Annotated in this window: 108 protein-coding genes (2 of these 108 cut by a window edge); 63 read left to right on the top strand and 45 right to left on the bottom strand. The window is 70.0% G+C overall.

Annotated features, from left to right (window positions below):
* Window positions 1-484, bottom strand: partial view of a diguanylate cyclase domain-containing protein gene (locus ACQPZX_RS38985; protein WP_433367093.1) — the 5' end (the start) only. The gene continues 1,001 nt to the left of window position 1, outside the view; 484 of the gene's 1,485 nt are visible here — the first part of the coding sequence; its start codon is at window positions 482-484; its stop codon lies beyond the left edge, outside the window.
* A 114-nt stretch (window positions 485-598) separates the two neighbouring features.
* On the opposite strand from ACQPZX_RS38985, the gene ACQPZX_RS38980 reads away from it, so the two are divergent.
* A complete protein-coding gene (locus ACQPZX_RS38980) occupies window positions 599-1,423 on the top strand; it encodes a methyltransferase domain-containing protein (protein WP_433367090.1) in 825 nt (274 codons plus the stop codon).
* Window positions 1,424-1,441: 18 nt separating this feature from the next.
* On the opposite strand, the gene ACQPZX_RS38975 is transcribed toward ACQPZX_RS38980, so the two are convergent.
* Window positions 1,442-2,104, bottom strand: a complete 663-nt coding sequence (locus ACQPZX_RS38975; protein ID WP_433367087.1) for a YqeB family protein — start codon at window positions 2,102-2,104, stop codon at window positions 1,442-1,444.
* 108 nt (window positions 2,105-2,212) lie between these two features.
* On the opposite strand from ACQPZX_RS38975, the gene ACQPZX_RS38970 reads away from it, so the two are divergent.
* Window positions 2,213-3,667: a sensor histidine kinase gene (locus tag ACQPZX_RS38970; protein ID WP_433367084.1), complete on the top strand. Its 1,455-nt coding sequence runs from the start codon at window positions 2,213-2,215 to the stop codon at window positions 3,665-3,667.
* Window positions 3,655-4,320 carry a response regulator transcription factor gene (locus ACQPZX_RS38965; protein ID WP_433385704.1) on the top strand — a complete coding sequence of 222 codons (666 nt, stop codon included), beginning with the start codon at window positions 3,655-3,657 and terminating at the stop codon, window positions 4,318-4,320. Before ACQPZX_RS38970 ends, ACQPZX_RS38965 begins: the two co-directional genes overlap by 13 nt.
* A 350-nt stretch (window positions 4,321-4,670) precedes the next feature.
* Here the strand turns inward: ACQPZX_RS38965 and ACQPZX_RS38960 are convergent, their stop codons facing one another.
* The 4 genes from ACQPZX_RS38960 to ACQPZX_RS38945 all read right to left on the bottom strand — a co-directional run bounded on the left by ACQPZX_RS38960 (window position 4,671) and on the right by ACQPZX_RS38945 (window position 9,491).
* Entirely contained in the window at window positions 4,671-6,149 is a 1,479-nt protein-coding gene (locus ACQPZX_RS38960) for a glycoside hydrolase family 130 protein (protein WP_433367081.1), read from the bottom strand.
* A gap of 8 nt (window positions 6,150-6,157) precedes the next feature.
* Entirely contained in the window at window positions 6,158-7,240 is a 1,083-nt protein-coding gene (locus ACQPZX_RS38955; RefSeq protein ID WP_433367078.1) for a glycosyltransferase, read from the bottom strand.
* Window positions 7,237-8,388: a glycosyltransferase gene (locus ACQPZX_RS38950; protein ID WP_433367075.1), complete on the bottom strand. Its 1,152-nt coding sequence runs from the start codon at window positions 8,386-8,388 to the stop codon at window positions 7,237-7,239. The genes ACQPZX_RS38955 and ACQPZX_RS38950 overlap by 4 nt, the downstream gene beginning before the upstream one ends.
* 101 nt (window positions 8,389-8,489) lie before the next feature.
* Window positions 8,490-9,491 carry a glycosyltransferase family 4 protein gene (locus ACQPZX_RS38945; RefSeq protein WP_433367072.1) on the bottom strand — a complete coding sequence of 334 codons (1,002 nt, stop codon included), beginning with the start codon at window positions 9,489-9,491 and terminating at the stop codon, window positions 8,490-8,492.
* A 46-nt stretch (window positions 9,492-9,537) separates the two neighbouring features.
* On the opposite strand from ACQPZX_RS38945, the gene ACQPZX_RS38940 reads away from it, so the two are divergent.
* Window positions 9,538-11,232, top strand: coding sequence for a glycoside hydrolase family 13 protein (locus ACQPZX_RS38940; protein ID WP_433367069.1), 1,695 nt, complete (start codon window positions 9,538-9,540; stop codon window positions 11,230-11,232).
* Here the strand turns inward: ACQPZX_RS38940 and ACQPZX_RS38935 are convergent.
* A complete protein-coding gene (locus tag ACQPZX_RS38935; protein ID WP_433367066.1) occupies window positions 11,214-12,095 on the bottom strand; it encodes a TetR/AcrR family transcriptional regulator C-terminal domain-containing protein in 882 nt (293 codons plus the stop codon). The two genes, ACQPZX_RS38940 and ACQPZX_RS38935, sit on opposite strands and share 19 nt — an antisense overlap.
* A gap of 113 nt (window positions 12,096-12,208) precedes the next feature.
* Between ACQPZX_RS38935 and ACQPZX_RS38930 the strand changes: the two genes are divergently transcribed.
* Entirely contained in the window at window positions 12,209-13,417 is a 1,209-nt protein-coding gene (locus ACQPZX_RS38930) for an FAD-dependent monooxygenase (protein ID WP_433367063.1), read from the top strand.
* Between the two features lie 371 nt (window positions 13,418-13,788).
* On the opposite strand, the gene ACQPZX_RS38925 is transcribed toward ACQPZX_RS38930, so the two are convergent.
* Window positions 13,789-14,154 carry a VOC family protein gene (locus tag ACQPZX_RS38925; RefSeq protein ID WP_433367060.1) on the bottom strand — a complete coding sequence of 122 codons (366 nt, stop codon included), beginning with the start codon at window positions 14,152-14,154 and terminating at the stop codon, window positions 13,789-13,791.
* Between the two features lie 43 nt (window positions 14,155-14,197).
* Complete coding sequence (locus ACQPZX_RS38920) at window positions 14,198-16,156, bottom strand: N-acetylmuramoyl-L-alanine amidase (protein WP_433367058.1); 1,959 nt, start codon at window positions 16,154-16,156, stop codon at window positions 14,198-14,200.
* Between the two features lie 177 nt (window positions 16,157-16,333).
* Here ACQPZX_RS38920 and ACQPZX_RS38915 point away from each other — a divergent pair, with 177 nt between their 5' ends.
* The 5 genes from ACQPZX_RS38915 to ACQPZX_RS38895 are packed head-to-tail and all read left to right on the top strand — an operon-like array spanning window position 16,334 to window position 21,323.
* Window positions 16,334-18,604: a putative bifunctional diguanylate cyclase/phosphodiesterase gene (locus ACQPZX_RS38915; RefSeq protein ID WP_433367055.1), complete on the top strand. Its 2,271-nt coding sequence runs from the start codon at window positions 16,334-16,336 to the stop codon at window positions 18,602-18,604.
* A gap of 22 nt (window positions 18,605-18,626) precedes the next feature.
* Entirely contained in the window at window positions 18,627-19,217 is a 591-nt protein-coding gene (locus ACQPZX_RS38910; protein ID WP_433367052.1) for a DinB family protein, read from the top strand.
* A 4-nt stretch (window positions 19,218-19,221) separates the two neighbouring features.
* Window positions 19,222-19,896: a VanZ family protein gene (locus ACQPZX_RS38905; RefSeq protein ID WP_433367050.1), complete on the top strand. Its 675-nt coding sequence runs from the start codon at window positions 19,222-19,224 to the stop codon at window positions 19,894-19,896.
* 4 nt (window positions 19,897-19,900) lie between these two features.
* Entirely contained in the window at window positions 19,901-20,422 is a 522-nt protein-coding gene (locus tag ACQPZX_RS38900; RefSeq protein ID WP_433367047.1) for a hypothetical protein, read from the top strand.
* A complete protein-coding gene (locus ACQPZX_RS38895) occupies window positions 20,415-21,323 on the top strand; it encodes an NAD-dependent epimerase/dehydratase family protein (protein ID WP_433367045.1) in 909 nt (302 codons plus the stop codon). Before ACQPZX_RS38900 ends, ACQPZX_RS38895 begins: the two co-directional genes overlap by 8 nt.
* Here the strand turns inward: ACQPZX_RS38895 and ACQPZX_RS38890 are convergent.
* The 3 genes from ACQPZX_RS38890 to ACQPZX_RS38880 all read right to left on the bottom strand — a co-directional run bounded on the left by ACQPZX_RS38890 (window position 21,266) and on the right by ACQPZX_RS38880 (window position 24,143).
* Window positions 21,266-22,108, bottom strand: a complete 843-nt coding sequence (locus tag ACQPZX_RS38890) for a maleylpyruvate isomerase N-terminal domain-containing protein (protein ID WP_433367042.1) — start codon at window positions 22,106-22,108, stop codon at window positions 21,266-21,268. The genes ACQPZX_RS38895 and ACQPZX_RS38890 overlap by 58 nt on opposite strands.
* A 35-nt stretch (window positions 22,109-22,143) precedes the next feature.
* Window positions 22,144-23,409: a hypothetical protein gene (locus ACQPZX_RS38885; protein ID WP_433367039.1), complete on the bottom strand. Its 1,266-nt coding sequence runs from the start codon at window positions 23,407-23,409 to the stop codon at window positions 22,144-22,146.
* 98 nt (window positions 23,410-23,507) lie between these two features.
* Window positions 23,508-24,143 (bottom strand): TetR/AcrR family transcriptional regulator, encoded by a 636-nt coding sequence (locus ACQPZX_RS38880; RefSeq protein ID WP_433367036.1) that lies wholly within the window; start codon window positions 24,141-24,143, stop codon window positions 23,508-23,510.
* Window positions 24,144-24,196: 53 nt separating this feature from the next.
* Here ACQPZX_RS38880 and ACQPZX_RS38875 point away from each other — a divergent pair, with 53 nt between their 5' ends.
* On the top strand, window positions 24,197-25,768 hold the full coding sequence (locus tag ACQPZX_RS38875; RefSeq protein WP_433367034.1) for a CocE/NonD family hydrolase: 1,572 nt from the start codon (window positions 24,197-24,199) through the stop codon (window positions 25,766-25,768).
* Here the strand turns inward: ACQPZX_RS38875 and ACQPZX_RS38870 are convergent.
* On the bottom strand, window positions 25,739-26,359 hold the full coding sequence (locus ACQPZX_RS38870; protein ID WP_433367031.1) for a GNAT family N-acetyltransferase: 621 nt from the start codon (window positions 26,357-26,359) through the stop codon (window positions 25,739-25,741). The genes ACQPZX_RS38875 and ACQPZX_RS38870 overlap by 30 nt on opposite strands.
* Before the next feature lie 95 nt (window positions 26,360-26,454).
* On the opposite strand from ACQPZX_RS38870, the gene ACQPZX_RS38865 reads away from it, so the two are divergent.
* Window positions 26,455-26,808, top strand: a complete 354-nt coding sequence (locus ACQPZX_RS38865; protein WP_433367028.1) for a YciI family protein — start codon at window positions 26,455-26,457, stop codon at window positions 26,806-26,808.
* A 1-nt stretch (window position 26,809) separates the two neighbouring features.
* Here ACQPZX_RS38865 and ACQPZX_RS38860 read toward each other — a convergent pair whose 3' ends face one another.
* Window positions 26,810-27,214 (bottom strand): VOC family protein, encoded by a 405-nt coding sequence (locus ACQPZX_RS38860; RefSeq protein WP_433367025.1) that lies wholly within the window; start codon window positions 27,212-27,214, stop codon window positions 26,810-26,812.
* Window positions 27,215-27,299: 85 nt separating this feature from the next.
* On the opposite strand from ACQPZX_RS38860, the gene ACQPZX_RS38855 reads away from it, so the two are divergent.
* Window positions 27,300-27,446 (top strand): hypothetical protein, encoded by a 147-nt coding sequence (locus tag ACQPZX_RS38855; RefSeq protein WP_433367023.1) that lies wholly within the window; start codon window positions 27,300-27,302, stop codon window positions 27,444-27,446.
* Here the strand turns inward: ACQPZX_RS38855 and ACQPZX_RS38850 are convergent.
* Window positions 27,443-28,357, bottom strand: a complete 915-nt coding sequence (locus ACQPZX_RS38850; protein WP_433367020.1) for an NADP-dependent oxidoreductase — start codon at window positions 28,355-28,357, stop codon at window positions 27,443-27,445. The two genes, ACQPZX_RS38855 and ACQPZX_RS38850, sit on opposite strands and share 4 nt — an antisense overlap.
* Window positions 28,358-28,439: 82 nt before the next feature.
* On the opposite strand from ACQPZX_RS38850, the gene ACQPZX_RS38845 reads away from it, so the two are divergent.
* Together ACQPZX_RS38845 and ACQPZX_RS38840 are read left to right on the top strand one after the other, a co-directional pair.
* Window positions 28,440-29,471 carry a class I SAM-dependent methyltransferase gene (locus tag ACQPZX_RS38845; RefSeq protein ID WP_433367017.1) on the top strand — a complete coding sequence of 344 codons (1,032 nt, stop codon included), beginning with the start codon at window positions 28,440-28,442 and terminating at the stop codon, window positions 29,469-29,471.
* A 52-nt stretch (window positions 29,472-29,523) separates the two neighbouring features.
* On the top strand, window positions 29,524-32,262 hold the full coding sequence (locus ACQPZX_RS38840; protein WP_433367014.1) for a winged helix-turn-helix domain-containing protein: 2,739 nt from the start codon (window positions 29,524-29,526) through the stop codon (window positions 32,260-32,262).
* Window positions 32,263-32,287: 25 nt separating this feature from the next.
* Here ACQPZX_RS38840 and ACQPZX_RS38835 read toward each other — a convergent pair whose 3' ends face one another.
* Window positions 32,288-32,929 (bottom strand): response regulator, encoded by a 642-nt coding sequence (locus ACQPZX_RS38835; RefSeq protein ID WP_433367011.1) that lies wholly within the window; start codon window positions 32,927-32,929, stop codon window positions 32,288-32,290.
* Complete coding sequence (locus ACQPZX_RS38830; protein ID WP_433367009.1) at window positions 32,926-34,947, bottom strand: sensor histidine kinase; 2,022 nt, start codon at window positions 34,945-34,947, stop codon at window positions 32,926-32,928. The genes ACQPZX_RS38835 and ACQPZX_RS38830 overlap by 4 nt, the downstream gene beginning before the upstream one ends.
* 163 nt (window positions 34,948-35,110) lie before the next feature.
* On the opposite strand from ACQPZX_RS38830, the gene ACQPZX_RS38825 reads away from it, so the two are divergent.
* From ACQPZX_RS38825 to ACQPZX_RS38815, 3 genes are read left to right on the top strand one after another with little or no spacing between them, the layout of a single operon-like run.
* Entirely contained in the window at window positions 35,111-35,731 is a 621-nt protein-coding gene (locus tag ACQPZX_RS38825) for a hypothetical protein (RefSeq protein ID WP_433367006.1), read from the top strand.
* 29 nt (window positions 35,732-35,760) lie between these two features.
* Complete coding sequence (locus tag ACQPZX_RS38820) at window positions 35,761-36,126, top strand: hypothetical protein (RefSeq protein WP_433367003.1); 366 nt, start codon at window positions 35,761-35,763, stop codon at window positions 36,124-36,126.
* Window positions 36,127-36,145: 19 nt separating this feature from the next.
* A complete protein-coding gene (locus ACQPZX_RS38815; RefSeq protein ID WP_433367000.1) occupies window positions 36,146-37,159 on the top strand; it encodes a molybdopterin-dependent oxidoreductase in 1,014 nt (337 codons plus the stop codon).
* Here ACQPZX_RS38815 and ACQPZX_RS38810 read toward each other — a convergent pair.
* Both ACQPZX_RS38810 and ACQPZX_RS38805 read right to left on the bottom strand, forming a co-directional pair.
* Window positions 37,135-37,758: a sigma-70 family RNA polymerase sigma factor gene (locus ACQPZX_RS38810; protein WP_433366998.1), complete on the bottom strand. Its 624-nt coding sequence runs from the start codon at window positions 37,756-37,758 to the stop codon at window positions 37,135-37,137. The genes ACQPZX_RS38815 and ACQPZX_RS38810 overlap by 25 nt on opposite strands.
* Entirely contained in the window at window positions 37,755-38,426 is a 672-nt protein-coding gene (locus ACQPZX_RS38805) for an alpha/beta fold hydrolase (protein WP_433366996.1), read from the bottom strand. Before ACQPZX_RS38805 ends, ACQPZX_RS38810 begins: the two co-directional genes overlap by 4 nt.
* Before the next feature lie 86 nt (window positions 38,427-38,512).
* Between ACQPZX_RS38805 and ACQPZX_RS38800 the strand changes: the two genes are divergently transcribed.
* From ACQPZX_RS38800 to ACQPZX_RS38790, 3 genes are all read left to right on the top strand, one after another.
* Window positions 38,513-41,278, top strand: a complete 2,766-nt coding sequence (locus ACQPZX_RS38800) for a helix-turn-helix transcriptional regulator (RefSeq protein WP_433366993.1) — start codon at window positions 38,513-38,515, stop codon at window positions 41,276-41,278.
* Between the two features lie 76 nt (window positions 41,279-41,354).
* Complete coding sequence (locus ACQPZX_RS38795) at window positions 41,355-43,199, top strand: ricin-type beta-trefoil lectin domain protein (RefSeq protein WP_433366990.1); 1,845 nt, start codon at window positions 41,355-41,357, stop codon at window positions 43,197-43,199.
* Window positions 43,200-43,235: 36 nt separating this feature from the next.
* Complete coding sequence (locus ACQPZX_RS38790) at window positions 43,236-44,354, top strand: NTP transferase domain-containing protein (protein WP_433366987.1); 1,119 nt, start codon at window positions 43,236-43,238, stop codon at window positions 44,352-44,354.
* Here the strand turns inward: ACQPZX_RS38790 and ACQPZX_RS38785 are convergent.
* Window positions 44,351-46,375 carry a glycerophosphodiester phosphodiesterase family protein gene (locus ACQPZX_RS38785; RefSeq protein WP_433366984.1) on the bottom strand — a complete coding sequence of 675 codons (2,025 nt, stop codon included), beginning with the start codon at window positions 46,373-46,375 and terminating at the stop codon, window positions 44,351-44,353. The two genes, ACQPZX_RS38790 and ACQPZX_RS38785, sit on opposite strands and share 4 nt — an antisense overlap.
* Window positions 46,376-46,444: 69 nt before the next feature.
* Window positions 46,445-48,085, bottom strand: a complete 1,641-nt coding sequence (locus tag ACQPZX_RS38780; protein ID WP_433366982.1) for an FAD-dependent oxidoreductase — start codon at window positions 48,083-48,085, stop codon at window positions 46,445-46,447.
* 88 nt (window positions 48,086-48,173) lie between these two features.
* Between ACQPZX_RS38780 and ACQPZX_RS38775 the strand changes: the two genes are divergently transcribed.
* Together ACQPZX_RS38775 and ACQPZX_RS38770 are read left to right on the top strand one after the other, a co-directional pair.
* Entirely contained in the window at window positions 48,174-48,695 is a 522-nt protein-coding gene (locus ACQPZX_RS38775; RefSeq protein WP_433366979.1) for a SigE family RNA polymerase sigma factor, read from the top strand.
* Window positions 48,692-49,852, top strand: a complete 1,161-nt coding sequence (locus tag ACQPZX_RS38770) for a hypothetical protein (protein WP_433366976.1) — start codon at window positions 48,692-48,694, stop codon at window positions 49,850-49,852. The genes ACQPZX_RS38775 and ACQPZX_RS38770 overlap by 4 nt, the downstream gene beginning before the upstream one ends.
* 40 nt (window positions 49,853-49,892) lie before the next feature.
* On the opposite strand, the gene ACQPZX_RS38765 is transcribed toward ACQPZX_RS38770, so the two are convergent.
* Entirely contained in the window at window positions 49,893-50,267 is a 375-nt protein-coding gene (locus ACQPZX_RS38765; RefSeq protein ID WP_433366973.1) for a cyclic-phosphate processing receiver domain-containing protein, read from the bottom strand.
* 62 nt (window positions 50,268-50,329) lie between these two features.
* Window positions 50,330-51,043, bottom strand: coding sequence for a VOC family protein (locus ACQPZX_RS38760; protein WP_433366970.1), 714 nt, complete (start codon window positions 51,041-51,043; stop codon window positions 50,330-50,332).
* A gap of 128 nt (window positions 51,044-51,171) precedes the next feature.
* Between ACQPZX_RS38760 and ACQPZX_RS38755 the strand changes: the two genes are divergently transcribed.
* The 3 genes from ACQPZX_RS38755 (at window position 51,172) to ACQPZX_RS38745 (ending at window position 54,840) form a co-directional block, all read left to right on the top strand.
* On the top strand, window positions 51,172-52,236 hold the full coding sequence (locus ACQPZX_RS38755; protein WP_433366967.1) for an epoxide hydrolase family protein: 1,065 nt from the start codon (window positions 51,172-51,174) through the stop codon (window positions 52,234-52,236).
* Between the two features lie 71 nt (window positions 52,237-52,307).
* Window positions 52,308-53,450, top strand: coding sequence for a TerB family tellurite resistance protein (locus ACQPZX_RS38750; RefSeq protein WP_433366964.1), 1,143 nt, complete (start codon window positions 52,308-52,310; stop codon window positions 53,448-53,450).
* Complete coding sequence (locus tag ACQPZX_RS38745) at window positions 53,440-54,840, top strand: hypothetical protein (protein WP_433366961.1); 1,401 nt, start codon at window positions 53,440-53,442, stop codon at window positions 54,838-54,840. Before ACQPZX_RS38750 ends, ACQPZX_RS38745 begins: the two co-directional genes overlap by 11 nt.
* Here ACQPZX_RS38745 and ACQPZX_RS38740 read toward each other — a convergent pair.
* Window positions 54,818-55,486: a cytidylate kinase family protein gene (locus ACQPZX_RS38740; protein ID WP_433366959.1), complete on the bottom strand. Its 669-nt coding sequence runs from the start codon at window positions 55,484-55,486 to the stop codon at window positions 54,818-54,820. The two genes, ACQPZX_RS38745 and ACQPZX_RS38740, sit on opposite strands and share 23 nt — an antisense overlap.
* 1 nt (window position 55,487) lies before the next feature.
* A complete protein-coding gene (locus ACQPZX_RS38735; protein WP_433366956.1) occupies window positions 55,488-55,850 on the bottom strand; it encodes a VOC family protein in 363 nt (120 codons plus the stop codon).
* Between the two features lie 295 nt (window positions 55,851-56,145).
* Here ACQPZX_RS38735 and ACQPZX_RS38730 point away from each other — a divergent pair, with 295 nt between their 5' ends.
* Together ACQPZX_RS38730 and ACQPZX_RS38725 are read left to right on the top strand one after the other, a co-directional pair.
* The gene (locus ACQPZX_RS38730; protein WP_433366953.1) at window positions 56,146-56,541 is read left to right on the top strand and encodes a DUF6082 family protein; all 396 of its coding nucleotides are present in this window, start codon (window positions 56,146-56,148) and stop codon (window positions 56,539-56,541) included.
* 479 nt (window positions 56,542-57,020) lie between these two features.
* Window positions 57,021-58,460 (top strand): FAD-dependent monooxygenase, encoded by a 1,440-nt coding sequence (locus ACQPZX_RS38725; RefSeq protein WP_433366950.1) that lies wholly within the window; start codon window positions 57,021-57,023, stop codon window positions 58,458-58,460.
* On the opposite strand, the gene ACQPZX_RS38720 is transcribed toward ACQPZX_RS38725, so the two are convergent.
* Window positions 58,403-59,062 carry a methyltransferase domain-containing protein gene (locus tag ACQPZX_RS38720; protein ID WP_433385701.1) on the bottom strand — a complete coding sequence of 220 codons (660 nt, stop codon included), beginning with the start codon at window positions 59,060-59,062 and terminating at the stop codon, window positions 58,403-58,405. The two genes, ACQPZX_RS38725 and ACQPZX_RS38720, sit on opposite strands and share 58 nt — an antisense overlap.
* Before the next feature lie 91 nt (window positions 59,063-59,153).
* Here ACQPZX_RS38720 and ACQPZX_RS38715 point away from each other — a divergent pair, with 91 nt between their 5' ends.
* The gene (locus ACQPZX_RS38715) at window positions 59,154-59,594 is read left to right on the top strand and encodes a hypothetical protein (RefSeq protein ID WP_433366947.1); all 441 of its coding nucleotides are present in this window, start codon (window positions 59,154-59,156) and stop codon (window positions 59,592-59,594) included.
* Here ACQPZX_RS38715 and ACQPZX_RS38710 read toward each other — a convergent pair.
* Window positions 59,583-60,464 carry a GlxA family transcriptional regulator gene (locus ACQPZX_RS38710; RefSeq protein WP_433366944.1) on the bottom strand — a complete coding sequence of 294 codons (882 nt, stop codon included), beginning with the start codon at window positions 60,462-60,464 and terminating at the stop codon, window positions 59,583-59,585. The two genes, ACQPZX_RS38715 and ACQPZX_RS38710, sit on opposite strands and share 12 nt — an antisense overlap.
* A gap of 7 nt (window positions 60,465-60,471) precedes the next feature.
* Window positions 60,472-61,056 carry an isochorismatase family protein gene (locus tag ACQPZX_RS38705; RefSeq protein WP_433366941.1) on the bottom strand — a complete coding sequence of 195 codons (585 nt, stop codon included), beginning with the start codon at window positions 61,054-61,056 and terminating at the stop codon, window positions 60,472-60,474.
* 154 nt (window positions 61,057-61,210) lie between these two features.
* Between ACQPZX_RS38705 and ACQPZX_RS38700 the strand changes: the two genes are divergently transcribed.
* On the top strand, window positions 61,211-62,557 hold the full coding sequence (locus tag ACQPZX_RS38700) for an alpha/beta hydrolase (protein ID WP_433366938.1): 1,347 nt from the start codon (window positions 61,211-61,213) through the stop codon (window positions 62,555-62,557).
* Here ACQPZX_RS38700 and ACQPZX_RS38695 read toward each other — a convergent pair.
* The 6 genes from ACQPZX_RS38695 to ACQPZX_RS38670 all read right to left on the bottom strand — a co-directional run bounded on the left by ACQPZX_RS38695 (window position 62,547) and on the right by ACQPZX_RS38670 (window position 66,081).
* On the bottom strand, window positions 62,547-63,476 hold the full coding sequence (locus ACQPZX_RS38695) for a sugar kinase (RefSeq protein ID WP_433366935.1): 930 nt from the start codon (window positions 63,474-63,476) through the stop codon (window positions 62,547-62,549). The two genes, ACQPZX_RS38700 and ACQPZX_RS38695, sit on opposite strands and share 11 nt — an antisense overlap.
* Window positions 63,473-64,105, bottom strand: coding sequence for a bifunctional 4-hydroxy-2-oxoglutarate aldolase/2-dehydro-3-deoxy-phosphogluconate aldolase (locus ACQPZX_RS38690; RefSeq protein WP_433366932.1), 633 nt, complete (start codon window positions 64,103-64,105; stop codon window positions 63,473-63,475). The genes ACQPZX_RS38695 and ACQPZX_RS38690 overlap by 4 nt, the downstream gene beginning before the upstream one ends.
* A complete protein-coding gene (locus ACQPZX_RS38685) occupies window positions 64,095-64,667 on the bottom strand; it encodes a hypothetical protein (RefSeq protein WP_433366929.1) in 573 nt (190 codons plus the stop codon). The genes ACQPZX_RS38690 and ACQPZX_RS38685 overlap by 11 nt, the downstream gene beginning before the upstream one ends.
* A 33-nt stretch (window positions 64,668-64,700) precedes the next feature.
* Window positions 64,701-65,006 (bottom strand): NIPSNAP family protein, encoded by a 306-nt coding sequence (locus tag ACQPZX_RS38680; RefSeq protein ID WP_433366926.1) that lies wholly within the window; start codon window positions 65,004-65,006, stop codon window positions 64,701-64,703.
* A 57-nt stretch (window positions 65,007-65,063) separates the two neighbouring features.
* The gene (locus tag ACQPZX_RS38675) at window positions 65,064-65,237 is read right to left on the bottom strand and encodes a CsbD family protein (RefSeq protein ID WP_433366923.1); all 174 of its coding nucleotides are present in this window, start codon (window positions 65,235-65,237) and stop codon (window positions 65,064-65,066) included.
* A gap of 70 nt (window positions 65,238-65,307) precedes the next feature.
* On the bottom strand, window positions 65,308-66,081 hold the full coding sequence (locus ACQPZX_RS38670; RefSeq protein ID WP_433366921.1) for a hypothetical protein: 774 nt from the start codon (window positions 66,079-66,081) through the stop codon (window positions 65,308-65,310).
* A gap of 196 nt (window positions 66,082-66,277) precedes the next feature.
* On the opposite strand from ACQPZX_RS38670, the gene ACQPZX_RS38665 reads away from it, so the two are divergent.
* On the top strand, window positions 66,278-67,687 hold the full coding sequence (locus ACQPZX_RS38665; protein WP_433366918.1) for a non-reducing end alpha-L-arabinofuranosidase family hydrolase: 1,410 nt from the start codon (window positions 66,278-66,280) through the stop codon (window positions 67,685-67,687).
* 12 nt (window positions 67,688-67,699) lie between these two features.
* Here the strand turns inward: ACQPZX_RS38665 and ACQPZX_RS38660 are convergent, their stop codons facing one another.
* Both ACQPZX_RS38660 and ACQPZX_RS38655 read right to left on the bottom strand, forming a co-directional pair.
* Window positions 67,700-70,072 carry a hypothetical protein gene (locus ACQPZX_RS38660; protein ID WP_433366916.1) on the bottom strand — a complete coding sequence of 791 codons (2,373 nt, stop codon included), beginning with the start codon at window positions 70,070-70,072 and terminating at the stop codon, window positions 67,700-67,702.
* 121 nt (window positions 70,073-70,193) lie between these two features.
* The gene (locus ACQPZX_RS38655) at window positions 70,194-70,466 is read right to left on the bottom strand and encodes a hypothetical protein (protein ID WP_433366913.1); all 273 of its coding nucleotides are present in this window, start codon (window positions 70,464-70,466) and stop codon (window positions 70,194-70,196) included.
* 46 nt (window positions 70,467-70,512) lie between these two features.
* Here ACQPZX_RS38655 and ACQPZX_RS38650 point away from each other — a divergent pair, with 46 nt between their 5' ends.
* The 9 genes from ACQPZX_RS38650 (at window position 70,513) to ACQPZX_RS38610 (ending at window position 79,926) form a co-directional block, all read left to right on the top strand.
* Window positions 70,513-70,887, top strand: a complete 375-nt coding sequence (locus tag ACQPZX_RS38650) for a VOC family protein (protein ID WP_433366910.1) — start codon at window positions 70,513-70,515, stop codon at window positions 70,885-70,887.
* 83 nt (window positions 70,888-70,970) lie between these two features.
* Entirely contained in the window at window positions 70,971-71,903 is a 933-nt protein-coding gene (locus ACQPZX_RS38645) for a hypothetical protein (protein WP_433366908.1), read from the top strand.
* Window positions 71,900-72,310: an ABA4-like family protein gene (locus ACQPZX_RS38640; RefSeq protein ID WP_433366905.1), complete on the top strand. Its 411-nt coding sequence runs from the start codon at window positions 71,900-71,902 to the stop codon at window positions 72,308-72,310. The genes ACQPZX_RS38645 and ACQPZX_RS38640 overlap by 4 nt, the downstream gene beginning before the upstream one ends.
* Before the next feature lie 5 nt (window positions 72,311-72,315).
* Window positions 72,316-72,930: a histidine kinase dimerization/phosphoacceptor domain-containing protein gene (locus ACQPZX_RS38635; protein ID WP_433366902.1), complete on the top strand. Its 615-nt coding sequence runs from the start codon at window positions 72,316-72,318 to the stop codon at window positions 72,928-72,930.
* A gap of 21 nt (window positions 72,931-72,951) precedes the next feature.
* Window positions 72,952-74,499 carry a recombinase family protein gene (locus ACQPZX_RS38630; protein WP_433366899.1) on the top strand — a complete coding sequence of 516 codons (1,548 nt, stop codon included), beginning with the start codon at window positions 72,952-72,954 and terminating at the stop codon, window positions 74,497-74,499.
* Between the two features lie 793 nt (window positions 74,500-75,292).
* Window positions 75,293-75,700, top strand: coding sequence for a hypothetical protein (locus tag ACQPZX_RS38625; RefSeq protein ID WP_433366897.1), 408 nt, complete (start codon window positions 75,293-75,295; stop codon window positions 75,698-75,700).
* Window positions 75,701-76,047: 347 nt separating this feature from the next.
* A complete protein-coding gene (locus ACQPZX_RS38620) occupies window positions 76,048-77,697 on the top strand; it encodes an AAA family ATPase (RefSeq protein ID WP_433366894.1) in 1,650 nt (549 codons plus the stop codon).
* Between the two features lie 988 nt (window positions 77,698-78,685).
* The gene (locus ACQPZX_RS38615; protein ID WP_433366891.1) at window positions 78,686-79,462 is read left to right on the top strand and encodes a hypothetical protein; all 777 of its coding nucleotides are present in this window, start codon (window positions 78,686-78,688) and stop codon (window positions 79,460-79,462) included.
* Between the two features lie 14 nt (window positions 79,463-79,476).
* A complete protein-coding gene (locus ACQPZX_RS38610; RefSeq protein ID WP_433366888.1) occupies window positions 79,477-79,926 on the top strand; it encodes a hypothetical protein in 450 nt (149 codons plus the stop codon).
* A 250-nt stretch (window positions 79,927-80,176) separates the two neighbouring features.
* Here the strand turns inward: ACQPZX_RS38610 and ACQPZX_RS38605 are convergent, their stop codons facing one another.
* Both ACQPZX_RS38605 and ACQPZX_RS38600 read right to left on the bottom strand, forming a co-directional pair.
* The gene (locus ACQPZX_RS38605) at window positions 80,177-80,671 is read right to left on the bottom strand and encodes a hypothetical protein (RefSeq protein ID WP_433366885.1); all 495 of its coding nucleotides are present in this window, start codon (window positions 80,669-80,671) and stop codon (window positions 80,177-80,179) included.
* A gap of 90 nt (window positions 80,672-80,761) precedes the next feature.
* Window positions 80,762-80,950, bottom strand: a complete 189-nt coding sequence (locus ACQPZX_RS38600) for a hypothetical protein (RefSeq protein WP_433366882.1) — start codon at window positions 80,948-80,950, stop codon at window positions 80,762-80,764.
* A gap of 137 nt (window positions 80,951-81,087) precedes the next feature.
* On the opposite strand from ACQPZX_RS38600, the gene ACQPZX_RS38595 reads away from it, so the two are divergent.
* Window positions 81,088-81,294 carry a helix-turn-helix transcriptional regulator gene (locus ACQPZX_RS38595; RefSeq protein WP_433366880.1) on the top strand — a complete coding sequence of 69 codons (207 nt, stop codon included), beginning with the start codon at window positions 81,088-81,090 and terminating at the stop codon, window positions 81,292-81,294.
* A 54-nt stretch (window positions 81,295-81,348) separates the two neighbouring features.
* Here the strand turns inward: ACQPZX_RS38595 and ACQPZX_RS38590 are convergent, their stop codons facing one another.
* The gene (locus ACQPZX_RS38590; protein ID WP_433366877.1) at window positions 81,349-81,615 is read right to left on the bottom strand and encodes a hypothetical protein; all 267 of its coding nucleotides are present in this window, start codon (window positions 81,613-81,615) and stop codon (window positions 81,349-81,351) included.
* 528 nt (window positions 81,616-82,143) lie between these two features.
* Between ACQPZX_RS38590 and ACQPZX_RS38585 the strand changes: the two genes are divergently transcribed.
* A complete protein-coding gene (locus ACQPZX_RS38585; protein WP_433366875.1) occupies window positions 82,144-82,767 on the top strand; it encodes a sensor histidine kinase in 624 nt (207 codons plus the stop codon).
* Entirely contained in the window at window positions 82,764-83,390 is a 627-nt protein-coding gene (locus ACQPZX_RS38580) for a response regulator (RefSeq protein ID WP_433366872.1), read from the top strand. Before ACQPZX_RS38585 ends, ACQPZX_RS38580 begins: the two co-directional genes overlap by 4 nt.
* Before the next feature lie 103 nt (window positions 83,391-83,493).
* On the opposite strand, the gene ACQPZX_RS38575 is transcribed toward ACQPZX_RS38580, so the two are convergent.
* The gene (locus tag ACQPZX_RS38575; RefSeq protein ID WP_433366870.1) at window positions 83,494-83,616 is read right to left on the bottom strand and encodes a ribosomal protein bL36; all 123 of its coding nucleotides are present in this window, start codon (window positions 83,614-83,616) and stop codon (window positions 83,494-83,496) included.
* Between the two features lie 112 nt (window positions 83,617-83,728).
* On the opposite strand from ACQPZX_RS38575, the gene ACQPZX_RS38570 reads away from it, so the two are divergent.
* Together ACQPZX_RS38570 and ACQPZX_RS38565 are read left to right on the top strand one after the other, a co-directional pair.
* Window positions 83,729-84,781 carry an epoxide hydrolase family protein gene (locus ACQPZX_RS38570; protein ID WP_433366867.1) on the top strand — a complete coding sequence of 351 codons (1,053 nt, stop codon included), beginning with the start codon at window positions 83,729-83,731 and terminating at the stop codon, window positions 84,779-84,781.
* A gap of 27 nt (window positions 84,782-84,808) precedes the next feature.
* Window positions 84,809-86,185 (top strand): S8 family serine peptidase, encoded by a 1,377-nt coding sequence (locus ACQPZX_RS38565; RefSeq protein ID WP_433366865.1) that lies wholly within the window; start codon window positions 84,809-84,811, stop codon window positions 86,183-86,185.
* An 83-nt stretch (window positions 86,186-86,268) separates the two neighbouring features.
* Here the strand turns inward: ACQPZX_RS38565 and ACQPZX_RS38560 are convergent, their stop codons facing one another.
* Genes ACQPZX_RS38560 through ACQPZX_RS38545 form a run of 4 tightly spaced genes read right to left on the bottom strand, consistent with a single transcriptional unit; the run spans window position 86,269 to window position 89,407 of the window.
* On the bottom strand, window positions 86,269-86,736 hold the full coding sequence (locus tag ACQPZX_RS38560) for an NADPH-dependent FMN reductase (RefSeq protein WP_433366863.1): 468 nt from the start codon (window positions 86,734-86,736) through the stop codon (window positions 86,269-86,271).
* On the bottom strand, window positions 86,733-87,800 hold the full coding sequence (locus tag ACQPZX_RS38555; RefSeq protein ID WP_433366860.1) for an LLM class flavin-dependent oxidoreductase: 1,068 nt from the start codon (window positions 87,798-87,800) through the stop codon (window positions 86,733-86,735). The genes ACQPZX_RS38560 and ACQPZX_RS38555 overlap by 4 nt, the downstream gene beginning before the upstream one ends.
* Complete coding sequence (locus ACQPZX_RS38550) at window positions 87,800-88,300, bottom strand: flavin reductase family protein (protein WP_433366858.1); 501 nt, start codon at window positions 88,298-88,300, stop codon at window positions 87,800-87,802. Before ACQPZX_RS38550 ends, ACQPZX_RS38555 begins: the two co-directional genes overlap by 1 nt.
* 9 nt (window positions 88,301-88,309) lie before the next feature.
* Window positions 88,310-89,407: an LLM class flavin-dependent oxidoreductase gene (locus ACQPZX_RS38545; protein WP_433366855.1), complete on the bottom strand. Its 1,098-nt coding sequence runs from the start codon at window positions 89,405-89,407 to the stop codon at window positions 88,310-88,312.
* 143 nt (window positions 89,408-89,550) lie between these two features.
* Between ACQPZX_RS38545 and ACQPZX_RS38540 the strand changes: the two genes are divergently transcribed.
* The 13 genes from ACQPZX_RS38540 (at window position 89,551) to ACQPZX_RS38480 (ending at window position 100,680) form a co-directional block, all read left to right on the top strand.
* A complete protein-coding gene (locus tag ACQPZX_RS38540; protein WP_433366852.1) occupies window positions 89,551-90,387 on the top strand; it encodes an ABC transporter permease subunit in 837 nt (278 codons plus the stop codon).
* Complete coding sequence (locus ACQPZX_RS38535) at window positions 90,384-91,343, top strand: aliphatic sulfonate ABC transporter substrate-binding protein (protein WP_433366849.1); 960 nt, start codon at window positions 90,384-90,386, stop codon at window positions 91,341-91,343. The genes ACQPZX_RS38540 and ACQPZX_RS38535 overlap by 4 nt, the downstream gene beginning before the upstream one ends.
* The gene (locus tag ACQPZX_RS38530; protein WP_433366846.1) at window positions 91,340-92,044 is read left to right on the top strand and encodes an ABC transporter ATP-binding protein; all 705 of its coding nucleotides are present in this window, start codon (window positions 91,340-91,342) and stop codon (window positions 92,042-92,044) included. Before ACQPZX_RS38535 ends, ACQPZX_RS38530 begins: the two co-directional genes overlap by 4 nt.
* The gene (locus ACQPZX_RS38525; RefSeq protein WP_433366844.1) at window positions 92,041-92,454 is read left to right on the top strand and encodes a cupin domain-containing protein; all 414 of its coding nucleotides are present in this window, start codon (window positions 92,041-92,043) and stop codon (window positions 92,452-92,454) included. The genes ACQPZX_RS38530 and ACQPZX_RS38525 overlap by 4 nt, the downstream gene beginning before the upstream one ends.
* 148 nt (window positions 92,455-92,602) lie before the next feature.
* Window positions 92,603-93,004 carry a winged helix-turn-helix domain-containing protein gene (locus ACQPZX_RS38520; RefSeq protein ID WP_433385698.1) on the top strand — a complete coding sequence of 134 codons (402 nt, stop codon included), beginning with the start codon at window positions 92,603-92,605 and terminating at the stop codon, window positions 93,002-93,004.
* Complete coding sequence (locus ACQPZX_RS38515; protein WP_433366841.1) at window positions 93,004-94,263, top strand: FAD/NAD(P)-binding protein; 1,260 nt, start codon at window positions 93,004-93,006, stop codon at window positions 94,261-94,263. Before ACQPZX_RS38520 ends, ACQPZX_RS38515 begins: the two co-directional genes overlap by 1 nt.
* A 176-nt stretch (window positions 94,264-94,439) precedes the next feature.
* The gene (locus ACQPZX_RS38510; protein ID WP_433366838.1) at window positions 94,440-95,474 is read left to right on the top strand and encodes a S1 family peptidase; all 1,035 of its coding nucleotides are present in this window, start codon (window positions 94,440-94,442) and stop codon (window positions 95,472-95,474) included.
* Window positions 95,475-95,562: 88 nt separating this feature from the next.
* The gene (locus ACQPZX_RS38505; RefSeq protein ID WP_433366835.1) at window positions 95,563-96,219 is read left to right on the top strand and encodes a response regulator transcription factor; all 657 of its coding nucleotides are present in this window, start codon (window positions 95,563-95,565) and stop codon (window positions 96,217-96,219) included.
* On the top strand, window positions 96,219-97,304 hold the full coding sequence (locus tag ACQPZX_RS38500; protein ID WP_433366832.1) for a sensor histidine kinase: 1,086 nt from the start codon (window positions 96,219-96,221) through the stop codon (window positions 97,302-97,304). The genes ACQPZX_RS38505 and ACQPZX_RS38500 overlap by 1 nt, the downstream gene beginning before the upstream one ends.
* Window positions 97,305-97,329: 25 nt before the next feature.
* The gene (locus ACQPZX_RS38495; protein ID WP_433366829.1) at window positions 97,330-97,821 is read left to right on the top strand and encodes a hypothetical protein; all 492 of its coding nucleotides are present in this window, start codon (window positions 97,330-97,332) and stop codon (window positions 97,819-97,821) included.
* Window positions 97,818-98,825 carry a peptidoglycan-binding domain-containing protein gene (locus ACQPZX_RS38490; RefSeq protein ID WP_433366826.1) on the top strand — a complete coding sequence of 336 codons (1,008 nt, stop codon included), beginning with the start codon at window positions 97,818-97,820 and terminating at the stop codon, window positions 98,823-98,825. Before ACQPZX_RS38495 ends, ACQPZX_RS38490 begins: the two co-directional genes overlap by 4 nt.
* 5 nt (window positions 98,826-98,830) lie before the next feature.
* On the top strand, window positions 98,831-99,493 hold the full coding sequence (locus tag ACQPZX_RS38485; RefSeq protein WP_433385695.1) for an ABC transporter ATP-binding protein: 663 nt from the start codon (window positions 98,831-98,833) through the stop codon (window positions 99,491-99,493).
* On the top strand, window positions 99,490-100,680 hold the full coding sequence (locus tag ACQPZX_RS38480) for an ABC transporter permease (RefSeq protein WP_433366823.1): 1,191 nt from the start codon (window positions 99,490-99,492) through the stop codon (window positions 100,678-100,680). Before ACQPZX_RS38485 ends, ACQPZX_RS38480 begins: the two co-directional genes overlap by 4 nt.
* Before the next feature lie 34 nt (window positions 100,681-100,714).
* Here the strand turns inward: ACQPZX_RS38480 and ACQPZX_RS38475 are convergent, their stop codons facing one another.
* Window positions 100,715-101,290, bottom strand: a complete 576-nt coding sequence (locus ACQPZX_RS38475; RefSeq protein WP_433366820.1) for an LmbU family transcriptional regulator — start codon at window positions 101,288-101,290, stop codon at window positions 100,715-100,717.
* Between the two features lie 153 nt (window positions 101,291-101,443).
* Here ACQPZX_RS38475 and ACQPZX_RS38470 point away from each other — a divergent pair, with 153 nt between their 5' ends.
* The 5 genes from ACQPZX_RS38470 to ACQPZX_RS38450 form a co-directional block, all read left to right on the top strand.
* The gene (locus tag ACQPZX_RS38470) at window positions 101,444-105,352 is read left to right on the top strand and encodes a LamG-like jellyroll fold domain-containing protein (RefSeq protein ID WP_433366818.1); all 3,909 of its coding nucleotides are present in this window, start codon (window positions 101,444-101,446) and stop codon (window positions 105,350-105,352) included.
* Window positions 105,353-105,377: 25 nt separating this feature from the next.
* The gene (locus tag ACQPZX_RS38465) at window positions 105,378-112,235 is read left to right on the top strand and encodes a polymorphic toxin-type HINT domain-containing protein (protein ID WP_433366815.1); all 6,858 of its coding nucleotides are present in this window, start codon (window positions 105,378-105,380) and stop codon (window positions 112,233-112,235) included.
* Window positions 112,210-112,524, top strand: a complete 315-nt coding sequence (locus tag ACQPZX_RS38460; RefSeq protein ID WP_433366812.1) for an Imm53 family immunity protein — start codon at window positions 112,210-112,212, stop codon at window positions 112,522-112,524. The genes ACQPZX_RS38465 and ACQPZX_RS38460 overlap by 26 nt, the downstream gene beginning before the upstream one ends.
* A 258-nt stretch (window positions 112,525-112,782) precedes the next feature.
* Window positions 112,783-112,905: a hypothetical protein gene (locus tag ACQPZX_RS38455; protein ID WP_433366809.1), complete on the top strand. Its 123-nt coding sequence runs from the start codon at window positions 112,783-112,785 to the stop codon at window positions 112,903-112,905.
* A gap of 11 nt (window positions 112,906-112,916) precedes the next feature.
* Window positions 112,917-113,469, top strand: the 5' portion of a protein-coding gene (locus tag ACQPZX_RS38450; RefSeq protein ID WP_433366806.1) for a cytochrome P450. Its footprint extends 650 nt past the window's final position; the window shows 553 of its 1,203 coding nt (coding positions 1-553); its start codon is at window positions 112,917-112,919; its stop codon lies off the right edge, out of view.

Raw genomic sequence — 113,469 nt, 5'->3', positions numbered from 1 at the left:
CGCGGGTCAGCACCGACATCAGCAGGATCTGCGGCAGCACGCCGATCACGGTGGGCGAGTTCCAGGGCATGTACCGGTCGCCCGACATCGGGGAGATGGCGTTCGCGACGGGGACGGCGATCAGCGCCCCCAACAGCCGGGCCACCCACAGCTTCGTCGAGCCGTACAGCGAAAGCACAATCGTGGCGGCCAGCGCCAGCGCCGTGCTGGCGACGGGGTCCTTGAGGCCGGCGCCGCCGATGGCGATCAGCACGGGCACCGGGACGACGGTCCACCAGCTCGACCGGCGGCGCAGATGGGTGTGGATCAGCACCAGCAGAAGCGTGAGGATCGAGAGCCCGGCCAGCCGGACGTACTGCGCCGAGCGCTCGATGTTGCCGAGCTGGGGAAGCTCGGTGAGCAGGGCGAGGCCGCCGATGGCGACGGCCACCAGCCGGGTCCGGTTGAGGCTGCCGTCCGGGAGCGGGAAGCGCCATCTGCTCACCGAGGTTTGTTCGGTCGGGCGGCCGCCGACTTGAGTGAGCGGGCAGTGATCCTTCCTGTCAGATGAGTGACCGGCGCCGCTGAAAAGGGGTGCCGGTGAGTCAACATTTGCCGCATGAAGCCCGCGCAGATGGAACGCACCCCCTTCGCTGACCTCGACAGTCAGCCCAGTGAGATGACCGCCATGCTGCTAGCGGCGCTCGAGGCGATGGGCCATCACCCCGAGATCAGGCGCGTTCGCCGTACGGCCATGCAGGCCCTACGCCCCGAGGCGGGCGCCCGCCTGCTCGACGCGGGCTCCGGCGCCGGCGACGTGGCGCGCTGGCTGGCCACCAAAGTAGGTCCGGCCGGCGAGGTCATCGCCCTGGACAATTCCGCCGCGACCATCGCGGCGGCCCTGCAACGCCACGACGGCAGCAATGTCCGATACATGACCGGCGACGTCTCGGCGATGACCCTCCCGCAAGACAGCGTCGACGGCGTCTGGTGCGAGCGCGTACTCCAGCACGTAGACGACGCCGACGTGGTGATCGGCGAGCTGATCCGCGTGACCCGCTCCGGCGGCCGCATCTGCCTGATCGACACCGACTGGGGTTCGCTGGCCTTCGACGGCGTCCCGTCCCGCCTGGCCACGACGGTGGTGGCCAACATGCACGGCCGCCTGACCCCACGCCAGGCCGACATGGGCCGCACCCTGCGCCGCCGCCTGATAGCCGCAAACCTGACCAACGTGACCGCCACCCCCGTGACATGCGTCTTCGGCGACCCGGCCTCAGCAGCGGTAGTGCTACCCATGGTCAACCCCATGGTCCCCGAGGAGGCCTGGACAACACCCCCCGGCGTACGCGACGAGTGGTTCTCCTACGTAGCGGCCGCCGGCGACCGAGGCGACTTCCTGGCAATCCTGACCATCTGGGTAGTAACCGGCACAGTCGGCTAGCGCCAAACCATCCGCCTGCTAGCCATCCGCATGCCGCCAGTACTGACGCTTACGCTCGTCCCGCAAGACGTACCCCAACCGCCCCAACTCCCCCCGCAGCTCCCGCTTGTCAGCGTCGTCACCGGCATCGAGGGCCTTCTGCCGCGCCGCCAGCAGCGCATGCGCCGTGGCCGGCAGATCGGGAAGGTCGGGCACCCACCGGCGGTAGGACGACAGGTACGGATCCTGATCCGCCCAAGCGATGCCATTGGCGGCGAAGGCCGCCCGCAACCGCCCCGCGGACAAATGGCAGGGCTCTCGCGCCAGCTCGCGCCCAGTGCGTCCGAGCAACACCAGTTGGTCGCGGTCAGGAAACGCGACGGTCACCTCGGGCCGTGGCACCGTGGCGGTCGTGCCCGGGCGGGTCAGCACCACCTCCTCCAAGGTGATCCGGACCGTCAGCGACTCGCGGTCGACCAGACCGGCCAGGATGAGGCCCAGGAGCGCGCCCAGCGCCGCCGCGGTGATCGAGGCGGCCGGCTCGGGCAGCTCACGCGCCAGGTTGAACGGGCCCGGCAACGGCAGCCACACGGCCACCCTCATCACCAGGTAGAGAAGCGCGGCGCCGATCGCGGGGAGGCAGAGCCACACGAGCACCCTGGCCCACCACGGTGTCGGCACGTTCGTCGTCTGCTGGAGCACGGGTCCGAGTCTTCGCCGCGGGGGCGCTGTCCCGATACCGACTGAAGGCGATATCCGATCGACTAAAGTCGACTGCCCGCCGGGAGCCCGCGCCGGTAGCGTCGAGGCATGGCACGGCGAAGCGCACGCGGTTGGCTGCTCGAGGTCTCCCTCGCAGTCCTCGCCTTGCTGCTCGGGCTCTTCTTCGTGTCGCAGTCGGTGAGCGAGGGCAACGGCGCTCCGCTGCAGCTCGAGGTGGGCGGGGGCGCGCTGTCCTTCGTCGGCCTGGTGCTCTTCCGGCGCAGCCACCCGGTCGCCCTCACGCTCGCGCTCATCCCGTTCGGCATCCTGCTCGGCATGCCGATGGGCGCCACGCCGATCGCGCTGTTCTCGGTGGCGCTGCACCGCCCGGCCCGCGTCACGATCGCCGTCGCGGGCCTGCACGCCGTCGCGGTGGCGACCGTCTACGGCCTGGTGCTGGGCCTGACCCGGGAGTATTACGAGTCCGTCGCCTTCGTCGTGCTGCTGCACGTCAGCTTGGTCGCGGTGGCCATGGTGATCCGCGCGCACCGCCAGCTCGTCGCCTCGTGGGCCGAGCGGGCCCGCCAGGCCGAGGAGGGCCAGCGGCTGCGCATCGAGCAGGCCCGCCTTGCCGAGCGCGAGCGGATCGCGCGCGAGATGCACGACGTCCTCGCCCATCGGGTGTCGCTGCTGGCGCTGCACGCCGGCGCGCTGGAGGTGCGGCGCGACGCCTCGCCCGACGAGAAGCAGGCGGCCGGCGTGATCCGGCGGTCGGCATACGAGGCTCTGGAAGACCTGCGCATGCTGCTCGGCATGCTGCGCGCGCCGGCCGAGGACCGCCCGCAGCCCACCCTCGACGACGTGCCGGCCCTGGTCGAGCGTTCCCGCCTGGCCGGCGCCGACATCGTCTTCGCCATGCGTCGCGCCGAGCCGGGGGACGCTCTATGGGGCGAGGCCGAGCGCGACGATGAGGAGCGGGACGGTGCGGGGTGGGGCGCGCCTGGTTGGGGCGCGGCCGGGTGGGGCGACGCCGAGCGCGACGAGGACGAGCGGGACGGTGCGGGGTGGGGCGCGGCTGGGCGGGGCGCGGCTGGGTGGGGCGCGGCTGGGCGGGACGAGGACGAGCGGGACGAGGACGACGTTCCCGCTCAGACCGGGCGGCACGCCTATCGGATCATCCAGGAGGCGCTGACCAACGCGCTCAAGCACGCGCCCGGCGCCCCGGTCCGGGTCAACGTCGACATCTGCTGGCCGCGCGGGCTGGAGCTGAGCGTCGAGAACGACCTTCTGTGGGAGCACAACGACGGTCTGGGTAACGGGCATGGCAACCACGCCGAGCCGGGAGCTGCGTTCGGGGCGCTGCGGCCGGGCGGCGCGGGTGCCGAGGCGCCGGAGGCGGATGCGGGTGCGCTGGTCTCAAGCGCGGGCGGGCCGATTCCGGGCGCCGGGGCGGGGCTGGCGGGTCTTCGGGAGCGGGTCCGGCTGGCCGGTGGGCGGCTGGAACACGGGCCGACGCCGGACGGCGAGTTCAACCTGCGCGCGTGGCTTCCATGGCAAACGTGATGCCCGATCCCGTGCGGGTGCTGATCGTCGACGACGACGCGCTGGTGCGGGCGGGGTTGTCGATGATGCTGGGGGCGTTCGACGAGATCGAGGTCGTCGGCGCGGTCGCGGACGGCACCGAGGTGGCCGGGGCCGTCAACACGCATCGGCCGCATGTGGTGCTCATGGACATCCGGATGCCGGGGATGGACGGCCTCACGGCGACGGCCGACCTGCGGAAGCGGCGGGATCCGCCCGAGGTCATCGTGCTGACGACCTTCGACACCGACGAGCATGTGCGGCGGGCGATGCGGGTGGGCGCGAGCGGGTTCCTGCTCAAGCACGAGCCGCCCGGCGACATCGCGCGGGCGGTGTGCCGGGCTGCGTCGGGCGAGCCGATGTTCACGCCGTCGGTGCTGCGGCAGGTGATGGGGATGGCGGCTGCGCACGGGGAGGATCCCGACCGTGACAGGGCCAGGCTGGCGCTCAAGCGGCTCAGCCCGAGCGAGGGAGATGTGGCGCGGCTGATCGCGGGCGGGCGCACCAACCAGGAGATCGGCGCCGAGCTCAACATGAGCACGGCGACGGTGAAGGCCTACATGACACGCATCTTCACGAAGCTCGAGCTGAGCAACCGCACGCAGGTCGCCATCCTGGTCCACGACGCCCGCTGACGACCCGCCCGCGCAGGCCGCCCGGCTGCGCCCCGCCGGCTGCGACCGGCCCGCCGCCGGCCCGCTGGCTGCGGCTGGCCGTGCCGCCGGGCCGCTGGCTGCGGCCGGTCCGCCGCCGGCCCGCTGGCTGCGGCCGGTCCGCCGCCGGCCCGCTGGCTGCGACCGGCCCGCTGGCTGCGGCCGGTCCGCCGCTGCTGTGGCGGGCCCCGCCGCTGGCTGCGGCTGGTCCGTCGCTGGAGCGCGGCGGGCCGGGCGCGCGTCGATGGCACGTCGGGGCGCCTGCTCGGGGCACCTTGCTGGGGCTGCCTCGCTGAGGGCGCGGCGGGCCCGGCGCTGGGGCGCGGCGGGCGTCAGTAGCCGGTAGGGACCATGCGGCTCAGGAGTTGGTCCAGGGCGATGCTGGCGAAACCTACCCGGACGTCGCTGGCGCCGTAGGGGAGCCAGAAACGGCCGTCGTGGATTAGGCCTCCGCAGGAGTAGAGGACGTTTGGGACGTAACCCTCGCGTTCCACGTCGTCGGGGTGGATCAGGCCCTCGGGGAGGTCGGCGATGACGCGCTCGGGGTTCTCCAGGTCCAGGAGCATGGCGCCGATCGCGTAGCGGCGCATGGGTCCGACGCCGTGGGTGAGGACCAGCCAGCCCTGTTCCGTTTCTACCGGTGAGCCGCAGTTGCCGACCTGGATGAGGTCCCAGCCTCGGTGGGGGACCAGCAGCGGGACAGCCTGCTGCCAGCGGTGCTGGTCGTCGCGGACGCTGAGGCCCAGGGTCTCGCCGTCGGAGCGGCACAGGGCCAGCTTGCGGCCGCCCACGTAGCGCGGGAACAGGGCCATTCCCTTGTTCCGAGCCGCGGGGCCATGAAGTTGCGTGACCTCGAAATGCCGCATGTCGCGGGAGAAGATGACGCGGCCGGAGATGTGGCGGCCGTCGTAGGCGGTGTATGTGGCCTGGTAGGCGAGGCGGCCGTCGGGGTCGAGGACCTGGACGAAGCGGGCGTCCTCCATGCCGTTGCTCTCAGCGCGGGTGGCGGGCCACATGACGCGCTGGTGCATGGGGGTGGCGCAGGGGAACGAGACCGCGTAGTCCTCGGCGACGATGTGGCGGATCTTGTCGAGGGTCTCCTGCGTCATGGGGCGGGTGTGCAACTCGGCGGGGATGTGCGTCATCACATCCTCGAACTCCTCGTCGCTGTAGCGCTCGGGGAGCGCCGAAACGACGTACGCGGAAGCCTCGTTGTCTATCTCCTCGTCGATCAGCGCGGCCGACAGCTGGAAGCGCATGTGCATGGCGCCGACGCGCTGGCCGATCATGAGGGGGCCGCCGCGTTCCTCGAGCCGGATGGTGTCGCCGGGGCCGAGGATCGCCGAGCAGAAACCGATCGAGGAGATGTGGCCCTCGCCGATCTGGCGCAAGCTGATCGCCACCCGCAGCTCGCCGGGTTCGAGGCCGGCCTGGTCGGGGTGCGGCACCATCGACGGGTTGCACAGCGCCGCGGCCTCGACCGAGAACTCGTGGCTGAAGTACGCGCCGATCAGCGTGCGAGCCGTCGGGGACAGCTCGATCTCCGGCGGCACGCGGTGCTGGACCAGCTCGTAGTGGTGCTGGAACGTCGACAGCAGGTCGTGATGCCGGCCGGCGAAGTTGTTCAGCACCTCGTCGAGCAGCCGGGACGTCTCCGCCTCGTCGAGCTGCAGGATGCGCTCGATCAGGCTGGAGGCCCGGTTCTGCACCATCTGGGCGTCCTCGCCGGGCACGAACAGCTTGATCACCACGCGCCGGTCGTCCGGCTCCATGATGATGTCGTGCCGGGTCATAAAGGTCTGTGAGTTCATGGTTGCGGTCACGCTAGGCCGCCTGACGGTCGGGTCGCGCTCCGGGTCGCCAGCGTGCGGGCATGCTGCAGCGTCGACACGAGCGCGAGGGTGGATTCGGCTCCTTGGTTCACATTAGGACCGTCTGCCGTTAATCCGTCATAACATCCGCCGGTTAGTGGGTCGTACATGACGGTCTGAGTGTCGTTGTCGCCCAAAAACCATGCTATTGACCGAAATAGTGGTTCATCCCAGCGGTCGTCGCCGGTGATCGCGGCGGCGGTGGCGCACGCGTCAGCGGTGGCGGCGGCCTCGATCGGCTGCTGGTCGAAGCGGTGCTTCGGGTCGCCGTGGCGCCAGCCGCCGACCGGAACCGTGGAGAGATGGCCGTCGTTGTCCTGCTCGCGGCACAGCCAGGCGAGCATCCGCAGGCCGGCCCGCAGCAGCGGCTCGTCGCCGAGCAGATCGCCGGCCGCGATCACCACCTCGGCCATGGTCGGGTTGGCGTAGGTGAGCAGGGGCTCCGGCCAGACCCAGGACGGGTCGTGCCCGGGCTGCCCGACCGCAGCCGCGGCATCGCGCAGAAGCGCCGCCGCGTCCTGGTCACGCGGATCGGAGCGCAAGATCTCGGCGGCGCCCAGTCCGGCGTACGCCATCGCACGTGGCCACGAGGAGCGTTGCCGCGTCCCCAAGCGGAAGGCCACGCGAGCCTCGCGCCTGATCCACGGCGCCGTGGACCGCGCCGCGGCCGTGCCCAGCCCCCAGAGCGCGCGCCCCCACCAGTCGCCCAGCCCGGGCTCGTCGGTCCAGCGCCGGTCGAAGCCCATGCGGTTGCGGAAGGCGCCGGACGGAGCCTGCGCGTGGGTGAGGAAGGCCAGATAGCGTTCGGCCAGCGCGACCACCTGCGGCGCGGGCCGGGGCTCGCGCGAGGCGACCAGCAGGCCGCGGCCGACGTCGTCGACGCAGTAGCCGTGCTCGCGTCGCACGACCGCGTTGCGCGCGTGCTCGAGCAGGCCAGTGTCGTCGGAGAGCCGGGCGATGTGGCTGAAGCTGGGCGGTGGGACGTCGGACAGGCGAATGGGCGGCGGAACGAGCCGCAAGCCGACACTCACGCCGGCACGGACGCGGCGACGGGGGCGGCCGCGGCGGACAGCAGGCGGCCGGCCAGCGCCTGATAGCGGGCGGCCACCGCGGGCCACCGCAGCGTCGGCCCGCCCGCGATTCCGGTCAGCCGGTCGGCGAGTCCCGGCGAGGCGAGCAGATGCCGGATCGCCGCGGCCATCGCCTCCGGATCCTGGTGCGGCACCAGCAGACCGGGCCCGTCGGCGAGCAGCTCGACCGCGTGCGGGAACTCGGTCGCCACCACCGGCACCCCGGCGCCGACCGCCTCGATCAGCACCCCCGAGGTGACCTGCTCGGTGGAGTCGTAGGGCAGCACCACCACGTCGGCCGAGCGGATCAGCCGGGACAGGTCGGCCTGGTCCAGGTATTCGTCGCGCCAGGTCACGGCGTCGGTCACCCCGAGCGCGCCGGCGAGGGCTTGCAAGGAGTCCCGGTACGCGTCCCCGAACTGTTCCAGCACCTTCGGGTGGGTGCGCCCGGCCACCGTGTACACCGGCGCCGGCGACAGGTCGCGCAGCAGCGCGAGCGCCCGCAGCGCCCACTCGATGCCCTTGCCCGGCCCGAGCAGACCCCAGGTCAGCAGGTGCGGCCGGTCGTGGTCCTCGCGCGGCGCGCTCTCGTGGCTCGCGGTCCCGTGCGGGATCACCGAGATCTTGCGCGGGTCGACGGCGTAGCCCGCGGTGAGCCGCTGCCGCGCGGTGTCGGTCATGGTGACCAGCGCGTCGGCGGTCGTCCCGATGCGCTCGAGGACCTGCCGCTGGAGGGGATCGGGATGGCTGAGCACGGTGTGCAGCACGACGATCGAGGGGATCTTGAGGGCGCGCAGCAGCGGCAGCACCTCGGCGCCGGCGTCGCCCGGGTAGATCCCGTACTCGTGCTGGATGATCGCCACGTCGAAGCGGTTGAGCGCGTTGGCGGCCGCGACCCAGCCTCCCGGGTTGTCGGTGTGCCAGGTGTGCACCACTCGGGGCGCGCCGCGGTCGAGGTCGATGCCGCCACTCACGTTGTCGCTGGCCAGCAGCCGGACGACGCCGGCGCCGCCGGTCGTATTGAGCTGGGCGGCCAGTGCGGCATTGAATGTGGCCAAACCGCATTGGGTGGGCGGATAGGTGCTCAGAAAGCCGTACGTGGCGGGCATGACAGGCCTTTCTCGGTTCGCGGCTGCCTCCCCGCAGCACGACGGGAAATTGCCCCGATTAACGCGCAATTCACATTGCGACGTTAACAAGTTCCGCCTATTCAGCTGACGATTTTGCGGTAAATCGCCAGGTAGTCCTCGACCATGCGGTCGGCGGAGAACCGTTCCCGGGCCCGAGCCGCGCACGTTGCCCGGTCAATGGCGTCGATGCTTGCCACCGCGGCGACCGCCTCGCCGACATCGCTGACGAGGCGTCCGGTCACGCCCTCGTCGACCACTTCCGGCATAGAGCCTTTCCGGTACGCGATGACCGGCGTCCCGCATGCCATCGATTCGACGACGGAAAGGCCGAACGGCTCGGCGAAGCGGATCGGGTGCAGCAATGCCGCCGCCGAACCCAGAATCCGGCCCCGGTCGGCCGGCCCGACCGACCCGAGGTAGACGACCCTTTCGCCGTCGATCCGGGGCGCGATGAGCGACTCGTAAAACTGATGATCTTGAACGATCCCGCAGATTATGAGCCGGCGTCCGGCGCGAGCGGCAATCTCGATGGCCAAGTCGGTGCCTTTGTCCGGATGAATCCGGCCAAACACTACTAAATCGGCACTAGGCGCGTGCGACACCGGCAACGCGGACAGATCGATCCCATGGTGGACGGTTCCGATGTAGGGCAACTGCGGAGACCGGTCGCTGTCGGAGATGGAGACGAAGTGAGACTGCGCGCGGGCGTACGCGGGAAGGATGTTCGATCCTGAAAAGCCGTGGATCGTGGTCAGCATCGGCGCCGCGCAATGCTGCGAGAACGCCAGCGGCAGCCAGTCCAGATGGTTGTGCACAAGGTCGAACTCCGCCGATCGGGAGAGCGCGTGGCTGACGTGCAGCGCCTCCCACACCCGCCCGTCGATCTCGTCGCTCTCCTCGTACCCGGTAGGGCTGACCCCGTCGAGCGCCGCCTTGGTGACCGAGTCGAGCGTCGCGAACAGCGTCACGTCGACGTCGCGCGCGGCCAGACCTTCGGCGAGCAGGCTGGTGATCAGTTCCCAGGGTCCGTAATGCAGCGGCGGTGTGCGCCAGGCGATCGGCCCGAGCAGCGCGACCCTCACGACAAAGGCCGCTTTTTGGTCATTAACACCTCCTTAGTATGGGTGCATGACGGATCTCTGGTGGAAAAAGGCTGTCGTGTACCAGATCTACCCCCGCAGCTTCGCGGATGCCGATGGTGACGGCATGGGCGATCTGCGCGGGATCATCGACCACCTCGACCACCTGGCCGAGCTCGGCGTCGACGTGCTCTGGCTCTCGCCGATCTACAAGTCGCCGCAGGACGACAACGGCTACGACATCAGCGACTACCAGGACATCGATCCGCTCTTCGGCGACCTCGCCACCTTCGACGAGCTGCTCGCCGGCGTCCACTCCCGGGGCATGAAGCTGATCATGGATCTGGTGGTGAACCACAGCTCCGACGAGCACCCGTGGTTCCAGGAGAGCCGTTCGAGCCGCGACAACCCCAAGCGCGACTGGTACTGGTGGCGCCCGGCGCGCGAGGGCATGGAGCCCGGCACGCCCGGCGCCGAGCCGACCAACTGGGGCTCGGCGTTCGGCGGCCCGGCCTGGGAGTACGACGAGAAGACCGGCGAGTACTTCATGCATCTGTTCTCGCCGAAGCAGCCCGACCTCAACTGGGAGAACCCCGAGGTCCGCGAGGCCGTGTACGCGATGATGCGCTGGTGGCTCGACCGGGGCGTCGACGGCTTCCGGATGGACGTCATCAACATGATCTCCAAGGTGCTGCCGCTTGCCGACGGCCGCCTGACGACCGGCGCGGCGTACGGGGACGGCTCCGCCTCGTACATCAATGGCCCCCGCAACCACGAATTCCTGCGTGAGATGAACGACCGGGTCTTCGCCGGCCGGGAGGGCATGCTCACCGTAGGTGAGATGCCCGGCGTCACCGTGGACGAGGCCATCAAGTTCACCGACCAGCAGCGGCTCGAGGTCGACATGGTCTTCCAGTTCGACCACGTGTGGGCCGACCGTGGCGGCGACCCGTGGAAGCTCATCCCGCTGCGGCTCACCACGCTCAAGGGGATCTTCGGCCGCTGGCAGGCCGGGCTCGCCGAGGTCGGCTGGAACAGCCTCTACTGGAACAACCACGACCAGCCGCGGGTGGTCTCCCGGTACGGCGACGACTCGCCGGAACACCGGGTGACGGCGGCGAAGATGCTCGGCACGGTGCTGCACCTGCACCGCGGCACGCCCTACGTCTACCAGGGCGAGGAGCTGGGCATGACCAACTACCCGTTCCGGACGATCGCCGACTTCCGCGACATCGAGGCGCTCGGCCAGTACCGCCAGGCGCTCGATCAGGAGGGTCGCTCGGCCGAAGAGGTGCTGACGGTGCTGCGTGCGCGGGGGCGGGACAACGCCCGTACGCCGATGCAGTGGGACGATTCGCCGCACGCCGGCTTCACGTCGGCGACGCCGTGGCTCGCGGTGAACCCGAACTACCCGGAGGTCAACGCCAAGGCCGAGCGGGCCGACCCCGACTCGGTGTTCCATCACTACCGCAAGCTGATCCGACTGCGGCACGACGAGCCGGCCGTCGTGAACGGCGACTTCACGATGCTGCTGCCGCACGACGAGCGTCTGTACGCCTTCACCCGCCGGCTCGGCGGCACGGAGCTGCTTGTCGTCGGCAACTTCACCGGCGAGACGGTGCGTGCGGAGATCGAGGACGCGATCGCGTGGGAGGAGGCCGAGCTCGTGCTCACCAACGTCGCCTCGCCCGCGGGCCTCACGCTCGCGCCCTGGCAGGCAGTGGTCTACCGCCGCTCGATATAGGGGAGCAGCCCGTCGAGCAACCGCGCCAGCCCGAACTCGAACAGCATGTCCAGGTCGAAGTCGAAGGGCTGCGCGGTCAGCTCGCGGAAGTGGGACAGCTCCTCCGCGTCCATGGTGGCCAGGAAGGTCGAGGTCTGCGAGTCGATCCACTGCTCGTTCGTCAGGCCGCTCTCCTGGATCGCCTCGGCCTCCGGCTCGAGCGCGCTCGCCACGCCCCGCACGAAGGTGAAGAGCAGGATCTGCACGTACATCCGGTCCTGCTGGGTGAGCCGGGTGCCGTCAAAAGCGCTCAGCACCCACTCGGTGATCCGCATGGCGGCCGGGGCCAGCTGCGGCCGGGTGATCGACATCGTCGGCGCCAGCCACGGGTGCCGCTGGAAGGCCGCCCACTCCATGCGGGCGCACAGGGCGAGCGCGGCCCGCCACCCGCCGGGCGGGTAGCGGGCCGGCAGCCGCACCTCGCCGATCGCCGCGTCGATCATCGCGAGGATCAGCTCCTCCCGGCCCGGGATGTGCCGGTAGAGCGCCATCGTCGACACCCCGAGCGAGCTCGCGATGTGCCGCATCGACAGCTGCGACATGCCCTCGCCGTCGGCGATCGCGATGGCCGCCGCGACGATGCGCTCCCGGGTCAGCTCGTGGTCGCGGCGCGGCGCCGGCCCGGCCACCACGGTGCCGACGCCCGGCCTGGCCACGGTCAGCCCTTCCTCGCGCAGCGCCGCGTGCGCCTTGGTGGCGGTGGCGATCGCGACGCCCCACTCCTGGGTGATCTGCCGGGCCGAGGGCACCCGGTCACCCGGGCTCAGCTCGCCGGCCTCGATGCGCCGGCGCACGTCCTCCACGATCCGCCGATACGGATGCACTAGTACACCTCCGGTTTCGCCCGCTGAGCGTACTAGTGCGGTTTGCGCTGCGGCAATGCGCCCTCGTACTCTCCCTAGTACACCAATTTACAGAGTACGCAGGGGGAAGTGACATGCGGGTTCTCATCTCCGGCGGCGGGATCGCCGGGCCGGCGCTGGCGTTCTGGCTGCACCGCACGGGCGCCGACGTCACGGTCGTCGAGCGGTCGGCGGCCCCGAGGCCGGGCGGGCACGCGGTCGACGTGCGCGGGGTCGCGCGCGACGTGGTCGAGTGGATGGGCCTGCGCGAGGCGATCCGCGACCATCAGGTCGACGAGCGCGGCTGGAAACTGGTCAACGCGCGCGGGAAGAAGCTGGCCGCGATGTCGGCCGATGTCTTCGGCGGGGAGGGGATCGTCGCCGAGATCGAGATCGCCCGCGGTGATCTCGCCCGGATCCTTCACGACGCCACCGCGGGCGATGTCGACTGGCGCTTCGGCGACCGGATCACGGCGCTGACGCCGGAGGGGGAGGTCACGTTCGCGAGCGGCGGGCGGGAGCGCTTCGACATCGTGGTCGGGGCCGACGGGGTGCGGTCGGGAGTGCGGGCGCTCGCCTTCGGGCCGCATGAGCAGTTCGTGCGGCCGCTCGGTGGGCGCGGCGCGTACTTCACGGTTCCCGACCCGGGCGACTTGGACAATTGGTTCGAGATGTACAACGCGCCGGGTGGGCTGGTCGCGGGGATCCGGCCCGAGCGCGGCGGCACTGCCAAGGCGAGCCTGAGCTTCCGTTCCGATGAACCGTGGGCTCGCCAGGACAAAGCCGGACAAATGCGCATATTGCGGGATCGCTTTGCTGGGGTCGGCTGGCGGGTCCCGGGCTTCCTCGACGCGATGCCGCTGGCGGAGGACTTCTACTTCGACGAGATCACCCAGGTGCACGTCGAGAAGTGGCACCGCGGCCGCGTCGTGCTGATCGGCGACGCCGGATACTGCGGGTCGCCGCTGGCCGGCCTCGGCACCAGCATGAGCCTGGTCGGGGCCTATGTGCTGGCCGGTGAGCTGGCCGCCGCTCGTACGCCGGAGAAGGCGTTTGCCGCGTACCAGAAGCAGATGGCGGCTTATGTCGCCGACGGCACGCAGCTGCCGCCCGGGGGCATGAAGGCCTTCGCCCCCAACGGCCGCCTGATGATCCGCATGCGGGCCGTCTCGATGACCATGATGGGCGTCTGGCCGATGAAGCAGATGCTGGCCAAGCAGTTCGGCAAGGCCGACGCCATCACCCTCGAGCCTTACCCCAAGATCCGCTCCGCCCGCGCGCCACGAACCGCCCCCACCCTGTAGGGCGGGGCCATCTAAGCACGCCGGTACGACATTTCACGGCCGCCGTCCACAGGGCCGGCGGCCGGTGGCTGGCGATGCCGCCGCGATGTTGATGAGTTCAGGTGCCTTCCGCGCGCCGCTTTGATCAAGATCGGCAGTCAGCAGCATGCCGCAGCGCGATGTTGATGAGTTCCTGTTCGCCGAGCGCGCTGATTCATCAAGGCCGCGCGGGGGACGCGTCACCGGCTTGCCCGCGACAGTCGCGCTCGGCGCTCCCAGCCATCGGTTCGGTTGCGCACAGCCGGTCGCCATACACGGGAGCGGCGGCGGCGACGCTGTTGACCCACACCGGGCCGCCGCCCCCCGTAGGGCGGCGGCCGGCAGAAAACGCGTCAGCTACGCAGGCAGATGTCGAAAGGCTGACCACCCGGGTCCAGCAGCACCCGCCACCGATCCGGCGTGGGCTGCTCGGCCGGCTTGGTCGCCCCCAGCGCCAGCGCCAGCTCCTCGGCCTTGTCGAGGTCATCGACATAGAGGTCGAGGTGGTACCGCTTGGGCGTGGCCTCGTCGGGCCAGCCCGGCCCCGAATAGCCCGGCACCCGCCCGAACCCGAGGCTCACCGTGCCGTCGCCGATCATGGCGTAGTCGCCTTCGTTGTGCAGGACCTCCCAGCCCAGCACGCGCGAGTAGAAGGTGGCCATCGCGCCGGGGTCTTCGGCGTCGAGGCTGAGCATGGCAAGAGTCGCAAAACCAGTCATGCCTGCGATCCTTCCCCCAGAGGCTGACACCTTCTGTCAGCAATCACTTGAGATACACGAGCCCGTCGAGGATCACTCCGGGCCTTCCGGCGGTGCCCTCCACCCGTACGCGAATGGTGTGCTCACCGCCACCACTCCAATAGCGTGACCAGACCGCCTGGCGATAGATCGTCCTCGGGTTGCCGAGGTCGACGATGCCGGCGTCGTCGCCGTCCACCCAGATGCGGACGCGTCCGGACAACGCTCCCCGGCCGGCCGCGAGGGCGGCCGATCGTCCGGTGAAGGTCCAGGTGGCGGTGGATCCGGCGGCGGTCGCGCCGAGCGCGACACCGCCGAGATAGCGAGGGTCGCGCAGCGTGCGCCAGATTCCGGTGCGTTGGGTGACGGCTTCCGACAAGACCATGGGAGTACGGGTGACCGAGGCGCTCACCTGGTTGCCGGCGCGGTCGGTGGCCCGCACGGCGAAGGTGGTCGGCAGGGCCGGTTTGACCGTGCCGTTCCGGCTGCGCGCGGTGATCCCGAGGTTGACGGCGGTCGGGCGCAGCAGGGTCACCGCGGAGAGGCCGTTGACGTCGGTGGCGGCCCAGCCGAGCCGGATCGGGACGGTGCCGTTGAGCGAGCCGGGACGCAGTGCCACGTCGGGTCCGGCGGTGAAGACGGGCGCGTTCGGGTCCGAGACGATCTTGGCAGTGGTCATCGTGGTGCGGCCGGAGAGATGCACCGCGCGGACGCCGACGAGGTGACCACCGGGGCTGAGACGCAGCGATGCGGTGCGATGCGAGCCGGGCGCGGCCAGGGCCAGCCGGCCGTCGACCCACACCTCGAACCGGGCGATCAGCGCGCTCGGGGTGGCGACGTTCCAGAGCGGGTTGATCAGGCCACGGGTGTACAGCAGGGGGCCGTACTTGATCGCGCCGGACATGCGCAGGAAGCGCAACCCGATCGGCGCCGCGCCGGCGATCGCCCGGATCTGCGGGAGCTGACGGTAGAGCGAGTCGCCCGGGCAGTCGGTGCGGCCGGCGTCGCGGTGGCCGGAGATCCGGAAGAGCGTGGCCCGCGCGCCCTTGGGATACAGGTTGCTGCCGCCCGAGGTGTAGACGACCTTGCCGTTGGGCGGGTTGCCGGCCGCGCCGAGCTTGTAGGCGGCGACGGTGGCGATCGCGGTGCGGACGCTGGGGGAGACGCCGACCGCGTCGAAGGTGCCGATCACGGCGATGGCGCTGGCGTCGTCGTTGAAGCCGAGCGTGTGCGCGCCGAGGACGTTGCGGCCCACACCGCCGCCGCGGCCCTCGAAGATGTTGCCGCACTTGTCGACGAGGAAGTTGTAGCCGATGTCGTCCCAGCCCTTGGTGCGGACCTGGTAGGCCTGGATGCCGCGGACGATGGCAGCGGAGTCGGCGCAGGAGTATCCGTTGCCGGTGGCCGTGTGGTGCACGAAGACGACCTGGATCGGGCCGGTGTACTCGGGGGCCGCCTTGACGATCGTCTCGTTGGCGCCCCACCCGGCCCGGGTGATCATCCGGGGGACCGGCCGGGCCGGCATGGCGACCGCCTCGGTCCTGCTCCTCCGGCCGGCCGGGGCCATCTCGGCCTCCGGATTGATCAGATCCACGCGCAGGCCGGCGGGAAGGGGGCGGCGCGGTCCGGCGATCCGGGTCTCGATCGCGTCCGAGGCGCCCACCCAGAGCGGGTCGGTCGCGCCGCGCTGGTCGCCGGCGGCCGGGCCGTCGGCCTCGAGGGTCTGCCAGGGCGTCCACGCGGTCGTGCCGATCTTGCGGGTGCGCAACTGAACCGGGCCGGGCAGCGTCGCCTTCGGGTCGTCCCAGGTGACGCCCACGAGGCTGAACGAACGAGCGCTCTCGCGACCCAGGCTTACGGTTTGCAGCGCCGGATCGGGCGTTTTCCGCGCCGCGGCGGTCGCGGGCGGGCCCGCTTGCAGGCTCGCGGCGACGGTCAAGGTGAGCAGCATGGCGACGCGGCGCTTCGTCCGGTTCCGGCGCACGTGGACCCCCGTGGTACTGGTTGCTCGGCGTGTGCCACGTTGCCGGGTCCGGTCACCGCCGTCCGGGAAATGCCCAACTATGTTGAAAAATTCTCAGGACAAAAGATAACAAAATCCCTTTAAACGTACGTCTTTTCAAAGCGGTAAAGACGGCGGCGGGGTTGCCGATGGTAGGTCGTGACCAGAGTCGACGCCATTTCCGCGCGCCCCGCCTGGCTCCACGTCCTGATCGGCTCCGCGCTTCTCGCCGTGTTCTTCCTCGGCCCCGAATGGGTGCAGACCCCGGTCTCGGTCGTCGTGATGATCCTCGGCATGGCGGCCCTCTACGTCGGCCCGCGCCGCAACCTGCAGCCGGCCGACCGCCTGCCCTGGCGGCTGATCCGGTTCGCCGGCTACATGTTCATCGTCGCGAGCGTGATCCGGGCCCTCGTGCCGAGCACCATGGCCACGCCGGTCACCGCCATGTCACTCATCCCGAACTCGTTCATCCTCCTCGCGTACCTCTGCATCGGTTTTGCCTTCACGGTGATGCTGCGCCGCCGGCGCGCCGCCGAGGACGACCCGGCCCGGATCGACGCGTTGCTCGTCGGCCTGGCGGCGGCGTTCCTGACCTGGACCTTCGTGATCGCGCCGGCCATCGACTCGGCCGGCCTGACCCCGTTCCAGATCCTCGACGCGCTGTTCCCGATCATCGATGTCGTACTGCTGGTGCTGGTCGCCCAGCTGATGCTCGCCGGCGGCGCACAGAATCCGCCGCTGTGGATGCTGATCGTCGCGGCCGGCGCCATGTTCGTCGCCGACCTGCTGTTCAGCCTGCGCGACGCCCTGATCGTCGACGTGTCCCAAGCGACGATCACCGGGCTGTTCCTGGTGCTGTTCGTGCTGATCCCCGCGTCCGCGCTGCACCCGTCGAGCCGCTCGCTGGTCGAGCCGCAGCAGATCGTCGTCCGCGACATGAGCCCGGTGCGCCTCGTGGTGATCGGCTTCGTGGTCACGGTCCCGACCGTGATCACCTCGCTCATGCCGCTCGGCTCGTTCGCCAACGACCTGACCAGGGCCGGGTTGTGCGCGCTGCTCGTGCTGCTCACGCTGGCGCGGGTGGTGCGGTCCAACAATTCACGCGTACGGGCCGAGCGCGCCACCCGCCGACGCGCCACCCACGACGCGCTCACCGACCTGCCCAACCGCGAGCTGCTGTCGGAGACGGTCGCCCGCTGGGCCGACCGGGCGACCGAGGAACACCTCGAGATCAGCCTGCTCTTCATCGACCTCGACCGCTTCAAGATGATCAACGACCACTGGGGTCACCAGGTCGGCGACGAGCTGCTCTGCGCGGTCGCCGGCCGGCTCGGCGAGCAGGTCCGCGCCGAGGACGTAGTGGCCCGCATCGGCGGCGACGAGTTCGTGATCGCCCTGGCCAGCCCGTCACACCTGCGGCTGGCCGAGTCGCTCGCCGACCGCCTGCTGGACGAGCTGGCCCGGCCCTTCGAGCTGTCGGTCGGCGACGTGGTCATCTCGGCGTCGATCGGCGTGGCCAAGTCCACCGGCGGCGCGCACGCGCTCGAGCTGATCCGCGACGCGGACACGGCCATGTACAAGGCGAAGGGCTCCGGGCGCAACGCGTACGCCATGTTCGACACCTCCCTGCGCGAGCAGCTCCGCGACCGGGTGAAGCTCGAGCAGTCCCTGCGTGGCGCCCTGGAGCGAGGCGAGCTGGCGGTCCACTTCCAGCCGATCGTCGACCTGGCCACCGAGGAGCTCGACGGCTTCGAGGCGCTCATGCGCTGGTACTCGCCCGAGCTGGGCTTCGTCTCGCCGATCGAGTTCATCCCGATCGCCGAGGAGACCGGCATGATCGAGGAGATGGGCGCCTGGCTGCTCCGCGAGTCCGCCCACCAGCTGCTCACCTGGACCGGCATCCGAGGCCCCGGCGCACGACCCCTGCACGTCTCGGTCAACGTCGCCGTCCGCCAGCTCCGCGACGGCACCCTCGTGAAGATCGTCGACGACGTCCTCCGCGAGACCGGACTGCCGCCGAACGCCTTGTGGCTGGAGATCACCGAATCCGGCGTCATGGAGGACATCGAGGCCGCCCTGCTCACCCTGAACGCCCTGCACGCCCTGGGCGTCACCCTATGCATCGACGACTTCGGCACCGGTTACTCGTCGCTGTCGTACCTGCACCGCCTGCCCGTCGGCATTGTCAAGATCGACCGCTCCTTCATCAACGACGTGGGCCAGGCCGGCACGAACGAGCCCATCGTCCGCGCCGTACTGGCCATGACCCACGCCATGGGCCACCGGGTGGTCGCCGAGGGAGTGGAGACCGAGCTGCAGCGGGACTGGCTCCGCGACCAGGGCTGCGACCTGGTGCAGGGCTGGCTCTACGGCAAGGCCGACCGCCCCGCCAACCTGACCCACTGGATCGAGCGCCCCGTCGCCGCGTGACGCCGGTCCCTAAGGTCGACGCGTGGCCATCGACTGGAACGCCGAGATCATCGACCAACTTGAGTGGCACTGGGACCACCAACTCCGTCCCCGGTTGGACGACCTGACCGACGACGAGTACTTCTGGCAGCCGGTCCCCGGTTGCTGGACCCTGCGCCCCCGCGGCGAGAACACCTCGCCGATGCCGCTGGGCGCCGGCGAGTTCACCATGGACTACGCCCCGCCGCCGCGCGACCGCGACCCCGTCACCACCATCGCCTGGCGCCTGGCCCATCTCATCGCCGTCTTCGGCCCGCCGGGCGCCGCCCACTTCGACCACCCCAGCGACGACGACCATGCTGTCGACTACGCCGGAACAGCCCAGGCCGCCCTGCGCCAATTCGACGAGGGCCACGACGCGTGGATCCGCGACGTGCGGAAGCTCGGCGCCGAGGGCCTGGCGCGGCCGCAGGGCAACCTCTCCCCACCCGAGTATGCGAGCGCGCCGATGGCCAAGCTGGTCATGCACATCCACCGCGAGGTGATCCACCACGGCGCCGAGATCTGCCTGCTGCGGGACCTCTACCGGGGGAGGGACGCTTATGCCGCCACAACAGAAGGGTCGCTTCAATGAGCGCATGAACGACACCGCATCACTCTCCGCACCCGCCCGCCGCGCTTTCCGGGTCGTCCTCCTGGGCCTGGCGGTCCTGGGCGTGGCGAGCGTCGTGTTCGCGGTGCGGCGGCCCTTGATGATGTCCGCGCCGAGGTGCATGGCCGGGCATTGGCACGGCTGCTACGACACGGAGAACGGTGTCCTGCTCATGATGCTGGCCGGGCTGCCGCTGGCCGCTCTGGCGGCATGGGCTCTGGCGCGCTTCCGCCGGGCTGCCGCCGGCACCTCGGCGTGGCGGCTGTCGCTGGCCGAGATAGGCATGGTCTACGGCACGGTGCCGCTCGTCTGGCTCACCCTGATGCCCGGCCCCGGCGCCGGGATCGTCGATGGCCGCGTGAGCCTGGTCCCGCTGCGCGACCTGCAGACGATGGGCCCGATCGGCATCGGCGGAAACCTGCTGATCCTGGCGGCGCTGGGCTTCTTCGCCCCGATCCGCTTCGCGGCGCTCGCCTCCGTCCCCCGCATCCTGGCCCTCGGCGTCGGCTGTTCGGCCCTGATCGAAGTCACCCAGTACGTCCTGCAGCTGGACCGTGTCTCCTCCATCGACGACGTCCTGGTCAACGCCGCCGGCGCCGCACTGGCCGGGCTGGCGTCCCGCCCTTGGTGGCGGTCGGCCACCGGCGTGACCATAGGATAAGTACATGGTGGACATTGCTGGCAGGGCGTTGAGCGCGACGGCTCCCCCGCTGACACTTCGGGGATCCTGGGTCAATCGCCCACCGCTGGCGGAGCCGCAGCACGGCTCGTTCCTGCTGGTTCACCACGGCGGCGGTCAGTGGCTGCTCGAACAGCCGATGGGTACGCCCCTGCTAGCCGGCGACGCCACGACGGCGACCAGGGCGGGCGCCGGGCAGGTCGACGGGAGCTTGGGCTGGGTGCAAAATCCGGCCGGCCTGATCGTCGCTCCGTCGGCTTGGTTCGACCCGGCCGTGGCCGAGATGTTCGAGGTCCCGGGCGTCGAGTACAAGGCCGCACGGCCCTGCGTGCCCGTCACGGTGAAGTACTCCCCGCACAGCGCCCGGCGCATGCTGCTCTGGCTCGACGAGGAGTGGGGCCTCATCCTGGCCGCCCGCTCGGAGGACGCCGAGCGCCGCGACCACCCCCGCTTCGAGTTGCGCGTCACCGAAGTCCGGGTGGGAGATCGCGAACTGACTCGTGCGTGACGGCGAGCTCGCGGAGCCATCGGCGGGAGTTGCCGCGATAACCGGCACCTCGGGACGAGTGGGTGCCGCCGTTGCGCAAGCGCTCGAGGCCGCCGGTTGGCAGGTTCGCGGTGTCGACCGGTCACCCGGCAGATGGACCGGCATTGTCGGTGACCTTCGATCCGGGCCGGTGCGCCGCGCCCTGGTTCACGGAGCCGATGTCGTAGTCCACGCGGCGGCGTTGCACGCTCCGCATGTCGGCGTCGTCGACGACGCGGAGTTCCGGGCGGTCAACGTCGACGCCACCGCTGCCCTTCTCGACGATGCCGAAACCGCCGGCGTGCCGCGCGTGGTCTACATCAGCAGCACGAGCGTGTACGGCAACGCCCTGGTACCGACGGACCGGGCGGTCTGGGTCCACGAAGGTCTGCTGCCGGATCCCCGTGACATCTACGACGAGACGAAGCTGGCCGCCGAGCAGCTTGTCGCTTCCGCGCCCGTGACCTCGGTGGCGTTGCGCATCGCCCGATGCTTCCCGGAACCGCCGCCCGTTCTGGCCACCCGACTCCTGCATCGAGCCGTCCGGCTCGTCGACGTCGCAGCCGCGACGGCAAGCGCTGCGGCACACCTGGATCTTGCCGGGGTCTTCAACATCGCCGGGCGGTATCCCTTCACCCGAGCCGATTGCATCGCCCTGCACCATGACGCGGCGGCCGTGATCGCCGAGCGCGCTCCGGATGTGGCGGCCGCATTCCACGCCCGCGGCTGGCCTCTGCCGCAGCGAATCGACCGCGTTTACGACTCGAGTGCCGCCACGAAGGCTTTCGGATACCAGCCCGCCTACTCCGATGAGCCGGAGATCGGTCACGGAAGCTTGAACAGCGTGGGAAACCGCAGGCCCAGCCACGGCCGGCGGCCGTAGGCGAGCGCGCCGCCGGCAGCCATCGCCCGCCACAGCCGGCGACGGTGGAAGCCGACCAGCAGGGCGTCGCAGCCGGAGAGGGAGAGGACGCAGTCGACCGGCCGGCCGTCGGCGGGGACGGCCTGGGCCGCCCCGGCGTCCAGGCTGAGGACAAATCGGGGCGCCTGGCGGATGCGCACTTCGTAGGTTCCCGTGAAGCCGCGGGCGCCATGCGGGTCGACGAGCAGCGGCAGCATCGCGCTCATCACCGTGGGGGCGGCGGCCGCGGCGGAGCGCTCGTCGAGCCACGGCCGGGTTCGCAGCGCCCCCGCGAGGTCGTAGCCGTGCACCACGCTCTCGCTGACGCTGAGCGCGGTCAGGGTGGCGACGGTGCGAGACATGCCGGCGCCGTACCACGGCGTGGGCCGGGCGGCTTGGAAGTCCGGGTTGGTGTCCAGCGCGGCGAGCAGCTCGTCGGCGCACTCGCGGAGGCCGTCGGCCGCCTCGCGTGGTCCGGGGAATGTCACCACCGCCAGCGCCCGGGCGTTCGTCGACGCCACCACCTCCGGCAGCGTGCTCCCGGTGCCCAGATTGGCGACGATCTCCTCGGTGTAGGAGTCACCGCGCACGGCCAGCGCGAACGCGCGGTAGACCACGCACAGGTGCGCGACCACCTGGCCGGCGGTCCAGTCCAGGCCGGGGGCCGCGCCGTCCATATCCGCGCTGGCCCGCACCCGGTCGATCAGGCGCCGGCTCTCGCGGTCGAGGGCGGCACGAAGAGCGTCCCGATCGGGCTCGACAATCATCCGGGGATGTTTGCACGGCCGATCCGGTGAGCGCATCAGCCCGGCGGCGCCGACCCCATGAAAATGGCGGTCCGGCACGCGGCATCGATGGATTCGCGAAGCCGGCGGCGGCCCTGCCGATGCTCGACGGCGATGTCGAGGCCGGTGGCGACGGCCGAGGCGCCACCGCCCACCGCCACGCCCGCCACGCCACCGGTCAGCGCGCCGGCGGCGCTGCCCAGCGCGGCGAAGCCGACCCTCCTCGAGATGCTCGTCCAGATCGGCGACCTGGTGCGGCGCATCTCGGACTCCAGCCGGGCGGCCGCGTCCTTCATCTCGTCGACGAAGAAGAGCATGGACTTGGGGTCGCCGGCGGGGCGATAGGTCCTCAGCGCCTCGCGCAGACGCTCCCGCCACGCCTCGAAGACCTCGTCCTGGCGGCGCAGCGCGATCAGCGTGGCCAGATCGAGCTCGGCCAGGTGGGGCATGTCGCAGCGGGCCACCATGTCGACGAGCTCCCGTTCCGGCCAGGAGCCGCGGAGGGCGACGGGGTCGTCGAGCGTCGACTTGGCGGCCGCCACCGCGCAGGTCAGGTCGAAAGGGTCCTCGTCCGGAAACCAGGCCGCCCCGTGGCCCAGCGACTGCGAATGCAGAACGTGTTCCAGGCCGGATGCCAGGTAGTTGGGAATCATCAGGTAGGTGTCCACGAGATAGCTCTCCATGAACGCCTTGACGGCCGCGTCGTTCATGGCGGGACTGCCGGGTTCCTTCACCACCCATTCGGCGACGTCGTCTTTCGAGGACGGGTCGATCCGTAGCGAAATGCGGAAGTAGTCGGCGCGGAAGCGCCAATCGGCCGCGACCTCTTCGATGAGCGCCGCGCCCACGTAGTGAGCTGTCCCCGAAGCGCCTCGCTGCGCGGGACGCCAGGGGACCGTCGTCACGGTTCCGTCGCCGACGAGCCCGGCGATGTCCTGCCACATCCGGACCGCTTCCCGCAGCGTCGACGTGTGGCTGATCGGCGAGCGTCCTTCGTCGAGACACCCGATGACTCTCCGGAGAGTTTCCGGCAACGGGTCCGACAGCTCGACGCCGTGCGCGTAAAGCAAGATGTGGCGCATTGACTCCAGGCGCGGGCGAGCCCACGCGGTCGGCCCGGCGGCGGAGAGGTTGACGGTCCCGTCGCTCCACATGTGGGGGACGAGCTCGTTGCCGTAATCGTGCTCGCCACGCGCCTGATAGAAGGTCTCGAGCCTGCCCAGCATTTCGCCGAGCGCGTCGACGTCGTGCTGTCCGAATGTGCGCCTCAGCCGTGCGTTCAACTCTGCCGCAACCTCGGGACCAGGGTGAACCCTGCTCAAGTCGACCTCCAGCCGCCTTCGGAAAGCCGCTCCGATGGTATCCAGCGGCGGCAGAGCGCTCAGCCGGCTCGGGTGGCCTGCTCCACCAGGCCGCTGATCGTCCAGGTCGCGATGCGCTCGAACGACACCTCGCGGCCCGGCCGGCCCTCCGCCAGCGCCGCCGCCAGATGCGGGAACTCGCCGGTCCCGATCGCCGCGGTGATCAGCTCTACCTGCTCGGCCGTCGAGGTGGCGTTGGCCAGCTCGTTGGTCACGTAGGAGGCGACGAACCCGGTGATCAGGGCGATCACCTCCATCTTCGTGGGGCCGTCGAGGCCGGTCGGGGCCAGCGCGGCCAGCCCCTGCTCCAGGTAGGCCAGCATGTGCGTGCCGGTCAGCCGGCGGTTGGGCAGGGCGGCCGGCAGCCACGGATGCGCCAGCATCAGCGACCGCTGCGCGCCGGCCAGGGCCAGCAGGTCGGCCCGCCAATCGCCGGTCACGGGCACCACCTGCGTGGTGGCGCCGACCTTGTCGACCATCAGGTCGAGCAGGCGGTCCTTGTCGGGGACGTACGTGTACAGCGACATCGCCCCGGCGCCGATCTCGGTGGCGATGCGCCGCATCGTGACGGCGGCCAGGCCCTCGGTGTCCGCGACCCGGATCGCGGCGTCCACGACCTGGTCCCGGGTATGCGTCGCCGGGCGTCCGCGGGCCATCGATTACCTCCTGCTAGTATTTTACGTACGACGTACGATAAAAGGAGCCCGACATGCAGAGACTCCCGTTTCTTGTCCGGATGCTCATGCGGCGGTCCCAAAAGAGAGCACCGTACGACGTTCGCTGGGAGCCGGCCCTGCCGGTGCCCGCCGCCGACGGCAGCCCGCTGCTGACCGACCACTACGCTCCGCTCACCGACGAGCCGCGCCCCACTGTGTTGATCCGCGCGCCCTACATACGCTCCGGATTCCCGTTCAACTACCTGTACGGCGCGCTCGTCGCCGAGCAGGGCTTCCACGTGATCCTGCAGAACAGCCGCGGCACCGGCGGCTCGGGCGGCGAGTTCCACGCCTGGCGTAACGAGGCGGGTGACGGTCAGGCGGCCGTCGCCTGGCTGCGTGACCAGCCGTGGTTCACCGGCGAGCTGTACACGATGGGCGCCAGCTACATGGCGTACGCGCAATTGGCCCTTGCCCTCGACCCGCCGCCGGAATGGCGCGGCGCGATCATGCAGGTCGGCCTGGCCGACCTGCGCCGGTTCTTCTGGCCGGGTGGCGCCTTCGCGCTGGAGCGCTCGCTGGTCGGCGGCATCGGGCTGTTCGGGCAGGCCCTGCGCGCCCGCGACTACGCCTGGGCGATCCTGCGCCTGCGGCGCCACCTGAAGCGCGTGATCACCCGCGTGCCGTTGCTCGACGTCTATCCGGCGGCGTTCGGGGGCCGCCGGCCGTCGTTCGAGGAGTGGATCGCGCATCCCGAGCCCGAGTACTGGGCCGACGGCGATCTCATGCCGGTCGCCGACAAGCTCGCCGTGCCGGTCAGCCTCTGCACCGGCTGGTGGGATCTCGCGCCCGACCAGGTCATCGAGATCTACACCCGGTTGCGCGCGGCCGGTCACGACCCCGACCTGCTGATCGGCCCGTGGACCCACACGTCGGCGCCCGATCAGGGCTGGCCCGAGCTGTTCGCCCAGGCGATGCGCCGCCTGCGTGGCGAGACGCCGGCCGACCGCGTGCGAGTGTTCATCACCGGCGCCGAGCAGTGGCGCGACCTGCCGTTCTGGCCTCCGGCCGGGCAGGATCAGCGGTGGTTCCTCGGCGACGGCACGCTGCGGCTTTCCGAGGGTCCGGGTTCGACGAGTTTCTCGTACGACCCATCGCACCCGACCCCGTCGATCGGCGGCCCGTTGCAGTCCAAGACGCAGGGCCGGCGCGACAACGCGGTCCTCGAGGCCCGTGCCGACGTGCTCGTCTTCACCGGCGAGCCGCTGCTGGAGGCCGTCGAGGTGATGGGCGCGGTGCGGGCCGAGTTCGACGCGTCGACGACCGCCGCCAGCGGTGACCTTTTCGCCCGGCTCTGCGACGTCGACCCCACCGGCAAGTCGGTGAACGTCTGCGACGGCCTGACCCGCTTCACCGGGTCGGGACGAGTCGTCGTCGACATGGGCCCGGCCGGGCACCGCTTCCAGCCCGGCCACCGCATCCGGTTGCAGGTCAGCGGCGGCGCCCATCCGCGCATCCTGCGCAATTACGGCACCGGCGAGCCGCCCGGCCCCGCGACCCGGATGGTTCCCACCCGGACGAGGGTCATGCACACGTCATCGCTGGTGCTCCCGATCGTGAATTGAGGGCCGCCACATGGTGGTCATCACGTGCCCACTAGCCGCGGTGATCTTTCCGTGCGGCTCGAAGCCCAACCGCCCATACCGTACGTCGTTGACGGGGTTGGAGGACTCCAGATAGGCGGCCGCGCCGTGGGCGTCCACGACGGCCAAGTTCTCGGCCAGCAGGCGCATTCCGTGCCCGTTGCCGCGGTGGTCGTCGTGGGTGCCGATCAGGCCGAGGTAGAAATGGGGCTCGCGCGGCCGTACGGTATCGAATTGCTCCATGATCTTGAGGATGCCGTCGGTGGTCTCGCGGCCGGTGGTGGACAGCAACAGATGCTCCATCTCGACCTCCTCGGCGCTGGTCAGCTCGACCCCGCCCGGCGGGATCCACACCGAGGTGGCCTCGCCGCCGGCCGTCAGGAACGTCCACGGATAGCGCCGCGACACGCTGGTGACGTAGAAACGCCATAGGCCGGCCGCCTGCTCGCGCCGCCGCTCGACATCGGGAAACGCCGGCCCCCACAGCGGGTCGTGAAAGAACGCGGTGGTCAGGATCTCCACGATCCGGTCGATATCGGCCGGTCCGGCGACCCGAGCTGATCCGGTGGTCATCGCCGAACCGTAGGTCGCGGTGTCGGATCCGGCCATCCCCATTCGTAGAGATGATGGAGGACGGCCGCGGGGCCGAGCCGGCACGAGGAGGAGCCATGACCGAATACCTGATCGCCTTCAACGACGAGTGGGTGCCCGACCTCACGGAAGAGGACTTCCGCCGGGCGGCGGTGGACACCCGCGCGTTGCGGGCCGAGATGGAGGCCGCCGGAGTCCTCATCTTCACCGGCGGCCTCGACGACCAGGCGCCCGTGTTCAGCGTCGACGCGACGAGCGGCACGCCGCTGTTCACCGACGGGCCCTACGTGGAGAGCAAGGAGCACCTCGGCGGGTTCGCCGTCGTGAACGTGCCCGACGAGGAGACGGCCCGGCTGTGGGCGGCGAAAATCGCGGTGGCCTGCGGCTGGCCGCAGGAGGTGCGCCGTTTCCGGTACGCGAGCAACACCTGACTCAATCGAGACAGAATTCGTTGCCCTCGACGTCCTGCAACGTGAGGCAAGACTCGTTTTCCTCGTCGGCGAGCTGCAAAAGCACGCGCGTGGCGCCGAGCTCGATCAGCCGTGCGCCTTCGGCTTCGAGCACGGCCAGGCGCTCGTCGCCGACGAGGCCGGTGCCGACCCGTACGTCGAGATGCACTCGATTCTTGACGACCTTGCCCTCGGGAACGCGCTGGAAATAGAGCCGCGGACCCACACCGGTCGGGTCGACGCACGCGAACGAGGCAGCCCGCTGCTCGGCCGGCATCTCCTCGATCGCGGGCGGGACGACGTACCCCAATACCTCGCACCAGAAACGGGCGACGCGCTCGGGCTGCGCGCAATCGAAGGTGACCTGGACCTGCTTGACCGATGCCATGGGATCAACCGTAGAGGCGGCGTTTAGCGCGCCGCGCTCCGGGGGTAAAACGGTCGCCGCTATCCCATTCCATTGAGGAGCGACGATGTCTGTTCAGGCTGCCCTATACGTGATCGCGGTCATTCTGCTGGTGATCGCCGCGCTGCCGCTGCCGACCCGGGGAATCAGCTTCGCGCTCCTCGGGGCCGCGTGCGCGCTGCTCGCCTACTCCTGGAACACGATCACCGGCTAGGGCTCGACGATCAGGACGACCTTGCCGCGACCGTGGCGGGACTCGACGGCGGCGTGCGCGGCGGCCACCTCGGTGAAGGGGTAGGCGCGCACCGGCATCGTGACCTTGCCCTGGGCGGCCAGCGCGACCACCTCGGCCAGGCGTTCCGGGCTGCGGCCGGCCCGCACGACCAGGGCGCCGTGCTCGGCCGCGGCCTTGTCGTCGACGATCGTGCCGACCCGGGCCGGCGGGATGCCGAGCGCGATCGACTGGGCGATGGCCGTGCCGCCGGCGGCGTCCAGGGCGACGGTCGGTGCGGTGCCGAGGCCACGCACCGCATCGACAAGCCCATCACCGTACGCGACGGGAACGGCGCCCAACTGTCGCAGGTAGTCGTGGTTCGCCGGACTCGCGGTGCCGATCACCGTGGCTCCGCGCAGCCGGGCGAGCTGGGTCGCGACCGTGCCGACACTGCCGGCGGCGGCGTGCACGAGCAGCACATCTCCGGCGCCGACCGCTAGTTCGCCGAGCGCGCCGCTTGCGGTCTGCGAGGCCGCGACAAGCGCGGCAGCGGTGGGGAGATCCAGGCGGTCCGGCTTTCTCACCACATTCTGTACGGGTACGCAGAGCAACTCCGCGGCCCCGTTGAACATTGTCGAACCCAGCACCGCGTCACCGACCGCGAGGCCCGACCCGCTCGCGCCCTCCCCGAGCCGATCGACCACCCCCGAGTACTCCTGGCCGATCTGTTGCTGCGGGAAGTGGATTTGCGCCCAGGGCATCTCGCCCCGGCGAACCGCGACATCGAACGGCTGCACCCCGGCGGCCCGCACCCGGATCCGCACCTCGCCCGGCCCCGGCTCGGGATCGGGCAGCTCGGCAACGCGCAGGACGTCGGGCGGACCGAAGCGGTCGAAGACTACGGCTCTCATGCCGCCACTCTGCAAGTTGAAGTGAGGTTCAGGTCAAGCGCTCTGCACGCGTTCTGCACGCGAGATGCGTCACGGTTAGCGCATGACTATCGCTGACCGTTTGCTGGGCGCGCTGATCGGCGCGGCCGAATTGTGCACCGTCGAGATCGGGCGCGAGCTCGGCCTGTACTCCGCGCTGCGGGACTCCCCGCTGACCGCGGCCGAGCTCGCCAAGACGGCCTCGATCGACGAACGCTATGCCCGGGAGTGGCTCGAACAGCAGGCCGCGGCGGGCTTCCTGACCAGCGCGGACGGGGTTTCCTTCGCGCTGCCGGCCGAGACCGCGTCGGTGCTGCTCGACGAGGGCGGCCCGGACTTCCTGGGCACGGCGGGCGAGTTCGCGGTCGGGCTGGGCCTGCTCACGCCCCGGGTGATCGAGGCGTTCCGGACCGGGGAGGGCGTGCCGTACTCCGAGTACGGGCGGCACATGCGGCACGGGATCGCGTCGTTCAACCGGCCGATGTTCGCGCACCAGCTCACCTCGGAGTGGCTCCCGGCCGTGCCGGAGGTCGACGCCCGGCTCCGCGCCGGCGGGGCCCGGGTGCTCGACCTCGGCTGCGGGGTGGGGCACTCGTCGGTGGCGATCGCGCTGGCCTACCCGGCGGTGACCGTGCGCGGCATCGACCTTGATCCCGCATCGATCGAGGAGGCTCGCCGGACCGCGGCGGCGGCCGGTGTGGCCGACCGGGTGAGCTTCACGCTGGGCGACGCCGCCGTCGAGGGTGAGCGGGGCTACGACCTGGTGACCATCTTCGAGGCGCTGCACGACATGGGCGATCCGGTCGGGGTGCTGCGCAACTGCCGTCGCCTGCTCGCCGAGGGCGGCAGCGTCTTCATCGGCGACGAGCGGGTGTCCGACGAGTTCACCGCGCCGGCGGGGGAGATCGAGCGCTTGCAGTACGCGTTCAGCGTCCTGCACTGCCTGCCGGCGACCCGAGCGGAGAACCCGGTCCACGCCCACGGCACGATCCTGCGCGCGCCGACGGTGATGGAGTGGGCCCGCGCGGCGGGCTTCGACGACCCGTCGGTCCTCGACATCCCCAACGATTTCTGGAGGTTCTACCGGCTGCGCTGAGCGGGGCGAAAAGGGGAGCCGATCTTGGGTGGGGGCGTCGTAGGGTCGGGCCGTGCTGGTTCGGGTGCTGGGGCCCCTGGAGGTGAGCGGCGCGGGTGGGCCGGTTGCCGTGGCCGGGCACAGCCAGCGGACGGTGCTTGCGCTGCTCGCCCTGCACGCCGGGCGGCCGGTGGGAGTGACGGCGCTGATGGACGCGCTGTGGCCGGAGGGGCCGCCGGCGGCCGCGCGGAACAGCCTGCAGTCGCATGTGGCCCGGCTGCGGGCGGCGCTGGGGACGCCCGGGGTGATAACGCTGGAGCCGGCGGGGTATCGGCTGGCGGTCGAGCGGGCGGCGGTCGACGCGCTGCGGTTCGAGGACCTGCTCAAGGACGACGCTGCGGTGGCGGAGGCGGTGGGGCTGTGGCGTGGGGAGCCGCTGCCGGAGTTCACCGGGGAGCCGTTTCGAGGATTCGCTGCCCGACTGCGCGGGATGTATAGGGAAGCGTTGGCGCGGGGTGCTGCGGGCGACCTTTTAGGGCGGCTTGTGGAGGAAGTGCACGGGGACGCCTCATGGGAGGCTGGGGCGTGTGCGCTTGCGGAAGCGTATGCGCGGGGTGGGCGGCGCGGGGAGGCGTTGGAAGCGCTGCGGCGGCATGCGGATGCTGTGGTGGAGCGGCTGGGGATCGATCCGTCGGAGCGGGTGCGGGCGCTTCAGGTTGCGGTTTTGCGGGGTGAGCTCGAGCCCGCGCCGCACGCGAGAGTGGCCCTGCGGCCGCGACCCGGCGCTCAGGTCGCCTTGCGCGGCGGGGGCTTGGCCGGACGCGTACCCATGCGATTCTCGTCCTTTGTAGGCAGAGAGCGTGAGGTGCGGCAGCTCGCGGAACTGCTCGCGGAGCCGGGCCTGGTGACGGTGACCGGGCCCGGCGGCGTGGGCAAGACGCGGCTGGTGGCGGAAACCGTGCGCGCGGGACGTCTGGTGGCGTGGGTGGACGCGGCCGACGTGGGTCCGGAAGACCTGGTCGAAGCCGTGGCGGTGGCGGTGGGGGCGCGGATCGGGCCGATGGACGAACCGATGGGGGCGCTGTCGCGGGCGGCGGAGGGGTTCTCGGTGGTGGTGCTGGACAACTGCGAGCACGTCGTGGAGATGGCGGGGCTGGTGGTTTCGGCGCTGAACGGACTGAGGGTCGTGGTGACCAGCCAGGAACGGCTGCGGGTGGACGGGGAGAAAGTGCTCGCGCTGGCGCCGTTGGGGGAGGAGGCGGCGGCGCGGTTGTTCGGGGATCGGGCCGGGGTGGTGGCGGAGCCGGAAGCGGTGGGGGAGATCGTGCGGCGGCTTGATCTGTTGCCGTTGGCGATCGAGTTGGCGGCTACGCAGGCGGCGGCGCTGGGGGTGACGCCGTTGCGGGAAAGGCTGGACGATCGGCTGGATCTGCTGGTGCGCGGGGCTCGGGGCGGGGACGTGCGGCATCGGACGCTGCGGGCGGTGGTGGACTGGTCGTTCGGGCTGCTGGAAAGGGACGGGCAGGTGGTGTTGCGGCGGCTTGCGGTGTTCGCGGGGGCGTTCACGGTGGGGCAGGCCGAAGCGGTCGTGGGGGACGCGGTGGTTTCGCGGGAGAAGGTCGCGGCTGTGCTGGCCTCGCTGGTCGAGCGGTCGCTGGTCGTGCGGCACGGGCCGGGACGGTTCCGGTTGCTGGAGACGGTGCGGGCCTATGCGGGGGAGGGGCTGCGGGAGGACCGCGCGGCGACGGTGGCGCGGCACGCGGCGGCGATGGTGGCGGCGGCCGAGAAGCTCGACCGGGAGATGCACGGCCGGGGTCAGGCCGAGGCGGTGCGGCGGATCGATGGGCTGCTGCCGGATCTGCGGCTGGCGTTCGCGCGCGGGTCGATGGACGTGCGGGTGCGGCTGGCGGCGGCGATGTACCGGTACGGGTATCGCTGCCAGCAGTACGAGGTGTTGCGGTGGGGGCGGGCGGCGATCGGGGTGAAGGGGCATCCGAGGACGGGGGTGGCGTTGGCGGCGGCGGCCACGCACGCCTGGGGGCGCGGGGAGTTGGAGGAGGCTCGATCGCTGGCCTTGGCTGCTGAGGGGTGTGCGCCGGCTTACGAGGTGCTGGGGGACGTGGCGCTGGTGAGCTGCGACGCTTCCGCCGCTATTTCATATTATAGCGCGATTTCTGGGTCGCCGACGCTGGCGGTGTCGGCGCTGGTCGGGGAAGCGCTGGTGCACGCCTGGTCGGGGGAGGCGGCGCGGGCGGTCGACCTGGCGCGCTCCGCCGTGGACATTTCCGATTTATCGGGAAATCCTAGTGCGCGGGCGGAGGCTCGCTACGGGCTTGGCGAAGCGCTGGGCGATGTGGAGCCGGCGCGGGCGCTCGCGCTGCTCGCCGAGGCGGCCTCGATCGCTGCGGAGACCGATGACCGCCTGTTCCGGGCGGCGGCCGAGACGGCGGCGGTGGCCATCCGCAGCCGGCACGGCGATCCGGTCGCGGCGCTGTCCAGCTTCCGGGACGTGCTCGCGCTGTGGCGGCGGGCCGGCAACGACACGTTGCAGACGGCGGCGCTGCGGAACCTCGTCGTGCTGCTCGTGCGGGTGGGCGAGGACGAGACCGCGGTCCTGGTGGACGCGGCGCTGCCGCCGGCGGGCGTCTATCCGGCCGAGGCCGAACGTCTCGAGCGGGCCCGGCGGGCGGCGGGCGAGCGGCTGGGCGCCGAGCGGGTGAACGAGTTGCGGAGGCTGGGCGCGCACCTGACGCCGGGGCAGGTGGTCGAGGCGGCCGCGCGGGCTATCGAGGAGGCTCTGGCGCGGTCGTGAGCTGGGGGCCGCGCCGGCGGATGACTTAATTGCCGCCCAGGCCGGCCTCGCGGGCGCGGACGATCGCCTCGGCGCGGTCGGCGACCTGAAGCTTGGCGAAGACGTTGGAGACGTTGTTGCGCACCGTCTTGGGCGAGAGGAAGAGGATCGTGGCGATCTGCGCGTTGGACCGGCCCGCCGCCAGCAGCTCGAGGATCTCCCGCTCCCGGGCGGTGAGCTGCGGGAACGCCTCGGTTGGCGCGGGCGGCCCGGCGGCGAAGAACTCGGCTATCCGCCGGGCCAGCGTGACGCCGAAGACCGCGCCGCCGCCGGCCACTGTGGTGATCGCCCGGACGATCTCCTCCTGCTCGGCGCCCTTCACTAGATAGCCGCGGGCGCCGGCCCGCACGGCCGCGAACACCGTCCCGTCGTCCTCGCTCATGGTGAGCACCACGATGCCGGTCTCGGGGAGGTCGGCGGCGAGCCGGCGGGTCGCCTCGACGCCGTTGAGCCGCGGCATCTGCACGTCCATCACCACGACGTCGGGACGCAGCCGGGTCGCGGCCGCGACCGCCTCGACGCCGTCCGCCGCCGTGCCCACCACCTGGAGCCCGTCGACCGAGGCCAGCAGGACCGCCAGGCCGTCCCGGAAGATCGGGTGGTCGTCGGCAACCAGAACGCGGATCACGCGGGTGCTCCCATCGGCAGCCGGGCGCGGACCGCGGTGCCGCGTCCGTCCGGGCACTCTATCCGGCAGTCCCCGCCCAGCTCGGCGGCCCGCTCGCGCAGCGACACCAGCCCCACCCCGCTGGCCGTGCCGGGCCGGATGCCCACGCCGTCGTCGATCACCTCGACCACCAGCTCGTTGCCGTCGAGCGCCAGCCGCACCCGGCAGGTGCTCGCCCCGGCGTGCCGGGCCACGTTGGTCAGCGCCTCGGACGCGATGCGGTAGGCGGCGACCTCCACCGCCGCCGGCAGCGGGTCGAGGTCGTCGCGGCCCTCGACGGTGATGGCCAGGCCGGGCGCCCGCAGCTTGGCGGCCTGCTGGCGCACCGCGTCGAGCAGGCCTACGTCGTCGAGCGCCGGCGGCCGCAGGTCGTGCACCAGCCGGCGCACGTCGGCGACCGCCGCGGTCAGGTCCTCGCGGGCCTGCTTGAGCGCCTTGTCGGCCTCGGCCGGGTTGCGGGTGGCCAGGTTGCGGGCGGCGTCGATGCGCAGGCCCACCCCGCCGAGCGCCGGCCCGAGCCCGTCGTGCAGGTCGCGGCGCAGGCGGCGGCGCTCCTCCTCGCGGGCCGCGACGATCTGCTCGCGGCTGCGCTGCAGCTCCTGCGCCAGCAGCGCGGAGCGGGCGGCGACCGCGGCCTGGCGCACCACGTCGCCGAGCAGCCGCTCGTCCCGCGTGCTCCACCACACGCGCGCGTGCGCCGGGAGCAGCACCCGCCCGACCGTCTCGCCGCGGTAGGTGATCGGCAGCTCGCGGAACGGCCGGGTCTTCTCGCCGTGGGTGACGCACAGCTTGGTGCCGGTCAGCCCGTCGACCTCGACGGTGACGAACGACGAACGGAACGCGGTCGCGACCGTGGCGGCCACGGCGTCCAGCTCGGCGGCGGGGGAGGGCGCCCGCTCCATCTGCTCGGCGAGGCCCGCGATCACCCGGTAGGGATCGTCGCGCCGGCCCAGCGTCAGGCGGCGGATCGCCAGCCAGAGGCGGTGCCGCAGCGGGCCGTACGCCGCCATCACCAGCAGCAGCGCCAGCACCGCCGCGTCCCGCTCGGCCAGCCGCTCGCCGAGCAGCGCGCCGGTCGCGCCGAGCACACAGGCGTCCACCGCCAGCACGGTGACCGCCATCGCGGCGTACAGCAGGGTGCCGCCGAGCAGCCGGTCGATGTCGAGCAGGCGCGGCCGGACCAAGGCGACCGCGATCGCCCCGCCGGTGAGCGCGATCGCCGGGCCGATGGTGACGCCGGCCAGCTCCGGGACCACCACCTGGGACACGATCACCAGCACGTCGACGACAGCGGCCCAGGTCAGCCAGCGCAGCGCCAGCCGGTCGTCGCCATCCGCGGCCCGGTAGCGGCGGACCACCACGACGAACGAGCCGATCACGCCGAGCGGCAGCAGCAGCCAGGCGCCGGCGAGCAGGGGCGGCCACCAGCCGTCGGGCAGCGGCAGCGAGGCGGGGTCGAGGTCGAGGCCGCGGAACGGCGCCGGCAAGGGGGCGCCGTCGCGCGCTTGCGCGACGCCGGACGGGACGATCAGCGTGAGGAGCGGCGCGAGCGAGGCGGCGGCCATTGACGCGTACGCGAAGACGCGCCACCGCCCCTCGGGAAGTTTGCCCGTGGGATAGATCAGGAGCAGCAGCGGCAACCAGATCAGCAAAGCGGCGCCGAGCCGCTGGTAGACCCAGAAGGCGGCCGCGGCGCCCGGCCGGCCGGAGTACGTCGCATAGGCCAGCCAGGAGCCCGCCGCGCCGTCGAGACACCAGTGCAGGCCCGAGCCGCAGAGCAGCCACGCCACCGGCTGCCGCGGGAAGCGGTACAGCAGGATCGCCCCGGGGATGACCAGGCCCAAACCGGGGATGCCGGCCGTCCAGCCCAGGTCGACATCGAGGATCTCGCGATGGGCGGCCGGCACCCGCGCGTCCAGGATCGCCGCGAGCACGGTCAGCGCGACGGCGGCGACGAGGACGCCGGTTGCCTTCTTCACGCGGACATCGTCGCAGCTCAGGTGTCCCGGGGTCAGTGGGCGGATGTCCCGGGCCACCCGGGACATTCCGCGGGACCGCTTCGGTGGCGCTCGGCCCTGCCCGCCCGGGACGGGTCCCGGCGAGAGTTCTCCCATCGCTGAAGCACTTAGGGAGAACAACACCATGTCTGTCACCGTCACCCCGGCACTGGCCCGCACCGACGAGACCCCGGCCGCCGTCTCCGGCGTCCGCCGCACCGGCTGGTTCGTCGCCGCCGGCGCGGCCATCTGGGCCGGCTCGATGGCGCTCTACAACCCGCAGACCACCGACCCGACCGGCATCCTGGTCAACGACCTCGGCGCCCTGCCGTTCCAGGCGGGCCTGTTCGCCCTGGTCACCACCCAGCTGCGCACCTCCGCGACGGGCACGTCGAAGGTCGCCCGCGGCATGCTGCGGGTCGAGTACGTCCTGCTGGCGCTCGCCACCCTGTGGAGCGTCCTGCACGCGGCGATGCCCGGCTCACGCGACGCCGTCTGGATGCACGCGCTCGACATGTTCTGGCCGCTGTCGATGCTCGGCATGTTCATCATCGGCGTGAAGATCGCCTTCACCGGCCGCTGGCGCGGCGCCGCCCGGTTCTGGCCGCTGGTCGCCGAGAGCTGGGCCGTCGTCACCGTCCCGGTCATGGGCATCGCCGGCGCCACCGCCGGCCAGTTCGTCGGCGTCGCGCACCTGCTGGTCGGCTACGCCACGCTCGGCCTGATCCTGGCCCTGCGCCCGCACCTGACCGGCGCCGAGGGCTGAGGTTTGCGCCGGCGCGCCACTCTGGGCCCATGACCGTGGTGCGCCGGCGGGTGATGATGTCGGGGCTGCTGGCGGCGTTCCTGACCCTCGCCGCCGGCCTGCTCAATCTCGTTCTGTCCCAGGGCTGGCTCTGGGTGCTGGTCTTCGCCGCCGTGTGCTACCCGGCCGTGCGGGCGTTCGGCCGTGAGCGCGAGGGTGCGCCTAAGGGCCCGGCGGGGGAGGGCGCGGCGAAGGAGCCGTGGCGGCCCGAGCTCGTCGCGGCCGGCGTCAGCCTGGTGGCCGTCCTTCTGCTGGTCCCGTTCGTCCCGAGCGGCCTGGCCGCCTACACGATCGCCGCCGCGGTCGTGCTCGCGGTCTACGCGTCGAGTGCCTGGTGGTTCGGCCGCCGGGCGTGACCGCGCTAGCGTTCGGCGCATGCGGGTGAGTCTGCGCGGCAGGCAGGCCGGGCGCCGGGTCGACCTGGCGCTCGGCCTGCTGCTGGCGGCCGGCGTGCTCACCGGCACGGCGGCCAACACCATCGGGGTCAACTGGCCGCTCGACCTGATCCAGCTGCACGCCGCCGCCGCACTGGCGATCCTGCTACTGGCGCCCTGGAAATACGTGGTGATCCGGCGCGGTCTGCGCCGCACGCGACGGCGGCGGGCGACCAAGGCTTTGTCGCTCACCCTGGCCGCGTTCGTGCTGATCACCATCGGCAGCGGGCTTCTCCACTCGACCGGCCGGGTCGAGTTCGTCGGGCCGCTCACGCTCATGCAGATCCACGTCGGCGCGGCGATCGGCGCGCTGCTCGCCGTGACCGCCCATTTCTTCGGCCACGCCGTGCGCCCGCGCCGCACCGACGCCGACCGGCGGGCCCTGCTGCGGCTCGGCGTGCTCGGTGGCGCGGCCGCCGTCGCCACCGCCGCCTGGGACACCGCGGCCGTGGCCGGCGGGCGCCGCTTCACCGGCTCGGTCCCCAAGGCGTCGCTCGAGGTCACGTCCTGGTTCGACGACGGCGTCCAGCGGATCGACCCGGCGCGGTGGACCCTGCGGGTGGGCTCGGTGACCTTCGACCTGGAGGCGATCCGGGCCCTGCCGCACGAGCGCTTCACCGCGATCCTCGACTGCACCAGCGGCTGGTACAGCAGCCAGGACTGGGACGGCGTCCGGCTGAGCACGCTCATCGCCGCCGCCGGCCTCCCCAAATCCGGCTGGCGCAGCCTCGAGGTCCGGTCCACGACCGGCTATGCCCGCTGGTTCGGCGCCGCCACGACCGACGACGTCTGGCTGGTGACCGCCGTCGCCGGCCGACCGCTCTCGTACGGTCACGGCTTCCCGGCCCGCATCGTCGCGCCCGGCCGCCGCGGCTTCTGGTGGGTCAAGTGGGTCACCTCGATCGAGCCCTCCGCGCGCCCGCCGTGGGCTCAGTTCGTCTTCCCCTTGAGCTGACCGGCGGCTAGCAGCCTCTCCAGGCTCGTCAGGTCGCCGCTGCGCGACGCGGTGGCGAAGGCGCGCGTGAGATAACCGCGGGCCGGCGACTCGTACGGCCGCCGCCCGGCGACGGCCACCCGCGCCCGGGCCCGCGTCACGAGTTGCCGCGCGTTGGCCTGGCTGGTCCGCAGCAGCTCGGCGATTCGCGCGTACGGGTACTCGAACCCCTCCCGCAGCACGTACGCGGCCCGCTCGGCCGGCGGCAGCCGCTCGACCACCAGGCCGACGGCCGACTCGATCGCCTCCCGCCGCTCGGTCTCCGCGTGCGGCCCGGCCCCCCGGTCGGCCGTCTCCACGTGCTGGTCGGGGGCGACATAGCTCTCGTGCCGCCGGCGCGCCGACTGGACCAGGTTGATGGCCAGCCGGCCGGTGACGGTGGCCAGGAACGCCTCGGCGTTGATCACCGCGCCGCGGTCCGTGCGCTGCCAGCGGAGCCACACCTCCTGCACGATGTCCTCGGCCTCGTCCGCGTTGCCGACGATCCGGCGCGCGATCGCGACCAGGCGCGGCCGCGCGCGGACGAACTCATCCAGGTCCTCGCACGTCCAGGTGCTCATCGGGACACCCCCAGCGCGGCGGCCCGGATGACGTCGGCGGTGGTGCCCGGCTGGGACATGTGCACGGCGTGGCTCGCGGCCACCTCGACCACGGTCGCGCCCGCGCGGGTGGCCATCTCGCGCTGCGCCGCCGCCGGGATGATCCGGTCGTCGGTGGCCACCAGGGACCAGCTCGGCTTGGTGCGCCAGGCCGGCCGGTTGACCCGGCCCGCGGCCGCGTCGACGCCCCACGGGACCTGCGCCGCGGCCAGGTAGCGCGCCTCGGCGTACGGAAGATCGGCGGCGAACGACTCCGGGAACCTCTCCCGGTCCAGGAGCAGGAATCCGTCCTGGGACGGCAGGGCCGGCGGAAGCAGGCCCAGGGTGCTCACCGACTCGTACGCGTCGGGCAGGTAACCGGCGATGAAGGCCAGCGCGGCCACCGCGTCGTGGGTGCCGGCCTCGGTGATCACCGCCCCGCCGTACCCGTGGCCGGCCAGGACGCAGGGACCGTCCTGCGCCCGCAGGACCCGCAGCGTGGCCAGAACGTCGCCCGCGAGCGACAGCGTGGGGTTCTGGACCACGGTGACCCGGTAGCCGTCGGCGGCGAGCAGGTCGTGCACCGCTCGCCAGCCCGACCCGTCCTCGAAGGCCCCATGGACGAGAACCACATTTCTCAGAAGCGACATGCCACGCAGAGTCCGGCGGGGGGTGTGGGGGAGGCATCAGGGATAACCCTCGACAGGGCGAGGGAGCCCTGGGGATGATGGGCCCCGTGAGTGACCTGGCAGCCGAGCTGGGGTTCTTCGGCCGCGAGGACGCCCTGCACGCCGTGACCGACCTGATGGAGTCCGGCGGCAGCGCGGTCGCCACCGGCGATCCCGGCGCCGGCAAGAGCAGCCTGATGAGGGTCGCGGCCCGGCTCGCCCAGGGCCGGGGGCGGCGGGTGCTGTCGGTGACGCCGACGCAGTTCGAGCAGGGCCTGCCGTTCGCAGGGCTGGCCGAGCTGGTCGGCCAATGCCCGGAGGACGCGGACAGCGACCTTCCGGGCCCGCAGCGGCGCGCGCTGGCGGTCGCCCTCCACCGCGCCGAGCCGGCCGGCGGCGAGGTCGACGCGCTGGCGGTGCCCCTGGCCGCACGGGGATTGCTGACCCGGCTGTGCGAGACCGAGCCGATCGCCCTGCTCGTCGACGACCTTCAGTGGCTCGACGAGGCGAGCCTCGGCAGCCTCGGCTTCGCGCTGCGCGGCCTCGCCGTCGAGCCCGGGCGGCTGAGCGTGCTGGTCGCGACGCGCCCGGACCCGTACTCCGGAACCGACCTGATCCGGTCCCTGGCCGAGCCGCGGCGGGAGTTCGTGCTGCCGCCGCTCGCGGACGACGCGGTCGGGCAGGTCCTTCGCGACCGGCTCGGCCCGCGGTGGACGCCGCCGCTGGCGGCCGGCGTGGCCCGGGCCAGCGGCGGCAACGCGCTGCTGGCGCTGGAGATCGCGCGGGCCATGGAGGCCGGCCCGGCGCACCGGCGCTCCGGCGTCGTTCCGGTGCCGCCGAGCCTGGCTGACCTGCTGCGCGAGCGGGTGGAGCGGCTCCCGCGCGACGCCCGGGAGGTGCTGCTGCTGGCCTCCGCGGCCGGGCGGCTCACGATGGCGCAGGCTTTGGGGATCGTCGAGGGGGCCCGGCTGCGGGAGGCGCTCGAGGACGCGGCCGACGAGGAGGTGGCGAGCGTCGGCGCCGGATCGGCGATCGTCTTCACCCACCCGCTGATGGCGTCGGCGGTCTACGACGCCGCCACGCCGGGCGAGCGTCGCCGGGCCCACCGCAAGCTCGCCGAGGCGCTCCAGGATCCGGTGGAGCGGGCCCGGCACCGTTCCCGCACGGTCACCGCTCCCGACGAGGCGGTCGCGGCCGAGCTGGAGCGGGCCGCCGAGATCTCCCGGGGCCGCGGCGCCCAGCGGCTGGCCGGCGAGCTGCTGGAGGGCGCCGCCCTGACCACCCCGGACGGCGGCCTCGACCGCTGGTTGCGGGCCGTGGACGTCTACGGCGACGCCGGCGACGAGATGGCGGCCCGGGCCGCCCTCGACAAGGGGTCGGCGCTCGCGACGCTTCCCGAGGAGCAGGCGCAGGTGCTGGCGCGGCGGGTCCGCCTCGCCGGGGACGTGGCCACCGCCCGGTCGCTCGCCGAGCAGGCGCTGCCGCTGGCGCCGCCGGGGACCGCGATCCGGGCCGGGATCATGAGCGTGCTGGCGGCGCTGTGCCGCCTGCAGGGTGACGGCACCCGGGCCCTGGAGATGGCGCGGACGGCGGCCGCCGAGGCCGCCGCGCTCGAGCAGTGGGAGACGCAACTGGCCGCCCTCAGCGAGCAGGTGTCGATCGAGCGGCACTGGGGCGTGGGGCAGCCTGAGCAGACCTTGCGGGAGATCGAATCCCTGGCCGAGCGGGCCGAGCCGCCGCTCTCGGCGTCGTGGCTGGCCTTCATCCGCGGCTTCTTCGCCGACCGGGACGACCAAGAAGCCGAGCGACGCGTACGGGACGGCATCGCGTGGGCCGTCGACGCCGGCCGCTACGGCGAGCTCTCCCTGCTGTACGTGGCCCTCGTTCTCATCCTCATCCGGTCGTCCAAGGTGGACGATGCCCGCGCCGCCCTCGACGAGGCGGCCCGCACCGGCGCCTGGACGGCGGCCAGCCGCGACTGGTCGGCCGCCTACACCTCCCAGGAGGCGATGGCCCGCGTCCTGGTCGACGGCTATTCCGGCAACCTCGACGTCGCCCGCGAGTGGGCCCGGCGCGCGGTGGCCGAGCCGCGCATCCGCGAGTCGACGTACTGGCGCGGCGGTTTCCTGGCCCAGCTGGGCTTCGTCGAGACCTCGGCCCGCGACTGGCAGGCGGCGCTGGAGCCGCTGCGCGAGCTGGCCGGCATCTTCGCGAGCACCCGGATGGTCGACATGGAGGCCCTGCTGTGGGCGGTCGACTACGCCGACGCCGCGCTGCAGACCGGCGCGATGCCGGAGGCCGACGCGGCCATCGCCGTCCTGCGCCACCAGGCCGCCGCCGGCCGGCCCGAGGCCGCGGTCGCCGCCGACCGCTGCGAGGCGCTGGTCCGGGCCGCCCGCGGTGACGTCGACGACGCCCTGACCCGACTCCGCGCGATCGTGGAGACCGGCGCCGAGTGCCCGTTCGAGGCGGCCCGCTCCCGGCTGGCCCTGGGCCAGGTCTACCGCCGCGCCGGCTACAAGGGCCTGGCCGGCGAGACGCTGAACGCGGCGGCGACGACCTTCGAGGAGCTGGGCATTCCCCGCTGGGCCGAGCGCGCGCGGCTCGAGGCCGGCCGGATCGGGTTGCGTCCCACCACGAGCGGGCTCACCGAGACCGAGCGCCGGGTCGCCGAGCTGGTCGGCGCGGGGCACTCCAACCAGGAGACCGCGGCCGAGCTGTTCATGTCGGTCAAGACCGTCGAGGCCAACCTGACCCGCATCTACCGAAAGCTCTCGGTCCGGTCGAGGACGGAGCTGGCTAACCTCATGACGGCCGGTGTTCCGGAACCGTAGGCCATTGACTGGCCTCTATCGGGGACGCGAGGATCGTTACTTCACGTCCTGAATTTACCCCCGAGGGGCCCGCCAGATGTCCCGTACCAGAATCGCGGCCGTGTTCGCCGCGGTCCTCGCCACCGCCGGCCTGAGCGCCCCGGCCCACGCGGCCGCCGCCACCACCGTGCAGGTCTACCTCAGCTCCGAGTCCCGCACCGCCGGGTACGAACCCAAGAACGGCAACTGGTACACCAACCCGGCGACCGGCCTGGCCGGCACGCCCTACCAGCTCAGCCGCCAGGCCGACCTCGCCACCGCGGCGGCCGGCGGTTCCGCGACCATCACCGTCGACACGACGCAGCAGTTCCAGACCGTGCTCGGCGTCGGCTCCTCGCTCGAGGAGTCCACGATCTACAACCTCTCCCGGATGAGCGCGGCCGGCCGGGACGCCGCCCTGCGCGCGCTGGTCGACCCGGTCAACGGCGCCGGCTTCAACGTCGTCCGGATCACGCTGGGGACCAGCGATTTCACGTCGCACGACTTCTACACGTACGACGACGGCGCGGCCGACCCGACGCTGAGCCGCTTCTCCATCCAGCGCGACATCGACTACCACATCATCTCGACGCTGCAGCAGGCCCTCGCGATCAACCCGAACCTGAAGATCTTCGCGAGCGCGTGGAGCGCGCCGCCGTGGATGAAGACCAGCAACAACATCATCCGGGGCAGCCTGCTCAGCCAGTACATCCCGAACCTGGCCGCCTACTACGGCAAGGCCGTGCGGGCGTACGCGGCACAGGGCATCCCGATCTACGCGCTGACCCTGCAGAACGAGCCGCTGTTCGAGCCCGCCGACTACCCCGGCATGCTGGTGACGGCCGACCAGGAGCGGCAGCTGGCCAAGGCGGTCCGCGCCGAACTGCCGACCACCAAGATCTGGGCGTTCGACCACAACTTCTCCGAGGGCGCCTCGTACGCCGCCGGCGTGCTCACCGCCGACGCGCGCTCCTCGGTCGACGGGATCGCGTTCCACGACTACGCCGGCGACCCCTCGGCGATGGCGACGGTCAAGGCGTCGTACCCGGAGAAGGACGTGCTGATGACCGAGCGCTCGGTATGGGGCACCGCGGGCGCCGACCGGATCGTGCAGTACTTCCGCAACCAGGCCACGCTCTACGAGGGCTGGGTGTCCATGCTGGACCAGAACCGCTCGCCGGAGCGCTGGTCCGGCTCGCCCGACCCGACCATGCTGGTGCAGAGCCCGTCGAGCCCCGACACGTTCTGGAAGCTGCCGGACTACAACATGGTGGCCCAGTTCTCGAAGTTCGTGAAGCCGGGCGCCAAGCGGGTGGCCACCGGTTACGGCTCGACCGGCACGGTCACCGACGTCGCCTTCGTCAACCCCGACAACTCGCTGGTCACCGTCGTGGTCAACCAGACCTCGGCGAACCAGTCCTTCACCCTGCGGGCCGGCGCGCGCCAGTTCACCGCCACCTTGCCGGCCAAGACCACCGGGACCTACGTCTGGGCCGGGGCGGGCGACGCCGGTTCCGGGCCGTCTCGCACGGGCCAGATCACCGGGTACGGCGGAAAGTGCGTCGACGTCGCGGGGGCCAACGCGGCCAACGGGACGGCGATCCAGCTGTACACCTGCAACGGCTCCACCGCGCAGACCTGGACGGCCGGCGCCGACGGCACGGTCCGCGCCCTCGGCAAGTGTCTCGACGTGGCCGGGGCCAACTCCGCCAACGGCACCAAGGTCCAGCTGTACGACTGCAACGGCACGGCTGCCCAGCAGTGGGCGCCGAACGCCGACGGCACCCTGCGGTCGCTCGGCAAGTGCCTGGACGCCACCGGCCCGAGCTCGGCCGACGGCACCCGCCTGCAGATCTGGGACTGCTTCGCCTCCGCGAACCAGAAGTGGACCCTGCCGGCCTGACCTGGCTCCAGCCGCATCCGGGGATACGCTCGCCGGATGCAGCTGGAGATCGCGGGGCTGGTGTTGGCCGCGGGAGGCGGGCGCCGCTACGGAATGCCCAAGGCGCTCGTCGCGTACGAGGGCAAATTGCTCGTGGAGCGCGCGGCCGAAACCCTCCGCGAAGCCGGTGTCGCGACCAGCGTGGTGGTTCTCGGGGCGGAAGCCCCGCGCGTGCTCGAGACGGCGACCGGCCTGCCGCGGACGGTGGTCAATCCGGACTGGGAAAGCGGTCTCGGATCGTCGCTCCGGGCGGGACTGCAAGCGCTGGGGGAGACGACCGCCTCGGCGGCGGTGGTGCTGCTGGTCGACATGCCGCACGTGACCGCGGCGTCGGTGCGGAGAGTGACCGCCCTCGCCTCGCATGACGCTCTGGTGATGGGTGGCTACGACACGCGGCGTGGTCATCCGGTGCTGCTCGGGCGCGACCACTGGGCCGGCGTGATCGCGACGGCGAGCGGCGACAAGGGCGCCCGCGACTACCTGCGGGCCCACGCCTCGGAGGTGAAGGTCGTGCCGGTCGACGATGTGTCCGACGACTTCGATCTGGATGTGCCGTTGCGCGCGCTGCTGGACGATCTCTACGCCGAGGGCAAGGCGTTCGATGCCGGCCAGTCGGATCGCCGCGACCGCCGCCGCAACCTGGAGCCCGATGCCGCCGAGCTCCTCACCATGGTCCTGCGTATCGGCAACGCGAGGGACGTCGTAGAGATCGGCACCTCGAACGGTTACTCCACTTTGTGGCTAGCGGACGCTACCCACGGCACAGTGACCACCGTCGACGTTGCCCCGCCCACAGAAGCGCGTGCCAACGCCACTCGCGCGGGCCTCTCATCCAAGATCATTTTCGAGACGGCGGACGGCGGCGACTTCCTGGCTGCCCGCCCCGACGACAGCGTCGACCTGCTGTTCCTCGACGCCGACCGCCCCGAGTATCCCGGCTGGTGGCCGCACCCCAAGCGGGTCCTGCGCCCCGGCGGCGTCCTGGCGATCGACAACGTGCTCTCGCACCCCGGCGAGGTGGCCCCCTTCCTCCGGCTGATCGCGGACGATCCGGCGTTCACCGCCACGACCGTCGCCGTCGGAAAGGGGCTTCATCTCGCCGTGCTCGGCCGTTAGCGCAGGCCGTTCCGGATCGCGACCTTGACCAGCAGCTCGTAGTCGTCCGAGATCAGCCCGGTGACGCCCAGGTCGATCACGCGCTGCATGGTGGCCTCGTCGTTGACGGTGTAGGGCACGACCTTGAGGTCGTACTTCTTCTCCAGCACCGGCGCGGTCGGCCCGAAGAAGTAGGCCGGGTTCTGCCGCAGATACCAGTCGTCACTGACCACGGTTCCCTGGTTCGGGTCGTGCACCTGCCAGTTCGACGACACCGTGCTCGCCCCCGACGCGCGGACCAGCGCGCCCAGGTCGCGGTAGCGCCACCAGTCGAGGCCGCCGGTCCACGGGCTCTTCACGCTCGGGTTGCCGTAGACCGCCGCGAGCGAGCACTCGTCGGCCAGCGACGTGCATTCCGCCGGACCGTACTGCCAGACCAGGGCGACCGTCTCGATCCGGCGGTCCAGCGTGCGGGCGTACCGGATGGTCCGCCAGTCGAAGGACTGGATGGTGGCACGGCGGGCGAAGCCCGCTTTCCCGATCGCCGCGACCAGCTTGCGGGTGAAGACCTGATAGGACGCGGTGTCGTTCACCAGCGGGCTGATCTTCGTTTCGATATTCATCCGTACGTCGTCCCGGCCGCTGCGCCGGACGAGCGCGAACACCTCGTCGAGCGTCGGGATGCGGGCGCCCGGCACGGCGACCTGCTGGGGGAACTCGGGCAGCGTCTTCGAGCCGCAGTCGATCGTCTTGATCTGCGCGAGCGTCAGGTCCTTGACCAGCTTGCCCACGTACGGGAACTGCGGGTCGCCCGGCGTCACCGGCGCCGTGTCGACGCAGTGCGAGGCGTTGATCGAGCGGTCGTGCAGCACCACGAGCTGCCCGTCGGCGGTGACTCCGGTGTCCAGCTCCAGCGTCGACACCGCCGGGTCCGCGAGCGAGTGGGCGAAGGCCGGCAGCGTGTTCTCCGGCCGGGTGGCCCGTCCGCCGCGGTGCGCTTGAACATCAAAGGGTGACGCGTACGCCGTCGGCAGCCGGAACCCACGATCAGCCAGCAGCGCGCGCAGCCGGTCCGGGTAGTCCGTGATCAGCCCGTCCACGCCGTCGTCGATCAGTTTGCTCATCGTCGGCACGTCGTCGACGGTCCACGGGATCACCTTGATGCCGTACTTGTGCGCGTGCTTGACCATCTCGGCCGTGACGTAGGGCTTGTAGGCCGGGTCGGTCACCTTGCCGTTCTGCGGGAACCCGTGCACCGGCGAGAACGCCGACGCCCCGAACGTCCGGATCGCCCTGATCGGGTCGCCACCGAAGTCGTCGATGTCGATCCCGCCCAGCCACGGCGACGCGCCCGGCTGGCCGGTCTGCAGGAAGTCGTAGTTGGTGAGCGCTACCAGCGGCAGCCGCGGCTCGACCTGGCGCATGCGCATCAGCGCACCCCAGTCGAAGCTCTGGATGGTGACCTGCCGCAGCAGACCCGCCTTCCGGATCTCGGCCGCGGTGACCCGCACGAACTGCTCCCGCGGCGCGGTCTCGGCGGGAGCGCCGGCCTCGACCTTCGTCTCCACGTTGAGCTTCGTGCCCGCGTGGTACCGCTTCACCAGCGCGAAAACCTCGCTGAGCAGCGGGATCCGCGCGCCCGGCACGGTGAGCTGCCCGGGGAAGTCGGCCAGTTTCTTCGAGCCGCAGTCCAGCGTGCGAACCTGCGCCATCGTCAGCGTGTTGATGTACTTGCCCACGTACGGGAACTCCGGGTCACCCGCGCTCGCCGGCGCCGTGTCCGCGCACTTCGTGCCGGTCACCCGCCGATCGTGGGTGACGACGGCCTGGCCGTCCTCGGTGATCTGCACGTCCAGCTCGAGGGTGCTGACCCCCAGCTGAAGCGCGTTGCCGAACGAAGCGAGCGTGTTCTCGGTCCGAAGCCCGATGCCGCCCCGATGAGCCTGGAGATCGAAGCTCTTGCCCTTGTCGTGCGCTATCGCCGGGGCCGGCAAGCCGACCAGGAGACCTGCTACCAGGAAGATCGCAGTTTTCCGCAACATGGTCGATCAGCCTCGCCGCCGCACGAGGCCCGCACCGAAGCGCCGGACAACATTTCAACAAACATCTATTCAACGATCATCGGTGTCTCCGCCGAGGAAGGCGTGTACGGCGGAGATCACGACGGATCCCTCTCCCACGGCGGAGGCGACCCGCTTGACCGAGCCGGCGCGCACGTCGCCGACGGCGAAGAGCCCGGGCACCGACGTCTCGAACGCTCCGCGGGTCGCCACGAAGCCCTTGTCGTCGAGCTCGACGCCCACGTCGTGCAACCAGGTGGTGGACGGGAGCGCGCCGATCATCAGGAACAACCCGCCGGCCGTCAGGTGGACGTCCCGCTGCCCCTCCCGCCAGGTGAGGTCGGTGACCCGGTCCTCGCCGCCCACCGAGGTCAGCTCCGACCGGGGGTGAACGGTGATCCGGTCCTGGTGGAGGAGCCGCTGCGCCAGGTAGCTCGACATCGTCTCGGCCAGGTCGTCGCGGCGGATGAGCACGTGGACGTGGTCGGCATGCCGGGAGAGGAAGAGCGCGGCCTGGCCGGCCGAGTTGGCGCCGCCGACCACGACCACCTCCTGGCCGAGGCAGGCTCGCGCCTCGATCTCGGTGGCCGCGTAGTAGACGCCGCGGCCCTCGAATTCGGCCAGCCCGGGAATCGGCAGCCGCCGGTACTGGACGCCGCTGGCGACCACCACGGCGCGGGCGGAAACGTCGGTCTGGTCGTCGAGCCGGACCCGGAATCCGTCCGGCATCCGCGACAACCCGGTGACGGAACGGGGGAAGACGAGCCGTGCCCCGAACTTGACCGCCTGCAGCATCCCCGACCGGGCCAGCTCGTTGCCGGCGACGCCGCGCGGAAAGCCCAGGTAGTTCTCGATCCGCGAGGACGTGCCGGCCTGCCCGCCCAGGGCCACGTCCTCGACGAGAACGACATCCAGTCCCTCGGAGGCGCCGTAGACGGCGGCCGCCAGCCCCGCCGGTCCGGCCCCGACGATCAGGAGGTCGCATCGCGCCTGGTCGGAGACCCCGCACAGGTCCAGGCCGGTGGCGGTGGCCAGGTCGCGGGTCGACGGATCCGCGAGGACATGCCCCGCTCCGGTCACCACGGCCACTCCCGACCCAGGAAGCGCGGTCGTGGCGGCGAGGCCGGCCCAGGCACCCTCGTCGGAGCGCAGCACCGTCCGGTAGGGAAGGTGGTTCCGCTCGGCGAACTCCTGCAGTCGTCGCAGCTGGTGATCGTCGTCGCCGGCCAGGACAAGGCCACCCTCGCCCCAGCGGGTCAGCATCCGCCGCCGGGCGTCGAACGCGGAAACCAGCAGGTCACCCAGCTCCACCGAGGTCGCGACGAGCCGGAGCAGGTCCTCGACGCGTACGCGTAGCAGCGTGCTCTCCGCCATCGCCACGCCGGCCAGGTAGGCGGGCTGCCCCATCAGCATCCCGAGCTCGCCGACGAAGTCGCCGGGCTCGACCACGACCACGATCCGGTCGTCCCGCCGATCCAGGAGGCCGATCCCGCCGGACAGGACGACGTAGAAGTCGTAAGACTCGCCGCCGTCCCACAAGACCTCACCGGCCCCGGGCCGGATCACCTCGCCGACCGCGTCCAGCAGCTTCCGCTCATCCGAACCGAACGAGGGCCAGCTCAGAACGTCGATCTCGTCGTCACGCCGAGACGAATAGCGCGTCCGCTCATCGGGTGCCGGCACAGTGCTCACAGAGATCGAAAATACAAGGTGCGGGCTCGTACAACCTCCTGTGTCGGAGGACCGTCTTATCAGGCGAGAAACCGAGCGAGGGGTGAGCATGGATGACAGTTCGGACGCGGCCTACCTGGCCTATTTCAGCGGACGGCTGACGGCGCTCCGGCGCATGGCATACCTGCTCTGCGGCGACGGCGACCAGGCTGACGACCTGGTCCAGGAGACCGTCACCAAGGTGTACGCACGCTGGGCGCGGATCTCCCGCGTGGACAACCTCGACGCGTACGTGCACACGGTCCTAGTCCGGACGTTCCTGGACGAGCGCAGGCGCGGCTGGTGGCGGGTCAGCCTGCTCGCCTCGGCGCCCGACCATCCCGCCCCCGCGCATCCACCGGTCGAGGAACGCACCGTGGTACGAGCCGCGCTCGCCCGGATCCCGCCCCGGCAGCAGGCCGTCCTCATCCTGCGCTTCCTCTGTGACCTCCCGGTGGCTGAGGTGGCCGAGGTCCTCGGCTGCTCCCCGGGGACCGTCAAGAGCCAGACCGCACACGGGCTCAGCAAACTGCGCCGGAGCCTCGGCGGATCCGTCAACACTCTCGGCGACGCCAGGGAGGCATCCCGATGAACGACGATGAGTACGGCGTACGCGTGCTGCGGTCCCTGGACGTCGCGCCGCCGCCGGCGAGTCGCGTCGACCTGGTCCGGGCCATGGGTTCGGGGCGGCAGCGAGCGCGGCGGAGGCGCACGGTCTCGATCGGCGCCGCGGCTGCCGTGCTGGTCGCGTCCGCCGGCACCGGCGCGGCGCTGGCGTTGACCGCACCGGCCGCGAAGCCCAAGCCGGAGCTGCCGCCCGAGCCGGCCGTGCCGTTGGCCTGCACGGTCGGGACGCTGCCGATGGGCAGCGCGAAGTCGGCCGAGGTGCGCGGAGGGGACCCGAGCGGCGCCTGGCTCGTCGGCACCACCGAGCCCAACTACGGCGGCCGGAGCTTCGTGCTCGTGTGGCGGGACGGGAAGCTGATCGCCAGTGTGCCGCCCGGGCCCGGCCAGAAGCCGTTCATGTCCGACATCAACGCCTCCGGCGTCGCGGTGGGCGCCAATGACAGCTCCACCGTCCCGTACGTCTACCGGGACGGAAAGGTGAATCGCCTCCGCGGAACGGGAGACGCGGTTGCGATCAACAACGCCGGCGTGATCGCCGGTACCCGCATCGAGAACGCGCGTGAGGTGCCCCAACGCTGGTCGTCCCCGGACGCCGAGCCGGAGCCGATGGCGCTGCCGGCCGGGGCTGCCGAGGCCAAGGCGACCGACATCGACGAGGACGGAACGATCACCGTCGTGGCCGACGAAATGCGGGAGAACCAGCAGGCGTACCTCTGGTATGCCGACGGGACGGTCCGCCTCATCACCCCGCCGCCCGGCGACAATGGCGCGAAGACCTGGTTCTGGCCGGGAAAATTCCGCTCCGGCTGGATTTACGGCTCCGTGAGCCAGCAGGTAGCCGGATCGGAAGGCCCCAACGGCGGCCAGCGGACGACTGCCTCCTACCGCTACGACCCTCGAACCGGGACGTTCGAGAAGCTTCCCGGCGAACTTCGCAGCCCACTGACCTTCCACATCGGCAGGAAGCTGTACGCCTTCCCGGCACCGCAGGGATCCGCGGAGGACTACTTCGTCATCACGTTCGTCAGCGACGACGCGCGGGTTGCCGCCGGAGGCTCGACCAGCAACCGAGCCAACCCCGACTACCAGGGGCGCCCGCTCATCTGGCGCTGCCGGAGCTGACGTCACCCTGACCGTTGCCGAGCCCGTGGTGCGCAGAGCCTCACGTCGCAACAGCAGGCCCGTCGAGGTAACCGACGTCCGGGGAGCCAGGAGCGACCTGAATGCGGTACCCCCAGCGTCGCAGCACCTGGGCGATCTTCGCTGCGCCGGCCGGATTGGCGGAATGGACGATGATGACGCCGATGTCGAACGGGCGCTCCTCGAAGGCGGCCCGTTCCAGCACCTCCACCACCGGCCAGATCGTGTCGTCGTGGCCCAGGTCGTGGTCGAGCCACAGTTCGTCCAGGTGTTGATCCCGGTATCGGTTGAGCAGTTCGACGCCGGCGGGGCTCGTCCGGGCTACCTGGGCGTGGCGACCGTCCAGGAATGACCTGAGGTCGTCGATCAGCACGACGTGGGTTGCGCTTCGGTCCACCCGATCATCGTGCCCGGGAGCACCCGATCCGGCATCGGATTTGCCGCTGAGCACAGGGCCGCCTAGGACAGCGCTGCCGCAAGGTCGGTAGCGGCCTCATACGCGGCAGCAGCCCGGGTGGCTTCGTCGGCGCTCAACGCGACACGGTTGACGCGGGCCAGCATCTCAGCCGCCGTGGCCGGATCGTTCAGGACCATCGCCACCTCAGCGCGGTAGACGAGCACCTCCACCAACGCGACGGGGTCGTCATCCGCCTCGGGACGGGCCAGCGCACTGTCAAGAATCCGAGCCGCCTGCGCGGCGTCCCCTCGGGAGTCGGACTGCACGACGGCGTTCGCCATCGCCTTGCTCAGCCGCCCAGCCGGCGCCGGCGCGGGGGAGGGCGGGGCGTTCTGGAAGACGCGGATCCAGTTGCCGCCAGGATCGATGAGGCTGAAGCCGCTCAGCCCATCGACATTCTTCCGCGCCCGCGGCCGGGTCATCCGGGGCGTCCCGGAGACCAGCACCTTGCCGTACGCGGCGCGCATGCCGGCCGCGAAAGCCCGGTACAGCTGCCCCGTGTCCGAGGTCAGCACGAGACACGAACCGTACGACTGCGCCGGATCGAACCCCGCGATCTCGAAGAACTGCAGTTGCAGATCTTCACGTTGCAACCCCACGCACGGGTTGGGCTTGCGCTGCTTGTAAGTGGTGTGGAAACCGAGCACCTCGTAAAAGGCGACGATGTCGTCGATAGACGCACAGGGCAGCAGGGGAACGGTCACCTCGTTGGTCACCCGTACTTCGTAGCCGTCGTGAATGGGCGCACGCACATGGAAATGGCTGATCGTCAGCCGCCGCCGACTGAACGGCCGATACGGCGCAAGCTGCTTGACCCCGGCGGGAACGCCGATACCGTGCCAGCATGATCGCGATTTCTGCCGAGGAGCTCGACGCGCTGCGAAGCCGCATCGTCGCCACTCGATGGCCCCGGGCGGCTTGGATCGGCCCGACCGGCGACGAGTGGGCGGCCGGCACCCCGGACGCGGAACTGCGCCGGCTGGCCGGCTACTGGGCCGACGGCTATGACTGGCGACGGTACGAGAACGAGATCAACGCTCTGCCCTGGAGCCAAGCCGACATTGCCGGCAATGGGCTCAACTATCTCCGCTTCGACGCCGATCGGGCCGGCGCACTACCCCTGGTTCTCACGAACGGCTGGCCCAGCAGCTTCTTCGAACTGGTCGCTCTGGCGCGGCGCCTGCAGCCCGACTTCACCGTCATCGTGCCGTGCCTGCCGGGCTTCCCGCTCGGGCCGCGCCCATCCGCCGCGCCCACCCATGAGCTGTGGCACCGGCTCATGCACGACGAACTCGGGTTCTCCCGGTACGGCGCGCACGGCGGCGACCTCGGCGCGGGCATCACGTCATTGCTCGGCCAGGCGTACCCCGGTGTCGTCGCCGGTATCCATCTCATGTCGATCGCGGAGCCGCTCGAGTACGACACGGCGACCCTGACCGGCGAGGAACGCGACTACTTGGCCGACGTGAAACGGTGGTACGCCGGCGAAGGGGCCTACGAACACCAGCAGATGACGCGGCCGGCGACCCTGAGCTACGGGCTGTCGGACTCGCCGGTCGGGCTGCTCGCCTGGCTCCTCGAGAAGTACCACGCCTGGGACGGCGCCTTCAGCGACGACGAGATCCTCACCCAGGCCTCGCTCTACTGGCACACCGGCACCATCGCGACATCGTTCCGGCCTTACTTCGAGTTCGGCCAGGGCAGGACCGAGCGGGTCCGCCGGGTCGAGACGCCGACCGCGATCGCGGTCTTCCCCAACGATCTGTCGCGGCCGCCGCACAGTTGGGCTCAGCGAACCTACAACGTCGTCCGATACACCCGGATGCCGCGCGGCGGCCATTTCGCACCCCATCAGGAGACCGAACTGCTCGCGGCCGACATAACGGCCTTCTTCGAGTCCCTGCGGTAAAGGCTCGGCCGCTGGGAGGATGTCGCCTTGTCGCCGGCGACAGATAGCGTTTCGCCGACGACGTGAAAGGGATGGCGATGGACCCTCGTGAAGGCCTTGGACTGCTGAGGGGCGTTGCCGGCGCCGCTGGACGGAGGGTTGCCGACAGCGCGAGCGTCGCGAGGCAGCTTGCCGGCGATGCCCAGGGGAGAGTGAAGCAGTCCGCCGAGCACGTGAAGGCGAAGGTCGTAGACGTGCGGTCGTCCCGCAATCGAAACGACTCCGCTGACTTGTCCGCGCTCAGCGTCGAAGCGAAGCTGCTCTATTGCCGGGTGTTGGTGAGCTTGGCGCTGGTCGACGGTGTTCTCGATCCTCGCGAGATCGCGAATCTTTACCTGTTCGCATCGACGATCGGTCTCGACGTCGAGTCGCGATCGGAGTTGCGCGGTGAAATCACCGAGGCGCAACGCGATGCGGGGGTTCCCGACGTCACGGTGAAGCTGTCCCGGGAATTGCTCGACCTGCTCGCGGAAGATCAGCGCGAGCCGGTGTTCACCGTGCTGGTGCGCGATCTGGTGCGAATTTCGCGTGCTGACCGGCATGCTGCGGACGTCGAGCGTGAGCGAATCGTTCTGGTTGCGGGACTCGTGTTCCCCGAGTCGGCCGACAAGGTCGTGCAGGCAACCGAACGGCTTGTGATCACCGAGGAGGACTTCGCTTCCGGCCGGATCACGACCGGCCAGCTGGAGAGCGCCACCAAGGACATCGCTGCCAAGGCGGCTGCGTTCGGTGCGCCGGTCGCCGCGGTCAGTCTTGCCGGCAGCGTCTCCGGTCTCGGTGGGGCAGGTATCACCTCGGGTCTGGCGGCCCTGGGGTTCGGCGGCCTGCTGGGCCTGAGCGCGATGGTCACCGGGATCGGCACGGTGGTGATTCTCGGGGTGGCGGTCCATCAGGGCACGCGTTACGTGCTGGCCACCAACGAGCGTGAACGGGAGAAGCGACGCGAGCATCTGATTCAGCAAGTCATCAAGCATCACCAGCGGGCGATGGCCGAGCTCACCGACGACATAGCGGGGCTCGCTCACCGGATGGAGGTCTGCCTCAGCCAGACCACGAGGAACGAAGAGCGGCTCGCCGCGCTCCGGGCCGAGTTGGACGCCTTTCAGCTTGCCCTGGTGAATCTGCAGACGAGTCAGGAGGCCTTCGAACGCCGGGAGCCGCTCCGTGCCGGGTGACCAGCTTTCGGCTGCCGCCGCAGTGGTGGCTTACCAGGCCGTCGCGCTGACCGAACTACGGAGCCTGTTCGACCAGGTGGAATTCGATCTCACCGACGTCCTTGAACGCGAACTACGCGTCAGCGACACCCTGGACTCGGTCGAATCCGAGTTGGACGTGGTGCGCGCCCGTCTCCGATCGATGGGCGTCTTCGTGCCGGCCCAAGATTCCCCGTCGAGCTCAGCGACCACCACCAGCGTCGAGACACCGATTAACCCCCGTTACGCCGTGCCCATCGTCCCGGCCGATGACGACTTCGGTCAGCTCGTCAGGCTCGCCGAAGCCCGGTTGGACCTGCTCGGAATCGATCTGACCCGGGACCCGCTCCTGCAAGTTCTTCCCTCCGGCCAGATTGCTCGCAGCCTGCGCGGCTACGCCGAGGAACACGGCGACATCAGCTGGGACGAGACCGACTGGACCGTCGTCCTGGTCGCTGGAGCCGTCGCCACTCTCCTCGACGTCATCCTCGTCCGCATCCCCCAGGACTCCACGTTCCGGGGCAGGAAATACGCGGGATCGCCTCTCACCAAGTGGCTCCAGGACCGTGACCGCGCCCAGAACATCCACGACCACTTCTTCAAGAGGTTCGAGAAGCTGGCCAAAGTGCCCTATGACGCCCCCACCACGAAGGCCACCGGGGGACTGGTCGGCGGCATGCGGCCGGCAACCCATCGGCTCCAGAGCCTCGGCCACGATCCGGCCCTGGGTTTCCTCGTCGGCGTGGCGGACCTCATGCACGGCACCGGCACCTACATCGACAAGGCGGGGCAACTGGTCCAGGTCGCCACCGACGCCAGCCCGATCGACCTGATCAACGCTCTCATCACGCATGTCCGCCATCTGCTCTCGGACGTCTACACTCCCGCCGGCCTGCAGCCCCCTTTGTTCAGCCTGCTTCAGCTCGGCCAGGTCAATTCCCCGTTCGCATTGGGCCCGTCCGGCGTCAAAGTGCCCTGGACCGACGTCGCCCGCTACATGTATACGAACGGCTACGACCTACGCCACTTTTTCACCATGGGCATCACTCCGGGCGTCGTGTCCACGATCATCCGCGGGTACTGGCTTCTCAATAGCTATGCCACCGGCGGCAGCGCGGCGCAACGTAAGCGGGAACACGCCAAACTCACCTCAATGCTGCTGCTCGGACACACCATCGCGACCTCGGGCACGCTTCTCAAGACCGGACTGCTGTTCGGCATGAACCCGGCCGCCCTCAACTACAACCAGATTCTCGCCATGGCGCCCGCCACCATCGCATGGTTCCGAGAAGCCGTTGCCCGCGACCATCGAATCAATCAGGCCCTCGACAGAGAATGGGAATTTCTCCTCAGTGCTCACGGGCAGAGATAAGAAAGGGCTGCTGGGGATCGTCGTTGTGCACGATGAAGTCGGCGCGATCGGCCGGGCGGTCCCTGGCGAAGTAGAGCTCTTGCGAGGGGATGTAGCGCTCACGCCAGCGCCGTTCGACGTCGGACCGGGACGACACCTGGCGCTCTCGGATCACCGCCCGATCCACGGTCTTCTCGAGCGCGATCGACACGAAAATACGCAGGTCCCACCGATCGAACAGTTCCGGGCGCATGAGGAAGACGCCGTCGAAGACCAGTACGGCGTCGGCGGAGGCGGTTGTGATCGGCGGGGACAGCACAGTGTCCGCTGTGTGGTCGTAGGCCGCGTGCTGGAAGCGTCGATCGCCGGCCGGGCCGAGCGGATCGAGCAGCACCCGGTTCAGCGCGTCGTAGTCGTGGGTGTCGAAGTAGCAGCCTTCGGCCGAGTACTCGCCGCGCGGATACCGCTGCGCCCGGGGGAAGAGGAAGTCGTCGATCGTCGCGCGGATGACGTCGCGGCCCTGTGTGCGTAAGACGACGGCCAGCTCGTCGGCGAGGGTGGTCTTGCCGGCAGCGGGCGGTCCGTCGATCGCAACCCGCGTCGGGTGTGCGACCGTGACGGCCCCGACCGCCTCAGCCAGGCGACCGAGCATTTCGTCGCGACCCATGTCATGCCTCGTCGTAGTACTGAACGAGGCAGAACTCGTGATCCTCCGGATCCGCCATCACGACGACCACGCCCGCGTCGTATTCGTGGCGCTCGCCGGTGGCCCGGCCGCCCAGGGCGATGACTTCCGCAATGCCCTCGTCGATGTCGTCGACGGTGACGTCGAGGTGGATGCGCACCTTGCCGGCTGCGGGCTCGGACACGGGCTGGAACACCAGCCGGGGCTGAGGGTCGTTCCGTTCGCCCAGATAGACCCAGCCCTCCTCGGACGGGCCGGGTGCTCGGCCCAGCAGCGTGCTCCAGAATCGCGCGACCCGCCCGGGGTCGAGGCAGTCGATCGTCACGCCCGACCACACGTTCGCCATGCGCCCGATCCTGGCACATCGCGCGCGTCCTGATCTGCCGCGGCTTGATCGCGCTTTCTTGGTGTGCCAAGCTGGATCTGCAATTTGCAGCGCCGGGCTTAAACGGCGCGCCACATTCCTATTTGCATGGTGGCAATCAGCTACGTCGCCATTCGCCACTGTGCTTTATCGCAATTATTCATTCACGTGCGTGGGCTTCGTCATAGGCGCGCTCATGCCGCACACTCTTAATAAAAATGGGAGTCGGTACCCGCCCAGGCCGACTTGACGACGTGCCCTGGCCGAGGCTGCCCGGGTGCCGCGAAGAAGGGGCCGGACGAGCGGCGACGAGAACACGTGGACGCGCTGGAGCGACGTAGGGCAGGCATTCGGCGTCGTCAACTCCGTCGTTGCCGCTCTTGCCGTGGCGGCGCTCATCATCACCTCGGTGGCACATGCCCGCAGCCAGCGCGATCAGCAGACGGAAATCTCGGTGCGACAACTTCACGTCACCCTGACGCGCATGGCGATCGACAATCCCCATCTGGCCGAGGTCTGGCCGCGGACCACATCGGAAGACTCGGTGACCCAGTCGCAGCACATGTACGCCGAAGAAGCAAGGCCTGGCTGCGGTCGCGGACGAAATCTGGCGAGAGTACGAGGCTGTGCTCGCCTGTTCCGGCGAGGGCGAATCGACGCGGAGTTCGCCTAGTTCTCCAGATCTTTCACGGCCGCCAGGAAAGTCTCTCGTGTGATCACGACGATTCTTTCGTAGGGCGCGACTCCAGCGTCCACCGGAAGCTGTCCCGTGAGCTCGGCTGTCCGGTCGGTCCCGACGATCGCGAAGTTTCCGTCCTGCAACTCGAAAATGTCCGGACATGTGCAGTTCGTCGCGCTTCCGCGGGCCGATGGCGGCAAGCCGACCCGTCGGCTGATCGACGCTGCGGGCAGGGCACCAGTCACGGGATGTAGTTCTACCTCATTGAGGTTGCCGCAGCGCTCAGGCCCGCAAGATGTATCCGGACGTGTCGTGGAGCGGACTGGACGGTACGATGATCGGGCGTGACGCGAGCTGAGGAGGTGAGACCCATGAACGCTGTGTTGCTGTGGGTGCTCCCCCTTCCGTCACGGTTGGGCGATTGACGTAAGCGTCGCCGGGAGCGCCAAGACACTCCCGGAAAGGCACTACCTGTGTTTGACGTGATCATTGCCGGCTGCGGGCCGGCGGGGGCGATGCTGGCCGCTGAGTTGCGGCTGCACGATGTGCGGGTCCTCGTTCTGGAGCGGGAAACCGAGCCGGTGTCGTCCGTGCGCATCGTCGGGCTGCATATTCGCAGTCTCGAAGTGATGGCGATGCGCGGGCTCCTGGAAAACCTGTTCGAGCGCGGGAGGAAGCGTCCGGCGGGCGCCTACTTCGCGGGCATCGACAAACCGGCGCCCGAAGGCCTGGATTCCGCGTACGCCTATCTGCTGGGCATTCCGCAGCCGGTCATCGTGCGGCTGCTCGAAGAGCATGCGATCGGCCTGGGGGCGGAGGTCCGGCGCGGTTGTGCGGTGGCCGGATTCGAGCAGGACTACGACGGGGTGACTGTCGAGCTCGCGGACGGGGAACGGCTGCGGTCGCGCTATCTCGTCGGCTGTGATGGCGCGCGGAGCACGGTGCGGAAACTGCTCGGCGTCGGCTTTCCGGGCGAGCCCTCGCGGAACGACACGCTGATGGGCGAGATGGAAGCGGGTGTGCCGCCGGAGGAGATCGCCGCCCGGGTGGCCGAGATCCGCGAGACCGAGAAGCGATTCGTCTTCGGGCCCGCGGGCGCGGAAACCTACCGCGTCGTGGTCCCCGCGGCGGGAATCAGCGCGGAACCGCCCGCCCTCGAGGATTTCCGGCAAGAGCTGCACGCCGTCGTGGGAACCGATTTCGGCGTGCATTCCCCGCGCTGGCTGTCGCGTTTCGGGGACGCCACCCGGCTGGCCGAGCGCTATCGGGTCGGGCGGGTGCTGCTGGCCGGCGACGCGGCGCACATCCATCCGCCCACCGGGGGACAGGGCCTCAATCTGGGCGTTCAGGACGCTTTCAATCTCGGCTGGAAACTGGCCGCGCAGATCCGCGGCTGGGCCCCGGACACATTGCTGGACACCTATCAGGCCGAACGTCATCCGGTCGCCGCGGAGGTATTGGAGAACACGCGGGCCCAGATGGAGTTGTCGTCCACCGAGCCGGGCCCGCAGGCCGTGCGCAAGCTGCTCACCGAGCTGATGGACTTCGACGTGGTGAACCGCTATCTGCTCGAGAAGACAACGGCGATCGGCATCAGGTACGACTTGGGCGAAGGCCCCGATCTGCTCGGCCGCCGCCTGCCCGACATCGCCGTGAAGCAGGGCAGTCTCTACGGCCTATTGCATCGCGGCCGCGGCCTGCTGCTGGACCGCACCGAGAAGCTGACCGTGGGCGGCTGGTCGAATCGCGTCGACTACCTAGCGGATCCCACCGCGGCATTGGCTGTTCCGGGCGTCCTGCTCCGCCCCGACGGGCACGTCGCGTGGATCGGCGACGATCAGCGAGACCTGGACGATCACCTGGGCCGCTGGTTCGGCGAAAGCCGCTGGTTCGGGGAAAGCGTCAGCGACTGAAAGCGCCGCCCTCCGCCTAGCTCGAGTGGGTGAAAATCGACGACTTCGAAGCCCGCTTCCGTGGCGAACTCCAGCAGGCGCGCGTCGGTGCGCCATGAGAAGAAGCGCGGCGGCACGTGCTCGTCGCCGTCGAGCGGGCCTTCGAAGTTCGTTTCGCCGCCGTAGACGCCGATGAAGAACAGCCCACCGGGGCGCAGCAATTCGCGGACCGCGGCCAGCACCGATGACAGGTCGCGGTTGGGGACGTGCAGGAGGCAGTTCAGCGCGTAGACCGCGTCGAATGAGGCCGCCGGGAAATTCAAATGCAAGAAGTCCATCTCGTACGCGTCAATGCCCTTGGTCTTGCAGTGGGCGACCATCTCCGGTGACAGGTCGGCGGCCATCACGGTGAGCCCGGAAGCCTGGAAGAAAGCGCTGTCCTGACCGGTGCCGGCGCCGATCTCCAGTAACCGGGCGCCGGGCGTCAGCCGATCGCGGAAGGCCTGGCGCTCGGCGAGCTTCCACTCTTCCTTGACGTGCTGGTCGCGCCAGGCGGCGCGGCCGTCGTAGGCGGAGCGCAGGGGCTCGAGCACGTCGTCGTATCGGGTCTCAGGCGGGATCACGCGCACAGGATAGGAGGGCTCCGACCCTGCGTGCTGCCCCGTGTGGCCTGGCCTTATCCTTCGTTGCCGATCGAGGACCGGGGAGGTTCCGTTGTACCCACAGCAGCCGCCGCAGCAGCCGTACTCCCAGCAGCCCGGTGGGGCCATCGCGCTCACGCTCAAATACCACTGGATGGCCTTCATGCTCGGGCTCTTCAAGCCCGTGGTGGAGCTCAACGGCCACCCGGCCGCGAACGCGTGGGGCCGTCAGGTCATCCCGGTTCCGGCCGGGCAGTACCACCTGCACGTCCACGTGCCGTACTTCCTGCCGCCGCGGCTCGGCGCGGCCGATCTGCCGGTCAACGTCTACCCGGGGCAGACGGTCGAGCTCGAGTACAAGGCGCCGCTGGCCGTCTTCTTCAAGGGCGCGCTGGGCATGCCGCCGCAGAAGTATCCGGGCGCGGTCCTGCAGATCATCCTGCTGGTCTTCGTCCTGATCATCATCCTGTGCGTCTGCGGCGGCGTTCTCCTGAGCGGCAACTCAGGGTCGTGAGCGCAGCCGCCGCAGCATCCGGGCGTCGCCGAAACCGACCGCCCGGGCTGCGGCGTCGACCGTCGAGCCGTGCCCGATCAGGTACTCGGCCCGCTCGACGCGCAGCAGCTGCTGGTAGCGCAGCGGGGTGCGGCCGGTGGTGGCGGCGAACAGCCTGGTCAGGGTGCGTTCGCTGACCCCGGCGGCGGTGGCCAGGTCGGTCAGCGGCAGGGTCGAGGCGAAGTCGGCGTCGATCCTGTCCTGCACCCGGTGCACGACATCGGACAGGTGGGCGCGATGCCGCAGCATCGCGCTCGCCTGCGGCTCGTCGCCGTTGCGCCGGGCGTAGACCACCATCTCGCGGGCCACGCGCGCGGCCGCGGCCGGTCCATGCCGTTGCGCGACCAGATGCAGGGCCAGATCGATGCCGCTGGCGATCCCGGCCGAGGTGACTACCCGGTCATCACCGACATACAACACATCTCGTACGACTGTCGCGCGCGGGTAATCGCGGGCGAGCGCGTCCTGTAGGTCGTGGTGGGTGGTGCAGCGCCGGCCGTCGAGAAGCCCGGCCCGGCCGAGCGCGTCGGCGCCGGCGCAGACGCTGGCCACGGTGCCGCCGGCGGCGTGATGATCCGCGAGCATCCCGAGCGTCGACGGTCCGAAGGCGCCGAAGCCGTCGCGCCAGCCCGGCACCAGCACGAGGTCGTCCGGCGTCAGCGCGGGCCACGTGAGTGACGCGTGCAGCGTGACGCCCTGCCAGGTGGGCACCGGCGATGTCTCGGCCACGTAGAACAGCTCGTAGCCGTCGGCCGTGCTGAACACCTGCGCCGGCCCCGCCAGGTCGAGCAGGTGCACCTGCGGCGTCAGCACGAACACCACGCGGCTCACGATCCGGTCACACCCCCAGGTAATCGTCCGTACTGCGGACCGCGGCGAATCGGCCGGCCAGCGCGTACTCGGTGCGGCTCACCACGTCCGCCGCGGAAAGCGTACGCGGGTCGGCCAGCAACTCCTCGACCGTCTGATCGGCCGGGACATCCCAGTGCGGGATCGGGAACGTGCCGGTCGCGTCGGTGACGAAAGTGACCTCGTACCCGAAATCGGATGCCACCCGCGCCGTAGTCTCCACGCACTGCTCGGTACGCAGCCCGCAGACCGTCACGGAATGGACGCCGGCGGACATCAGGATCTGCCCGAGATTCGTCGTCGTGAAGGCGTTGTGCGAGGTCTTGGTCACGAGCGGCTCCTCCTTGCCGGGCTCCAGCTCGCCGACCACCCGCACATGCCCATTGGCCGGGTCGAATTCCCCGCCGGTGCCCGGCTCCGAATGCAGCACCCACACCACCATCTCGCCGTTCGCCCGCGCCGCCTCCACGAGCCGCCGGACGTTGGCGATGAGCCGCGGATTGTCCAGCGTCTCCCACAGCGGCCGAGCCCGGAACGATTCCTGCACGTCGATCACGATCAGAGCATTGGTCATACCCCGATTCTTCGCGTCCGACGATGCCGTCCGAAAGGCATCTTCGTGACGGCGGGCGGAACGATCCGGTCACGTCGAGGTCGCGCACCTTACGGGTTCGATCCGGGATCTTCCGGATTAACCGGCCAGCCACCATCGACCAGGATCGAAGACCATGAAGTCACTGCTCACCGTTCTGCTCGCCGCTACCCTGCCCGTCCCGGCGCCGGCCGCGCACACGCTCGACTGGCACGTGTGCGGCAAGGCCCTCGACGCCCAGTGCGCGACCCTGAAGGTCCCCATCGACTGGTCCCGGCCCGGCGGCGTGACCCTCGACCTGGAGGTGGCCCGCCGTCCCGCCCGCGACCAGGACCACAAGGTCGGCACGCTGGTCTTCGGCCCCGGCGGGCCGTGGGACCCCGGCGTCTACCGGGTGGCGGACGGCTCCAGCCGGTTCAGCGATACCCAGCTAGACCGCTTCGACATCGTCAGCTTCGACCCGCGCGGCTCCAACACCAGCCGCCCGCTCGTCACCTGCGACCGCGCCGCCGCCGGACCCGCGCCCGGCCCGGTGCTGACCAGCCAGGCCGACTTCGAGGAGACCTTCGACTACAACCGCCGGCTGTGGAAGACCTGCGCGGAGCTGACCGGCGACCTGTGGAACCACGCGAGCATGCTCGACAACGTCCGCGACGTCGAGGCGCTGCGGATCGCGCTCGGCGTGCCCACGATCAGCTTCCACGGCAGTTCGTACGGCACGCTGCTCGGCGAGCAGTACGCCGAGCGCTACCCGGGCCGGGTGCGGGCGATGGTGCTGGAGAGCGTCGACGACCACAGCGTCCCCACCACGAGCGCGTTCCTCACCAGCCAGGCGGCGGCCTTCGAGGACGCGTTCGACGACTTCGCGGACTGGTGCGACGCCACCGAGTCCTGCTCGCTGAACCCGCGCGGCGGCGCCCGCACGGTCTGGCATCGGCTCATCGCCACCCGCGACCACTTCGACCTGGACGCGGTGCTGCTGGTCCGGCTCCGGGACGCCGCGTACGCGGATCTTGCCAACGACCTCGCCGCGGTCGACGGTGGCGGGCCCTTGCGGCACGTCACCGACCTCGGCGTGGTGATCCCGACCTTCTGCTCCGACTGGTCGCTCCCGGTCCGCGACTACGACGAGTACGCGGCCTTCCTGCGCCGGAGCGCGGCCGTCGCGCCGGACACCGGTTATCCGGCGCAGGTGTTCGCGCTGACCATGTGCCTCGGCTGGCCGAACGTCGCCAACCCGCAGCACGTCCTCGACGTCCGGACGAGGACGCCGATCCTGCTGGTCAACTCGCGGCACGACCCGGCCACCGGGCTGAACTGGGCCCGCGCGGTCGAACGGCAGCTGGGACGGCACGGGGTGCTTGTCACTTATCAGGGCGCCGGCCATGGCGCGTACGGGAAAAGCAAATGCATCCAGCGCAAGGCGGACGACTACCTGGTGTCGCGCCGGGTCCCCGTCGTGACGACGTGCCCTATCGCCTGATGTCGCCGCCGGTGAGCGCCGCCAGCTCGGCCCGGTCGGGCAGGCCCTCGCAGTCGCCCGGCACGGTGACCGCGAATGCGCCGGCCGCGATCGCCGTCCGCAGGCACTGCTCGGCGCCCGCGCCGGCCAGCCGGTCGGCGAGATAGCCGCCCACGAACGCGTCCCCCGCGCCGACCGGATCGACCACGGTCACCGGCAGCGCGGGGACCTCGTGCCGCTCCCCGTTGATCAGCGCGACGCAGCCGCGGCCGCCGTCCTTGACGATCACCTCGGTCGGTCCGAGCTTGGCTAGGCCGGCGAGGTGGTCGTCGCCGTCGACGAACAGGGCCGCCTCGTCGGGGCCGGCGAACACGATGTCGGCCATCGACACCAGGTCACGCAGGACCGGCGCGGCGTCGAAACGCGACCACAGCTTGCTGCGGTAGTTCACGTCGACGGAGACCGGGATGCCCGCGGCCAGCGCGGTCTCGACCGAGTGGAAGACGGCGGCCCGGCACGTCTCGCTCAGCGCCGGGGTGATGCCGGTGACGTGCAGGATGCCGGCCTCGCGCAGCTCCGGCAGCGGAATGTCGGCCGGGCTCAGCCGCGAGCCGGCGCTGCCCGCGCGGTGGTAGTCGACGTGCATGAACTCGCCGGACCGCTTGTATCGCACCATCAGGCCGGTGAACGACTCGTCCTCGATCGCGATCGCGCGCACACCCGCGTCGGCCAGGCGGCGCGAGATCAGGGCGCCGGTCGTGTCCGGACCGACCCGGCCCAGCCAGGTGGCCTTGCCGCCGAGTCGCGCCACCGCGATCGCCACGTTGCTCTCGGCGCCGCCGATGCCGAAGGAGAAGCTTTTCGCGTACGCGAAATGACCGATGCCGTCGGCGGCGACCGCACCCATGGTCTCGCCGAAGGTGAAGAGGCCCCCGGTCATGATCTTGCAAACGCCACGGCGCTCACGGCGTGGCGGGCGCGGGCGGCGAGGGCCTTCATGTTGCCGCCGGAAGCCGCGTCGCCGATCAGCGGACCGCCGACGCCGACCGCTTTCGCCCCCGCGAGCAGCCAGTCGGCGATGTCCTCGATCTTGATGCCGCCGGTGGGCATCACGCTGATCTGCGGCAGCGGGCCGCGCACGTCGCGCAGGAACCTGGGGCCGAGGCCGGCCGCGGGGAACAGCTTCACGATCGGCGCGCCCGCCCGATATGCGGCATACATCTCGGTAGGCGTCGATGTGCCGGGGAAGAACGGGACCGGCGAATTCGCCACCAGGTCGACATTGAGCACCGGGGACACGAGGAACGCGGCGCCGGCGTCGACGGCCGCCTTCGCGTCGTCCTCGGTGAGCACGGTGCCGGCGCCGATCGCCACCGAACCCGGGAGCTGGCGGCGCAGCCCGGCGATGGCGTCGATCGCGCCGTGCGAGGTCAGCGTGATCTCGAGCGCGGTTACCCCCGCCCCGACCAGCACATCGGCGACGGCGGCGAACCCGTCCGCGGTCGGCGCGCGCAGGATCGCCACGATCCCGCTGCGGATGACAGCTGCGGTTACATCCTCATCGGTCACGACTTAGATCCTGCCCGATATCGGCAAGATCATCCAAGGGCGGTCTGCGGAGTGAGAATCGGGCCCGGCCGTTCGGCGGCGGTTCGGTCACGATGCCGAGCTCCTCACGGACCGCGGCCTCGAACTGCTGCATCACCAGCGGGACCTGGGTGAGCAACTCACGGAAGTGGGTCTGCGGCTGCACCCCGGGCACGGCGGCCGGGTTCATCTCACCGTGGAGTTTCTGCAGCAGCACGTGTACGGCGAGGGCCGCGCTCCGCACCGGACCCGAGGCGAGCAGGCGCACCCGCATGAGGGCCGGCCCGATCTCGTCCACGTAGGCCAGGGCCGAGGTGGGCTTCTCGCCGGCGTCGTAGGCCGCGCGCAGGCGGTAGGTGTCGCGCTCGAAGACCGCGAGCAGCCCGACGTACGCGTCCTTACGCTCGTCGTACCATCGACGGGTCCTCTTCCGGCGGCTGCGCAGGTAGTCCTCGCGAGCCGTCACGAACTGCGCCGTGGCCGCCCCACCCAGGGCAAACACCACGGCGATGAGGGGCAGCCCCCACCACGGGATCTGAGACACGCGATAACGGTAGCGACTACCGGCGAGGCGGAGTCACGGTAGCAGGGGTCGCATGAACGTCCGCTCGTACCGCAATACACAACCTGATTGGTCCCGAATACGGTCCGCAGCGATGAACTCGGGGTCCTGCCCGAACAGCTCGCGGTACCGCTCGTAGGCCGCGAGGCTCTCGAAGCTGAAGAGGGCTTCGGCCTTGTCGCTGGCGCCTTCGGCGGGCAGGAAGTAGCCGTGGTGGACGCCGCCGTGCTTGGCCACGAGACGCATCCATTCCCGGGCGAACTCCTCGAAGGACGCGATCTGGGCCGGATCGATCGTGTAGTGCACAACACAGGTGATCACCCGACCGACCCTACGGCGGGCCGCACGTTCGCGGCCCGCCGTACGGCTGGACGTCGGTCAGGACTTGAAGGCGTCCTTGACCTTCTCGCCGGCCTGCTTGAGGTTGGAGCTGGTCTGGTCGGCCTTGCCCTCGGCTTCGAGCCGCTCGTCGTCGGTGGCCTTGCCGACGCCTTCCTTGACCTTGCCGCCTACCTCTTCGGCCTTGTTGTCGACCTTGTCATCGAAAGCCATGCGAGCCTCCACATCATCGTGCCTACGACATAGAGGTACCCACCGCGCCCGATGCCATTCGCGGCGGCGGCTACTTACCGGCGAGGGCCGCGAGGTCGATGACGTCGCTCGCGGCCGGCTTCTTGATCTCGGCGAAGGTCTTGCCGAAGTCGCTGAAGGTCAGCGTCGACTTGTCGCCGCCGTCGACCTCGAGCGGGAGCGGCTCACCCGTCGTGGCGATGTAGAGGGTGCCGCCCGGGTCGCCGTGGTCGGTCAGCGTGATCGCCGGCACGCCGTCCACCTGCTTGGCAGCGCCCTTGGTCACCTTGCCGTCCGGCTTGACGATCTCGTCGACCTTGAAGAGATCGAAAAGGCCGGCCATGTCCTTGTCCTTCGCGGACAGCTTGACCCATCGGTCACCGACCACCGTCATGATGACCTTGGCCTGCTTGGCGCCGCCGGCGTTCTGCGCCCACATCGCCTCGTTGGGCTTGATGTATTTGGTGCCCCCGACGGCGAGCATCTCGATCTTCGCCTTGCCCACGGTGAGCCAGCCGACGGAGTCCTTGCCGGCGATCTTCACGTCGACCGCCATCTTCTGGCCGTCCTCGACGCCGCTACCCGCCGCGTGGAAGGACTTCACGTCCGCGAGGGCGGCGGTGGTCCGCTTGAGGATCTCGTCCGCGCTCAGCGCCGCCACACCGTTGTCGGCGGGCGTCGACGCGGTGGGCGACGGGGTCGCCGCGGCCACCGACGCGGTGTCCGCTTGTGGCGAGGCCACGGCGTCATCGTTGTTGCAGCCGCTGAGCGAGACTGCCGCCACAGCGAGGGCGGCAATGACCGAACCGGTCAATTTGATTGTCATGTGGTTCCTGTTCAAACGAGTCGAGGCGGTACGGCGATGGCCGGACCGCGCTCATCGAGCGCGTGACTCTAACCGATCGCCGCCTCCCCCGTGTCCCGGCCGTTGGGAGCGCTCCCGTGACGGCCGCCGATACAGCTGTTAACGTTCACTAGCAACGACGGTCATCAATGTCTGTCGCGCTTGGGGGAGGGCCGGTATGGCCGGGTTCGGAGTCATCAAGGCCGGCGTGGTCGCGGCCGGCGTCCTGGCGTCGGCGACGGTGCTGGTGGCCTTGCCGGCCGGCGCCGCGACCGCGGGCTGCTCGGTGAACTACGCTGTGTCGTCGCAGTGGCAGGGCGGGTTCGGCGCCAACGTGACGGTCACCAACCTCGGCGATCCGCTGACCGGCTGGACGTTGACGTGGTCGTTCGGCGCCGGGCAGGCGGTGACGCAGGCGTGGAACACTTCACTGACCCAGAGCGGTTCCGCGGTGACCGCGAAGAACGTGAGCTACAACGGCTCGGTCGCCACCGGCGGGACGGCGTCGTTCGGCTTCAACGGCTCGTGGACCGGCAGCAACCCGGCGCCGGCGAGTTTCGCCCTCAACGGCGTGACCTGCACCGGCGGCACGACCCCGCCCACGACCACCCCCACCACGCCGCCGACGACGGCCCCCACCACGCAGCCCACGACGGCCCCCACCACGACTCCGCCCACCGGCACCTGCACGCTTCCGTCGACCTACCGCTGGACCTCGACCGGCCCGCTGGCGACCCCGAAGCCCGGCCTGGTCGGTCTCAAGGACTTCACCAACGTCGTCTACAACGGCAAGCATCTCGTCTACGCGTCGACGACCGACACGGCCGGGTCGTACAGCTCGATGAACTTCGGCCTCTTCACCAACTGGTCCGACATGGCCTCCGCCGGCCAGAACTCGATGGCGTCCTCCGCCGTCGCGCCGACGCTGTTCTACTTCGCCCCGAAGAACATCTGGGTGCTGGCCGGCCAGTGGGGTGCGACACCGTTCTTCTACAAGACGTCGAGCGACCCCACGAACGCGAACGGATGGTCATCGAACCAGCCACTCTTCTCCGGCAGCATCGCCGGCTCGTCGCCCCTGGATCAGACCCTCATCGGCGACAGCACGAACATGTACCTCTTCTTCGCCGGCGACAACGGCAAGATCTACCGGGCGAGCATGCCCATCGGAAACTTCCCCGGCGACTTCGGCACCACCTCGACAGTGATCATGAGCGACACCACGGCCAACCTCTTCGAAGCGGTTCAGGTCTACAAGGTCCAGGGCCAGAGCCAATACCTCATGCTGGTCGAGGCCATGGGCGCGAACGGCCGCTACTTCCGTTCGTTCACCGCCTCCAGCCTGGGCGGCTCCTGGACCCCACAGGCCGCGACGGAGAGCAGCCCGTTCGCCGGCAAGGCCAACAGCGGCGCCACCTGGACCAACGACATCAGCCACGGCGACCTGGTCCGCGCCAACGCCGACCAGACGATGACCGTTGACCCCTGCAACCTGCAGTTGCTCTACCAGGGCCGCGACCCCGGCTCCGACGGCACCAGCTACAACCTCCTGCCCTGGCGCCCGGCGGTCCTCACCCTGCAACGCTGACGGGTCACCCGCTCACTTCCAGACACAGGTGATTCCGCGGTAGGGCGGCTGATTCCACGCCGGGTTCGTGACCTCGGTTGTGTCCGCTTTGTTCAGCGTCTTGCCGTGCCACGTCCAGCGGGTCTGTGAGCCGTTCGCCGGCAGCGTCTCGAAGAAGGCGGATGCCTCGACGAGCTCGGGCACCCCGTTGTGGTCGTGGTCGGAGCAGCCGATGCCGATCGAGTACTTGTTGTTCGCGTCCTCGGTGAACATCTCCGGCTGGTCGTCGACGCCGTTGTGGCGTACGAGAAGAAGTTTGTCCTTGGTGTAAGTCACCATCACCAGGAATTGGCTGTGTGCGCCGAAACCGGCCACGATCACCGCCTCGTCCCCGGCCACGCCGTCGAAATCGGTGTGGGTCAGCACCACCGGCTGCACGGGCGGGAACTGGTCCTGGTCGATTGGCAGGGTTAGATCGGCGACCGGACCCCGGGCCATGACAGCGCGTGCCGTCCACTGCTCCGACCGGCGGAACGTCAGCAGGGTGTCGGTCCTGCCGTCGCCATCGATGTCCATCTTGGTGGCGCCCTGGCAGGCGGCGTCGACCGGCGTGAACGGGTTCGGCGCGATCACCGGGCAGTCCTGGTAGCCGGTCTTCTTCTCCGGCAGCTTCGCCGCCAGAGCTTCCGGGAAGGCTTCCGGTGGGGTCGCGCGGGAAAAGGCGGTCCAGGTGCCGTCGGGGTCGATGCATATCCGGTACGGGCGGGCCGCGCGCGCCGAGTCGAGGATCGCCCCCGCTTCCTCGGGTGCGAAACCGAGCGCGGCCACCCGGCCCGCATAGGTGTTCAGTTCCGGATCGGCGAGCCCGTAGACGTACGAGTCCCGGCCCGTCTCCGTGCAACGCCAGTGCATCGGGGGAGTGCTTGTCAGATCGGCGAGGGCGTTCGCGGCCTTGGGCCCGGCGACCGGGTCGGGCTCGGAGCCGAGCGTGAGCGACGGCTTCTGACCCGGGTCGGCGGCGTTGCCGAACTGGAGGCCCGGCTTGGGAAGGGCCTCAACGATACCGAACCGGTTGCTCCCATAGCCGCTCGCCGCGTCGTACAGCCGCTTCTGCGTGGCGACCACGGCGGCGGGCAGGTTCCCGCCCTCCTCGTTGAGGGCCCTGGTGGGGACGATCGCGGTGCGCTCGGCGATCACGTGCTGCGATTTCACCTGCTGGATCGGGCTGCGGAGAAGGGTCTGCACGAGTGTCGGCGCGTCCTTGATCGCCGTCGTGATCGCGTCGACCTCTTTGGCACGCGCCTTCGCGGCCTCGTCCTTCTGCGCGTCGCCGGCGCCTTCGCCGAGGCCGCTCCAGGCTTTGGTCGAGGCCGACACGCAGTTGTTCAGCGCGCCACCGAGCTCGGGAACGCGCTTGAGGTCGAAGGTGCGGGCCACCTCCTCGGTCACCGGCGCGGCGAGCACGCATTGCACGGCCGAGACCAGCAGGCCGACCGGCAGCATGGCGACGCTGAGCACGTCCACCACGAACTGCGCGATGACCGCCTCGAGCCCCGGTCGGGCGAGGAAGTCGATCAACCGGTAGCCGGCCGGCAGCTCCAGCTCGATCGTCCCCTTGCCGGGCAGGTAGGTGTAGTCGCGGTTGGCGTCGCCGAGCATCCGCCATACGTTGTCGACCAGCTTCACCTTGTCCGGCTGGGTGACCTGCATCGGCGGATAGCCCCGGAGCTGCAGGAACTGCCCGTACAACCGGTTGTTGACGACCTTCAGGCGAGGCCGGTGGCCGTCGGTGCCGGCGGCGACACAAACCTTGACGTTGTCGCCCCTGACGCTGCCGCGCCAGGTCTGCGATGCGGGCGCGCACTTCGGGTCGGGAGCGCGATAGCTGGCGTCGCGATAGGCGGAGACGACCGCCGCGCCGAGCTGCGCCGGCACCTTGAGGATCTTGTACGCCAGCTGGGCTCTCGCCTTGGCCCGTCCCACGATGGAGAAATGCGAGACGACGGTGGTGATGGTCTTGCCGTCGGCGACCCCGCCCTCGTTGACCCAGGGTGCGTCCCCGTGGCGCGAGACGATCAGCGGGTCGTCGTCGCCCGCCAGCGGAAACGTGACGGTCGCTGCCGAGCGCAGACTGCCGCCGTCCAGCGTGATGTCGACCGGCTCGCCGCCCCACTCCATGCCCTCCGGCGGAGCAACATCGACAGCCTTTATCCGTACGTCGGTGTCATCGCTCAACGCGCCCGGCGCGAACCGGACCGTCACCCCGCTGTCGCCGCGTACCGTTCCCCCGGTCGAGGCTTTGACCCGCACCGTGTCATCGGAGCGCACCACCCGCCAGACGACGAACGCTCCCGCCAGCAGGACCACCACGACCGCCGCGATCAGCACCGTTGTCCTCATCCGCACGGCTACCGACGGTATTCACGGCGTGCGTCCTGCGTTACCCCTCATTCAGGTGACGAGCCCGTCCGGGTAGTTGCCGAACGACAACCGATCGATCGGTAGCGGTCGACGCAGGGAAGAAGGCTCAGGCGGCCCGGTGGTCGCTCGCCCACGTGGCGATGGTGCGGGCCCGGCGTCCCAGCAGCCGGGCCACGGTGTCGGTGGTGGGGCCGGCGTGGGGGTTGTGGGTGACGGCGGCGAGCTTGACTCCCCGGGCGGCCAGGACGCGGACTGCTTCTCGCCCGACGGTAGGGTGGGGGGCGTGAACACCGGACCGGCGCCCAGCCACGCACGGATTGGTGACCCGGTGGACGACTGAGCCGCCGCGCCTCGGCACGAGGGCCTCCGCGAGCAGCAAGCAACCAAGCTGCGGAATCCCTTTCAAACCGTGTCAGAGGAGACGTATGGCAGTCAGTTTCAATCACACGATCATTGCTTCGCGGGACCGCGAGGAATCGGCTCGGTTCTATCGCGAGCTGCTCGAGGTTCCGGCGGCGGCGTCGTGGGGAGTGTTCAGCAACATTCAACTGGCGGACGGTGTGCTGCTGCAGTTCGCGGAGCCGCCGGTCGAGATCCAGATGCAGCACTACGCGTTCCTGATGGATGACGAGCTCTTCGATCGGGCCTACGCGCGGCTGTGCGAGTGGGAAGTCGTGCACTGGGCCGATCCGCAGATGCGCCGGCCCGGGGAGATCAACCACGAGCACGGTGGGCGCGGGGTCTACTTCAAGGACCCGTCGGGGCACGCCATCGAGTTGATCACCCGGCCGTACCTGTAGGCGCCCCTAGGGATCGCGCCTCCTACCCAGGGAGGAGGCGCGGTCCTTCCGGCGGCCGCAGGTGCGGCTCACGGGTGGGCGAAATGACCGCGGTGAATGCGCAGGCTGCGGTTATGACTATCGCGATCGCAGCAAAGCAGGCTCGATGGAATCGGCCCCTGGTGTGGCTGACGGCCGTCATGGCGGGGCTCGTGGTTGTCACGGCCCTGGGGATTCTGGTGGACCAGCGCGTCGTCACGGGGGCGCCGGTCTGGCTCAAGCCGTTCAAGTTCGCGGTCTCGTTCGCGGTCTACGGGCTCACGCTGGCCTGGATGCTGTCGGTCCTGCCGAGAAGGAGCCGGGTCGCCGAGCTCGCCGCGGTCGCCATCGTCGGGGTGGGGCTGATCGAGCAGGGCATCATCGTGGTGCAGGCGGCGCGGGGGACCACCAGCCACTACAACGAGACGACGCCGTTCAACGAGGCGCTCTGGCAGGCGATGGGAATGTCCATCATGGTGCTGTTCATCGCGCATCTGCTGATCGGGATAGTGGCGCTGGTGCAGAGAATCGAAGACCGCGGGAACGCGTACGGGATAAGGCTTGGTCTTGGTCTGTCGCTGCTGGGCATGATGGCGGCCATTCCGATGGTCACCCCGATGCAGGACCCCGGAATCGCGGACATCACGGGCGCGCACAGCGTGGGCGTGCCGGACGGCGGCCCGGGGCTGCCGATCACGGGATGGAGCACGACGGGCGGCGACCTGAGGATCGGGCACTTCGTGGGGCTGCACGCCCTGCAGGCCCTGCCGTTGCTGGCGTTCTTCCTGGTCAGGCGGGGAATCGACGAGCGGACACGGGTGCGGCTCCTGCTGGTCGCGGGCGGTGCTTACGCCGTACTCGTCATGCTGTTGACCTGGCAGGCGCTGCGGGCGCAACCGCTGCTGCAACCGGATGGCCTCACCCTGATCGCGTGGGCCGCGCTCGCGGCCGTCACGGCGGCGGCGACCGCGCTGGTGCTGAGGAAGAGAGTGGCATGACGGGTACGTTGTTCGGGCTCACCTTCCTGGTGGCGGCGCCGTTCTGGGCCCTGATGATCCTGCTCCCGCGGTGGCGGTGGACCGAGCGGATCATCGGGAGCCCAGCGATCGTGCTGCCGGTGCTGGTCATCTACGCGATCCTGGTGATCCCGGCCCTGCCGGACCTGCTGCCGGTGGTGACCCAGCCGACGCTGGAGGGCCTCCGGGAGGCGCCGGGCACGGCGAATGGTGCCGCCGCGGCCTGGGCGCACATGATTGCCTTCGACCTCTTCGTCGGGCGATGGATCTGGCAAGACGGAAATGACCGAAAAATCGGGCACTGGCGGATCGCGCCGACGCTCGTGCTCACCATCCTGTTCGGGCCGCTGGGACTGGCGGTCCATCTGCTCGACAGGCGAATAGGCTGACCGGCATGGGCTTGGTGGTACGCCTCTTCGACCGGCGCGATACCTGGGCCCGCATGGTGCTGCTCGACCTGAGCGGCATCAGCTACCTGGTCTTCGGCCAGGACGAGGGCCGGCACCCGACCGTGACCCAGTGGTGGCTCGCGATCGGCGCCTTCGTCGTCGCGATCGCGCTCTGCCGCTGGCCGCTGGCCAACTTCCTGGTGCAGACGGCGCTGCTCGGCGTGGCGATCTGCGTGCTCGACGACACGACGATCAACCAGGTGGGCTCGAGCTGGGCGCTGGCCGAGGTGGCGCTCTGGACGCGCCGCCCGCGCACGATCTGGCTGTCGGCGGGGCTGCTCTTCGCGGTCTACCTCGTGTTCGCGATCGCCGACTCGATCGGGTCGGTGCCCCGCGAGCTGTTCGGGGTGATCGTGCTGCCGGTCGGGCTGCCGCTGCTGCTCGGCCTGGTCATCCGCACCACCCGGGAGCTGGGCCTGCAGGCCGAGCTGCGGGCCGCGTCGGAGAGCCGGGCGGCCCGCGCCGACGAGCGCGGCGCGATCGCGCGCGAGCTGCACGACGTGGTCGCGCACCACGTGGCCTCGATGGTGGTCACGTGCCAGGGGTGGCGGCCGGTATAAACGCCGTGGTGGGATGCCCCCATGCAATCCGATACCCCCCGGGTGATGCGCCCGATCCTCCGTGTCTCGAAGGACAAAAAGGGCCGCAGCACCTCGACTGCCGATCAGGCCACCGACCTTAGCCGCGATGCCGACGAGCACCATTGGGCCGTCGGCCCTGCCTACGTCGATGAGGGCATCTCGGCCAGCCGCTTCGCCCGGCAGGTTCGGGGCGACTTCGCCCGACTCGTGGCTGATGTGGCGTCCGGTCAACTCGATGGTCAGATCGTTGGGCTGTGGGAGACGAGCCGAGCAAGCCGACAGGTCGACGAGTGGGCTCCGCTGCTGACCTCGATGCGGGGGCGCGGCATCCACATCTGGGTCTCGACTCACGACACGCTCTACTCGCCCGACAACGGTCGGCACCGAGAGACGCTGCTGAATGAGGCAGCGAAGGACGAGCGAGCATCGGAGGAAACCAGGGACCGGGTTGACCGGACGATCGATGCTGGCCTCGCTGCCGGGAAGGTGCACGGCGACATCGCCTACGGATACAAGCGCCGATACGACCCAGAGACTAAAGAGCTGGTCGAGCAGTACCACGAGCCGACCGAGGCCCCGATCGTCTTGGAGGTGTTCCAGCGGATCGACAAGGCGGAGACACTGCGGTCGATTTCCAGGGACATGCACAGCCGAGGCATCCGGTCGCGGGTCCGCACCGTCATGCGCAAGCAACCCGACGGCAGCCGGGTGAAGACCACGGTCGGCGGCAAGCTACTGACCGAGAGCCTGATCCGAGAGATGGCAACCAACCCCGTCTATAAGGGCCATCGGCGCGGCCGGACCGGCGACCCGCAGACCTACCGGGGAAGCTGGGAGCCGATCGTCTCGGAGGAGCTGTGGGACCGGGTGAACGCCCGGCTGCGTGACCCTGCCCGGCGAACCCAGCGCGACAGCCAAGCCAAGCATTTGCTGACCCAGATCGGCGTCTGCGACCCGTGCGGCTCCGAGTTGAGCCCAACCCGCCGGGGTCAGCTCACGAAGTGGCGGCTCCATTGCCGGGGGCCTCAGGACTGTGTCCAGGTCGATGAGGCCATCCTCGACGAGATCGCCACCGACCTGATGGTGGGGTACCTATCCCGACCCGACATCGTGGCCGCGATCCTCACCCCACCGTCGGACGATCCGGTCCTCGCTCGTTTGCGGGGCGACATCGCGGCGGCTGAACTGGAGCTAGTCGACTTGGATGCCGGGGTCGAGGCAGGAGACCTGACCGTCGCGCAGCTCCGCAAGCTCGGTCCACCGCTACGGGCGAGGCTGGAGCGGCTGCGCGAGGAGGAGAAGCGACTGTCGGCACCGTCGGCCCTGGCTCGGTTCGTCGGTCCTGCGGACGAGGTGCGTGCTCGGCTCGCTGCCGCCCCGATCACAGCCCGACGTGAGGTCGCTCGGTTGGTGTTCTCGCCCGGCCTGCTCGGCGAGCTGAGGATCGCCAAGGCCGAGCTGAAGTGGTGCCGACACGAGGACCACGAGCGGGCGACCCAGACCTGTCGTCACAACATCGAGGCGCGCGTCAATTTGCGTCAGGACTAGACGGCCGGCCGACCCATATAAATCTGCACTGAGCGTTCCAAAACCCGGCTGCTGGTGGCTGTTAGCCGCATGATTGGCTATCTCCCAGATAGCGCGTCTGGGGGTGCGGCGCGGTCCGCCGGGGGCTTAGCAGTGAGCCTGGCCAGAGATCGCACAGGGCGCGAGTTGACTCCGCAGCAGGAGACTCGCGATGGCCGCACCTCTACCCCGCCCCAACTCGAACGCCTACAGGTCCGCTAACGGGCGACTCGCCCGCGCCGTCCAGCAGCACGGCTCCGACTCACCTGAAGCCAGCGAGGCTCGTGTCGAGCGCGACCTCGTCGGCATTGAAGAACGGCTGGCTGCCCTCATCGACTCGGCCCCTGCTCCGTCGCCCGAGCAGCTCGACCGGCTCCGTCGGCTCCTCCCGGCGGTGACCGCATGATGCCAAGTGACCTGCCGACCGGCCGAGTCGTCCACCTGTACCCGCAGACCAGGCAGGCAAGCCGCAACGTGCATCGCCAGCTTGCCGTGTCAATCGCGGACGATTCTGCCCAGCAGTGGCCAATGGTCCGAGTCTCGTGGACCGAGGATGGCGTGGCCCGGTCCGAACTGGTTCACAAGGACAACATCCGTCTTCGTCGACCGGCCCCCCGGGACGGCTCGGCCGGAGTCCGAGTGTTGCCAGGCAAGGCCGTGCCTGTTCTTGAAGGCCAAGGGGAGCTGTTCTGATGGGCCGCATCCCCAAGATCATCGAGTTCGCCGTCGTGTTGACGATGTGGTCCGTCGCCGCGTACCTCGCCATCGGGGGCCGGTGACCATGGCAGCGAACACCACACCCGCCGACCTGGCGCACCGGGTTCGGGTCGGTGCTCGATCCTGCACCTTGACCGCCCAGCGGTGGATGTTGAAGCGGACGTTCCATCACGCGCTTGCGGTCGAACGTCGGGCATTCATGCTCGGCATCAACACCGGCCACCGGCTGGTGATCTGCTCTCGGCCCGAATGCGGCCACGGGGACGAGGTTCCCTCGGTCATTCCGTGGGTCGACGCCATCGAGCTCGAACTCAACGGATGGAAGCGCCCGCCCCGGTCGGTCGACCTGCCGCTGTTGGTTGAACTCGACCGACCCAGCCTCCGCGATGGCGCGTGGGGGATCGCCGTCGGCTGGCACCCGGCGGTCTGGTTGCCCGAGTGGTGGATGGAGGAGAGCGGCGAATGAGCCTGGCGTCTAGGTCGACAGTGAGCTGTCGGCAGTTCTACATCTGTTCCGTCTGCGGGACTCCGGAGATAAACGGCAGGCCGAAGCCCGCCGAGACATTGGGCGACGGAGCTGACTGGCAGCTTCGAGTTTATCTCCAATGCGCCAACGGCCACGACATCGACTTCGTTCTGATGGGGCCGTTCCCTCTGACGAGCGCCACCGTCAATCTTCCCTAGATACGCGTCGGCCCTCGACGCCTGGCAACGTCGAGGGCCGACTTAGCAACAGCTCCGAGGTGGACGAGACGAAGGAGCAATCCATGAACCAGGGGCAGCGACTCCCCACAACACCTATCGGAGTACACCATGACCGCCGCATTGACGCGGGTAGAGCCCCATGACGAGGCCGATACGCGCCCGTTTCTTGGTCCGCTAGGCCGACACCGCCTCGCCGGATTGGCGCAGAACCTCAAAGACGAAGTAAGGGAGTGGGCTGAACGCGGAGTCCATTTCGCCTCGTACACCGAGTATCTGTACGTCAAGGAATGGACACACTTCTACGTCCCGTGGGTGTCCCGCCGGACAGGGAAGCTCGTAACCGACTTCTGGGCCTTCCCCGACGAGGACGTCAGCAAGGCGATCGAACTGGTTCGGTGCGAGCCGTGGTGGATGCCACCGCTGCAGCCGGACGTCCAGGAGGCAGCGAACGCCGAGGTAGCCCGGATCCGGTCGGTGATGAACGAACCGTGGGAGCTGCTGCACCTCGGCCGACTCGAACGACTCCTCGGCGAGAACATCGGCGCGATGCGCCACCCGCACGCCGACCCGTTCGTCGAGTGGCCGAAGCCGACGGTGTGGCTGGAGACGCCGGTAGCGGCCGTCGAGAGCGCAGACGCGACAGCCCTGGAGGGTCTCCCGACGAACTACGAGAGCGAGGCCGCTATGACGGCACCCCTGCCGCCGCCGGTACCGACGGAGAGCCTCTCGGGGGCCGAACGAGCGCTGCGGGTGATGGACCTCGACGCGTTCCTCGACATGCCCTCGCCGGAATGGCTGATCGCCGATTTCCTCGACAGCGGCTTCTCGTACATGACCGGCGGATCCAACACGGGCAAGACCTTCGTCGGAGTCGATATGGCCTGCCAGCTCCCGATCGGCGGCAACTGGCACGGGCTGCCGATCCCCAAGCCGCTCAGCGTGTTGTACCTCGCCGCTGAAGACCCGGCGGGTGTCGCGGGGCGGGTTCGGGCGTGGATCAAGCGATATGCCAGCGCGAACGACCGGATCGCCCTCAAGGAGCGGCTGTCGTTCACCGCCGACACGCCCAGTCTGATCGACCCGGTCGACCGGCAGCGACTGATCCGCTCCGCAGTCGAGTACGACCTGGTCATCATCGACACGCAGACCGACGTGACCAGCGGCATCAACGAGAACAGCAAGAGCGAGATGGACGCGCTGCTCGTCACGATGAAGGCGATCGTCGACGCGGGCGGCTCGGTCCTGATGATCCACCACCCGAACCTCGGCGAGGACTCGTGGAAGCCGCGCGGCATCGGAACCCAGGTCGGCAAGGCCAACACGGTCATCCAGGTGAAGCCCGCCAACAAGGACAAGCCGAACGGGCCGATCGCCGTGGTCACCAAGAAACAGAAGCACAGCCGCAGGGGAAAGAAGCGGGTCTTCGCGATCGAGGAGGTCGGCGACTCGGCTGTCCTGGTCGAGGTCGACGTCCGGGGCGGGAGCGAGCCGGTCTGGCTTGCTGAGGAAGCCGTCATCCGGGCGTTGTGCGAACTCGGACACGGAGGCGTCGGGCAGGTCGCAGCGGGCAAGCTGCAGCAGGAGGTCAGCGACTACATCCTGAAGCACGGATGGAATCCGGACCTCAAGTCGAAGGTCGGCGTGAGGGAGCTTCAACGGGCGGCTAAGACCTTGAAGGACCGACTCGACGACGCTGAATGGACTGGCTCCCTGTGGGTCGCGCCGCCGACGCCGGACGAGCCCGAGGACGACCTGTGACGCGGCAGCGAGCATCACACCAGGGCAACCGCAGCCGTCACGCCGTCACACCGTCACGTGACGGTGTGACGGGGGTGTGATGTGGGTGTGACGGTCCCGGTCAGACGGTGTGACGGGGGTGTGATGGGGGCCAAGCCGGAACGGGCCGTCACACCATCACGGGGGGCCGGAGGCCCCGTGTGGTGTGACGGCCCTGGAGGCCGGGATTTGAGGTCGTTGTGAGAGAGGCTGCTGTGCGCTCGCTGCCGGATCGTCTCGAACCCCACTACACCCTCGTCCGGCGAGCCGACCTACCTACCCCCTGCCACGCGTAAGCCAACCCACCTACCCCCCACCTCCCTTGCCGACCCACCCCCGGCCGGCCGTCACGTGCAAATTGACCCGCGGATAGGTAGGCGCCACATGACAAACAGACCACCGAGGCGAACCGGCCACGGGCGTTGGAAGTGGGGCGACGGCTGCGGTGCCAGCCAACCGACCTACCGAGCCCGCAGCAGGCAGCGACCCAACAGCAGCCAATGCCGACGGTCACGCCAAGGTGAACGACTGCGAATGACCGACGTGCAGATGGAACCAGGGCACAGCCGAATTGGCTGGCACCCGCACGACTGCGACTGCTGACCCGAAAATGGCAGCGTTTTTTAGGACGGGCAGGTTCACCACAACCCCGCCACTTGCCTTTTTCTCTCTCTCCGGCAGTCGGGGGATGGGAGGCTGCCTCGTCGGCGGGGCAGGGCTGGCGCGGGGATGGGTCGTCGTGGCGTCTGGGAGCTCCTCCCGCGAATCGGGACGGCCTGGGGCGGCACGACATACCCCGGCGGCCCCGGAGACGACGGAGAGGCCACGAGACGGCGAACCCCCGGCCTGCTCCTGGGTCGGCCCGGCCAGGGCCCGACGAGGCACTCCGCTTTCGTTGCCTGATGGCGGAGCCTTCCGCCATGGCTGGTGTCCTGGGGGCTGGACGATCCGACCAGGAGGGACGAGAGCAGTGGACGACGCGGAGTTGGTAGCAAAAATCGGTGGGGTAGTCGGCTGGTCGATGGGCACCGCCCTGTTGCGAGCAGGCGAGCCGTACAGGGGCGTTTTCCCGGAGCTGCTGAAGAGGGAACGGCCCGATCTGTTCGTCTCGGCATCGGTTGGTGTCTCGCCGGTACCAACCGCGCCATTGCCGAACTGCTGGAATCGGACTTGCAAGACACCATTCCAGCCGAATCCGAATCAGACCCAGCGCTACTGCTCGGCGGAATGCCGCCGGACGCGGGAGAACGAACTCAAGCGGGCGGCTCGGCTGGTCACCAAGCGCAACTTTCCGGAGGTCCCCAGGTCCTACGGGCAGGGTGCCGCCGAGAACATCTACCGGCACACCCTCGCCATCGAGGAGATGTTGGCGCTGAGTCGCATGCTGATCGAGAACCTCGGCGGGACCTTCCCCGACTCCCCCAGGCACCAGGCCGATGAGGCGGTGGCGAGGAACCGATTCGACCAGCCGCTCTCGGACGAAAAGAGGCAGAGGCTGCTCAAGGATGCTCAGCGGGCTCACGGGGAGCTGCTGGGGTTGCTTTCCAATAGCCGATCGGCGCAGAGCATTGCCGCCGACGAGGCAAAGCGCCAGAGCGGCATCGACGTGAACATGCAGTGGTACCGGAACCACTATGGGCCAGACGGAACTCGGGCCGAGTGGGAGGCCGAGTTCAGCGACGTTGGCCAGGTTGAGGACGAGACGCAGGCGGCAACCCGGAGGTCTCTCCTCCAGGGCATCCAGTAAAGGGAGAAGCAACGATGGAAGACGAATTCGAGTTCAGCCCGGGAAGGTACCGGTGGCAGCGCTTCCGGCGGGAGGACGGTATCGACGAGGAGATCAGGGTTCGCGGTCTGCCGAGGACGCAGGCGGAGCGGTCCAACGACATCGCCCGGCGTCGGATCTTGCTCGCCGAGCGAGACCTCGTCGCCGGACCGAGTCGGACGGAGCGCCTCGCGGCAGAGAAGGCCCAGTACGGCAGCCGCTCTGGTTCGCTGCCTCGCTCGGCCCGTACCGGCGGTCGTCGCGTCGAGTCGACCTCGGGTCGGCCGGGGTCGTTCACCCGTGGTCCGGGTCTCGCCCCCGGGGCGTTCGTCGACGCGGTCCGCTCCGGGGGCTCGGACGCCAAGGTCTGCGGTCACCCGACGTGCAAGGTGATCAACATCAACCACGAGGGTCCGGCCGACGAGTTCTGCCCGGAGCACGGATGAGCTTCCACTGCGGTCGGTGCGGCCAGGCGTGCGACGAGGACGGAGCCCACATCGACCCGATGACCGGCGAGCCGTCGGAACCGCCGTGCAAGGAACCGGTCCAGGTCGTCGCCGACCAGGCGGCGGCACCGACTCCGAAGTCACCGCCGGACAACGGCGATCGGGTCTGGGGACTCCCGGGCCCGCTGACCTCCGAATAAGCGTCGGCCCCGATCGCCGAGGGTGCGATCGGGGCCGATTCGTGTCGGGGTCAGGCGGTGGTCTTCGCTCCGCGCCGACGGGGGGTCTTCGGCTTGGGGGCCTCGGCGGCAGGTTCGGTCTCGGCCGGCCGGGGGTTTGCCGTCTGCTCTGCGTTCGCTGCCTGGATCTTCTTGGCGGTCTTCGCGGCTTCCTTGGCGGCGGACTTCTCGGCCTTCTCCTTGGCCTTCTCGTCGGCTCGGGCCAGCATCTTGGCGGCCTTGATGCCGAGGGCCTCGCTGACGCTCTTGGCGGCGGCAACGGCGTTGGGGAAGGTGACCGTCATCCCGCCATCGTTGGTCCGGATCTCGTAGCCGTCGAGCTGGCCCTTGACGATGAACGAGACGAACTTGGCGTCGTGTCCCTGGGCGAACTCGTTCTTCGTCATCCGGTCGCACTCGGTGGTGAAGGACGCCCCGTCCTGTTCGGGGTCGAACTCGCCGACCTCGAAGAGGGAGCAGCGGCAGGGCTTCAGCGAGTTCGGGGCGGGAGCGGTGGTGGTCGTCATTTCGGGTCTCCAATCCAGTGGATTTCGTCGTTAAGAAAATCCAACCAGGATCGGGATATTCGCCACAATTCTGTGAATGTGCAAATGGGCCTACAGCATCTTTTCAGTGCTGCTCTTGCTGAAGCAATAGATGCCGGGGGTGATCTCCCTTGCGGACTCGTCGAGTTGGGTGAGCGTGTGCAGCAGGCTCCAGCCAAGCGTCAGGTCCTCTTCGGGGTCGTCGCGGATCTGGTCGATCGCGGGCTCGCCGATGGCATTCCTCGTCAGCTTCCAGTCCATCTCCGCTACCCCTCCCGATGTGCCAACCGGCCTGCACATTTGCAGATCGCCTTGACAGGTTACCTCGGTACACTCTCCCTGTACACGTTTCAGCCGACCTGCATCGGTACACCTTCCGGGTGCCTAGCGTCTGTCGCGTGGGAGTCAAAGGGCGGCTGTACACGACCGGCGACCTTGCCGACCTGCTCGGCGTCGGTCGGCAGCGGGCGTATGTCCTAAGTCGTCAGCGCGACTTCCCCGAGCCTTACGACGAGTGGCCGAACGGCCTGGCGGTGTGGCGGGTCGAGGACATCGAAGCGTGGCGACGGACCAGCCGGTACGCCGACGAGCCCAACGGCGTATAAAGACCGCGAGGACCAACCCACTGTGATTGGGTTGGTCCTCGCCTTGTTCTTGCGCTACGCCTCGATGATCAGCTTTGCCCAGCGGTGAGCGTCCAGCTCCGTTCCGAACTCGAAGTAACCCTGGTCCTGGATCTCTTCCCACTTCTCGGTCGGCACGGAGACGAGCCAGGTCCGTCCGTCCACGTGCTCGATTCCCGCGCCGTACCCCATCAGCTTGGGGAACGCGGCGAAGACGATCGCCCGCACGTCGTTCTCGTCCGGCTCGGCTGCCGGGTTGGCCTGGAACCGGATCGTCACCTGTACGCCGGTCGTCACGTCCACGATGGGCCTCCTTATGGATGGAATGTCTCTACATCCATCCAAACAAATCGGCCCCTTCGGACATAAGATTACAAATGACACCTGTACGCGGTGTTTTCCTGGCGGGATGCCGTCAGAACGCCGATCGCATGCCGACGTGCGCCGAGCCAAGGTGCTGATGTTTGCGCGTTGGGGCGACGCCTGCCATATCTGTGGCCACTCCGGCGCTACCGTCGCCGACCACCTGATGCCGAAGCGGACTCACCCACACCTGGTCGCCGACCCCGAGAACATGCGTCCGGCGCACGGCGTGAAGAACCAGCGCGGACCCGGCGGCCTCCCATTCGACGCCCGATGCCAGGAGTGTCTAGCCGAGGGCAAGAAGGGGACCTGCAACGGCAGCCGAGGGGCGAAGCCGATCGTGCAGGAGGCAGCGAACGAGCCGTACGTCCCGATCCCGATGGGCAGCGGAGCCCGAAGGTGGAAGCCAGGTCAGCCGTACGTCCCGGCGGTAAGTCTCTAGACAACCACCCCTGGCGTGTAGCAGCCATGGTGTTGCGGGTCGGGGTCGCCCGGCACGTGATCCCGGGCCTGGACCCGCGGGTGGCCGACGTGCTCGACGACGTGCACGGCACCGGCACGACCGCGCTCACCGACCTGCGGCGGCTGGTGGAGGTGCTGCGCGGGCCGGGCGGCGTGCAGTCGGACGCGGCGCTGACGGCGATCGAGCCGGGCGCGCTGCCGGCCGCGCTGGGCGCGGCTGTCGACACGGCCCGGCGGACGGGACTCACGGTGGAGGCGGACATCGACGAGGCCGTGGGTGGCGTCGATTCCGTACGGGGACTCGCGGTGCTCCGCCTCACCCAGGAGGCGCTGACCAACGTGGCGAAGCACGCCGGCCCCACCGCCCGGGCGTGTCTGAGGATCACCGTCGACGATGACGCCGTGACGTGGGAGGTCGCCGACGACGGAGGAAGCGCCACTCCGTCGGCCCTGAAGGGGCCCGGGTTCTCCGCGCCGTCCGTAGGACCAGGCGCCGGTAGCGGCACAGTCGGTGGGCACGGCTTGATCGGGATGCGGGAGCGGGTCGAGGTGCTCGGCGGCAAGCTGACCGCGGGACCGTCCGGCACCGGGTGGCTCGTCCGGACCGTCCTGCCTAAGGTGGCCGCGTGATCCGGGTTCTGCTCGTCGACGACCAGCCGCTGATCCGGGCCGGCCTGCGCATGCTCTGCGCCGCCGAGCAAGACCTCGAGGTGGTGGGCGAGGCCGGCGACGGCCGCGAGGCGGTCAGTCTGGCCGAGCGGCTCGCGCCCGACGTGGTGGTGATGGACCTGCGGATGCCCGGCGTCGACGGGATCAGCGCGACCAGCCGCATCCTCGCCAGCCGCCCGGCGACCCGGGTGCTGGTGCTGACCACGTTCGGCGACGACGACCACCTCTACCCGGCGCTCACCGCGGGGGCCTGCGGGTTCCTGCTCAAGGACGCGCCGCCGGCAGATCTCCTCGAGGGGATCCGGCGCGCGGCGGCGGGGGACAGTGCCTTCAGCCAGGACGTGCTGCGCCGCCTGGTCGATCGGGCGATGAGCACCCGTTTTTCGAAGAAGCCCACCGAAGGCCTGACGACCCGGGAGCAGGAAGTGCTCGAGCTCGTCGGCGAGGGCCTGTCCAATGCGGAGATCGCCGAGCGGCTGCACATCGGCGTCACGACGGTGAAAACCCACATCACGGCGTTGATGACAAAGACCAACAGCCCCAATCGCGTACGCCTGGCGCTGTACGCCCACGAGGCCGGGTAGCAGAAAGGCCGGAGATCCGTGGCGGCGGGTCTCCGGCCTTCGCCGGTAAAAGTTATCGCGTGAACGCGGGTTTTGTCCGGTGATCTTTACGGCGTGGCGTGGTTCAGCCCTGACGGCCGTTCCACCGGGGGTTCTTCTTGTTGATGATCACCTGGCGGCCGCGCCGGCGCGTGAGGACCGAGCCGGGCTTGCTCTTCAGCGACCTGAGCGAGTTGCGGACCTTCATCGTGGAACCTCTCTCCGCGCCGTAGCTGGCTTGCCGGGCGCGATCTCCACAACCACTTCACCATCGCGGATATTTCCGGTCCGGAACTGCTGCGGCCGTTCGTCATGAGGGCATGGAAACCTTTCGCATCCACGTCCCGCAGGCCGGCCTCGACGACCTCCACGACCGCCTCGACCGCACCCGCTGGCCTTCCGAGATCCCGGACGCGGGCTGGGATTACGGCGTGCCGGGCCGCTATGTGCGGGAGCTCGCCGACCGGTGGCGGAACGGCTACGACTGGCGGCGCACCGAGGCGCGGCTCAACGCGTATCCCCAAGGGAAGACGGTCATCGACGGGCAGCCGATCCACTTCCTGCATGTGCGGTCGACCGCGCCGGACGCGCTGCCGTTGATCCTCACGCACGGCTGGCCGGGCTCGGTCGCCGAGTTCCTCGACGTGATCGAGCCACTGCGCGAGCGCTTCCACCTGGTCGTGCCGTCGCTGCCCGGCTTCGGCTTCTCGGGGCCGACCACCGAGCGCGGCTGGAACATCGCCCGGATCGCCCGCGCCTGGGCCGAGTTGATGCGCCGCCTCGGATACGAGCGGTACGGCGCGGCCGGCAACGACTGGGGTTCGACGATCTCGCCGCAGATCGCCGTGGTGGCGCCCGAGGCCGTGGTGGGGGTGCACGTCACTCAGCTCTGGACCGAGACGGACGAGCCGATCGACGATCCGACACCCGAGGAGCAGGCCGCGCTGGACAACCACGCCTGGCTCGCCGAGAACATGAACGCCTACGGGATCGTGCAGATGCAGCAACCGCAGTCGCTGGCGTACGCGTTGGACGACTCGCCGGTGGGGCTGCTCGGCTGGCACTGCCTGATCTACCGCGAGGGCGTCGACCCCGACTACGTGCTGGACAACGTCTCGATCCATTGGCTGACCGCGACGGCGGGGTCGGCGATGCGCATCTACCGGGAGGCCCTTCTCGAGCCGCCGCTGGCGTGGCCTTCGGCGGTGCCGGTCGGATATGCCCAGTTCGCCGACGACTACCAGCCGATCCGGCGGCTGACTCCCGCCGTGAGCCAATGGCATAAATACGACTTAGGCGGACATTACGCCGCCAAGCAGGTGCCGGAGCTGCTCGTGAAAGATCTGACGGAGTTCTTCGCGGACCTCAAGTAGGACCGGGACGCACCGATCGACCAGGCCATGCGCATGCGAGTTCTCGGCACCCTGCTCACCGCGGCGGCCGTCACCATGGCCGGCACCGCCGTTCCCGCCCAGGCCGCCGAGGGCAACGTGCTCGGCGCCGGCTCTCCCGGCGCGATCCAGGGTCAGTACCTCGTCACGATGAAGGGCATCGGGGCGCAGAGCGTCGGCGGGTCGAAGGCGTCGTACCTCAAGAAGATGTCGGCCAAGGAGGCCCGCCGCCTCGCCGCGAAGCCCGGCGTCGCGTACGTCGAGCAGGACCGCGTGCTGCACACCGAGGCCACCCAGCGGAACCCGGTCTGGGGCCTCGACCGGATCGACCAGCGCGCGGTCACGGCGACGAAGACCTACACGCCGACCGACGACGGCAGCGCGGTCACCGCGTACGTGATCGACACCGGTATCCGGATCACGCACAGCGAGTTCGGCGGCCGGGCCTCCTACGGCCCCGACTTCGTCGACGGGGACGCGATCGCGTCCGACTGCAACGGGCACGGCACCCACGTGGCCGGCACCATCGGCGGCGCCCACTACGGGGTTGCCAAGAAGGTGCGGCTGGTGGCCGTCCGGGTGCTGGACTGCGAGGGCGCGGGCACCCTCTCCGGCGTGATCGCCGGCGTCGACTGGGTGACCGCCCACGCCGCCCGGCCGGCCGTGGCCAACATGAGCCTCGGCGGCGCGCGCAGCACCTCGCTCGAGGCCGCCGTCAAGCGGTCGATCGCCAAGGGCGTCACGTACGTGGTGGCGGCCGGCAACGACAACACCAACGCCGCGGGCGAGTCCCCGGCCGCCGTCTCCGCGGCGATCACCGTCGGCGCGACGGACAGCAAGGACCGCCGGGCCTCGTTCTCCAACTACGGCAGCGTGCTCGACCTGTTCGCGCCGGGCGTGGGCATCCGCTCCTCGTTCGCGAGCGGCGACACTGCCGTCGCCACGGCCAGCGGCACTTCGATGGCGTCGCCGCACGTGGCCGGGGCCGCCGCGCTGGTGCTCGACGCCAGCCCCGGCTGGACCCCGGCGCAGGTGCGCGCCTTCCTGGTCGCCAAGGCCACCACCGGCAAGGTCAAGGACGCGAAGGGCTCGCCGAACCGTCTGCTGTTCGTGACCGCCCCACCGGCCGCGCCGGTCATCAAGTCGACCGGAGTGACGCTCGTGACCGGGCAGGCGTATTCGGGCGCCCTGTCGGCCAGCCGCCGGGGCACGTGGAGCCTTGTCGCCGGGGAGCTGCCGGCCGGGCTCAAGCTCTCGCCGAGCGGCGTCCTCTCGGGCACACCGACCGCGCCGGGCACGGACACGGTCCAGGTCAGGTTCACCGACTACGTCCCGTACACGATCACCAAGACCCTGAGTGTCACGGTGACGCCGGAGGTCGCCTGAACAAATCAGCTCGGCGGCCGGGGGCACGTGGTCGCCGAGCTGATTTCCCCAAAAAGATAGAAGCCGGACTTGTCAGCTCCCTGTCACGAAGCTGTGCGGGCGCTGTAGGCCTCGGCGATCGCCTTGGACTCCGGCAGGTCGGCCTCGACCACCGGCAGGCCGGGGGCGACGTCGGCGCCGAGCTCGGTGAGCAACTGCCGCAACAGCGCCTCGGCGGCGGCCGCCTGCGGCGCCACGCCCGCCGTCACCACCGGGATCGCCCGCTTTCCGGCGAGAGCTTGCGCCGGGAGATAGTCCAGCAGCACCTTGAGTACGCCGGTGTAGCTGCCCTTGTAGGTCGGGGTCGCCACGACGAGCACCTCGGCCTCTTTGAGCAGAGTCACGGCCGCGGCGGTCGCCTCGTCCCCGGGCGTGAGCAGGCCGGGCCCGAGCGAGCCGACCTCGATCACGGCCGGCGGCTCGCTCGCCAGCGCCTCACCCACCGCGACGGCCAGAGTGGACGTGCGCGATCCCGGCCGGGGGTTGCCGGACACGACGACGACGCGGCTCATGATTCTCCTTTGTGCACGAGGGGCAGGACGTTCTCGCCGAACCGGAGCGCCTCTTCGAGGTGCGGCTGGCCGGAGAGGATGAAGTGGCCGATGCCGAGCGCCTGGTACTCGGCGATGCGGGCCGCGACCTCGGCGTGGCTGCCCACCAGGGCGGTGCCGGCGCCGGGCCGGACCAGGCCGAAGCCGGACCACAGGTTCGGGTGGATCTCGAGCGAGTCGCCGGTGGTGAGCGCGGCCATCCGGCGCTGCCCCTCCGACTCGGTGCCCGCGAACTGGCGCCGGGCCGCCTCGATCTCCTCCGGCCGCACCCGCTCGAGCAGCCCGCGCGCGACGCCCCAGGCCTCGTCGGCGGTGTCCCGGCTGATCACGTGCAGGCGGATGCCGTAGGTCAGCTGCCGGCCGGCCTCCTTGGCGAGCGTGCGCACGGCGTCCAGCTTGGCCGCCACCGCGGCCGGTGGCTCGCCCCAGGTGAGATAGGTGTCGGCGTGCTGGGCCGCGACCGGCAGCGCGGCCGGCGACGAGCCGCCGAAGAAGACGGGTGGGACCGGGTCCGGCACGGCGCGGACGGTCGCGGCTTCGACGTCGAAGAACTCACCCCGTGACGTGTACGGCGTACCCGACCAGGCCCCGCGCACGACCTGGAGGAACTCCGCCGTCCGGGCATAGCGCTTGTCGTGGCCGAGGTGGTCGCCGAAGCGCCGCTGCTCCGCCGCCTCCCCACCGGTGACCACGTTCAGGGCCAGCCGCCCGCCCGAGATCCGCTGATAGGTCGCGGCCATCTGGGCCGCCAGCGTCGGCGACAGCAGCCCCGGCCGGAACGCCACCAGGAACTTCAGCCGTGACGTCTCGCCGATCAGCGCGGCCGTGGTGAGCCACGCGTCCTCGCAGAACGTGCCGGTCGGGGTGAGCACCGCCTCGAAGCCGGCCCGCTCGGCGGCCCGGGCCACCAGCGCCAGGTAGCCGAGGTCGGGCGGCCGGGTGTTGTCGGCGGCGAGCCGGGCCTGGCCGCCGCTGACGATGTCGTGGCTGTCGCCGGAAGTCGGGAGGAACCAGTGGAACGGCATCAGGCCGCCCGGTGCAGGTTGGTGTAGTGCCCGTCGTGGTAGACCAGCGGCGTCGCGCTCAGGTCCGCGTGGTGCTCGCCGGCCTCGGGGGAGGCCAGCACGATGCTGTGGTCGCCGGCCTCGACCCGGCGCACCACCCGGCAGACGATCCGGGCCAGCACGCCGTCGAGCAGCGGCACCCCGCCCGGCCCTGGCGACCAGGCGCCGTGGGCGGCGAAGCGGTCGATGCCGCGGGTCGAGAACGTGCGGGCGATGTGCTCCTGCTCCTGGGTGAGCACGTGCACCGCGACCACCTCGGCGTCGGCGACGGCCGGCCAGGCCGAGGCGGTGTGCGCGAGGCAGAACGAGACCAGCGGCGGGTCGAGCGAGACCGACGTGAACGAGGTGGCGGTGAATCCGGCCGGCGGCTGCCCGGGCGCCGTGATCACCACGACGGCCGCCGCGTGGCGGCGGAGCAGCTGCTTGAAGAGATCGGTGTCCACGAGCGAGGTCACGGTCACGGGTGCTCCTTAACGGGAGGCGCCGGCAAGCTCGCGGTGGCGCAGCTCCTGCCGGACGAGGGGGATGAGCTGCCGGCCGTAGTCGACGGCGTCGTCGACCGGTTCGTAGCCCCGGATCAGGAGAGTGGTGACGCCGAGGTCGACGTAGTCGAGCAGGGCCTGGGCGACGGTCTCGGGCGAGCCGACCAGCGCGGTCGAGTTGCCCTGCGCGCCGCTGGCGGAGGCCGTGGCCGTCCACAGCGCACGGTCGTGCCGGTCCTGCTTGGCGGCCGCGGCGAGCAGGCGCTGGGAGCCCACGTTCTCGGGGTTGCGGCCGCCCACCACTTGGCTTCCCAGCACCCCCGCGAACGGGCCGTTGGCCTTGATGCCGGTGAGGATCCGCTCGGCGCGCTCCCAGGCCAGCTCGTCGGTGGCGGCCAGGATCGGGCGGAACGAGACGCTGATGCCCAGCGGCCCGCGCCCGGCCGCGGCCGCCGAGGCCTGCACCGAGGCGATCTGCTCGGCGGTCTCGGCCAGTGGCTCACCCCACAGCGCATAGGTGTCGGCGGTCTTGCCGCCCACCCGGTACGCCGCCGCGGAGGAGCCGCCGAAGTAGAGCGGGATCCGGTGCGCGGGCTGAACGATCGGGGCGTAGTCCTCGAACTTGTAGAAGCGGCCGTCGTACGAGAACGGCTCGGGCGACGACCAGGCCCGGCGCAGGATCGTGAGGTACTCCTCGGTGCGCGCGTACCGGTCGTCCTTGCCCAGGTAGTCGCCGTCGCGGCGCTGCTCGGTGTCGGAGCCGCCGGTGATCGTGTGCACCGCCACCCGGCCGCCGGTGAGCTGGTCGAGGGTGGCGAAGGCGCGCGACGCGTTGGTGGGGGAGACGAAGCCGGGGCGGTGCGCGATCAGCAGGCCGATCCGCTCGGTGTGGGCGGCCGCGTAGGCGGCCACCTGGGTGGCGTCCGGCGTGGACGACCCGTACGCGATGAGGATGCGGTCGAAGCCGTTGTCCTCGTGGGCCCGGGCGAAGCGCCGGATGTAGGCGGGATCGACCACGGGACCGCCGGACGGGCGGGTCTCCGACTGGTCCCGTGCGGCGATCATGCCGACGAACTCGACTGTCATGCTAGTTCCACCCTTTGAGATTGCGGATCGGGTAGCCCCACCATCCGTCCGGAATCAAGCCGGAGTCAATGGCTGTCCCATATCCTAGTAAACCTAGGTAGTATGGTTGACATGGCGGAGATGAGCGTTGCAGAGTTTCGGCCATGTCCACAACCGCGATCGCCGGCCCCGCCCGACAGGCGGAGGCCGGGGCGACGCCCCCGAAGAAGCGGGCTCTGCCGTACCGGACGATCTCCTGGGTCGTCCCCGTCCTGCTGCTGCTCGCGTGGGAGCTCGCCTGCCGAGCCGGCCTGATCGCCGCCAACGTGCTGCCGGCGCCGAGCTCGGTCGGCACGACCGCGTGGCACCTGACCGAGACCGGCGAGCTGCCGCGTCACCTGTGGGAGAGCCTCAAGCGCGCGGCGATCGGCTTCGCCATCGGCGCGAGCCTCGGCCTCGTGCTGGGCGTGCTCACCGGCTTCTCCCGGCTCTTCGAATCGATCATCGACCGGAACATCCAGATCGTCCGGGCCATCCCGTTCCTGGCGATCCTGCCGCTGGTGATGGTCTGGTTCGGCGTCGGGGAGAGTGGGCGCTACTTCCTCGTGGCGCTCGGCACGCTCTTCCCCGTCTACCTCAACACCGTGCTCGGCATCCGCCAGGTCGACCCGAAGCTGCTCGAGATGGGCCGGGTCGTCGGCCTGTCGCGGCTCGACCTGATCCGGGCCGCGATCCTTCCCGGCGCGCTGCCGTCGATCCTGCTCGGCGTGCGCCTGGCGCTGACCAACGCGTGGCTCGCCCTGGTGATCGCCGAGACGGTGGGCGCGCCCGCCGGCATCGGCTTCATGGCGACCAACGCCCGCGAGTTCCTGCAAACCGACGTGATCGTGCTGGTCATCGTGCTGTACGCGCTGATCGGCCTGACCACCGACCTGATCGCCAGGGGCCTGGAGCGCCGCTTCCTGGCCTGGCACCCGAACTATTACGGAGGCAAGAAGTGACCCTGTCCCGCCGCAAGCTCCTCGGCGCCGCTCTGGCTCTGCCCGTTCTGGCTGCCTGCGGCAACGAGGCCGCCTCCGCCTCCGACCGCAAGAAGGTCCGGCTCACGTACGGCGCCATCTCGGTGCCCAAGACCCGGGGCGTCTTCGAGCAGACCCTCAAGGACCAGGGCATCGACGTCGAGTGGGTCGGCCCGTTCCCGAACCACGCCCCGACCCTGCAGGCGGTCGCCACCAACACCGCCGACTTCAGCTTCGGTGGCAGCTCGACCCCGGCCGACCAGGCGCTGCTCTCCGGCAACAAGCTCGTCTACGTCGCCTGGGCCAGTTCCAAGCCGCGGACCAGCTCGATCATCGTGCTGCCGAACAGCGGCATCAAGAGCGTGAAGGACCTGGCCGGCAAGAACGTGGCCGTCAACAAGGCCGGCCTCGGCGAGTTCCTGCTGGTGGCCGCGCTGGAGAAGTACGGCGTGCCGCGAGACTCGGTGACCTTCACCTACCTCAACCCGCCGGACGCCGCGCCCGCCTTCGGCAGCGGCAAGGTCGACGCCTGGTCGATCTGGTCCGGCCCGCTCGAGCTGGCCGAGGTGCAGTACGGCGCCCAGCGGATCTTCGAGGATGGCAAGGAGCTGGACAAGCAGATCGACTTCTCCAGCTACCTGGTCCGCGAGGACTACGCCAAGAAGGAGGGCGACACGATCCGCAAGGTGATCGCGGCGTACAAGACCGAGCAGGACTGGGCCAACGCCAACCCGGCCGAGGCGCAGAAGATCGGCAACGCGGTCTCGAAGTACCCGCAGGCCGTGGTGGACAAGCTGGTCGCCGCGAACGTCCAGGTCACCTGGAGCCTGATCAACGACGACGGCATCGCCCAGCTGCAGGCCGGCGCCGACTGGCTGAGCGAGCACAAGGTGCTCAGCGACAAGATCAAGATCGCCGACCACGCGGTGAAGCTGTGAGCACCGTCCTTGCCACGTCGATCACCCGGCGGTACGGCGAGCGCACCGTCCTCGACAGCCTGGACCTCGAGATCGAGCGGGGCGAGTTCGTGGCGCTGCTCGGCAAGAGCGGCTGCGGCAAGACCACGCTGCTGCGCGCGCTGGCCGGCCTCGACCCGGTCGACGGCGGCACCCTCCAGGTCCCGGAGCGCCGCACGGTCGTCTTCCAGGAGCATCGGCTGCTGCCGTGGTGGAAGGTCTGGCGCAACGTGGCGATCGGCCTGCCGCGGGCCACGGCCCGGGCCCGCGCGCAGTCGGCGCTGGAGGAGGTCGGTCTCGACAAGCACGCGGACGCGTGGCCGGTCACCCTGAGCGGGGGCGAGGCCCAGCGGGTCGCGCTGGCCCGGGCGCTCGTACGGGAACCGGAGCTGCTCCTGCTCGACGAGCCGTTCGCGGCCCTCGACGCGCTGACCAGGATCAAGATGCACGGCCTGGTCCGCGACCTCACCGCCCGGCACCGGCCGGCCGTCCTGCTGGTCACCCACGACGTCGACGAGGCGATCCTGCTCGCCGACCGGGTGCTGACCATGCGGGACGGGCGGATCGCGGCCGTGCACGAGGTAGCGTCCGAAGCTCGCGACCGTGGCTCGGCCCCGTTCGCCGCCCTGCGCCACGTGCTGCTCGGCGAGCTCGGGGTCGTCGAACCCTTGGAGCACGCATGAGCGACGCATTCCATCAAAAATTGCACCACGTCATCCCGGCCGGGCTGTCGGGCGAAACGGCCCAGACCCAGGGCATGCGGCGGGTCGAGGCGATCAGCGGCAAGACCGTCGGCAGCGAGGCGCTGTGGATGGGCGAGACGCACGTGTCGGCCTCGACGGCCAGTGACAACCATCATCACGGTGAATCGGAGACGGCGATCTACGTCGTACGAGGAAACCCGGTCTTTGTCTTCTATGACGAACAGACGGGCGCCGAGAAGAGGCTGGAGACCAAGCCCGGCGACTACATCTTCGTGCCGCCGTGGGTCCCGCACCGCGAGGAGAACCCCGATCCCACGAACGAGGCTGTGGTGGTGATCGCCCGAACGACACAAGAGGCGATCGTCGTGAACCTGCCGTCGCTGCATTAACCTACCCAACAGATGGATTAACCTATCCAACAGATGGGAAATGTAGCGTTCGGCCCATCCTGAAGGAGGCGCCATGTCCGCACTAGCCGTCGCCCACCCCCGGCGCGTGCACCTGCGGCCCGTACCCGATCTGCCGGCCGAACCCCCGGTGACCGTGACCATCAGCATCGCGGGCGGAGCGGCCCCCGGCCGCGACGAGATCCTCGCCGCCCTGCGTGACCTCGCCTCGCTGGCGTCGGTCACGGTGGTGCGGACCGAGGGCGGGATCCACCTCGACCCGCGGGCCCGGACGGCGCTGCGGGACGGGGAGTCGCTCGAGCTCAGCCGGCTCGAGTTCGACCTGCTGCTGTTCCTGGCCCGGCACCCGCGGCAGGTGTTCAGCCGCAGTCAGTTGCTGGCGCAGGTGTGGGGGCACACGCACACCACGAACCGGACCGTGGACGTGCACGTCAGCCGGTTGCGGACCAAGCTCGACGATCCCGATGTGGTGACGACGGTCTACGGGCTGGGCTACCGGCTCGCGGACGAGGCAGCGGTGACGGTGGTCTGATGACGCGCAAGACGGTTGCGGTGGTGGGTGGCGGCGCCGCCGGGGTGCTCGCCACCCGAGAGCTGCTGCGATGTGGCGACGACCGGGTCGTGCTGATCGAGCCGGGCGAGCCGGGCGGGGGGCTGGCCTACGGGTCGGCCCGCCCGTGGCACCTGCTGAACTCGCGGGCCGGCGCGATGAGCGCGGATCCCGACGATCCGCTGGACTTCGCGCGGTGGGCCGGGTGTGCGCCGTCTTCGTTCCAGCCCCGGTCTGTCTACGGTCGGTATCTTGCGGAGGTCTTCGCGCGGACCGCGGCCGCCTATGGCGACCGGCTCGAGGTGGTGCGGGACCGGGCATCTCATATATCCGTCGCTCCGCGCCGGATATATACAGAAATATCAGGATACATTGAGGCGGACGACATCGTCGTCGCCACCGGCAACCCGGCGGCCTCCCAGCCCTTCGCCCTGCGGGATCACCCCGACTACATCGCCGACCCGTGGCGGCAGGGGGTGCTGGAGGCGATCCCGTCCGACGTTCCGGTCCTTCTCGTCGGGGCCGGCCTTACTGCCGTCGATGTGGTCCTCACCCTGACTGCCGGCGGCAATCGGGACGCGCCCATCACCGCCGTGAGCCGGCGCGGCCAGCTGCCGCTGTCGCACATCTCCGAAATCTCCCCGGCGACGGATCTGTCGCTCGACGAGCCTCGCAACCTGCGCGATCTCGTCCGCACGGTCCGGATCGCGGCCGCCCAGGCCTCGGACTGGCGAGCGGTCGTCGACGGTCTCCGGCCCAGCATCGACCGGCTCTGGGGCTCGCTGACCGAGCGGGAGCAGGAGACCTTCCTGCGCCACCTGGCTCGCCCCTGGGAGTGTCACCGCCACCGGATGGCTCCCTCGGTCGGCGCCCGCATCGACACCCTCCGCGAGGAGGGTCGCTTCGAGGTCCGGGCCGGCGGCATCCGCTCGGTGACCGCCCCGCCGGCCGGCGGTGTGCTGGTCGAGCTCGAGGCCGGCGTCCAGTGGTTCGGCGCCGTGGTCAACTGCGCCGGTCCGGGCCGGCTGCCCGCCTCGGCCGGCGGGTTCGTGAACAGCCTGCTGAACGACGGCCACGCCCGCGTCGGCCCGCACGGCCTGGGCCTGGACATCGACGTGCAGGGCCGGATCGCCGACGACGTCTGGCTGATCGGCCCGCTGCGCCGCGGCCGGAGCTGGGAGACCACCGCGGTACCGGAGATTCGCTCCCAAGCCCGCGCATTGATCGACAGACATAAATAATTCATCCCGGTTCGGTCATATGGTCGCGGTATGACGTAGTCGTTTCCGCAGGTCAACGCTGTATCGATGAGCGTCGTCGCAATAATGTTCCATCTTGTGTGCATATCGAGAACTCTCGATACTGCGGGGGCACGGTACGTCACCGGCGTACCACCCACCCCCCTGGGAGGAACAAAGTGCTCACCCGGAAGCTGCGCCGACCGATCGTCGGCCTGGCCGCCTGCATGCTCGTCGGCTCCGCGTTCGTCGCGTCACCCGCGGCGGCGGCTCCCTCGGCCGGCGACGCCTCGTTCGCGCCCTCCGCCCTCGCCACCAAGATCGACGCCCAGTTCGGCAGCGCCACCGCCGGCTCGTACGTCGACGCGGCCGGCAAGGTCGTCGTCAACGTCACCGACGCCGCCACGGCGCGGTCCGTGACCGCGGCCGGGGCCACCGCCCGCTTCGTCGCGAACAGCGGCGCCACCCTCGCGGCCGCCGACAACGCGCTGAAGTCTTCGTTGAAGACCCCCGGCACGGCCTTCGCCGTCGACCCGATCAGCAACCAGGTCGTGGTCAGCGTCGACAGCACCGTCACCGGCGCGAAGCTGGCCGCCGTCCAGGCGACCGTCGCCAAGCTCGGCGACAAGGCCCGCATCGAGTCCATCCCCGGCACGCTGAGCGTCGAGATCTCCGGCGGCGACGCCATCTACGCCGGCGGCAGCCGGTGCTCGCTCGGCTTCAACGTGCGCAGCGGCTCGACCTACTACTTCCTGACCGCGGGCCACTGCACCAACATCGCGTCCACCTGGACCAACGGCTCCACCACGCTGGGCACCCGCGCGGGCACCAGTTTCCCGGGCAACGACTACGGCATCGTCCGCTACACCAACACGACGATCACCAAGTCGGGCGCGGTCGGCTCCCAGGACATCACCTCGGCCGGCACCCCGGCCGTCGGCGCCACGGTCTACCGCCGCGGCTCCACCACCGGCACGCACTCCGGCCGGGTCACCGCCCTGAACAGCACCGTGAACTACTCGCAGGGCTCCGTCTCCGGCCTGATCCGCACCACGGTCTGCGCCGAGCCCGGCGACAGCGGCGGCTCGCTCTACTCCGGCACGACGGCCCTGGGCCTGACCTCCGGCGGCAGCGGCAACTGCTCCTCCGGCGGCGTGACCTACTTCCAGCCGGTCACCGAGCCCCTGAGCGTCTACGGCGTCTCGGTGTTCTGAGTGTCTTGAAACAGAGAACGGCCTCGCCGCTTGGCGGGGCCGTTTTCGTGTGACCCCGGTGTGACGCCGTTCGCCTTAGGCTTCGCGGATGAGAGTCCTGGTGGTCGAGGACCACGTCCGCCTCGCCGACTCGGTGGCCCGAGTGCTGCGGCGCGAGGGCATGGCCGTCGACATCGCGTACGACGGGACGGTGGCCGTCGATCTCACCACCGAGACCGACTACGACGTGGTGGTGCTCGACCGCGACCTGCCAGGCGTGCCCGGCGACGAGGTCTGCCGCCGGCTGATGCGGGAGCCGGCGCGCACCCGGGTGCTGATGCTGACCGCGGCCGCCGCCGTCGCCGACCGGGTGGAGGGGCTCACCCTGGGCGCCGACGACTACCTGCCGAAGCCGTTCGCCTATCCCGAGCTGGTGGCCCGGATCCGCGCGCTCGGCCGGCGCTCGCAGCCCGCCGCGCCGCCCGTTCTCACCAGCGGTGACCTGACCCTCGACCCGGCTCAGCGGGTGGCCACCCGGGCGGGGTCGCGGCTGCCGCTCAACCCCAAGGAGCTGGCCGTCCTGGAATACCTGCTCGCCGCGGCCGGCCGGGTCGTCTCGCCGGAGGAGCTCCTGGAGCGGGTGTGGGACGCGGCCGCCGACCCGTTCACCACGACGGTGAAGGCCACCGTGAACCGGCTCCGATCGAAGCTCGGCGAGCCGGCCGTCATCGAGACCGTTCCGCGCGCCGGCTACCGGATCGCGTGATGGGACTGACGGTCCGCCTGCGGCTGACCCTGCTGTACGGCGCGCTCAGTCTGCTCGCAGGCGCGGTGGTGCTGGCCATCACGTACGTGCTGATCGCCTCGAATGTCCCGAACATCGAGTCCCGTCAGGTCGGTGGGCCGCCCGGCGGCCCTGATCTTGCCGTCGTGGCCCGGGAGGAGGCCGCCCAGCAGCGCGAGACGGTTCTGCACTTCCTGATCGAACAGTCCGTCTACGCGCTGGCCATCATGGCGGTCGTCGCGGCCCTGCTCGGCTGGCTGGTGGCCGGCCGGGTGCTGCGGCCGCTGCGCACGATGACGGCCGGGATCCAGCAGATCTCGGCCCGCAACCTGCACGAGCGCCTCGCCGTCGCCGGGCCGCGCGACGAGCTCAAGGAGCTCGCCGACACCGTCGACGGGCTGCTGGGCCGGCTCGAAGCCGCGCTCGACTCGCATCGGCGGTTCGTCGCCAACGCCGCACACGAGTTACGCACGCCGCTGACGCTGGAGCACGCGCTGCTGGAGGAGGCCGTGCTCGACCCGGACGCGACGGCGGAGTCCTTCCGCACGCAGTACAAGGAGCTGATGCTGGTCAGCGAGCAGCAGGCACGGCTCCTCGACTCGCTGCTCGTCCTGGCCACCAGCGAGCGCGGGCTCGACCGCCGGGAGACCGTCGACCTCGCCGCGCTGACCGGCGACGTGCTGCGGGCGTTCGCCACTGATCTCGTCGTCGAGGCCGACCTGCGCCCCACTCGGATCGCGGGCGACCCGGTCCTGATCGGACGCCTGGTGGCCAACCTGGTCGACAACGCGATCTCCTACAACGTCCCGGGCGGCCGGATCGAGATCGCGACCGGCGACGCCTGGATCTCGGTGGCCAACACCGGGCCGCCGGTGCCGCCCGAGATGGTGGAGCGACTGCTCGCGCCCTTCCAGCGGCTCTCCCGCACGGCCGGCGAGGACGGTCATCACGGGCTCGGGCTCTCCATCGTGCACGCGATCGCCGCCGCCCACGCCGCCGATCTGACGGTGCACGCCCGGCCGGCCGGTGGCCTTTTCGTCAAGGTGTCGTTTGTGCCCGTCGTGTGACCGGCCTCCGCGTAGAACGTAATGCATGTTCAGATTGACGGCAGTCACCTTTGCATCGGTTTTCCTGATCGCCGGATGCGGCTTGGTAAACGATTCGGAATCCGACGATCCCCACGGTTTCGACCAGGCGATGGCGTACGCCTCATGCATCCGCGCCAACGGCGTGCCGAACTTCCCCGATCCCCTCAAGGAAGGCAACGGCGTCAAGGTCCAGGGCGGGGAGTACCTCTCCTCGCCGGAGGGGAAGAAGGCGGCGGAGGCCTGCCGCGACAAGGATCCGCAAGGCAACGACGACTCGGACGGCGGCACGATCGACACCGCGAAGCTGGCGGACTGGATGAAATGCATGCGCGCGAAGCTGCCGAAATTCCCGGACGCGCAGACCAGCGGCGGCACCATCACGATCACTCTCCAGGGCACCGGGATAAAGAGCGATTCCGCGGAATTCCAGAATGCGCGCCGGTCCTGCGAATCCCACGCGCCGGGCGGCAATCTGAAGGTGGTGGACGCGCCATGAGAAGACGGATTTTGGCGTTGCCGGCCGTGGTGATCGCGGCGGCCGCGGTGACCGCTTCCACCGGATTGCTCGGCCGCCGCGACGCCGGCTCGCCGAGCGACACGCTCACCGGGCCGCCGGCCACCGCGACGGTCGAGCGGCGGACCCTGACCCGCACCACGACGGTCGGCGGAACCCTGGGCTACGGCGACACCGCCGCCGTCCTGGCGCCGGGCGGCCGGGGCATGGTCACCTGGCTGCCGCGCGCCGGCGACGTCCTCGAGCGCGGCGACACCGTCTACCGCGTCGACCAGCAGCGGGTTCCGCTGCTCTACGGATCCGTCCCGCTCTACCGCGCCCTGTCCACCGGCAGCAAGGGCGCCGACGTACGGCAGCTGGAGAGCAACCTCGGCGCCCTCGGCTACACGGGCTTCACGGCCGACGACAAGTTCACCGCGGCGACCGCGTACGCGGTGAAGCGATGGCAGAAAGACCTCGGCCGGAGCCGGACCGGAGTGGTCGGGCCAGGCGACGCCGTGGTGTCATCGGGGGCACGTCGCGTCGCCCAGCTCACCGCCGAGCCCGGCGCCGCCGCGTCCGGGGCGCTGCTGCGGTGGACCGGCACTGCCCGGGTCGTCGCGGTGGCGCTCGACATCGGCTCGGCCGACCTCGTCCGGCGGGGCGCCGACGCGACGATCGAGCTGCCCGACGGGACGAAGGCGGCGGCGCGGGTCACCGCCATCGGCACGCCGGCCGCCACCCTGCCGATCCAGCTGACCGTCACCGACCAGCGCAAGCTCGGCCGGTACGAGGTGGCCCGGGTCAGCGTCGACCTCGCCGCCGAGACCCGCGCGGGCGTGCTCGCCGTGCCGATCACCGCGCTGGTGGCCCAGCCGGGCGGCGGCTACGCGGTGGTGGCCGGCGCCGGCCACCTTCCGGTCCGGACCGGGCTGTTCTCCGACAGCTACGTCGAGATCTCGGGCGCGGGTGTCGTCGAGGGCCTGGCAGTGGGGGTGCCGCGATGACGCCGATCGTGCGGATGGCCGGCGTGTCCAAGCGGTACGGCACGGTGCCGGCCCTGCTCGACGCCGACCTGGTGATCGAGCGAGGGGAACTGCTCGCCATCGTCGGCCCGTCCGGCTCCGGCAAGTCCACCCTGCTCAACATCATGGGCACCCTCGACCGGCCGACCGCCGGGAGCCTGCACCTCGACGGCTACGACGTCGGCTCGCTCGGCGATCGCGAGCTGTCGGCGCTGCGGGCGCGGACCATCGGCTTCGTGTTCCAGCAGTTCCACCTTGCTCCCGGCGTACCCGTCATGGAGAACGTGGCGGACGGCCTGCTCTATCGCGGAATCCCGCGCGGACGTCGCCGCGAGGCGGCGTCGCGGGCGCTGCACCTGGTCGGGCTCGGGCACCGGATGACGCACCGGCCGCACCAGCTCTCCGGCGGGGAGCAGCAGCGGGTGGCGATCGCCCGTGCGGTCCTCGGCGATCCGCCGCTGCTGATGGCGGACGAGCCGACCGGCAACCTCGACTCGCACGCCGGCGCGGTCGTGATGGATCTGCTGCGCTCGTTGCATGAGGCCGGCACGACGGTCGTGGTCATCACGCACGACCGCGACATCGCGGCTTCGCTGCCGCGCGAGATCCGGCTGAAGGACGGCCGAATCGTCTCGGGGGCCCGGCGATGAACGAGCCGGCCCGCTTGAGCCCGATGGATGTCGTCCGGGTCGGCGGCTACGGCCTGCGATCGCGCCCGTTGCGGGCCTTCCTGTCGGCGCTGGGCATCGCGATCGGCATCGCCGCGATGGTCGGCGTGGTGGGTATCTCGGCGTCGTCCTCGCACGAGCTCGACCGGCGGCTCAGCGCCTTCGGCACCAACCTGCTGACCGTCGCGCCCGGCCACTCGCTGCCCGGCGAGACCGTGCACCTCCCGGACACCGCGCTCACGATGATCGCCGCGATGCCCGGCGTCGAGACGGTCTCGGCCGTCGGTCGCATCGACGCGCACGTCTACCGCAACGACCACATACCCGTCGAGCGGACCGGCGGCATCTCGGTCTTCGCCGCCCGGGTGGACCTGCCGGCCGTCGTCGGCGCGCGGATGGCGACCGGCGTCTGGCTGACCGAGGCGACCGCCCGGTATCCGGCCGTCGTACTCGGCGGGACGGCGGCCGACCAGCTCGGCGTCTTCCGGGCCGGCCCCGACGAGCTGGTGTGGCTGGGCGGCCGCTGGTTCACGGTCGTCGGCATCCTCGCCCGCAACGAGCTGATCCCCGACCTGGATTACGGCGCCTTCGTCGGCTGGCCCGCCGCCCGGGCCTCGCTGGCCTTCGACGGCCATCCCACCACCATCTACACCAGAGCCGCGGAAGACTCGGTGCTGACGGTGCAGCCGTTGCTGGGCGCCACCGCCAACCCTGCGAGCCCCAGCGATGTCGACGTCTCGCGGCCCTCGGACGTGCTGTCGGTCAAGCGGGCGACTCGGGAGACCCTCCAGGCCCTGCTGCTGGGCCTGGGCGCGGTGGCCCTCCTGGTCGGCGGCGTGGGCGTGGCCAACACGATGGTCATCTCGGTGCTGGAACGCCGGGCGGAGATCGGGCTACGCCGGTCGCTGGGCGCGACCCGGGCCCAGATCCGCACCCAGTTCCTGGCCGAGGCTCTTCTGCTGTCCCTGATGGGCGGCGCCGGCGGCGTACTTCTGGGTATCGGAATAACCGCGATATTCGCGACATATCAGCGGTGGGCGACAGTGGTTCCGGTCTGGGCGATGGCGGGCGGCCTCGGCGCGACCGTCGTCATCGGAGGGCTGGCCGGCTTCTACCCGGCCATGCGAGCCGCCCGGATGTCTCCCACCGAGGCACTCGCGCGGGCCTAGGGATCGGCCGGTGTCCCGTCGACGGGACACCGGCTCACTCGATCAGGATCTGGTCGGCGGCGCTGTCGAGCGTCGCCATGATCCATTGGGTGATGTCGACGCCGCTCTGGCCGGCGGCCTCGCGCCAGCGCTCGAGCCGCTCGCCCGGGATGGCCAGCCGATGCAGGTTGCCCGCGCTCCCGATCAGGGCGCTCTCGCTGCGCTGCGCGGCGCGGACGGCGCCGCGCAGGTGCTTCACGGCCCACCGGTGCTCCACGGCCTGCCGCAGCCAGTGCTCCTGCTCGGCCACGGTCAGCGCGGCGAGCTCGGCATGGTGCTGGAAGCTCAGGGCCGGCCGTCGCCGGGCGGATGGGTAGCGGCCCGCTACCCACGCGTAGTTGCGCAGAGTCTGGTACCGCAGCCCGGCGGACTCGATCGCCTGCTCGTACCGGCCGGTGTAGTGCTGCCGCCCGTAGATCAGCCAGTCGCCCAGCCACCAGGAGGACGAGCTGAGGACGCCGGCGAGCATGTTCCCGGCGCGCTCCCACTCGTCGTACGGCAGGCCGGGCGGCATCCTGAGCGCGACCTTGGTGGTCGTCACCTGCGCCGACGGCAGGCGGTGATCTGTCATGCGGCCAGTGTGGAAAGACCGCCTATCAAGCCACTATCTTGACGCTATCGGCGAGTTCCGTCGATGTTCATCGAAACAGTCCGCGCCGCGGTATGGCTGTGTGATCGATCAGTGTCTTAATGTGATCACGCTGCTATATCGAACGGGGACGTTATGTGGCGAAGAATTCTGCCCGTCTGCCTGGTGGCAGGCCTGGCGGTCGGTCAACTTGTCGTACCGGCTCTGGCCGGTGTTTCCGCAGCCGCGTGCGCGGACCAGGCCGGCACTGAGCCGGCCGCCGCCAAACTCGCGGTCAGCTGCGACCGGCCGGTCACGGTCGAGTCTTCGCAAACCGAGTTTTCCCAGGTGGTGGCCCAGCCGGACGGCCATCTCCGGCTCGAGTCGGCGGTCGAGCCGCAGCGCGCCCGCCGAGGTTCCGGATGGGCCGACCTCGACTTGGCCCTGAGCCGGGGCGGCGACGGGCAGCTGCGCCCGGCGGTCTCGGTCGCCGACGTCGCGTTCTCCGGAGGCGGCTCCGGCCCGCTGGTCACGCTGACCCGCGCCGGCCGTACGGTAACCATGTCATGGCCCGGGAATCTGCCCGTTCCGACCGTTTTTGATGATTCGGCCACCTATGCCGAGGTGCTGCCCGGCGTCGACCTGGTGGTGCGGGCGACGAGCACCGGATTCACGCACGCGCTCGTCATCAAGTCGGCGCAGGCCGCGGCCCAGCCCGGCGTCGCCAGCGTCCGGTTCCGGCTCGGCGGCACCGCGCGGATCTCGTCGGACCGGGGAGTGCTGACCGCGCACGGCGCCGACTCGGTCATCGCGTCGACCGAGCCCGCGGTGATGTGGGACAGCCGGACCGCGCCGGTGACGCCGTCCAAGACGGCGTCCGCCCGCCCGCAGGCCGCGCCGCGCTCGACGCACGAGAGCGCCGGCGACGCCGCCCGGATGGCGCCCGTGTCCGTCGGCCTCACCGGCGGGGACCTCGTGCTGCGCCCGGACCCCAAGCTCCTGAAGGAAGCGACCTACCCGCTCTACGTCGACCCCATCTGGTCCGTCTACAAGAACAAGTGGGCGTACGCGACGAGCAACAACTCCAACAACACCGACTACTCCCGGGCCCGGGTCGGGCTGAACCCCGACACCGGCGCTACGTACCGGTCGTACTTCCAGTTCCCGACCACGGCCAACGGGGTGTCGCTCGGCAAGAAGCACATCGAGTCGGCCCGCGTGGAGATGAAGCTCGACCATTCCTGGTCCTGTGACAGCACGGTCACCTCGATGTACTGGGCGTCGGCGATCAACGCCACGCCGAAGGCGAGCTGGTCGGGCGTGTCGCTGTTGCGCTTCGTGGACAGCGCCACCGGGCACGCCAACGAGGCCGGCGGTTGCGGCAACGAGCAGGGCGACATGTTCATGCAATTCCAGAGCACCGCGGTCACCCAGCTGCTCCAGGACACGGCCAACGGCAGCTGGAGCGCGCTCACCTTCGCCCTCACCGCCCGGGCCGCCGACGGCTCGGGGGAGTCGACCCAGAACCGGTGGAAGAAGTTCTACCCGAACGACGCCAAGCTGTTCGTCGACTACGACACCCCGCCCGGCATGCCGCTCTACCTCCAGGCCGCCGGCGTGGCCTGCAACCCCGGAGTGCTGCCGATCGGGACGCTCACGCCGACGTTCTCGGCGATCTTCTCCGACGCCGACGCGTCCGACTCGCTCACCGGCGTGTTCGAGTGGATCGAGGTGCCGGCCGCCGGGCTCGGTGCGGTGACCGACACGTCGCCGGCCCGCAAGACACCACCACCCAACAAGACATCGATCAGCCCGAAGTCGACGCGGGCCACGACCGCCACCGTCACGGCGGTCAAGGGCAAGACGTACGCGTTCCGCGCGCGAGCCATCGACAAGGCGCCGTACTCGATATCGAGTGCGTGGGGCCCCTGGTGCCAGTTCAAGGTGGACACCACCGTCCCGCCGGTGACCGCCTCGGTGATCACACTGCCCTCCGGGCCGGGGAAGAAGGGCCGGATCCGGATCGAGTCGACCGCCACCGACGTCACCAAGTTCCAGTACGGCTGGGACGCCGCGACGAAGGTGGTCACCGCCTCGGGCACCAACCCGAAGTACGCCGAGGTGGACATCACCGCCCCGTCGTTCGGCCTGAACGTGCTGCTGCTGAAGGCCATCGACGCCACCCTGAACGAGGGCAACGGCTCGCTCGAGTTCCGCGTCGGCCGGCCGTCCCCGCCCGCCGCCCGGTGGGCGCTGGAGACCTACCCGGGCATCGACCAGACGGCCGCCCTGGCCGACCGGGCGCCGTCCCCGGCCGACTCGCCGCTGACCGCGTCCGGCGTGACCTGGACCGACAACGTACGCCTGATCGGCGGCGCGGCGGCTACTTTCAACGGCTTTGCCGAGGCCACCACGAGCTCGGCAGTGGTGAACACGACCAACTCGTTCAGCGTCTCCGGCTGGGTGCGGCTCGGCGGAATGCCCACCGGCGACCGGAAGTTCGCCGGCCAGGCCGGCACCGACGCGGCCGGGTTCGAGATCGGCGTGCGCCGCCTCAACGATGTCTCATATTGGTCATTCGTGATGAAAGACACGATTGCCCAGTCGAGTACCACCGTCGCGGCGATCTCACCGACCGCGATCACCACCGCCGACGTGGGCCGCTGGACGCTGGTGACCGGCTCGTTCGACGCCGCCGAGAAGAAGCTCCGGCTCTACGTCGACGGGACCCTGGTCGCCCAGGCCGACCGGACGGCCGCGCCGTGGGCCGCCACCGGCAAGTTCGCGGTCGGCCACGGGTTCGACTCGGGGGCCGCCAGCAACTTCTGGAACGGCTCGATCGCGGACATGCAGGTCTTCGACCGCGTGCTGGAGCCGCAGGACTTCACCGGCCAGCTGGCCTCCGACCCGACGTCCGGCGGGTTCGACGAACCCGGCATCGCCGCCCCGATCGAGGTCGGGTCGTGGGACTTCCAGAGCGCGGTCGGCTGCTACGCCACCAACTTCCGGGACAGCTGCGAGGCGCCGGACTCCCGAACCGCGTTCGGCCGCTGGCTGGCCCTGACCCGGGGCTCGGAGGTCGGCGCCGGGCACTCGGTCAACGAGTCCGGCCTGTGGACGGACAACAGGTACTTCCCGGAGGACGGCTTCGACGAGTACTCGGAGGAGTACGGCCGGAGCGCGGTGAAGACCGGGTTGACAACCGACCCCGACGGCAATGAGCTCACCACCTGGCAGGAACGGCCGGTGCTGCGCACCGACCAGTCGTTCACCGTCGCGGCGTGGGTGATGCGCGAGGCCGGTCCCGCGGGCAACGGCGGTCGTACGGTCGTCGCCCAGCAGGGCACGCAGGAGAGCGCCTTCTGGCTCAAATTCAGCCCGACCTCCGGCAAGTGGGAGTTCATCGTCCCGCACGCGGACGACTCCGCCGCGCCGACCTCCTGGGTCCGGTCCGTGTCGGACGCACAGGAAGGGATGTGGACACACCTGGCCGGCGTCTACGACTCGGCCCGCAAGGAACTGCGGCTCTACGTCAACGGCGAGCTCGAGGGAACCAAGTCACTGTCCATCACCCCGTTCAACGCGACCGGGCCGATGCTGATCGGGCACACGCTCTGGCACGGCGGGCTGATGGACCAGTGGTACGGCGGCATCGACGACGTCGAGGTCTACCAGGGCGCCTTGAGCTCCGCGTCGGTGGCGTTGAAGTACCGCCTGCAGGCCACACAGACCTCCGCCTCGAACATGCTCGGCAAGGACCAGACACTGCACACGAACGAGGCCTTGCGGTCCAGCGACGGCCGGTTCGACCTGTTGATGCAGGTGGACGGCAACCTCGTGCTGCACGACAACCACGTACCGATCTGGGACAGCGAGACCTGGGACCACCCGGGCGCCTACGTGATCATGCAGGGCGACGGCAACCTGGTCATCTACGACGCGGCCGGCGCACCCGTCTGGAGCACCCGGACCTGGGACACGACCGCGGACCGGCTGGTGCTCTACGACGACGGCGATCTCGCTCTGATCGATCCGACCGGCCAGCTCATCTGGCGACGTGACTGACGTGCTGACACAAAGGGGACGGGGAATGCACGCACAACGCTGGAATCTCGTGTTGAGGTCGGTCGTCGCCGCCACGCTGCTGTCCGTGGCCGTCGCGGTCCCGGCGCAAGCAGCGGAGGCCGCGCCGCGCGTACCGGTCAAGCCGCCCGCCGAGAAGCTGGACCACGACGGCGGCCCGGTCGCCGGAAAGGCCTGGACGCAGCAGAAGGTCCGGGACATCCCGGCGACCAAGCTGGCCTGGCCCACGCCGACTACGGCGCGGGTCGAACTGCCGGCCAACCGCCGGGTGAAGGTGCCCGGCCAGCCGATCTGGATCTCTGACGCGTCACGGCTGTCCGCTGTGGACGTCCAGGTCGTCGACCGCGCCACGGTGCCGGCGACCTGGCGGGACGGTTTGATGATGCGGGTCAGCGCGCCGCAGGGATCGGGCACCGCCCGGCTGTCGGTGGACTACCGCGACTTCCAGCAGACGTACGGCGCCGACTGGGCCTCCCGGCTGCGGTTGTGGCAGGTGCCGCAGTGCGGGCTCGCCACCCCCGACGCGTCGTCCTGTCGTTCGGTGGCTCTTCCGACGACTGCCGACCCGGTTGCCGGCACCGTCACCGCGACAGTGAGCGTCGGGTCCTTTGTCGCGCTGGCCGCGGCGCCCTCGGGCAAGGACGGCGACTTCCGCGCCACCAGCCTGGCGCCGAGCTCGACCTGGTCGTCCGGCGGCAACTCGGGCGAGTTCTCCTGGAACTACCCCATGCGGGTGCCGCCGGCGAGCGGCCCGGCACCGGACGTCGACCTGTCCTACTCGTCCTCGGCGGTCGACGGCCGGTCCGAGGTGACCAACAACCAGCCGTCCTGGATCGGTGAGGGCTTCGACTACTCGCTCGGGTACATCGAGCGTCGCTACGTGCCCTGCTCCGAGGACTCCAAGAACGGCGCGAACAGCACGACCTCCAGCGGCGACGAATGCTGGCGGTCGGACAACGCGACGATGAGCTTCGGCGGGCACAGCGGCGAGCTGATCTACCAGGCGGGTAAGGGCTGGCACCTCCGCGACGAAGACGGCTCCAAGATCGAGAAGTTGACCGGGGCCGTCAACGGCGACTCCGGCGACGCGGCCATCGACGGTGTCGGTGAGCACTGGCGGGTCACCACGACCGACGGCACGCAGTACTACTTCGGCCTGGACGACCTGCCCGGCGAGAGCAGCGCCACCAACTCGACGCTGACCGTGCCGGTCTTCGGCAACCACTCCGGCGAGCCGTGCCACCAGACCGCGTTCACCTCCTCGGACTGCGTGCAGGCCTGGCGGTGGAACCTCGACTACGTCGTCGACGTGCGCGGCAACACCATGTCGTACTGGTACGGCAAGGAGACCAACAAGTACGCCCAGAACGCGACCGACTCGTCCGACGTCACCTACGACCGGGCCGGCTACTTGACCCGGATCGACTACGGCACCTACGACCGCACCCAGGCCATCCACGGCGTCACCGAGCGCAACACCGAGCCGTACGCCCAGGTGTCCTTCGAGACCGACATGCGCTGCTTCACCAGTTGCGGCAGCGAGTCCGCCCCGACCACGGCCAACTGGAAGGACACCCCCTGGGACCAGGAGTGCAAGGCATCCGCCACCTCCTGCCCCGGCCAGTACGCGCCGACGTTCTGGACCACCAAGCGGCTCAAGACGATCACCACTCGGGTATGGGACACAACCGTCGCGACGCCCGCGTGGCAGAACGTCGAATCGTGGACGCTGAGCCACACCTTCTCGGCGACCGCCGACTCGACCCACACCGGCCTGTGGCTGGAGCGGATCGACCACAAAGGCCTGGTCGGCACCGAGATCAGCATGCCGCCGGTGACTTTCGAGGCGGTCTCGATGGCGAACCGCGTGCTGACCGAGAACGGCACGGCCGACAACTGGCTGCGGATCAACAGCATCGTCACCGAGACCGGCGCCCGGATCAAGGTGGACTATTCGGAGCCCGAGTGCACCGCGGCGATGGTCGCGACGCTGGCCCCCGAGTCCAACACGCATCGCTGCTATCCGGTCAAGGTGCCCGACTCCAGCAATCCAGCCGGTGACGTCCTGGTCAAGCAGTGGTGGCACAAGTACGTCGTCACGCACGTCGCCGAGGACGACCTGCAGACGACCAGCGGGCACCCCGCGCCGACGAAGCACACGAGATACGAGTACGTCGACGCGCCTGCCTGGCACTATGCCGACGACGACGGCCTGTCCAAGCCGGACCGCAAGACGTGGGACCAGTGGCGCGGCTACCGAGAGGTGCGCACCCAGGTCGGCGACGAGACGAACACCCGCACGCTCACGGTCACCAAGTTCATGCGCGGCATGCACGGCGACCGGGCCGCCCCGAGCGGCGGTACCCGCACGGTGACCGTGCCCGCTTCATACGGCCCCGAGACGGTCTACGACGAGGACCAGTTCGCCGGCCTGGTGCGGGAGCAGGACGTCTACAACGGCGTCGACACCAAGCCGGTCTCCCGCGAGATCAACGTGCCGTGGCGATCGAACCCCACGGCCAGCCGCACGATCAACGGCGACACAGCCGAGGCACGGTACGTCGACACGCAGGCTTCCTACGCGCAAACCGCTCTCGGGGTGGACGGCAGTCGGGGTTGGCGGACCACCAGCGGGCGGACGAGCTTCGACCAGACATACGGGACCGTCAACTGGTCGCAGGACGACGGCGACGTGAGCAAGACCGGCGACGAGAAGTGCGTCGCCTACACCTACAACCGGAACACTGACAAGAACCTGACGGAGACGGTCAGCCGTAGCCTGACCACGGCCCTGACCTGCGGAACGTCGCCGTCCACCGTCGACGACGTCGTCAGCGACATGCGCAGCTACTTCGACGGCGCGACCGGCCTCACCACACCACCCATCTTCGGCTCGGTCACCAAGACCGAACAGCTCAAGGACTGGGTGCCGGGTACTGGCACGGTCTGGCAGACCGTGGCGCAGTCCGCCTATGACTCCACCGGCCGGGTGACCGTCGCCACCGACATCAAGGGCAAGAACACGACGACCACGTACACCCCGCCGGTGGGTGGACCGGTCACCAAGGCGACCACGAAGAACCCGCTGGACTGGTCCTCCTCGGTGAATTCCAATCCGTACTGGGGCTCGGTCACCAAGACAACCGACGCGAACAGCCGGGTCACGGCGGACGTCGACTACGACGCGCTCGGGCGGGTGCTGCGCGCCTGGACACTGGGCTGGACCCGGGCTGCGAACCCGAACAAGCCGTCCGCCCAATATCAGTACGAGATCGCCCCGAACCGGGATGCCTACCCGTACGTCAAGTCGCAGGAGCTGAATGCCGACGGCAACTACATCGCGTCGTACCAGATCCTCGACGCCTTGCTACGACCTCGCCAGGCCCAGTCGATCTCGCTCGGCGGCGGCGACCGGGTGGTCACCGACACGATCTACGACGAGTTCGGCCGCTCCGCCACTACCTATGGCGCACACGCGGAGCCGGGCGCGCCGTCCGGGACTCTTTGGTGGGAGCCGGAGTGGTCGGTGCCATCAGTCAGCAAGAACGTGTACGACCGGGCCGGTCGGGTCACCGACGCCGTCTTCCTCAGCGGTGACAACGTCACCAACCTGGTGGAGAAATGGCGCACAGTCACCGCGTACGAGGGCGACCTCACCAAGGTCACGCCGACGCAGGGCGGCACTCCGAACACCACCGTCAGCGACGGCAAGGGCCGTGTCGTGGCCCTGCGGGAGCACACGACGGCGGCCGGCGTCAACGGCGCCTACAACGAGACCAAGTACGCGTTCAACCGCAAGGACCAGCAAGTCAAGGTAGCCGACAACGCGGGGAACGAATGGATCACGGTCTACGACGCCAAGGGCCGGGCAATCCAGAAGACCGATCCGGACTCGGGCACGTCGTCGACCGCGTACAACGACTTCAACGAGGTCGAGAGCACGACCGACGCCCGCGGCGAGAAGCTCTGGTTCACCTACGACACGATCGGGCGTAGCCGGACCGTCCGCGACGACTCGGAAACCGGTCCGCTGCGCGCCGAATGGCGCTACGACAGCCTCTACAGCGGTCAGGCCGGCTTCCGTGGCCAACTGACCCAATCGATCCGTTACGAGCCGGCGGGTTCGGCCAACGCCTACAAATGGCAGGCCCGCAATCTGAACGACCGCTACCAGCCGACCGGCGTCAACTACGTGATTCCGCCGGTGGAGACGGGCCTGGACGGCACCTACCTCTACTCGTACGAGTACTCCGCCGCTACCGGCGCGCAGACCTCGATCTCCTATCCGGCCGGCGGTGGCCTGGTCACCGAGCAGCTCACCGCCGACTACGACGGGACGACCGGCCTTCCGGTACGGCTGGACACCAGCCTCACCGGATCGGCCGGCACGATGGCCACTGCCTCGTACACCGCCTACGGCGAGCGGTCCGGCTCGATCTACAAGATGCCGGGCGGCAAGTTCGTCCAGGACGTGGTCTACCGGGAGGAAGGCACTCGGCGGATCAAGCGGACGACCGTCGAGCGGGAGACCGTGGCCGGCACCATCTCCGACCGCAACTACGACTACGACAAGGCCGGCAACATCATCTCCGTCGAGGAGAAGCCCGCCGCCGGCAGCGTTGACAAGCAATGCTTCCGGACCGACCTGCTGGGCCGGCTGACCACCGCGTGGACACCGAAGCCGGAGCTGAACTGCCAGACCGATCCCGCCGTGGCCAACCTGAGCGGCCCCGCGCCGTACTGGCAGGACTGGACGTTCGACGCGACCGGGTCGCGGCTGACCGAGACCAGTCACGCCACCGGCGGGGACACCCTGCGCAGCTACGTGATGTCAGCCGGCGGTCACAAGGTGGGCACGATGACCACCGCCGCACCGGGCCTGGCCGCCGCCACTACCGAGTACCGATACGACACCAGCGGCAACACGACCTGCCGGCCCACCGCCGGCAGCGCGACCAACGATTGCGACACCAATACGAACAACCAGGCGCTGAGCTGGGACGCCGAAGGCAAGCTGAGCACGGTCACCGCCGGTGGCAGCACGGCCGAGACGAACGTCTACGACCCGGGCGGCAACCGGATCATCCGCCGGGATGCGACCGGCACCACGCTCTACCTGCCGAACCAGGAGATCCGCAAGCAGGGCACCGTCGTCACCGGCACCCGGTACTACAGCCTCGGTGGCACACTCGCCGGTTCTCGCACCGGCTCGTCCGCGATCACCGACATGACCTGGCTGTTCACCGACCATCAGGGCACCCAGCAGATCGCCGTCAACGCGGGCACGCTCAATGTGACGATCCGCCGCCAGACGCCGTACGGCGGCAACCGCGGCGCCACCATGGCGTGGGTCAACGGAAAGGGCTTCGTCGGCGGCGACAACGATCCGACCGGCCTGGTCAACATCGGCGCCCGCCAGTACGACACGCTGCTCGGCCGGTTCATCTCCGTCGATCCGGTGCTGGACCTGGCCGACCCGCAGCAGTGGAACGGCTACGCCTACGCCAACAACAGCCCGATCACGTCCAGCGACCCGAGCGGGCTGGTGCCGATCGACAATGAGCTCGACGACCAGTTCGGGCGCGAGAAGAAAGGCACGGGCAAGTACAAGAAGCGAGCGCCGACGCGTCCGCTCTACGGCAACTCGCACCGCGCCGGCAGTGGCAAGGGCGAAGTCAACGTCAAGGTTGGAGTCGGCGGCGACAATCAGCCAATCCAGCAGATCTGCGTCACCGGAATCCTCTGCGTCGATCAGTACGCCGTCACCAACGTCCCGAGATACGTCGACAATTACAACGCCCAGATCGCGAAGCTGAGTCGCGGCAAGGGCGGGCAAACCCTCGCCGACTACCAGTATCTGCAGGCGATGGTCTCCGCCTGCGCCGCCAACGACAAGGAACTCGAGGCTTACTGCTCCTCGCAGGCGTACGCCACGCTCAACACCGTCTCAAGTGAGGCCAGCGTCAAGGCCTACGAAGACGCCAACGGCATACCAGCCTGGAAGACCGCGATAGCCATCGGCGGCACAGTCCTCGATGCGGCACTCGGCGCCGGCGGCGCCGGCCGCTCTGGGGGTTCTGGAGGTTCTGGAGGTTCTGGGGGCCTGGGCGGCTCCTCCTCCTGCACGATGCCATCCCTCATAGGCGGTGGAAAGCGGAGCTTCTCCGCTGACACGCCGGTCCTGCTCGGCGACGGTCGAACCACCAGGAAGATCAAGGACCTCAAGGCTGGCGACGAGGTCTTGGCCACCGACCCGGAAACGGGTGAACAGGGCCCTCGCAGGGTCACTCAGGTCTGGGTCCACCAGGACGACCTCTACACCCTGATCGTCGACGGCAAGCAACTCGCCGTTACCGAGGACCACCCCATCTGGGACGCCACCGAGCAGCGCTGGGAACGCGCCGACGAACTTCGCACCGGTGACCTGCTCCGCACAACGACCGGCGCCAGGGTGCAAGTCGACAGCTTCCGCACCGAGAACCACCGGGTTGCCGCGGCTTACAACCTCACCGTCGACGACCTGCACACGTACTATGTGATGGCTGGCGACACCCCGGTTCTCGTCCATAATGACGGCGGCGGTCGTCTGCGACCCGACTACAACGCGGAAGGTCCGCACTCGACCTTCCTCACAGACGGAACGACTGGTCAGGTCAAGAAATGGGCAACGTGGGTTCCGCAGACGAACCCACGCAATCCTGCGCCGTGGGTCATGGTCGAACGTTTTGACTTGCAAGGCCCTGCTCACGTCAACCGGGACGGCACGCGAGTACCAACACCACATATCAACGTGCCGGGCGGCGACGCTCGTCCGGCCGAGCCATGGGAGATTCCTGGAAGTGGCGCTTCCCGTCCCCTCTGTTGACGAATACTTCGAGTTCCTCGCGAGTTGGTATGTCGCTCATTGTGACGGCGAGTGGGAGCATGAGTTCGGCGTGCGAATAGAAACCGTTGACAACCCTGGCTGGAATCTGCGAGTTGACATTATAGGAACGGAAATGGAAGGGCGAATCGCAACAAGAGGTAGGCGAGAATTTGAAGGTGGTGGCTGGCTCATCGTCGAGTCCGACGGCAGGTCGTTCGAAGCCAGTTGTGACGCGATGTCATTGCGCCTCGCGGTCCAGGAGTTCAAGAAATTCGTCGACACCGAGTGACTGAATATTTATTTTCCAGTCCACGGTGGATCTCGATAGGCGGGTTCGCCAAAGGGATCCGACTCGCGGTCGGACTGTTCGTCATGGCCGCGTTTCGGAGGGTGTGGTCGCGCGCTGTTGCTGCGGACCGTGAAGATTCGGTGGGCTGAGGTCGAAAGTATCGATGGCTCCGGAGGGGTGGGTGGGGGCGCCGGTGGCGCCATTGCGCCCGCGATCACGTGGAAACGCTCGGGTAAGACTCGGACGACGGATCTCAACGTGCTGGGTTCGTACAACCTCGTGCGGACGGAGAAAGGGGCCATCGGCGAGCGTGCGGCGGCGGATCTCAACGCGCGCTGGGCGCGCTGGCGCGAGGATAAGGCGCTGCCGCACGCGAAGTAGGCAGGTCCACGATGGACCTCGCCTCGGCCGGCGCGCAGAATTGGGCGATGACGACGGTCGATTCGGGGCGGAAGGTTGGGCGTGGGGAGCTGGCTCCCGGGTGCCCGGTGCAGCTGGGGGACGACGGGGTCTGGCGGATCCAGGACTACGCGACCGCGCGGGAGTTTCTGCGGCACGGTGACACTCGGCAAGCTGGGTTCGGGATCGAAGGGGTCAAGCGCTTCGCCAAAGGGATGCGGCTCGCGGTGCTCTACCGGGATGGGCCCGAGCACCGCGAGCATCGGCGGCAGACGGCCAAGTACTTCACGCCCAAGCGGGTGGACGCCGCCTATCGGGAGCTGATGCACCGGCTTGCGGACGAGCAGTGTGCGGTGCTGCGCCGACAGAAAAAAGCTGATCTGTCCGAACTGTCGTTTCAGCTGGCGGTGGGGGTCGCCGGTGAAGTTGTGGGGCTCACCGAAGGGCGCGGGAGCATGGCCACGCGGCTCCAGCGGTTCTTCAATCTGGTGCCGGACGGGAACGCCAAAGGGCTGCGGGCGCTCGAACAGGGAATCCACCAGCTGT

Source organism: Actinoplanes sp. CA-142083, from assembly GCF_050942195.1.
Classification (GTDB): domain Bacteria; phylum Actinomycetota; class Actinomycetes; order Mycobacteriales; family Micromonosporaceae; genus Actinoplanes.
Note: the sequence above shows the minus strand (reverse complement) of the source record. Positions and strands in the feature narration are given on the sequence as shown.

Coding starts and splice junctions, on each gene's coding strand:
- ACQPZX_RS38980 (WP_433367090.1), top strand. CDS start 599: ATGAAGCCCGCGCAGATGGAACGCACCCCCTTCGCTGACCTCGACAGT.
- ACQPZX_RS38970 (WP_433367084.1), top strand. CDS start 2,213: ATGGCACGGCGAAGCGCACGCGGTTGGCTGCTCGAGGTCTCCCTCGCA.
- ACQPZX_RS38965 (WP_433385704.1), top strand. CDS start 3,655: ATGGCAAACGTGATGCCCGATCCCGTGCGGGTGCTGATCGTCGACGAC.
- ACQPZX_RS38960 (WP_433367081.1), bottom strand. CDS start 6,149: ATGAACTCACAGACCTTTATGACCCGGCACGACATCATCATGGAGCCG.
- ACQPZX_RS38950 (WP_433367075.1), bottom strand. CDS start 8,388: ATGCCCGCCACGTACGGCTTTCTGAGCACCTATCCGCCCACCCAATGC.
- ACQPZX_RS38940 (WP_433367069.1), top strand. CDS start 9,538: ATGACGGATCTCTGGTGGAAAAAGGCTGTCGTGTACCAGATCTACCCC.
- ACQPZX_RS38930 (WP_433367063.1), top strand. CDS start 12,209: ATGCGGGTTCTCATCTCCGGCGGCGGGATCGCCGGGCCGGCGCTGGCG.
- ACQPZX_RS38925 (WP_433367060.1), bottom strand. CDS start 14,154: ATGACTGGTTTTGCGACTCTTGCCATGCTCAGCCTCGACGCCGAAGAC.
- ACQPZX_RS38905 (WP_433367050.1), top strand. CDS start 19,222: ATGAACGACACCGCATCACTCTCCGCACCCGCCCGCCGCGCTTTCCGG.
- ACQPZX_RS38900 (WP_433367047.1), top strand. CDS start 19,901: ATGGTGGACATTGCTGGCAGGGCGTTGAGCGCGACGGCTCCCCCGCTG.
- ACQPZX_RS38890 (WP_433367042.1), bottom strand. CDS start 22,108: ATGATTGTCGAGCCCGATCGGGACGCTCTTCGTGCCGCCCTCGACCGC.
- ACQPZX_RS38880 (WP_433367036.1), bottom strand. CDS start 24,143: ATGGCCCGCGGACGCCCGGCGACGCATACCCGGGACCAGGTCGTGGAC.
- ACQPZX_RS38875 (WP_433367034.1), top strand. CDS start 24,197: ATGCAGAGACTCCCGTTTCTTGTCCGGATGCTCATGCGGCGGTCCCAA.
- ACQPZX_RS38870 (WP_433367031.1), bottom strand. CDS start 26,359: ATGACCACCGGATCAGCTCGGGTCGCCGGACCGGCCGATATCGACCGG.
- ACQPZX_RS38865 (WP_433367028.1), top strand. CDS start 26,455: ATGACCGAATACCTGATCGCCTTCAACGACGAGTGGGTGCCCGACCTC.
- ACQPZX_RS38860 (WP_433367025.1), bottom strand. CDS start 27,214: ATGGCATCGGTCAAGCAGGTCCAGGTCACCTTCGATTGCGCGCAGCCC.
- ACQPZX_RS38855 (WP_433367023.1), top strand. CDS start 27,300: ATGTCTGTTCAGGCTGCCCTATACGTGATCGCGGTCATTCTGCTGGTG.
- ACQPZX_RS38850 (WP_433367020.1), bottom strand. CDS start 28,357: ATGAGAGCCGTAGTCTTCGACCGCTTCGGTCCGCCCGACGTCCTGCGC.
- ACQPZX_RS38845 (WP_433367017.1), top strand. CDS start 28,440: ATGACTATCGCTGACCGTTTGCTGGGCGCGCTGATCGGCGCGGCCGAA.
- ACQPZX_RS38825 (WP_433367006.1), top strand. CDS start 35,111: ATGTCTGTCACCGTCACCCCGGCACTGGCCCGCACCGACGAGACCCCG.
- ACQPZX_RS38820 (WP_433367003.1), top strand. CDS start 35,761: ATGACCGTGGTGCGCCGGCGGGTGATGATGTCGGGGCTGCTGGCGGCG.
- ACQPZX_RS38815 (WP_433367000.1), top strand. CDS start 36,146: ATGCGGGTGAGTCTGCGCGGCAGGCAGGCCGGGCGCCGGGTCGACCTG.
- ACQPZX_RS38810 (WP_433366998.1), bottom strand. CDS start 37,758: ATGAGCACCTGGACGTGCGAGGACCTGGATGAGTTCGTCCGCGCGCGG.
- ACQPZX_RS38805 (WP_433366996.1), bottom strand. CDS start 38,426: ATGTCGCTTCTGAGAAATGTGGTTCTCGTCCATGGGGCCTTCGAGGAC.
- ACQPZX_RS38795 (WP_433366990.1), top strand. CDS start 41,355: ATGTCCCGTACCAGAATCGCGGCCGTGTTCGCCGCGGTCCTCGCCACC.
- ACQPZX_RS38790 (WP_433366987.1), top strand. CDS start 43,236: ATGCAGCTGGAGATCGCGGGGCTGGTGTTGGCCGCGGGAGGCGGGCGC.
- ACQPZX_RS38785 (WP_433366984.1), bottom strand. CDS start 46,375: ATGTTGCGGAAAACTGCGATCTTCCTGGTAGCAGGTCTCCTGGTCGGC.
- ACQPZX_RS38775 (WP_433366979.1), top strand. CDS start 48,174: ATGGATGACAGTTCGGACGCGGCCTACCTGGCCTATTTCAGCGGACGG.
- ACQPZX_RS38770 (WP_433366976.1), top strand. CDS start 48,692: ATGAACGACGATGAGTACGGCGTACGCGTGCTGCGGTCCCTGGACGTC.
- ACQPZX_RS38755 (WP_433366967.1), top strand. CDS start 51,172: ATGATCGCGATTTCTGCCGAGGAGCTCGACGCGCTGCGAAGCCGCATC.
- ACQPZX_RS38750 (WP_433366964.1), top strand. CDS start 52,308: ATGGCGATGGACCCTCGTGAAGGCCTTGGACTGCTGAGGGGCGTTGCC.
- ACQPZX_RS38740 (WP_433366959.1), bottom strand. CDS start 55,486: ATGGGTCGCGACGAAATGCTCGGTCGCCTGGCTGAGGCGGTCGGGGCC.
- ACQPZX_RS38735 (WP_433366956.1), bottom strand. CDS start 55,850: ATGGCGAACGTGTGGTCGGGCGTGACGATCGACTGCCTCGACCCCGGG.
- ACQPZX_RS38705 (WP_433366941.1), bottom strand. CDS start 61,056: ATGACCAATGCTCTGATCGTGATCGACGTGCAGGAATCGTTCCGGGCT.
- ACQPZX_RS38700 (WP_433366938.1), top strand. CDS start 61,211: ATGAAGTCACTGCTCACCGTTCTGCTCGCCGCTACCCTGCCCGTCCCG.
- ACQPZX_RS38695 (WP_433366935.1), bottom strand. CDS start 63,476: ATGACCGGGGGCCTCTTCACCTTCGGCGAGACCATGGGTGCGGTCGCC.
- ACQPZX_RS38675 (WP_433366923.1), bottom strand. CDS start 65,237: ATGGCTTTCGATGACAAGGTCGACAACAAGGCCGAAGAGGTAGGCGGC.
- ACQPZX_RS38670 (WP_433366921.1), bottom strand. CDS start 66,081: ATGACAATCAAATTGACCGGTTCGGTCATTGCCGCCCTCGCTGTGGCG.
- ACQPZX_RS38665 (WP_433366918.1), top strand. CDS start 66,278: ATGGCCGGGTTCGGAGTCATCAAGGCCGGCGTGGTCGCGGCCGGCGTC.
- ACQPZX_RS38650 (WP_433366910.1), top strand. CDS start 70,513: ATGGCAGTCAGTTTCAATCACACGATCATTGCTTCGCGGGACCGCGAG.
- ACQPZX_RS38645 (WP_433366908.1), top strand. CDS start 70,971: ATGACCGCGGTGAATGCGCAGGCTGCGGTTATGACTATCGCGATCGCA.
- ACQPZX_RS38640 (WP_433366905.1), top strand. CDS start 71,900: ATGACGGGTACGTTGTTCGGGCTCACCTTCCTGGTGGCGGCGCCGTTC.
- ACQPZX_RS38635 (WP_433366902.1), top strand. CDS start 72,316: ATGGGCTTGGTGGTACGCCTCTTCGACCGGCGCGATACCTGGGCCCGC.
- ACQPZX_RS38630 (WP_433366899.1), top strand. CDS start 72,952: ATGCAATCCGATACCCCCCGGGTGATGCGCCCGATCCTCCGTGTCTCG.
- ACQPZX_RS38620 (WP_433366894.1), top strand. CDS start 76,048: ATGACCGCCGCATTGACGCGGGTAGAGCCCCATGACGAGGCCGATACG.
- ACQPZX_RS38610 (WP_433366888.1), top strand. CDS start 79,477: ATGGAAGACGAATTCGAGTTCAGCCCGGGAAGGTACCGGTGGCAGCGC.
- ACQPZX_RS38605 (WP_433366885.1), bottom strand. CDS start 80,671: ATGACGACCACCACCGCTCCCGCCCCGAACTCGCTGAAGCCCTGCCGC.
- ACQPZX_RS38600 (WP_433366882.1), bottom strand. CDS start 80,950: ATGGACTGGAAGCTGACGAGGAATGCCATCGGCGAGCCCGCGATCGAC.
- ACQPZX_RS38585 (WP_433366875.1), top strand. CDS start 82,144: ATGGTGTTGCGGGTCGGGGTCGCCCGGCACGTGATCCCGGGCCTGGAC.
- ACQPZX_RS38575 (WP_433366870.1), bottom strand. CDS start 83,616: ATGAAGGTCCGCAACTCGCTCAGGTCGCTGAAGAGCAAGCCCGGCTCG.
- ACQPZX_RS38570 (WP_433366867.1), top strand. CDS start 83,729: ATGGAAACCTTTCGCATCCACGTCCCGCAGGCCGGCCTCGACGACCTC.
- ACQPZX_RS38565 (WP_433366865.1), top strand. CDS start 84,809: ATGCGCATGCGAGTTCTCGGCACCCTGCTCACCGCGGCGGCCGTCACC.
- ACQPZX_RS38560 (WP_433366863.1), bottom strand. CDS start 86,736: ATGAGCCGCGTCGTCGTCGTGTCCGGCAACCCCCGGCCGGGATCGCGC.
- ACQPZX_RS38555 (WP_433366860.1), bottom strand. CDS start 87,800: ATGCCGTTCCACTGGTTCCTCCCGACTTCCGGCGACAGCCACGACATC.
- ACQPZX_RS38545 (WP_433366855.1), bottom strand. CDS start 89,407: ATGACAGTCGAGTTCGTCGGCATGATCGCCGCACGGGACCAGTCGGAG.
- ACQPZX_RS38540 (WP_433366852.1), top strand. CDS start 89,551: ATGTCCACAACCGCGATCGCCGGCCCCGCCCGACAGGCGGAGGCCGGG.
- ACQPZX_RS38525 (WP_433366844.1), top strand. CDS start 92,041: ATGAGCGACGCATTCCATCAAAAATTGCACCACGTCATCCCGGCCGGG.
- ACQPZX_RS38515 (WP_433366841.1), top strand. CDS start 93,004: ATGACGCGCAAGACGGTTGCGGTGGTGGGTGGCGGCGCCGCCGGGGTG.
- ACQPZX_RS38505 (WP_433366835.1), top strand. CDS start 95,563: ATGAGAGTCCTGGTGGTCGAGGACCACGTCCGCCTCGCCGACTCGGTG.
- ACQPZX_RS38500 (WP_433366832.1), top strand. CDS start 96,219: ATGGGACTGACGGTCCGCCTGCGGCTGACCCTGCTGTACGGCGCGCTC.
- ACQPZX_RS38495 (WP_433366829.1), top strand. CDS start 97,330: ATGTTCAGATTGACGGCAGTCACCTTTGCATCGGTTTTCCTGATCGCC.
- ACQPZX_RS38490 (WP_433366826.1), top strand. CDS start 97,818: ATGAGAAGACGGATTTTGGCGTTGCCGGCCGTGGTGATCGCGGCGGCC.
- ACQPZX_RS38480 (WP_433366823.1), top strand. CDS start 99,490: ATGAACGAGCCGGCCCGCTTGAGCCCGATGGATGTCGTCCGGGTCGGC.
- ACQPZX_RS38475 (WP_433366820.1), bottom strand. CDS start 101,290: ATGACAGATCACCGCCTGCCGTCGGCGCAGGTGACGACCACCAAGGTC.
- ACQPZX_RS38470 (WP_433366818.1), top strand. CDS start 101,444: ATGTGGCGAAGAATTCTGCCCGTCTGCCTGGTGGCAGGCCTGGCGGTC.
- ACQPZX_RS38465 (WP_433366815.1), top strand. CDS start 105,378: ATGCACGCACAACGCTGGAATCTCGTGTTGAGGTCGGTCGTCGCCGCC.